This is a genomic window from Streptomyces sp. NPDC056479, from assembly GCF_042795335.1.
Taxonomy (GTDB): Bacteria; Actinomycetota; Actinomycetes; order Streptomycetales; family Streptomycetaceae; genus Streptomyces.
This window is the reverse complement of record NZ_JBHTRZ010000005.1, coordinates 115,344-227,904: the sequence shown is the minus strand read 5'-3', so window position 1 is coordinate 227,904 and position 112,561 is coordinate 115,344. Positions and strand designations below refer to the sequence as shown.

At 70.0% G+C, this 112,561-nt stretch carries 104 protein-coding genes, 4 tRNA genes and 3 pseudogenes (2 of these 111 only partly in view); 56 read left to right on the top strand and 55 right to left on the bottom strand.

What is annotated here, in order from left to right:
* A protein-coding gene (locus tag ACFQ6S_RS21320) for a metallophosphoesterase (RefSeq protein ID WP_383411868.1) crosses the window boundary here: on the bottom strand, positions 1-230 show its start. Its footprint begins 847 nt before the window's first position; only the first 230 of its 1,077 coding nucleotides appear in the window; its start codon is at positions 228-230; the stop codon falls past the left edge of the window.
* A gap of 241 nt (positions 231-471) precedes the next feature.
* Complete coding sequence (locus ACFQ6S_RS21315; RefSeq protein ID WP_383411865.1) at positions 472-1,584, bottom strand: LacI family DNA-binding transcriptional regulator; 1,113 nt, start codon at positions 1,582-1,584, stop codon at positions 472-474.
* A gap of 452 nt (positions 1,585-2,036) precedes the next feature.
* Here ACFQ6S_RS21315 and hisC point away from each other — a divergent pair, with 452 nt between their 5' ends.
* Positions 2,037-3,116 carry a histidinol-phosphate transaminase gene (hisC, locus tag ACFQ6S_RS21310; protein WP_383411863.1) on the top strand — a complete coding sequence of 360 codons (1,080 nt, stop codon included), beginning with the start codon at positions 2,037-2,039 and terminating at the stop codon, positions 3,114-3,116.
* Here hisC and ACFQ6S_RS21305 read toward each other — a convergent pair.
* The gene (locus ACFQ6S_RS21305) at positions 3,113-3,514 is read right to left on the bottom strand and encodes a cyclophilin-like fold protein (RefSeq protein ID WP_383411860.1); all 402 of its coding nucleotides are present in this window, start codon (positions 3,512-3,514) and stop codon (positions 3,113-3,115) included. The two genes, hisC and ACFQ6S_RS21305, sit on opposite strands and share 4 nt — an antisense overlap.
* A 143-nt stretch (positions 3,515-3,657) precedes the next feature.
* Here ACFQ6S_RS21305 and ACFQ6S_RS21300 point away from each other — a divergent pair, with 143 nt between their 5' ends.
* From ACFQ6S_RS21300 to ACFQ6S_RS21285, 4 genes are all read left to right on the top strand, one after another.
* Positions 3,658-5,166 carry a cytochrome ubiquinol oxidase subunit I gene (locus ACFQ6S_RS21300; RefSeq protein WP_383411857.1) on the top strand — a complete coding sequence of 503 codons (1,509 nt, stop codon included), beginning with the start codon at positions 3,658-3,660 and terminating at the stop codon, positions 5,164-5,166.
* A 20-nt stretch (positions 5,167-5,186) separates the two neighbouring features.
* Positions 5,187-6,191 carry a cytochrome d ubiquinol oxidase subunit II gene (gene cydB / locus ACFQ6S_RS21295; RefSeq protein ID WP_383411854.1) on the top strand — a complete coding sequence of 335 codons (1,005 nt, stop codon included), beginning with the start codon at positions 5,187-5,189 and terminating at the stop codon, positions 6,189-6,191.
* 12 nt (positions 6,192-6,203) lie between these two features.
* Entirely contained in the window at positions 6,204-9,698 is a 3,495-nt protein-coding gene (gene cydD, locus ACFQ6S_RS21290; protein ID WP_383411851.1) for a thiol reductant ABC exporter subunit CydD, read from the top strand.
* Positions 9,699-9,843: 145 nt separating this feature from the next.
* On the top strand, positions 9,844-10,920 hold the full coding sequence (locus ACFQ6S_RS21285; protein ID WP_383411848.1) for a peptidoglycan DD-metalloendopeptidase family protein: 1,077 nt from the start codon (positions 9,844-9,846) through the stop codon (positions 10,918-10,920).
* Between the two features lie 16 nt (positions 10,921-10,936).
* Here ACFQ6S_RS21285 and ACFQ6S_RS21280 read toward each other — a convergent pair whose 3' ends face one another.
* The 7 genes from ACFQ6S_RS21280 to ACFQ6S_RS21250 form a co-directional block, all read right to left on the bottom strand.
* The gene (locus ACFQ6S_RS21280; protein WP_383411845.1) at positions 10,937-11,803 is read right to left on the bottom strand and encodes a Cof-type HAD-IIB family hydrolase; all 867 of its coding nucleotides are present in this window, start codon (positions 11,801-11,803) and stop codon (positions 10,937-10,939) included.
* A 136-nt stretch (positions 11,804-11,939) separates the two neighbouring features.
* Entirely contained in the window at positions 11,940-12,842 is a 903-nt protein-coding gene (locus ACFQ6S_RS21275; protein WP_383411842.1) for an LLM class flavin-dependent oxidoreductase, read from the bottom strand.
* A gap of 41 nt (positions 12,843-12,883) precedes the next feature.
* Positions 12,884-13,330, bottom strand: coding sequence for a hypothetical protein (locus tag ACFQ6S_RS21270; RefSeq protein WP_383411839.1), 447 nt, complete (start codon positions 13,328-13,330; stop codon positions 12,884-12,886).
* A 25-nt stretch (positions 13,331-13,355) separates the two neighbouring features.
* Positions 13,356-13,904: an RNA 2'-phosphotransferase gene (locus ACFQ6S_RS21265; protein ID WP_383411836.1), complete on the bottom strand. Its 549-nt coding sequence runs from the start codon at positions 13,902-13,904 to the stop codon at positions 13,356-13,358.
* A gap of 122 nt (positions 13,905-14,026) precedes the next feature.
* On the bottom strand, positions 14,027-14,992 hold the full coding sequence (locus ACFQ6S_RS21260) for a MerR family transcriptional regulator (protein WP_383411833.1): 966 nt from the start codon (positions 14,990-14,992) through the stop codon (positions 14,027-14,029).
* A 54-nt stretch (positions 14,993-15,046) separates the two neighbouring features.
* Positions 15,047-16,804, bottom strand: coding sequence for an SDR family oxidoreductase (locus ACFQ6S_RS21255; protein WP_383412964.1), 1,758 nt, complete (start codon positions 16,802-16,804; stop codon positions 15,047-15,049).
* An 8-nt stretch (positions 16,805-16,812) separates the two neighbouring features.
* Entirely contained in the window at positions 16,813-17,664 is an 852-nt protein-coding gene (locus ACFQ6S_RS21250) for a M24 family metallopeptidase (protein WP_383411829.1), read from the bottom strand.
* 254 nt (positions 17,665-17,918) lie between these two features.
* Between ACFQ6S_RS21250 and ACFQ6S_RS21245 the strand changes: the two genes are divergently transcribed.
* The 6 genes from ACFQ6S_RS21245 to ACFQ6S_RS21220 all read left to right on the top strand — a co-directional run bounded on the left by ACFQ6S_RS21245 (position 17,919) and on the right by ACFQ6S_RS21220 (position 22,236).
* Positions 17,919-18,908, top strand: a complete 990-nt coding sequence (locus ACFQ6S_RS21245; RefSeq protein ID WP_383412961.1) for an ABC transporter ATP-binding protein — start codon at positions 17,919-17,921, stop codon at positions 18,906-18,908.
* Positions 18,898-19,821: an ABC transporter permease gene (locus ACFQ6S_RS21240; protein WP_383411826.1), complete on the top strand. Its 924-nt coding sequence runs from the start codon at positions 18,898-18,900 to the stop codon at positions 19,819-19,821. Before ACFQ6S_RS21245 ends, ACFQ6S_RS21240 begins: the two co-directional genes overlap by 11 nt.
* A complete protein-coding gene (locus ACFQ6S_RS21235) occupies positions 19,818-20,729 on the top strand; it encodes an ABC transporter ATP-binding protein (protein WP_383411823.1) in 912 nt (303 codons plus the stop codon). Before ACFQ6S_RS21240 ends, ACFQ6S_RS21235 begins: the two co-directional genes overlap by 4 nt.
* A gap of 11 nt (positions 20,730-20,740) precedes the next feature.
* Positions 20,741-21,460, top strand: coding sequence for an ABC transporter permease subunit (locus tag ACFQ6S_RS21230; RefSeq protein WP_383411820.1), 720 nt, complete (start codon positions 20,741-20,743; stop codon positions 21,458-21,460).
* Positions 21,461-21,574: 114 nt separating this feature from the next.
* The gene (locus tag ACFQ6S_RS21225) at positions 21,575-21,817 is read left to right on the top strand and encodes a hypothetical protein (RefSeq protein WP_383411817.1); all 243 of its coding nucleotides are present in this window, start codon (positions 21,575-21,577) and stop codon (positions 21,815-21,817) included.
* A gap of 331 nt (positions 21,818-22,148) precedes the next feature.
* Positions 22,149-22,236: transfer RNA gene (locus ACFQ6S_RS21220), tRNA-Ser, on the top strand.
* Positions 22,237-22,367: 131 nt separating this feature from the next.
* Here the strand turns inward: ACFQ6S_RS21220 and ACFQ6S_RS21215 are convergent.
* From ACFQ6S_RS21215 to ACFQ6S_RS21175, 9 genes are all read right to left on the bottom strand, one after another.
* Positions 22,368-23,147 carry an HAD family hydrolase gene (locus ACFQ6S_RS21215; protein WP_383412958.1) on the bottom strand — a complete coding sequence of 260 codons (780 nt, stop codon included), beginning with the start codon at positions 23,145-23,147 and terminating at the stop codon, positions 22,368-22,370.
* A gap of 77 nt (positions 23,148-23,224) precedes the next feature.
* Positions 23,225-24,502, bottom strand: coding sequence for a serine--tRNA ligase (serS, locus tag ACFQ6S_RS21210; RefSeq protein ID WP_383411814.1), 1,278 nt, complete (start codon positions 24,500-24,502; stop codon positions 23,225-23,227).
* Positions 24,503-25,057: 555 nt separating this feature from the next.
* Positions 25,058-25,990: a prephenate dehydratase gene (gene pheA / locus ACFQ6S_RS21205; protein WP_383411810.1), complete on the bottom strand. Its 933-nt coding sequence runs from the start codon at positions 25,988-25,990 to the stop codon at positions 25,058-25,060.
* Between the two features lie 51 nt (positions 25,991-26,041).
* Positions 26,042-27,358, bottom strand: a complete 1,317-nt coding sequence (gene efeB / locus ACFQ6S_RS21200; RefSeq protein WP_383411807.1) for an iron uptake transporter deferrochelatase/peroxidase subunit — start codon at positions 27,356-27,358, stop codon at positions 26,042-26,044.
* 8 nt (positions 27,359-27,366) lie between these two features.
* Complete coding sequence (locus tag ACFQ6S_RS21195; RefSeq protein ID WP_383411805.1) at positions 27,367-29,400, bottom strand: copper resistance CopC/CopD family protein; 2,034 nt, start codon at positions 29,398-29,400, stop codon at positions 27,367-27,369.
* A gap of 13 nt (positions 29,401-29,413) precedes the next feature.
* The gene (locus tag ACFQ6S_RS21190; protein ID WP_383411803.1) at positions 29,414-29,860 is read right to left on the bottom strand and encodes a copper chaperone PCu(A)C; all 447 of its coding nucleotides are present in this window, start codon (positions 29,858-29,860) and stop codon (positions 29,414-29,416) included.
* The gene (locus ACFQ6S_RS21185) at positions 29,857-30,522 is read right to left on the bottom strand and encodes an SCO family protein (RefSeq protein ID WP_383411800.1); all 666 of its coding nucleotides are present in this window, start codon (positions 30,520-30,522) and stop codon (positions 29,857-29,859) included. The genes ACFQ6S_RS21190 and ACFQ6S_RS21185 overlap by 4 nt, the downstream gene beginning before the upstream one ends.
* A gap of 73 nt (positions 30,523-30,595) precedes the next feature.
* Positions 30,596-31,333, bottom strand: coding sequence for a YcnI family protein (locus tag ACFQ6S_RS21180; RefSeq protein WP_383411798.1), 738 nt, complete (start codon positions 31,331-31,333; stop codon positions 30,596-30,598).
* A 179-nt stretch (positions 31,334-31,512) separates the two neighbouring features.
* Positions 31,513-32,370, bottom strand: a complete 858-nt coding sequence (locus ACFQ6S_RS21175) for a hypothetical protein (protein ID WP_383411795.1) — start codon at positions 32,368-32,370, stop codon at positions 31,513-31,515.
* A 222-nt stretch (positions 32,371-32,592) separates the two neighbouring features.
* On the opposite strand from ACFQ6S_RS21175, the gene ACFQ6S_RS21170 reads away from it, so the two are divergent.
* The 3 genes from ACFQ6S_RS21170 (at position 32,593) to ACFQ6S_RS21160 (ending at position 34,957) form a co-directional block, all read left to right on the top strand.
* A complete protein-coding gene (locus ACFQ6S_RS21170; protein ID WP_383411792.1) occupies positions 32,593-33,042 on the top strand; it encodes an ATP-binding protein in 450 nt (149 codons plus the stop codon).
* A gap of 132 nt (positions 33,043-33,174) precedes the next feature.
* Positions 33,175-34,113, top strand: coding sequence for an intradiol ring-cleavage dioxygenase (locus ACFQ6S_RS21165; protein WP_383411789.1), 939 nt, complete (start codon positions 33,175-33,177; stop codon positions 34,111-34,113).
* 10 nt (positions 34,114-34,123) lie between these two features.
* Positions 34,124-34,957, top strand: a complete 834-nt coding sequence (locus ACFQ6S_RS21160; RefSeq protein WP_383411786.1) for a triphosphoribosyl-dephospho-CoA synthase — start codon at positions 34,124-34,126, stop codon at positions 34,955-34,957.
* Positions 34,958-35,082: 125 nt separating this feature from the next.
* Here the strand turns inward: ACFQ6S_RS21160 and ACFQ6S_RS21155 are convergent, their stop codons facing one another.
* Together ACFQ6S_RS21155 and ACFQ6S_RS21150 are read right to left on the bottom strand one after the other, a co-directional pair.
* On the bottom strand, positions 35,083-36,576 hold the full coding sequence (locus ACFQ6S_RS21155; RefSeq protein WP_383411783.1) for an aminopeptidase P family protein: 1,494 nt from the start codon (positions 36,574-36,576) through the stop codon (positions 35,083-35,085).
* 140 nt (positions 36,577-36,716) lie between these two features.
* A complete protein-coding gene (locus ACFQ6S_RS21150; RefSeq protein WP_383412956.1) occupies positions 36,717-38,228 on the bottom strand; it encodes a PP2C family protein-serine/threonine phosphatase in 1,512 nt (503 codons plus the stop codon).
* Positions 38,229-38,731: 503 nt separating this feature from the next.
* On the opposite strand from ACFQ6S_RS21150, the gene ACFQ6S_RS21145 reads away from it, so the two are divergent.
* Positions 38,732-39,391, top strand: a complete 660-nt coding sequence (locus ACFQ6S_RS21145) for a bifunctional DNA primase/polymerase (RefSeq protein WP_383411779.1) — start codon at positions 38,732-38,734, stop codon at positions 39,389-39,391.
* A gap of 55 nt (positions 39,392-39,446) precedes the next feature.
* Entirely contained in the window at positions 39,447-40,103 is a 657-nt protein-coding gene (locus tag ACFQ6S_RS21140; protein ID WP_383411776.1) for a hypothetical protein, read from the top strand.
* Positions 40,104-40,346: 243 nt separating this feature from the next.
* Here the strand turns inward: ACFQ6S_RS21140 and ACFQ6S_RS21135 are convergent, their stop codons facing one another.
* From ACFQ6S_RS21135 to ACFQ6S_RS21125, 3 genes are all read right to left on the bottom strand, one after another.
* Positions 40,347-41,312 carry a DUF5926 family protein gene (locus tag ACFQ6S_RS21135; RefSeq protein ID WP_383411774.1) on the bottom strand — a complete coding sequence of 322 codons (966 nt, stop codon included), beginning with the start codon at positions 41,310-41,312 and terminating at the stop codon, positions 40,347-40,349.
* 153 nt (positions 41,313-41,465) lie between these two features.
* Complete coding sequence (locus tag ACFQ6S_RS21130) at positions 41,466-42,104, bottom strand: ATP-binding protein (protein WP_383411771.1); 639 nt, start codon at positions 42,102-42,104, stop codon at positions 41,466-41,468.
* 141 nt (positions 42,105-42,245) lie between these two features.
* Positions 42,246-43,094 carry a glycerophosphodiester phosphodiesterase gene (locus tag ACFQ6S_RS21125; RefSeq protein WP_383411768.1) on the bottom strand — a complete coding sequence of 283 codons (849 nt, stop codon included), beginning with the start codon at positions 43,092-43,094 and terminating at the stop codon, positions 42,246-42,248.
* Positions 43,095-43,362: 268 nt separating this feature from the next.
* Between ACFQ6S_RS21125 and ACFQ6S_RS21120 the strand changes: the two genes are divergently transcribed.
* Entirely contained in the window at positions 43,363-44,925 is a 1,563-nt protein-coding gene (locus tag ACFQ6S_RS21120; RefSeq protein WP_383411765.1) for a S1C family serine protease, read from the top strand.
* A gap of 219 nt (positions 44,926-45,144) precedes the next feature.
* The gene (locus ACFQ6S_RS21115) at positions 45,145-46,668 is read left to right on the top strand and encodes a serine/threonine-protein kinase (RefSeq protein ID WP_383411762.1); all 1,524 of its coding nucleotides are present in this window, start codon (positions 45,145-45,147) and stop codon (positions 46,666-46,668) included.
* Between the two features lie 47 nt (positions 46,669-46,715).
* Here the strand turns inward: ACFQ6S_RS21115 and ACFQ6S_RS21110 are convergent, their stop codons facing one another.
* From ACFQ6S_RS21110 to ACFQ6S_RS21100, 3 genes are read right to left on the bottom strand one after another with little or no spacing between them, the layout of a single operon-like run.
* Positions 46,716-47,147 (bottom strand): arsenate reductase ArsC, encoded by a 432-nt coding sequence (locus tag ACFQ6S_RS21110; RefSeq protein WP_383411760.1) that lies wholly within the window; start codon positions 47,145-47,147, stop codon positions 46,716-46,718.
* Between the two features lie 20 nt (positions 47,148-47,167).
* A complete protein-coding gene (locus tag ACFQ6S_RS21105; RefSeq protein WP_383411758.1) occupies positions 47,168-48,064 on the bottom strand; it encodes an aquaporin in 897 nt (298 codons plus the stop codon).
* Positions 47,977-48,354 carry an ArsR/SmtB family transcription factor gene (locus tag ACFQ6S_RS21100; RefSeq protein ID WP_383411755.1) on the bottom strand — a complete coding sequence of 126 codons (378 nt, stop codon included), beginning with the start codon at positions 48,352-48,354 and terminating at the stop codon, positions 47,977-47,979. Before ACFQ6S_RS21100 ends, ACFQ6S_RS21105 begins: the two co-directional genes overlap by 88 nt.
* Before the next feature lie 85 nt (positions 48,355-48,439).
* Between ACFQ6S_RS21100 and arsM the strand changes: the two genes are divergently transcribed.
* Positions 48,440-49,288, top strand: coding sequence for an arsenite methyltransferase (gene arsM / locus ACFQ6S_RS21095; protein ID WP_383411752.1), 849 nt, complete (start codon positions 48,440-48,442; stop codon positions 49,286-49,288).
* A 128-nt stretch (positions 49,289-49,416) separates the two neighbouring features.
* Positions 49,417-49,503: transfer RNA gene (locus ACFQ6S_RS21090), tRNA-Ser, on the top strand.
* Between the two features lie 175 nt (positions 49,504-49,678).
* Here the strand turns inward: ACFQ6S_RS21090 and ACFQ6S_RS21085 are convergent.
* Entirely contained in the window at positions 49,679-50,434 is a 756-nt protein-coding gene (locus tag ACFQ6S_RS21085; protein ID WP_383411748.1) for a GntR family transcriptional regulator, read from the bottom strand.
* A gap of 78 nt (positions 50,435-50,512) precedes the next feature.
* On the opposite strand from ACFQ6S_RS21085, the gene ACFQ6S_RS21080 reads away from it, so the two are divergent.
* The 4 genes from ACFQ6S_RS21080 (at position 50,513) to ACFQ6S_RS21065 (ending at position 52,578) form a co-directional block, all read left to right on the top strand.
* Entirely contained in the window at positions 50,513-50,791 is a 279-nt protein-coding gene (locus ACFQ6S_RS21080; protein ID WP_383411745.1) for a hypothetical protein, read from the top strand.
* Between the two features lie 523 nt (positions 50,792-51,314).
* A complete protein-coding gene (locus tag ACFQ6S_RS21075) occupies positions 51,315-51,539 on the top strand; it encodes a hypothetical protein (RefSeq protein ID WP_383411742.1) in 225 nt (74 codons plus the stop codon).
* Complete coding sequence (locus ACFQ6S_RS21070; protein ID WP_383411739.1) at positions 51,536-52,279, top strand: GntR family transcriptional regulator; 744 nt, start codon at positions 51,536-51,538, stop codon at positions 52,277-52,279. The genes ACFQ6S_RS21075 and ACFQ6S_RS21070 overlap by 4 nt, the downstream gene beginning before the upstream one ends.
* Positions 52,276-52,578 carry a hypothetical protein gene (locus ACFQ6S_RS21065; RefSeq protein ID WP_383411736.1) on the top strand — a complete coding sequence of 101 codons (303 nt, stop codon included), beginning with the start codon at positions 52,276-52,278 and terminating at the stop codon, positions 52,576-52,578. The genes ACFQ6S_RS21070 and ACFQ6S_RS21065 overlap by 4 nt, the downstream gene beginning before the upstream one ends.
* 117 nt (positions 52,579-52,695) lie before the next feature.
* On the opposite strand, the gene ACFQ6S_RS21060 is transcribed toward ACFQ6S_RS21065, so the two are convergent.
* The 3 genes and pseudogenes from ACFQ6S_RS21060 to ACFQ6S_RS21050 all read right to left on the bottom strand — a co-directional run bounded on the left by ACFQ6S_RS21060 (position 52,696) and on the right by ACFQ6S_RS21050 (position 55,208).
* A complete protein-coding gene (locus tag ACFQ6S_RS21060) occupies positions 52,696-53,298 on the bottom strand; it encodes a hypothetical protein (protein WP_383411733.1) in 603 nt (200 codons plus the stop codon).
* Positions 53,299-53,391: 93 nt separating this feature from the next.
* A complete protein-coding gene (locus ACFQ6S_RS21055) occupies positions 53,392-54,303 on the bottom strand; it encodes a cutinase family protein (RefSeq protein WP_383411730.1) in 912 nt (303 codons plus the stop codon).
* Between the two features lie 676 nt (positions 54,304-54,979).
* Positions 54,980-55,208, bottom strand: a pseudogene (locus ACFQ6S_RS21050) (hypothetical protein).
* A gap of 222 nt (positions 55,209-55,430) precedes the next feature.
* On the opposite strand from ACFQ6S_RS21050, the gene ACFQ6S_RS21045 reads away from it, so the two are divergent.
* Entirely contained in the window at positions 55,431-56,000 is a 570-nt protein-coding gene (locus tag ACFQ6S_RS21045; protein WP_383411727.1) for a hypothetical protein, read from the top strand.
* A 258-nt stretch (positions 56,001-56,258) separates the two neighbouring features.
* Entirely contained in the window at positions 56,259-57,056 is a 798-nt protein-coding gene (locus ACFQ6S_RS21040) for a hypothetical protein (protein ID WP_383411725.1), read from the top strand.
* A gap of 297 nt (positions 57,057-57,353) precedes the next feature.
* Here ACFQ6S_RS21040 and ACFQ6S_RS21035 read toward each other — a convergent pair whose 3' ends face one another.
* On the bottom strand, positions 57,354-58,322 hold the full coding sequence (locus ACFQ6S_RS21035; protein WP_383411722.1) for an SGNH/GDSL hydrolase family protein: 969 nt from the start codon (positions 58,320-58,322) through the stop codon (positions 57,354-57,356).
* 436 nt (positions 58,323-58,758) lie between these two features.
* Complete coding sequence (locus ACFQ6S_RS21030; protein ID WP_383411719.1) at positions 58,759-59,223, bottom strand: NUDIX hydrolase; 465 nt, start codon at positions 59,221-59,223, stop codon at positions 58,759-58,761.
* Positions 59,224-59,241: 18 nt separating this feature from the next.
* Between ACFQ6S_RS21030 and ACFQ6S_RS21025 the strand changes: the two genes are divergently transcribed.
* The 12 genes and pseudogenes from ACFQ6S_RS21025 to ACFQ6S_RS20970 all read left to right on the top strand — a co-directional run bounded on the left by ACFQ6S_RS21025 (position 59,242) and on the right by ACFQ6S_RS20970 (position 66,994).
* Complete coding sequence (locus ACFQ6S_RS21025; RefSeq protein ID WP_383411716.1) at positions 59,242-60,021, top strand: GntR family transcriptional regulator; 780 nt, start codon at positions 59,242-59,244, stop codon at positions 60,019-60,021.
* A gap of 138 nt (positions 60,022-60,159) precedes the next feature.
* Positions 60,160-60,516, top strand: coding sequence for a hypothetical protein (locus ACFQ6S_RS21020; protein WP_383411713.1), 357 nt, complete (start codon positions 60,160-60,162; stop codon positions 60,514-60,516).
* A gap of 2 nt (positions 60,517-60,518) precedes the next feature.
* Complete coding sequence (locus tag ACFQ6S_RS21015; RefSeq protein WP_383411710.1) at positions 60,519-61,874, top strand: FtsK/SpoIIIE domain-containing protein; 1,356 nt, start codon at positions 60,519-60,521, stop codon at positions 61,872-61,874.
* 84 nt (positions 61,875-61,958) lie between these two features.
* Positions 61,959-62,162: a hypothetical protein gene (locus tag ACFQ6S_RS21010; RefSeq protein WP_383411708.1), complete on the top strand. Its 204-nt coding sequence runs from the start codon at positions 61,959-61,961 to the stop codon at positions 62,160-62,162.
* The gene (locus tag ACFQ6S_RS21005) at positions 62,162-62,824 is read left to right on the top strand and encodes a DUF2637 domain-containing protein (RefSeq protein ID WP_383411705.1); all 663 of its coding nucleotides are present in this window, start codon (positions 62,162-62,164) and stop codon (positions 62,822-62,824) included. The genes ACFQ6S_RS21010 and ACFQ6S_RS21005 overlap by 1 nt, the downstream gene beginning before the upstream one ends.
* 19 nt (positions 62,825-62,843) lie before the next feature.
* A complete protein-coding gene (locus ACFQ6S_RS21000; RefSeq protein WP_383411703.1) occupies positions 62,844-63,035 on the top strand; it encodes a mobile element transfer protein in 192 nt (63 codons plus the stop codon).
* A 12-nt stretch (positions 63,036-63,047) separates the two neighbouring features.
* Entirely contained in the window at positions 63,048-63,203 is a 156-nt protein-coding gene (locus ACFQ6S_RS20995) for a hypothetical protein (RefSeq protein ID WP_383411701.1), read from the top strand.
* A gap of 27 nt (positions 63,204-63,230) precedes the next feature.
* On the top strand, positions 63,231-63,560 hold the full coding sequence (locus tag ACFQ6S_RS20990) for a SpdD-like protein (RefSeq protein ID WP_383411698.1): 330 nt from the start codon (positions 63,231-63,233) through the stop codon (positions 63,558-63,560).
* A 90-nt stretch (positions 63,561-63,650) separates the two neighbouring features.
* A pseudogene (gene repSA, locus ACFQ6S_RS20985) lies at positions 63,651-65,067 on the top strand (replication initiator protein RepSA).
* Positions 65,064-65,285 carry a helix-turn-helix domain-containing protein gene (locus ACFQ6S_RS20980; RefSeq protein WP_383411696.1) on the top strand — a complete coding sequence of 74 codons (222 nt, stop codon included), beginning with the start codon at positions 65,064-65,066 and terminating at the stop codon, positions 65,283-65,285. The pseudogene repSA and the gene ACFQ6S_RS20980 overlap by 4 nt, the downstream one beginning before the upstream one ends.
* On the top strand, positions 65,285-66,427 hold the full coding sequence (locus tag ACFQ6S_RS20975) for a tyrosine-type recombinase/integrase (protein ID WP_383411693.1): 1,143 nt from the start codon (positions 65,285-65,287) through the stop codon (positions 66,425-66,427). Before ACFQ6S_RS20980 ends, ACFQ6S_RS20975 begins: the two co-directional genes overlap by 1 nt.
* Before the next feature lie 177 nt (positions 66,428-66,604).
* Positions 66,605-66,994: a hypothetical protein gene (locus ACFQ6S_RS20970; RefSeq protein ID WP_383411690.1), complete on the top strand. Its 390-nt coding sequence runs from the start codon at positions 66,605-66,607 to the stop codon at positions 66,992-66,994.
* Positions 66,995-67,323: 329 nt separating this feature from the next.
* Here ACFQ6S_RS20970 and ACFQ6S_RS20965 read toward each other — a convergent pair whose 3' ends face one another.
* Complete coding sequence (locus ACFQ6S_RS20965) at positions 67,324-67,755, bottom strand: hypothetical protein (RefSeq protein WP_383411687.1); 432 nt, start codon at positions 67,753-67,755, stop codon at positions 67,324-67,326.
* A gap of 210 nt (positions 67,756-67,965) precedes the next feature.
* Entirely contained in the window at positions 67,966-68,835 is an 870-nt protein-coding gene (locus tag ACFQ6S_RS20960; RefSeq protein WP_383411684.1) for a bifunctional DNA primase/polymerase, read from the bottom strand.
* Between the two features lie 375 nt (positions 68,836-69,210).
* Here ACFQ6S_RS20960 and ACFQ6S_RS20955 point away from each other — a divergent pair, with 375 nt between their 5' ends.
* The 6 genes from ACFQ6S_RS20955 (at position 69,211) to ACFQ6S_RS20930 (ending at position 75,766) form a co-directional block, all read left to right on the top strand.
* Positions 69,211-69,543 carry a hypothetical protein gene (locus ACFQ6S_RS20955; protein ID WP_383411681.1) on the top strand — a complete coding sequence of 111 codons (333 nt, stop codon included), beginning with the start codon at positions 69,211-69,213 and terminating at the stop codon, positions 69,541-69,543.
* Positions 69,544-69,837: 294 nt separating this feature from the next.
* Positions 69,838-70,983 carry a bifunctional MaoC family dehydratase N-terminal/OB-fold nucleic acid binding domain-containing protein gene (locus tag ACFQ6S_RS20950; RefSeq protein ID WP_383411678.1) on the top strand — a complete coding sequence of 382 codons (1,146 nt, stop codon included), beginning with the start codon at positions 69,838-69,840 and terminating at the stop codon, positions 70,981-70,983.
* The gene (locus ACFQ6S_RS20945) at positions 70,970-71,389 is read left to right on the top strand and encodes a MaoC family dehydratase (RefSeq protein WP_383411675.1); all 420 of its coding nucleotides are present in this window, start codon (positions 70,970-70,972) and stop codon (positions 71,387-71,389) included. Before ACFQ6S_RS20950 ends, ACFQ6S_RS20945 begins: the two co-directional genes overlap by 14 nt.
* Positions 71,386-72,552 carry a lipid-transfer protein gene (locus tag ACFQ6S_RS20940; protein WP_383411673.1) on the top strand — a complete coding sequence of 389 codons (1,167 nt, stop codon included), beginning with the start codon at positions 71,386-71,388 and terminating at the stop codon, positions 72,550-72,552. The genes ACFQ6S_RS20945 and ACFQ6S_RS20940 overlap by 4 nt, the downstream gene beginning before the upstream one ends.
* A gap of 146 nt (positions 72,553-72,698) precedes the next feature.
* The gene (locus ACFQ6S_RS20935) at positions 72,699-73,259 is read left to right on the top strand and encodes a SigE family RNA polymerase sigma factor (RefSeq protein WP_383411670.1); all 561 of its coding nucleotides are present in this window, start codon (positions 72,699-72,701) and stop codon (positions 73,257-73,259) included.
* Positions 73,260-74,119: 860 nt separating this feature from the next.
* Entirely contained in the window at positions 74,120-75,766 is a 1,647-nt protein-coding gene (locus ACFQ6S_RS20930; RefSeq protein ID WP_383412953.1) for a long-chain fatty acid--CoA ligase, read from the top strand.
* A gap of 89 nt (positions 75,767-75,855) precedes the next feature.
* Here the strand turns inward: ACFQ6S_RS20930 and ACFQ6S_RS20925 are convergent, their stop codons facing one another.
* The 3 genes from ACFQ6S_RS20925 to ACFQ6S_RS20915 form a co-directional block, all read right to left on the bottom strand.
* Positions 75,856-76,746, bottom strand: a complete 891-nt coding sequence (locus ACFQ6S_RS20925; protein ID WP_383411667.1) for a prohibitin family protein — start codon at positions 76,744-76,746, stop codon at positions 75,856-75,858.
* Positions 76,747-76,946: 200 nt separating this feature from the next.
* Complete coding sequence (locus ACFQ6S_RS20920) at positions 76,947-81,233, bottom strand: PAS domain-containing protein (RefSeq protein ID WP_383411665.1); 4,287 nt, start codon at positions 81,231-81,233, stop codon at positions 76,947-76,949.
* A 346-nt stretch (positions 81,234-81,579) separates the two neighbouring features.
* Complete coding sequence (locus tag ACFQ6S_RS20915; RefSeq protein ID WP_383411662.1) at positions 81,580-82,089, bottom strand: SSI family serine proteinase inhibitor; 510 nt, start codon at positions 82,087-82,089, stop codon at positions 81,580-81,582.
* A gap of 168 nt (positions 82,090-82,257) precedes the next feature.
* Here ACFQ6S_RS20915 and ACFQ6S_RS20910 point away from each other — a divergent pair.
* Both ACFQ6S_RS20910 and ACFQ6S_RS20905 read left to right on the top strand, forming a co-directional pair.
* Positions 82,258-82,348, top strand: a tRNA-Ser gene (locus ACFQ6S_RS20910).
* 220 nt (positions 82,349-82,568) lie between these two features.
* Positions 82,569-82,641, top strand: a tRNA-Arg gene (locus ACFQ6S_RS20905).
* 125 nt (positions 82,642-82,766) lie between these two features.
* Here ACFQ6S_RS20905 and ACFQ6S_RS20900 read toward each other — a convergent pair.
* The 8 genes from ACFQ6S_RS20900 to ACFQ6S_RS20865 form a co-directional block, all read right to left on the bottom strand.
* Positions 82,767-83,117, bottom strand: a complete 351-nt coding sequence (locus ACFQ6S_RS20900) for a VOC family protein (RefSeq protein WP_383411661.1) — start codon at positions 83,115-83,117, stop codon at positions 82,767-82,769.
* A 221-nt stretch (positions 83,118-83,338) separates the two neighbouring features.
* Positions 83,339-83,839, bottom strand: a complete 501-nt coding sequence (locus ACFQ6S_RS20895) for a lamin tail domain-containing protein (RefSeq protein WP_383411659.1) — start codon at positions 83,837-83,839, stop codon at positions 83,339-83,341.
* A 327-nt stretch (positions 83,840-84,166) separates the two neighbouring features.
* Positions 84,167-85,141, bottom strand: a complete 975-nt coding sequence (locus ACFQ6S_RS20890; protein WP_383411656.1) for an SGNH/GDSL hydrolase family protein — start codon at positions 85,139-85,141, stop codon at positions 84,167-84,169.
* A 279-nt stretch (positions 85,142-85,420) separates the two neighbouring features.
* Positions 85,421-86,455 carry an MASE1 domain-containing protein gene (locus tag ACFQ6S_RS20885; protein WP_383411653.1) on the bottom strand — a complete coding sequence of 345 codons (1,035 nt, stop codon included), beginning with the start codon at positions 86,453-86,455 and terminating at the stop codon, positions 85,421-85,423.
* A 5-nt stretch (positions 86,456-86,460) separates the two neighbouring features.
* Entirely contained in the window at positions 86,461-87,294 is an 834-nt protein-coding gene (locus tag ACFQ6S_RS20880; RefSeq protein ID WP_383411650.1) for a PP2C family protein-serine/threonine phosphatase, read from the bottom strand.
* 125 nt (positions 87,295-87,419) lie between these two features.
* Positions 87,420-90,374: a SpoIIE family protein phosphatase gene (locus ACFQ6S_RS20875; protein WP_383411647.1), complete on the bottom strand. Its 2,955-nt coding sequence runs from the start codon at positions 90,372-90,374 to the stop codon at positions 87,420-87,422.
* A 128-nt stretch (positions 90,375-90,502) separates the two neighbouring features.
* Positions 90,503-91,093 (bottom strand): hypothetical protein, encoded by a 591-nt coding sequence (locus ACFQ6S_RS20870; protein WP_383411644.1) that lies wholly within the window; start codon positions 91,091-91,093, stop codon positions 90,503-90,505.
* 360 nt (positions 91,094-91,453) lie between these two features.
* The gene (locus tag ACFQ6S_RS20865; RefSeq protein ID WP_383411641.1) at positions 91,454-92,281 is read right to left on the bottom strand and encodes an NAD(P)H-binding protein; all 828 of its coding nucleotides are present in this window, start codon (positions 92,279-92,281) and stop codon (positions 91,454-91,456) included.
* A gap of 111 nt (positions 92,282-92,392) precedes the next feature.
* On the opposite strand from ACFQ6S_RS20865, the gene ACFQ6S_RS20860 reads away from it, so the two are divergent.
* Positions 92,393-92,791 carry a winged helix-turn-helix transcriptional regulator gene (locus ACFQ6S_RS20860; RefSeq protein WP_383411639.1) on the top strand — a complete coding sequence of 133 codons (399 nt, stop codon included), beginning with the start codon at positions 92,393-92,395 and terminating at the stop codon, positions 92,789-92,791.
* Positions 92,792-92,801: 10 nt separating this feature from the next.
* On the opposite strand, the gene ACFQ6S_RS20855 is transcribed toward ACFQ6S_RS20860, so the two are convergent.
* Positions 92,802-93,278, bottom strand: coding sequence for a MarR family winged helix-turn-helix transcriptional regulator (locus tag ACFQ6S_RS20855; RefSeq protein ID WP_383411636.1), 477 nt, complete (start codon positions 93,276-93,278; stop codon positions 92,802-92,804).
* Positions 93,279-93,355: 77 nt separating this feature from the next.
* Between ACFQ6S_RS20855 and ACFQ6S_RS20850 the strand changes: the two genes are divergently transcribed.
* Together ACFQ6S_RS20850 and ACFQ6S_RS20845 are read left to right on the top strand one after the other, a co-directional pair.
* Positions 93,356-93,742, top strand: a complete 387-nt coding sequence (locus ACFQ6S_RS20850; protein WP_383411633.1) for an HGxxPAAW family protein — start codon at positions 93,356-93,358, stop codon at positions 93,740-93,742.
* Between the two features lie 39 nt (positions 93,743-93,781).
* Positions 93,782-94,660, top strand: a complete 879-nt coding sequence (locus tag ACFQ6S_RS20845) for a DUF2797 domain-containing protein (RefSeq protein WP_383411630.1) — start codon at positions 93,782-93,784, stop codon at positions 94,658-94,660.
* A 209-nt stretch (positions 94,661-94,869) separates the two neighbouring features.
* Here the strand turns inward: ACFQ6S_RS20845 and ACFQ6S_RS20840 are convergent, their stop codons facing one another.
* Positions 94,870-95,304, bottom strand: a complete 435-nt coding sequence (locus ACFQ6S_RS20840; protein ID WP_383411627.1) for a hypothetical protein — start codon at positions 95,302-95,304, stop codon at positions 94,870-94,872.
* 91 nt (positions 95,305-95,395) lie between these two features.
* The gene (locus ACFQ6S_RS20835) at positions 95,396-96,082 is read right to left on the bottom strand and encodes a peptidase inhibitor family I36 protein (protein WP_383411624.1); all 687 of its coding nucleotides are present in this window, start codon (positions 96,080-96,082) and stop codon (positions 95,396-95,398) included.
* A gap of 903 nt (positions 96,083-96,985) precedes the next feature.
* Between ACFQ6S_RS20835 and ACFQ6S_RS20830 the strand changes: the two genes are divergently transcribed.
* The 6 genes from ACFQ6S_RS20830 (at position 96,986) to ACFQ6S_RS20805 (ending at position 105,592) form a co-directional block, all read left to right on the top strand.
* Entirely contained in the window at positions 96,986-97,726 is a 741-nt protein-coding gene (locus ACFQ6S_RS20830) for a response regulator transcription factor (protein ID WP_041821748.1), read from the top strand.
* A complete protein-coding gene (locus ACFQ6S_RS20825; RefSeq protein WP_383411620.1) occupies positions 97,723-99,375 on the top strand; it encodes an ATP-binding protein in 1,653 nt (550 codons plus the stop codon). The genes ACFQ6S_RS20830 and ACFQ6S_RS20825 overlap by 4 nt, the downstream gene beginning before the upstream one ends.
* A 14-nt stretch (positions 99,376-99,389) precedes the next feature.
* A complete protein-coding gene (locus ACFQ6S_RS20820) occupies positions 99,390-100,874 on the top strand; it encodes a glycosyltransferase (protein WP_383411617.1) in 1,485 nt (494 codons plus the stop codon).
* The gene (locus ACFQ6S_RS20815) at positions 100,871-103,069 is read left to right on the top strand and encodes an ArnT family glycosyltransferase (protein WP_383411614.1); all 2,199 of its coding nucleotides are present in this window, start codon (positions 100,871-100,873) and stop codon (positions 103,067-103,069) included. The genes ACFQ6S_RS20820 and ACFQ6S_RS20815 overlap by 4 nt, the downstream gene beginning before the upstream one ends.
* A gap of 129 nt (positions 103,070-103,198) precedes the next feature.
* Positions 103,199-104,704, top strand: coding sequence for an MFS transporter (locus ACFQ6S_RS20810; RefSeq protein ID WP_383411611.1), 1,506 nt, complete (start codon positions 103,199-103,201; stop codon positions 104,702-104,704).
* A 120-nt stretch (positions 104,705-104,824) separates the two neighbouring features.
* Positions 104,825-105,592, top strand: coding sequence for a TetR/AcrR family transcriptional regulator (locus ACFQ6S_RS20805; protein ID WP_383411608.1), 768 nt, complete (start codon positions 104,825-104,827; stop codon positions 105,590-105,592).
* A 109-nt stretch (positions 105,593-105,701) separates the two neighbouring features.
* On the opposite strand, the gene ACFQ6S_RS20800 is transcribed toward ACFQ6S_RS20805, so the two are convergent.
* The 3 genes and pseudogenes from ACFQ6S_RS20800 to ACFQ6S_RS20790 form a co-directional block, all read right to left on the bottom strand.
* On the bottom strand, positions 105,702-106,493 hold the full coding sequence (locus tag ACFQ6S_RS20800; RefSeq protein ID WP_383411605.1) for an ABC transporter permease: 792 nt from the start codon (positions 106,491-106,493) through the stop codon (positions 105,702-105,704).
* Positions 106,490-107,452: pseudogene (locus tag ACFQ6S_RS20795) on the bottom strand (ATP-binding cassette domain-containing protein). Before ACFQ6S_RS20795 ends, ACFQ6S_RS20800 begins: the two are co-directional and overlap by 4 nt.
* 30 nt (positions 107,453-107,482) lie before the next feature.
* Positions 107,483-108,151 carry a DUF4097 family beta strand repeat-containing protein gene (locus ACFQ6S_RS20790; protein WP_383411602.1) on the bottom strand — a complete coding sequence of 223 codons (669 nt, stop codon included), beginning with the start codon at positions 108,149-108,151 and terminating at the stop codon, positions 107,483-107,485.
* Positions 108,152-108,377: 226 nt separating this feature from the next.
* On the opposite strand from ACFQ6S_RS20790, the gene ACFQ6S_RS20785 reads away from it, so the two are divergent.
* Positions 108,378-109,103 carry a helix-turn-helix domain-containing protein gene (locus ACFQ6S_RS20785; RefSeq protein WP_383411599.1) on the top strand — a complete coding sequence of 242 codons (726 nt, stop codon included), beginning with the start codon at positions 108,378-108,380 and terminating at the stop codon, positions 109,101-109,103.
* Positions 109,104-109,125: 22 nt separating this feature from the next.
* On the opposite strand, the gene ACFQ6S_RS20780 is transcribed toward ACFQ6S_RS20785, so the two are convergent.
* The 3 genes from ACFQ6S_RS20780 to ACFQ6S_RS20770 all read right to left on the bottom strand — a co-directional run.
* Positions 109,126-109,596, bottom strand: a complete 471-nt coding sequence (locus ACFQ6S_RS20780) for a PPOX class F420-dependent oxidoreductase (RefSeq protein WP_383411596.1) — start codon at positions 109,594-109,596, stop codon at positions 109,126-109,128.
* A 50-nt stretch (positions 109,597-109,646) separates the two neighbouring features.
* Positions 109,647-110,471: a YceI family protein gene (locus ACFQ6S_RS20775; protein ID WP_383411593.1), complete on the bottom strand. Its 825-nt coding sequence runs from the start codon at positions 110,469-110,471 to the stop codon at positions 109,647-109,649.
* Positions 110,472-110,568: 97 nt separating this feature from the next.
* On the bottom strand, positions 110,569-112,561 hold the 3' portion of the coding sequence (locus ACFQ6S_RS20770; protein WP_383411590.1) for an MFS transporter. 518 nt of this gene lie beyond the right edge of the window; only the last 1,993 of its 2,511 coding nucleotides appear in the window; its start codon lies off the right edge, out of view; its stop codon occupies positions 110,569-110,571.

Here is a 112,561-nt window from a genome sequence, read left to right as displayed (position 1 = left end):
GAGGCGGGGTCGACGTGCACCTGGACCGTGTCGCCGCGGTTGATCACCGGCAGGTCGCGCTGCGTGGGCGTGTACCCCTCGGGATAGGCCTCGTCGAGGGGCGGGGCGACCTCGCCCGGGTGCGTGCTGTGGGCGTACGGACCGGTCTCGTGGACGTACGCGGGCACCCGGAAGTCGCGCAACGTCGCCGTGCGCTCCACCTCGGGTCCCTGACCGGCCCCCTGAGTCATCAGACCCCTCCACCATCGCGCCGCATCTGCACCGCATCGGACTGCCTGGTCGCAGCGGCCCGCGGGTGTCGTGGGCCCATCATAGGAATGCCGATCGCGCCATGTGATGACCCAGGGGTGGTGAATCGGAGCAGGACTCCTGTTCACCGCGGCTTTCGCCCCGATTGGGCAGGGCTTCGACCACTCGACGGCTGGGCTCGGCCGGCCCCCCGACCAGCCGTTCCCTTGCTTCGCCGCGCTCCTACCGCTCCTCGGGGGACCGCGGCGGGCTGACGGTCGTGCGCGGCGGACGTCGCTGGGACGAGGTACGCACGATCAGCTCGGTCGGTATCACCTGCTCGACCGGCTGGTCCGACTCGACCCCCTCGATGGCGTCGATGAGCAGTTGGACCACCGCCGTACCGATCCGGCGCGGCTTCAGGGAGAGCGTGGTGAGGGGCGGCTCGGTGTTGGCGTACACCGTGGACTCGCTGCAGCACACCAGAAGCAGGTCGTCCGGTACGCGCAGGCCGTAGCGGCGGGCGGCGGCGAGCAGGTCGGTGCCGTTCGGGTCGAACAGACCGTAGACCGCGTCGGGGCGGTCGGGACGGGCCATCAGCCGGTCGGCGGCGACGGCGCCCGCGCACGGGTCGTGCGCGGGGTAGGCCTCGTACACCGGGTCCTGTCCGACGCGCTCGCACCAGCGCAGGTACGCGGTGGTGGACAGATGGGTGTACGTGTCCGTCGAGGTGCCCGTCAGCAGGCCGATCCGACGGGCGCCCGCGTCGGCCAGGTGGTCGAGGATGCCCATCACGGCGGCCTCGTGGTCGTTGTCGACCCAGGCGGTGACCGGGAGCGAGCCGGCCGGGCGGCCGTCGGAGACGACCGGGAGCCCCTGTCTGACCAGTTCGCTGACGACCGGGTCCTGGTCGGACGGGTCGATGACGACCGTGCCGTCAAGGGCGACGTTGGACCAGACGTCGTGGCGCGAGGTCGCGGGGAGGATCACGAGGGCGTAGCCGCGGGCGAGCGCGGCCGAGGTGGCGGCGCGCGCCATCTCGGCGAAGTACGCGAACTCGGTGAAGGTGAAAGGTTCATCCCCGTAGGTCGTCACGGTCAGGCCGATGAGTCCCGACTTGCCGGTTCGGAGTGTGCGGGCGGCGGCCGAGGGCCGGTAGCCCAGCCGGTCGGCGACTTCGCGGACATGGCGTCGGGTGGCGTCGGGGAGTCGGCCCTTGCCGTTGAGAGCGTCGGAGACGGTCGTGATGGAGACTCCGGCGGCGGCCGCCACGTCTCTGATGCCCGCCCGACCGGGCCGACTGCCTCGACGTGAGGTTTCCGCGCGGCTCACCTGGTGCTTCCCTGCTGCTGTCATGGCGAGCCGATAGTAGGGCTCATGCGGTGGGGTAGTGCGGACGCATATGCAATCGTTGACAGGCACGTTTCTGCAAGGTCATTGGACGTCAAGTGCCTTTGAAAGAAAGGGAGTTGAACGATCCAATGGCAGGACGTGACTTGTCGGCGCGCATGGGCCTGCCAAGTGTCCGATGTTTCGAAGAGGTCTCAACTCACCTTCACGGGTGATGCGCGCCAGGGCGCGAGCCACCGGCGCGTAGATATATGTGTGGCGCGCCCCCCAATTCGTACGCCTTCGTACAGCGATGCCCCTGATGCTGGTGTGGCAGCTGGGGTCAGCGGCCGGGCAGACCTCGGCCGTACGCATCGGGCGTTGCTCACCTGTACGCATCGGCGCCGAATCCTCATAAGGTGAGAAGTATTGGAGCCGGCGGCGGTGATGGGCCGCCGGTGGTCGCGAGGAGGACTGCGGTGAGCGAGACGAGCCCCAAGCTGCGCGCCGAGCTGGAGGGTATCCCCACCTACAAGCCGGGCAAGCCCGCCGCGGCCGGTGGCCCTGTGGCCTACAAGCTGTCCTCCAACGAGAACCCCTATCCGCCGCTGCCCGGTGTGATGGAGACGGTGATGGCCACCGCCTCGTCGTTCAACCGCTACCCGGACATGATGTGCACGGGGCTGATGAACGAGCTGTCCGAGCGCTTCGGCGTTCCGCTCTCCCACCTGGCCACCGGCACCGGCTCGGTCGGCGTCGCTCAGCAGCTGATCCAGGCCACCACCGGACCCGGCGATGAGGTCATCTACGCCTGGCGGTCCTTCGAGGCGTACCCGATCATCACGCAGATCAGCGGCGCCACCTCGGTGAAGGTGCCGCTGACGCCGGGCGAGGTGCACGACCTGGATGCGATGGCCGCCGCCATCACCGACCGCACCAGGCTGATCTTCGTCTGCAACCCCAACAACCCGACGGGCACGGTCGTGAAGCGGGCCGAGCTGGAGCGGTTCCTCGACCGGGTGCCCACCGATGTCCTGGTGGTGCTCGACGAGGCGTACCGCGAGTTCATCCGTGACCCCGAGGTGCCGGACGGGGTGGAGTTCTACCGTGAGCGGCCGAACGTCTGTGTCCTGCGGACGTTCTCCAAGGCGTACGGCCTCGCCGGCCTCCGTGTCGGCTTCGCGATCGCCCATGAGCCGGTGGCGGCGGCCCTGCGCAAGACGGCTGTGCCCTTCGGGGTGAGTCAGCTCGCGCAGGAGGCGGCCATCGCCTCGCTGCGTGCCGAGGACGAACTGCTCGGCCGGGTCGGGTCGTTGGTGTGTGAGCGCAACCGCGTGGTCGACGGGCTGCGCGCACACGGCTGGACCGTGCCCGAGACTCAGGCCAACTTCGTGTGGCTGCGGCTGGGGGAGCGCACGGTCGCCTTCGCCGAGGCATGTGAGCAGGCGGGCGTGGTGATCCGGCCGTTCCCGGGCGAGGGTGTGCGGGTCACGGTCGGGGAAGCCGAGGCGAACGACATCTTCCTGAAGGTGGCGGAAGGGTTCCGCAAGGACTTCTAGGCGTCCGCCGGGTCGAACAGTTCCACGCGCACGGGGTCACCGTCGCGGACCGTCGCCAACAGGCGAGGGTCGCCGTCGATGTGGCCCAGGACGTTGCACGGACTCGCGAGGCGGCACTCGTCGCCTCGCGAGATCGGCGTGGGTCCGTAGGGGAGGGCGAGTGCGTCGCCGTCCGTCCAGAAGGCGACGGTGCCCGGGTCGACGACCTGCCGGGCGTCGGTTTCACGTGGAACGGACACTCCTGTGTCGAAGTACACCTCCTCGCCCCAGGTTCGGGCGGTCGAGCTGAGCGGCAGGGCCTTGCTGAGGGCTTGTGCGGTCGGGGTGTCGTCGAGGGTCGCGGTGAGGTGTCCCGCGGGCCAGGAGATCCGTATCTGAAGCGGTGTCTGTGTCGGCATGCTGGCGATTCAACAATATGTTGAAGTTCTCGCCAAGGGGTGAGTCTTAACGAGGGACCCCCCTGTGGGGGGCGATAGTGACCGTGCTGCATAATTGCTTGTGAATGTGAACGCTTTCACAAGCGTATGTAAGGAGCGGCGACGTGGACCTGGCTTTGGCGCCGGAGACCTTGGCGCGATGGCAGTTCGGCATCACCACCGTCTACCACTTCCTGTTCGTCCCCCTGACGATCTCGCTGGCGGCCCTCACGGCCGGGTTGCAGACCGCCTGGGTACGCACGGAGAAGGAGAAGTACCTCAGGGCGACGAAGTTCTGGGGCAAGCTCTTCCTGATCAACATCGCGATGGGTGTGGTCACCGGCATCGTGCAGGAGTTCCAGTTCGGCATGAACTGGTCCGACTACTCCCGCTTCGTCGGTGACGTCTTCGGTGCTCCGCTCGCCTTCGAGGCGCTGATCGCCTTCTTCTTCGAGTCCACCTTCATCGGCCTGTGGATCTTCGGCTGGGACAGGCTGCCGAAGAAGATCCACCTGGCATGCATGTGGATGGTCTCGATCGGCACGATCCTGTCGGCGTACTTCATCCTGGCGGCCAACTCCTGGATGCAGCACCCCGTCGGCTACAAGATCAACGAGGCCAAGGGGCGGGCCGAGCTCACCGACTTCTGGCTCGTTCTGACCCAGAACACCGCGCTCGCGCAGGCCTTCCACACCCTCTCGGCGGCCTTCCTCACGGGCGGCGCTTTCATGGCCGGCATCTCCGCCTTCCATCTGCTGCGCAAGAAGCACATCAGCGACATGAAGACCTCGCTGCGGCTCGGCCTGGTCACCGTCGCCGTCGGCGGACTGCTCACCGCGGTCAGCGGTGACACGCTCGGCAAGATCATGTACGAGCAGCAGCCGATGAAGATGGCCGCGGCCGAAGCGCTGTGGGACGGCGAGAAGCCGGCACCCTTCTCGGTCTTCGCCATCGGCGATGTCGACAAGGGCCACAACAAGGTCGCCATAGAGATTCCCGGCCTGCTGTCCTTCCTGGCCAAGGACGACTTCACCTCGTACGTCCCCGGCATCAACGACGTCAACAAGGCCGAGCAGGAGAAGTACGGTCCCGGCGACTACCGGCCCAACATCCCCGTCGCCTACTGGGGCTTCCGGTGGATGATCGGCTTCGGCATGGCGTCGTTCACCATCGGCCTGATCGGACTCTGGCTGACCCGCAAGAAGTTCATGCTGCCGCAGCATCTGAGGGTCGGTGACGACGAGGTGCCGCATCTGGTGCTGCTCCCGAAGAAGGCGCTCGGCCCGAAGCTGACCAAGTGGTACTGGCGCATCGCGATCTGGACCCTGGCCTTCCCGCTGATCGCCAACTCCTGGGGCTGGATCTTCACCGAGATGGGCCGTCAGCCGTGGGTCGTGTACGGCGTCCTGCGTACCCGTGACGCGGTCTCCCCCGGAGTCTCCCAGGGCGAGGTCCTCACCTCGATGATCGTCTTCACCACGCTGTACGCCATCCTCGCCGTCGTCGAGGTCAAGCTCCTCGCGAAGTACGTCAAGGCCGGCCCGCCCGAGCTGACGGAGGCCGACCTGAACCCGCCCACGAAGATCGGCGGCGACTCCCGTGACGCCGACAAGCCGATGGCCTTCTCGTACTAGGCCGAGGGAGCTGCACAGTCATGGAACTTCACGACGTCTGGTTCGTCCTGATCGCCGTCCTGTGGACCGGCTACTTCTTCCTGGAGGGCTTCGACTTCGGGGTCGGCGTGCTCACCAAGCTGCTCGCCCGCAACCGGCCCGAGCGGCGGGTGCTGATCAACACCATCGGTCCCGTCTGGGACGGCAACGAGGTATGGCTGCTCTCGGCGGGCGGCGCCACCTTCGCCGCCTTCCCCGAGTGGTACGCCACGCTCTTCTCCGGCTTCTATCTGCCGTTGCTGCTCATCCTGGTCTGCCTGATCGTCCGCGGTGTCGCCTTCGAGTACCGGGCGAAGCGGCCCGAGGAGAACTGGCAGCGCAACTGGGAGCAGGCCATCTTCTGGTGCTCGCTGCTCCCGGCGTTCCTGTGGGGAGTGGCCTTCGGCAACATCGTGCGGGGCGTGAAGCTCGACGAGAACCATGAGTACGTCGGCAACGTCCTGGACCTGCTCAACCCGTACGCGCTCCTCGGCGGTCTGGTGACGCTGACGCTGTTCACCTTCCACGGCACCGTGTTCACCGCGCTCAAGACGGTCGGAGAGATCCGGGAGCGGGCGCGGAAGCTGGCGCTGTGGGTCGGCCTCGCGACGGCCGTACTGGCGCTCATCTTCCTGCTCTGGACGCAGGTCGAGAACGGCGACGGCAAGAGCCTGGTCGCACTGGTCGTGGCCGTCGTCGCGCTGGTCGCGGCGCTCGTGGCGAACCAGGCCGGGCGGGAGGGGTGGTCGTTCGCCTTCTCCGGCGTCACCATCGTGGCCGCCGTGGCCATGCTCTTCCTGACGCTCTTCCCGAACGTCATGCCGTCCTCGCTCAATGACGAGTGGAGCCTCACGGTCACCAACGCCTCGTCGAGCCCCTACACCCTGAAGATCATGACCTGGTGTGCGGTCATCGCGACACCGGTCGTCATGCTCTACCAGGGCTGGACCTACTGGGTCTTCCGCAAGCGGATCGGTACGCAGCACATCGCTGAAACCGTGCACTGAGGTGTGTTTCACGTGAAACCAATCGACCCGCGTCTCCTCCGATACGCCCGCGCCACGCGCCTCTTTCTGATCGCGGTCGTAGGGCTGGGTGCCATCGGTGCGGTACTTGTCATCGCCCAGGCGATGCTCATCGCCGAAGCAGTGGTGGGGGCGTTCGAGCTGGGGATGTCCGCAGCTGAACTGCGCACTCCCCTACTGCTGTTGGCCGCCGTCGCAGCCGGGCGCGCGGTGGTCGCCTGGCTCACCGAGCTGGCCGCCCATCGTGCCAGCGCGGCTGTGAAGTCGGAGCTGCGGGGACGGCTCCTGGAGCGCGCGGGCGAGCTGGGGCCCGGCTGGCTGGGCGGACAGCGGACCGGATCGCTGGTCGCCCTGGCCACCCGGGGCGTCGACGCCCTCGATGACTACTTCTCGCGCTATCTCCCGCAGTTGGGGCTCGCGGTGGTTGTGCCGGTGGCGGTACTGGCGCGGATCGTGACCGAGGACTGGGTCTCGGCGGCCATCATCGTCGGCACTCTGCCGCTCATTCCGATCTTCATGATGCTGATCGGCTGGGCCACGCAGTCACGGATGGACCATCAGTGGCAGCTACTGTCCCGACTCTCCGGGCACTTCCTGGACGTGGTCGCGGGGCTGCCGACTCTGAAGGTGTTCGGACGGGCCAAGGCACAGGCCGAGTCGATCCGGCGGATCACCGGCGAGTACCGCCGGGCCACCATGCGGACCCTGCGGATCGCCTTCATCTCCTCCTTCGCGCTGGAGCTGCTCTCGACGCTCTCGGTGGCACTCGTCGCCGTGACGATCGGCATGCGGCTCGTCCACGGCGAGATGCATCTGTACGACGGCCTGGTCATCCTCGTCCTGGCGCCCGAGGCCTATCTGCCGCTGCGGCAGGTGGGAGCGCAGTACCACGCGGCGGCCGAGGGACTGTCCGCCGCCGAGGAGATCTTCGAGGTTCTGGAGACCCCCGTGCCGGCGTCCGGCACGGGGGCGGTTCCGACGGGCCCCGTCTCCTTCGAAGCGGTCTCGGTTCGCTATCCCGGCCGGACCTCCGACGCCGTCTCGGGCGCGTCCTTCACCGTCGAACCCGGTGAGACGGTCGCCCTCGTCGGGCCGAGCGGTGCGGGCAAGTCGACGCTGCTGAACGTGCTGTTGGGCTTCGTGGGGCCGACCGAGGGCCGAGTCCTGATCGGGGGAGCCGAACTCGCCGGACTCGATCTGGCCGAGTGGCGCTCGCGCATCGCCTGGGTGCCGCAGCGGCCGCATCTGTACGCGGGGACGATCGCGGAGAACGTACGGCTGGCGCGTCCCGCCGCGGACGACGACGCCGTACGGCGGGCGCTGGCGGATGCCGGAGCCCTGGAGTTCGTGGACGCGCTGTCCGAGGGCGTCGAGACCGTGCTGGGTGAGGACGGTGCCGGGCTGTCCGCGGGGCAGCGGCAGCGGCTCGCGCTGGCCCGTGCGTTTCTCGCGGACCGGCCCGTCCTGCTGCTCGACGAGCCGACGGCCGCGCTCGACGGTGCCACCGAGGCCGAGGTCGTGGCGGCCGTGCGGCGTTTGGCGGTGGGACGCACGGTGCTGCTGGTCGTGCACCGGCCGGCGTTGCTGGGTGTGGCGGACCGGGTGGTGCGGCTCGCTGAGGTCGCTGCACCCGTGGCGGGGGTCCTGGCCGGCACGTCGGTCGAGCGGCCGGTCGAGAACGAAGCACACGAGGATTCCTCCTCGGCCGACGCCGAGGCCGTGCCGCTCGGGACGGACGCACGGGGCGTTCTCGCTCGCGTCCGTGCCATGTCCGGACCCCGGCGTGGCCGCCTCTTCCTTGCCCTGCTGCTCGGCAGCCTCGCGCTCGGCAGTGCCGTCGGGCTCATGGCCACCTCCGGGTGGCTCATCTCGCGGGCCTCGCAGCAGCCGCCCGTGCTGTATCTGATGGTGGCCGTGACGGCGACGCGGGCCTTCGGTATCGGGCGGGCCGTGTTCCGGTACGCCGAGCGGCTGGTGTCGCACGACGCGGTGCTGCGGATGCTGGCCGATACCCGGGTCGCCGTGTACCGGCGACTGGAGCGGCTGGCGCCCGCCGGGCTGCGCCGTACGCGCAGGGGCGATCTGCTGTCGCGGCTCGTCGCCGATGTGGACGTCCTTCAGGACTACTGGCTGCGGTGGCTGTTGCCCGCGGGCGCCGCGACCGTCGTCTCGGCGGGTGCCGTCGGCTTCACCGCCTGGCTGCTGCCCGAGGCCGGTGCCGTGCTCGCCGTCGGGCTGCTCACGGCCGGCGTCGGAGTCCCGCTCGTCACGGGCGCTGTCGCCCGCCGCGCCGAGCGCAGGCTGGCGCCCGCTCGCGGGGTGCTCGCGACATGTGTGACGGATCTCCTCACCGGCACCGCCGAGTTGACCGTCGCCGGTGCCCTGCCCGGCCGTACGGCCGAGGCGCGGCGGGCCGACGGGGTGCTGACCCGGATCGCCTCGCGGGCGGCCACCGCGACCGCCCTCGGTGACGGACTCACCGCGCTGATCTCCGGGCTGACGGTCGCCGCCACCGCCCTAGTGGGCGCCTCTGCGGTCACCGACGGCCGGCTGGCCGGTGTGACGATGGCCGTCGTCGTCCTCACCCCGCTGGCCGCCTTCGAGGCCGTGTTGGGGCTGCCGCTCGCCGTGCAGCACCGCCAGCGCGTGCGTAAGAGCGCCGAGCGCGTCCACGAGGTGCTGGACGCGCCCGAGCCCGTACGGGAGCCGGAGCGGCCCCGGCAGGCACCCGCCTCGCCCTTCCCGGTCGCCGTCAGGGGCCTGACCGCCCGTCACGCCGGGCAGGACCGGGACGCGCTCGCCGGCTTCGACCTGACTCTGGAGGAGGGCCGCCGGATCGCCGTCGTCGGACCGTCCGGATCCGGTAAGACGACGCTGGCGCAGGTGCTGCTGCGGTTCCTGGACGCGGGCGGAGGTTCGTACACGCTGGGTGGCGTGGACGCGTACGCGCTGGACGGCGACGACGTACGGCGGCTCGTGGGGCTGTGCGCGCAGGACGCGCATCTCTTCGACAGTTCCGTGCGCGAGAACCTGCTCCTCGCCAGGAAGGACGCGACCGAGGACCAACTCCGCGACGCCTTGCGGCGCGCCCGGCTGCTCGACTGGGCCGACGGCCTGCCCGACGGGCTGGACACGCTCGTGGGCGAGCACGGGGCGCGGCTGTCGGGCGGACAGCGGCAGCGGCTCGCGCTGTCCCGCGCACTGCTCGCCGACTTCCCGGTCCTCGTGCTCGACGAGCCCGCCGAACACCTCGACCTGCCCACCGCCGACGCCCTCACCGCCGACCTGCTGGCCGCCACCGAGGGCCGTACGACGCTGCTCATCACGCACCGACTGGCCGGGCTGGAGGCCGTGGACGAGGTGGTCGTCGTGGACGAGGGGCGTGTGGTGCAGCGGGGGGCGTTCACGGAGCTGGCCGCCGTGGACGGGCCGCTGCGGAGGATGGTGGAGCGGGAGGAAGCGGCGGATCTGCTCGTGGGGGCGTCCTAGGGTCCGGGGTTCCGTGTCGGTCGGACCGGGGCATCCCTGGCGCGGCTCGCGTCAACGTCCGTACTGACCCGTCCGCAGCAACGCGTCCCCCAGGCGTACGACCTCAACAGGACCTGGCCCCCACCCAGGGGCCAGGATCGCTGATATGCGCTCATATCGCCGTCGCCGCCAGGTTCTTCCGGCGCTGCTGTGTGCGCTCGTCCTGCTCGTGGCCCGGCCCGCCGACGCCGTTGGCAAGGCAACCCCGGGCCGCAACGGCACCGGATCCGGTGGTGACCTGGGCCTCAGCGCGCAGGTGGCGCAGCTGTACGAGGACGCGGCCAAGGCGACCGAGCGATACGAGGCGGGGCGGCAGCGGGCCGAGGGACAGCGTGCGCGGGCGCAGCGGATCGAGACGCTGCTCGACCGCGAACGGCGGGAGATCGGCGGGCTGCGCGAGGACCTGGGCCGGATCGCACGCGCCCAGTACCGCACCAGCGGCGGGATGCCGCTCACCGCGCAGATCGTCCTCGCGACGAGCCCGGAGCAGCTGATGCGCGGTCAGCACGTGTTCTCGCAGACGAACCTGGCCGTCGGCAACGCCATCGAGAAGAGCCGCCGCGCCGAGACCCGGCTCGCCAAGGACGAGGCCAGGGCCGAGGCGGCCTGGCAGAACCTGGAGAAGCGCAACGCCGAGCTCGCCGAGCTGAAGAGGGGCGTCGAGCAGAAGCTCGAAGAGGCGCGGTGGCAGTTGCAGGGGCAGGCCGAAGCCTCCGTGGCCGCAGGTTCCTGCCCCGGCGCGGTCCGGCTGGACCAGAAGCAGAAGGAGTTCACCAGCGCATGGGTCCCGCCGGTGAAGTCGTACGAGCTGTCCGCCGGGTTCGGCAGCGGGGGGCGGCGGTGGACGAAGCGGCACACCGGGCAGGACTTCGCGGTGCCGATCGGCACGCCGGTGCGGGCGGTCGGGGACGGGCGCGTGGTCAAGGTGGCGTGCGGCGGCGCCTTCGGCATGGAGGTCGTCGTCCGGCACACGGACGGCTACTACACGCAGTACGCCCATCTCGCGTCCCTCGCCGTCGACCAGGGCGAGCAGGTCGACACCGGCCAGTGGATCGGCCAGTCGGGCACGACCGGCAACTCCACCGGACCGCATCTGCACTTCGAGGTGCGGATCACGGCGGAGCTGGGTTCGGGCGTGGATCCGGTGCCGTGGCTGACGAAGCGGGGAGTGGAGCTCGGGTAGGTCTGGCCCGACCGGCCTAGGGCCGCTCCAGCATCCGCTCGATCACGACCGCGACACCGTCCTCGTTGTTGGCGACCGTCCGGCCCGACGCGGCGGCGATCACATCCGGGTGCGCGTTGCCCATCGCGTACGACTGGCCCGCCCACGTCAGCATCTCGACGTCGTTCGGCATGTCCCCGAAGGCCGCGACCTCCTCGTGCGAGATACCGCGCTCGGCACAGCACAGGGCGAGCGTGCTGGCCTTGGAGACGCCGGGGCCGCTGATCTCCAGCAGGGCGCTGGGGCTGGAGCGGGTGACATTGGCGCGATCACCGATGGCGAGGCGGGCCAGGGTGAGGAAGGCGTCGGGGTCGACGGTCGGGTGGTAGGCGAGGATCTTGAGCACGGGCTCACCGGCGCCGGGCGCGTCCGGCGCCAGGAGGTCCTCGGCCGGCGCGAGGTTGTCCGGTATCTCCATGTGCAGCTTGGGATAGTGCGGCTCCTGGTAGAAGCCGTACGTCTGCTCCACCGCGTACACCGTGCCAGGCGCCGCATCACGCAGCAGCCGTACGGCGTCCAGCGCGTTCTCCCGGGCCAGCTCGCGCACCTTCACGAAGCGATGGGCTCCGGGGCCGCCGTGCAGGTCGACCACCGCGGCGCCGTTGCCGCAGATCGCGAGGCCGTGACCATGGACGTGGTCGCTGACGACATCCATCCAGCGCGCCGGGCGGCCGGTGACGAAGAACACCTCGATGCCCGCCTCCTCGGCGGCGGCCAGCGCGGCGACCGTACGGGGCGAGACGGACTTGTCGTCCCGCAGAAGTGTGCCGTCCAGGTCGGTGGCGATGAGCCGGGGGCGCACACCGGCGGCCGGGTTCTGAGGCTGTCGAGTCGCTGAGGTCACCGGGTCATTCTCCCGCATATGCGTGCACGGCCGTGCGGCGGTCCGCACATCTGAGGCGGCACCTGAGCAGATACCGCCGCTGACAGCGCTCTGACCAGCACTGCCACCACAGCCGGGCGCGCCTGGGCTGCCGGGCTCACCGCAGCTGTGCGCCCGCTTCCATGGCGATCTGCTCGAAGACCTTCTCGTCGGCCGCGAAGTCCGAGTCGGGGATCGGCCAGTGGACCACGATCTCGGTGAATCCGAGCTCCTGATGGCGCCCCGCGAAGTCGACGAAGGCGTCGAGGGACTCCAGCGGACGGCCGCGGTCCGGGGTGAACCCGGTGAGCAGAATCTTGTCGACCTCGGCCACGTCCCGGCCGATGGCCGCGCATGCGTCGGCCAGCTTCTCGACCTGTCCGCGAATGGCTTGAACCGACTGTTCAGGAGTGCCGTTCTCGTACAGCTTGGGGTCCCCCGTGGTCACCCATGCCTGCCCGTACTGCGCCGCCAGCCGCAGCCCGCGCGGCCCGGTCGCGGCGACCGCGAAGGGCAGCCGGGGGCGCTGCACACAGCCCGGGATGTTGCGCGCCTCGTGCGCCGAGTAGAAGTCGCCCTCGTACGACACCGAGTCCTCGGTCAGCAGCCGGTCCAGCAGCGCGACGAACTCGCCGAACCGGTCGGCCCGCTCACGTGGGGTCCAGGGTTCGTGGCCGAGGGCGGTGGCGTCGAAGCCCGCGCCGCCGGCGCCGATGCCCAGCGTGACCCGCCCGCCCGAGATGTCCTCGAGGGAGATCAGCTCCTTGGCCAGGGTCACCGGATGCCGGAAGTTCGGCGAGGTCACGAGGGTGCCCAGGCGCAGTCGATCGGTGACGGCCGCTGCGGCGGTCAGCGTCGGCACGGCACCGAACCACGGGCCGTCCCGGAAGCTGCGCCAGGACAGGTGGTCGTAGGTGTAGGCGCTGTGGAAGCCGAGCTGTTCTGCGCGCTGCCATGCCGCGCGGCCCCCCTCGGACCAGTGGCGGTACGGGAGGATCACGGTGCTCAGGCGCAGACTCATGCATCGAGCGTATGCGGCCGAATGGGTTTCACGTGAAACCGTCACCGCACGCGGCTGCTCAGCCACGGAGTGAGGCTGATCATCGGCATGAACTCCCTGTGCGTCCGGTCTCCCGGCAGCGGCACGATCAGGAAGTAGCCCGGCGGGAAGCGGCGCGCCTTCACGTGGGCGAGGCCCTCGAAGAGAGAGCGGAGGAAGGCGGGGACATCGTCGCGCGGGACGTCGGGGCACTCGATGCCCTCGACGGTGATCAGCGCGTCGTCCTCCGGGTAGAGCCGCACGCTGACCCTGGGCGAGCCTCCCAGCTCGACGTATGCCTCATGGGGCAGCGAGCCGTCCGGGTCCGTGGTGACGCCGACGCCCGCGGCGCTGCGGCGGGAGGTCTGGTCGGCGCCGATGTCATGGCTCACCTCGATCTCGCGGCCGTACTCGGCGGCGATGGCGCGCAAGGCGGAGAGGGCGGCCTCGGTGGTGGGGAATTGGTCCATACCACTGATCATGCCGGAAGGCAGGTCAGTGCGACTCGGGGAAGCGCAGATACTCAGGCGGCACGGCCTTCGTCAGCCACACCCCGTTCGCGCTGACGTGGAAGACATGGCCGTCGCGGTGCATGGCGCCGGCGTCCACGGAGAGAACCACCGGGCGGCCGCGCCGGGCGCCGACCCGGGTCGCGGTCTCACGGTCGGCCGAGAGGTGCACGTCATGCCTGTTCATGGGCCTGAGGCCCGCGCTGCGGATCGCGTCCAGGTTGCGCGCCACGGTGCCGTGATAGAGGTACGGCGGCGGGGTCGCCGGGGGCAGTCCGAGCTCGACGTCGATGCTGTGGCCTTGGCTGGCGCGGATCCGGGTGCCTTCGATCGCGAAGCGCTTCTTGTCGTTGTTGGCGACCACGTGGTCCAGCTCTTCCCGGGTGAACCGGAATCCGTGCGCGGCCGCGGCGGCGATCAGCGCGTCGATCTCGATCCAGCCGCCCTCGTCGAGGATCAGCCCGATCCGCTCGGGCTGGTGGCGCAGGTGCTTCGAGAGGTACTTCGACACCTTCACGGTGCGTCTTTCGTCCATGGCACCAGCCTGCCGTGGGCGGCACGAATCACGCGAATGATTTCACTCTCGATGTTTGATCCACAGCCAAGTGCGGTTATCCACAGGGGAATTGGCGCTTCTGTGGACAACGAGCCGTCGTTTCAAGGGGTTTCGTCAAGATCTGTTGACGGGTGGTGGCTTCCGGCGAGTCGGTCCAAGGCCCGGGCGCGCACTTCCCGTTCGGCGGCCAGCGTGATGAACTCGGCGGCCTGCTTCGGGCCAACCAAGCCATCCACGGCTCGCATTGTCGATGCCGGAATGGCCACGTTTCGCGTGTTTTTCTCCGCGTCCGGAACCTCACTCGTGCCCAGCTGCCGGTGCAGGTGCCGTACCGCCAACAGGCGCATCGCCCGGGCTAGTTCCGCGTCCACCGTGTGCTGGGCGAGCGGGCGCAGCCGCCGTACGAGTGAGGCCGCTTCGGCCGCCTCCGCGTCCGTCGGACGGTGCGGTCCTTCGAGGTAGCGGGCGAAGACGTGCTCGGTGGTGAACTCCAGGAAACGGGCCGCGATGTGCTCGACCTGCCCCCTCAACTCCCGTAGGTGGCCGGAGATCGCGGACAGCGGCACCCCTGCCGCGTGCAACTCCACCGCCACGGCGAGCTCTTGGGGGCTGGGCACCACGAAGGAGTCCTCGTCCCCGGGGACCGGCTCCAGCACCCCGAGCTCCACGGCCTCGGCCACCGCCGCGTCGTCAGGGGCGCCGCCGAAGCGCTCGTCCAGCTCGGCGCGGGAGATCCGTACCGCCTCCTCGTCGGTCCACGGCCCGTCCACCTCGGCCGCCAGCCCGAGCACCCCGCCCAGGCCGCGACCGGCGTCCCAGGCCTCCAGGAGCTCCTTGATGGAGGCCAGGGTGTAGCCGCGGTCGAGAAGGTCGGCGATCTGGCGCAGGCGGTCGAGATGGGCGTCCGAGTAGACGTTGGCGCGGCCGCGGCGCTCGGGGCGGGGGAGCAGGCCCCGGTCCTGGTAGGCGCGGATGGTGCGGACGGTGGCACCGCTGAGGTGCGCGAGGTCCTCGATCCGGTACGCGGACGGGGCCGGGCCCTCGGCCGTGCGGCCGACCGCGCTCATGGCAGCGGCTCCCTACTCATGTCGGTGGTCCGGGCCGGCAGCGGCGGTCCACGCTCACAGCGGCGGCTCCAGCCGTGCGATCCTGCGCAGCGCCTTCGGTGTGAACCTCGACATCAGATACGCCCCCCGCGCCTCCGGCGTCACCGGAACGACCGCCTCACCGCGCACCACCGCCCGCAGGATCGCGTCGGCGACCTTCTCCGGCGGGTAGTTCCGCAGTCCGTACAGCCGCGCGGACTTCTTCTGGCGCCGCTTCTCCTCCTCGGTGTCGACCCCGGCGAAGCGCGCGGTCGAGGTGATGTTGGTGTTGACGAAGCCCGGGCATATCGCGGTGACGCCGATGCCCTGCCCCGCCAGCTCCGCGCGCAGGCACTCGCTCAGCATCAGCACGGCGGCCTTGGAGGTGCTGTAGGCGGGCAGCGCCTTGGAGGGCTGGTACGCCGCCGCCGACGCGGTGTTGACGATGTGGCCGCCCTGTCCGCGCTCGGCCATCTGCTTGCCGAACAGCCGGCAGCCGTGGATGACGCCCCACAGATTGACGTCGAGGACCTTCTTCCAGTCCTCGGGCGTGGTGTCGAAGAAGGAGCCCGACAGTCCGATGCCGGCGTTGTTCACCAGGACGTCCACCACGCCGTACTCGGAGGCGACACGCGCGGCGAGCTTCTCCATGGCCTGCTCGTCGGAGACGTCGACCGTCTCCGCCCAGGCCTCGGGCGCGCCGATCAGCCGGGACATCTCGGCGGTGCGGGCGGCGGCCTCCGCGTCCCGGTCGACGGCCACCACGCGCGCGCCGGCCTCCGCGAAGGCGTACGCCGTGGCCCGTCCGATGCCGCTGCCCGCGCCGGTGACCAGGACGAGCTGTCCGCCGAAGCGGTCGGCGTACTTCCCGGTCGCCTTCACCCCCTCCGGCCGCCCGCCTTCCACGGAGGTCACGAACTCAGTGATCCAGGCGACCAGCTGGTCCGGCCGGCTGCGCGGGATCCAGTGCTTGGCCTGGAGCGTGCGCCGGGTCAACTGCGGAACCCACAGCTCCAGTTCGTCGTAGAGCCGCTCCGACAGGAAGGCGTCCCCGAGGGGCGTGATGAGCTGCACGGGCGCGTGTGCGAAGGCGTCGGCGCGCGGGCGGGTCAGCCGGGGCCGTACGTTGTCCCGGTACAGCCACGCCCCGTGCGCCGCGTCCGTCGGCAGCGACGAGGTCGGGTAGCCGTCGCCGGGTATCCGCTCCACCCGCTCCAGGATGCGCGGCCAGCGCTTGCCGAGGGGGCCGCGCCAGGCCAGTTCCGGCAGCACGGGCGTGTGCAGCGCGTAGACGTACCAGGACTTGGCGCCCTGGCCGAGGAGCTGTCCGACCCGGCGCGGGGTGGGTCGCTTCAGGCGCTGGTTGATCCAGTGGCCGAAGTGGTCGAGGGACGGCCCGGACATCGAGGTGAAGGACGCGATCCGGCCCTCGGTGCGCTGGACGGTGGCGAACTCCCAGGCCTGCACCGAGCCCCAGTCGTGCCCCACGACATGCACGGGCCGGTCCGGACTGACCGCGTCCGCGACGGCCAGGAAGTCGTCCGTCAGCTTCTCCAGGGTGAACCCGCCCCGCAGTGGCTTGGGCGGCGTCGAGCGACCGTGGCCCCGGACGTCGTACAGCACGACATGGAAGCGGCCGGCCAGCCGCGGCGCGACCTCGGACCAGACCTCCTTGCTGTCCGGATAGCCGTGCACCAGGATCACCGTCGGCTGTCCCGGATCGCCCAGCTCGGCGACGCACAGCTCGACGCCGCCGGTCCGCACCCGGCGCTCGCGCGCGTCCTGAAGAGTCACCGGCACCGTCACTTCTCCTCCGCCCAGCGCCGCACGTGCGGCAGATCGTCGTCCAGCCAGAAGGCGCTCTCCTCGGGATCCTTGGAGTCGGTGACGACCAGGATCTCCTCGAACTTCGCGCCCGTACCCCGGAAACCGAGGTGCGGTTCGACCGCCCACAGGCCGGGCCGCGGCGGGTGGTCGGAGAAGCGGTACGGCGACCACAGCGGGGACCAGCCCTCGCGGTGACCATGCAGCGCGTCGCTCGCCAGGCCCTTCAGGGACTGGGTGCCGAACCCGAACACATGCGGTGACCAGCGGCGCTGCTCGACCCGGTCGACCTTGTGCGCGATCACGCCGAAGGGATAGGCGCGGTGCCGGTTGGCGTAGCCCTGGCGAACCATGAGCCGGTCCACGTCCTCATAGATGTCCCGCAGCGGCCGCCGCTCGCGCACCGCGCTGAGGATCAGCTCCCGGTGCGCCTCCAGGTCGGCCATCAGCTTGTCCTGCACGGGATTGATGCCGAGCGAGCCGGAGTAGCCGATGTCGGCCGTGTAGCCGTCGTACACCGGGGCCATGTCCAGGATGAACGGCATCCCGGGCTCCAGGCGGCGGTTGGTGGGGAAGAACTGCAGGGGGATGCGGAAGTTCACGAACGCCGTGCGGTCCCCGAACCAGGCGAAGGGCAGATGGAACCAGTCCCGCACCCCGCGCTCTCGAAGCCACTCGCGCTGCATGCGCGCCGCCTCGCGCTCGGTGATGCCGGGCTCCAGCTGCGCGGCGACGGCCTCCGCGCACTCGTACGCCAGCCGCTGGACTCGTCTGAACCCCTGCAACTCCGCCGACATCGCGGAGAGTCCGCCTGAAACCGCCGTAGTCATGCCACCGCCCCACCTGTCCACGCCGACTGCGGTACGTGCCCGTAACTTGACACCGGTGAATGTGACAGTTGTTAGAGGCTGCGTCAATAGGGCCGTCGAGAGCTGTGGAAAACCCCGCAGATGTGGAAAACCAGGCCCTCGTTGTTCGACCTCAGGGTGACCCCTAGGGCCCCGTAGTCCTGGAGTCTGACCCGAATACAGCTCTGCGGGGTGACGACCGGCGTGGTAGGCGTCACTACCTTCGAAGCGTGACTGTGATCGCGACCGAAAGCCTGAGCAAGCGGTTCCCCAGGGTGACCGCGCTTGACCGGCTGACCATGGACATCGGGCCCGGGGTGACCGGACTCGTCGGAGCCAATGGAGCCGGCAAGTCCACCATGATCAAGATTCTGCTGGGTCTGTCCCCCGCCACCGAGGGCCGTGCCGAAGTGCTCGGACTCGACGTCGCCACCAAGGGCGGCGCCATCCGCGAGCGGGTCGGGTACATGCCGGAGCACGACTGTCTGCCGCCCGACGTCTCGGCCACCGAGTTCGTCGTGCACATGGCCCGCATGTCCGGCCTGCCGCCCACCGCCGCGCGCGAGCGCACCGCGGACACCCTGCGCCATGTCGGCCTGTACGAGGAGCGCTACCGCCCCATCGGCGGCTACTCGACCGGCATGAAGCAGCGCGTGAAGCTGGCGCAGGCCCTGGTGCACGACCCGCAGCTGGTCTTCCTGGACGAGCCGACCAACGGCCTCGACCCGGTCGGCCGCGACGAGATGCTCGGCCTCATCCGCCGTATCCACACCGACTTCGGCATCTCGGTCCTGGTCACGTCCCACCTGCTGGGCGAGCTGGAGCGCACCTGCGACCACGTCGTCGTCATCGACGGCGGCAAGCTCCTGCGCTCCAGCTCCACCACCGACTTCACGCAGACCACGACGACCCTCGCCATCGAGGTCACCGACACCGACGACCACCCGGACGGCACCCGCGCGGTGCGCGACGCGCTCCACGCGCGCGGGGTGGACGTCCTCGACGGCAGCGGCGGCCTCCCCGGCGCCGGCCACATCCTGCTGCTCACCGCGCAGGGCGAGGAGACCTACGACCTGGTGCGCGACGTGGTCGCCGACCTCGGCCTCGGCCTGGTGCGCATGGAACAGCGCCGGCACCACATCTCGGAGGTCTTCACCGACGGCGAGCAGAGCACCAGCACCGGCACCGGCGCACAGCGGAAGGAGGCGGTCGGCCATGGCAGTTGAGCACCCCGTAGCCGCACAGCCGGGTGACCAGACCCGCATCCACAACATCGGGTACCGCAACTACGACGGTCCCCGCCTCGGCCGCTCCTACGCGACCCGCTCGCTGTACTCGCAGTCCCTGCGCGGCTCCTACGGCCTCGGCCGCTCGGTGAAGTCCAAGGTGCTGCCGATGCTGCTGTTCGTGGTGATGTGCGTGCCCGCGGCCATCATGGTCGCCGTCGCGGTCGCCACCAAGGCCAATGACCTGCCCGTCGACTACACGCGTTACGCGATCATCATGCAGGCCGTGATCAGCCTGTACGTCGCCTCGCAGGCGCCCCAGTCCGTCTCGCGCGACCTGCGCTTCAAGACCGTGCCGCTGTATTTCTCGCGACCCATCGAGACCGCCGACTACGTCCGCGCGAAGTTCGCCGCGCTGGCCTCCGCGCTGTTCATCCTCACCGCGGCGCCGCTGCTGGTGCTCTATGTGGGCGCGCTGCTGGCCAAGCTCGACTTCGCCGACCAGACCAAGGGATTCGCACAGGGACTCGTGTCCGTCGCCCTGCTCTCACTGCTGTTCGCCGGCATCGGCCTGGTCATCGCCTCGGTCACCCCGCGCCGCGGCTTCGGCATCGCCGCCGTGATCGCCGTGATGACCATCTCCTACGGCGCCGTCTCCACGCTTCAGGCCATCGCCGACGCGCAGTCCATCAACGGCGGGGGCAGCGCCGACGCCATCGCCTGGATCGGCCTCTTCTCGCCGGTCACGCTCATCGACGGGGTGCAGTCCGCCTTCCTGGGCGCGAGCTCCGCCTTCCCCGGCGGAGTGGGCCCGGGCAACGGTCAAGGCGTCGTCTACGTCCTCGTCAGCCTGGGCCTGATCGCCGCCGGCTACGGCCTCCTGCTGCGCCGCTACAAGAAGGTGGGCCTGTGACCACGCTCCAGATCGACCACGTCTCCCGCTGGTTCGGCAACGTGGTCGCCGTCAACGACATCACCATGACGATCGGCCCCGGCGTCACCGGCCTCCTCGGCCCCAACGGCGCCGGAAAGTCCACCCTCATCAACATGATGGGCGGCTTCCTCGCCCCCTCCACCGGCACCGTCACCCTCGACGGCCAGGCGGTCTGGCGCAACGAGGCGATCTACAAGCACATCGGCATCGTCCCCGAGCGCGAGGCGATGTACGACTTCCTCACCGGCCGCGAATTCGTCGTCGCCAATGCCGAGCTGCACGGCCTGGGCGCCAAGGCCGCCCAGAAGGCGCTGGCCACGGTCGAGATGGAGTACGCCCAGGACCGGAAGATCTCCACGTACTCCAAGGGCATGCGCCAGCGCGTGAAGATGGCGAGCGCCCTGGTGCACAACCCCTCGCTGCTGCTGCTCGACGAGCCCTTCAACGGCATGGACCCGCGTCAGCGCATGCAGTTGATGGACCTGCTGCGGAAGATGGGCGACGAGGGCCGCACGGTGCTCTTCTCGTCCCACATCCTCGAAGAGGTCGAGCAACTCGCCTGGCACATCGAGGTGGTCGTCGCCGGCCGGCACGCGGCCAGTGGTGACTTCCGCAAGATCCGCCGCCTGATGACCGACCGCCCGCACCGCTATCTGGTGCGCTCCAGCGACGACCGCGCTCTCGCGGCCGCGCTGATCGCCGACCCGTCGACGTCCGGCATCGAGGTCGACCTCACCGAGGGCGCGTTGCACATCCAGGCCGTCGACTTCGGCCGTTTCACCACCCTGCTGCCCAGGGTGGCGCGTGACCAGGGCATCCGCCTGCTCACGGTCTCGCCGTCCGACGAGTCCCTCGAGTCCGTCTTCTCGTATCTGGTCGCGGCGTAGGAGGCCGAAAGATGTACGACCCCACAGTCGCCCGACTCACTTACCGGGCCCTGCTCGGCCGTCGCCGGGCCCTCATCCTGGGCGCCCTGCCCCTGCTGCTCATCGCGATCTCCGTGGTGGTGCGCGCCCTCGCCGGCGCCGACGACCAGACCGCGTCGGACCTGCTCGGCGGACTGGCGCTGGCCACCATGGTGCCGATCATCGGCGTCATCGCCGGCACCGGTGCGATCGGGCCGGAGATCGACGACGGCTCGGTGGTGTATCTGCTGTCCAAGCCGGTGAAGCGGCCGACGATCATCTTCACCAAGCTGATCGTGGCCATCGCCGTGACGATGGTGTTCTCGGCACTGCCCACCTTCATCGCCGGGTTCATCCTGAACGGCAACGGCCAGCAGATCGCCGTCGCCTACACGGTCGCCGCGCTGGTCGCCTCCATCGCGTACGCGGCGATCTTCCTGCTGCTCGGGACGGTGTCCCGGCACGCGGTGGTCTTCGGGCTCGTCTACGCGCTCGTCTGGGAGGCCCTGTTCGGCTCCCTGGTGTCGGGCGCGCGCACGCTGAGCGTCCAGCAGTGGTCGCTGGCGGTGGCCCAGAAGGTCGCCGGCGGGGACATGGTGACGTCGGACGTCGCACTGCCCACGGCAACGGTGTTGCTGGTGGTGGTCACCGCCCTCGCCACCTGGTACGCGGGGCAGAAGCTGCGGTCGCTGACGCTGGCGGGTGAGGAGTAGGCAGGCGGGGAGTAAGGAGCCGGGCCCCTGACGGGGCCCGCTCCTGACGGGCGCTTCACCTCTGTCCGGGCACACTGGGCAAAGGTGGTGCACTGCACGAACTGGAGGACGGGGATGGCAGGCGGTACGTCGCAGCACGGGGATCGCGAACGCTCCGGGGACGACACCTGGGACGACCTGGTCTTGGACGACGACTTCATACGCGCGGCCGAGACCTCCGAACCCTCCGCCCGGGCCCGGATGCTGGCCGCCCGCTGGCGCCGTGAGAAGCCCGAACCGCAGCCGTGGCGCTCCGACGAACCGCCCGCCGGGTGGTTCTTCAGCAAGGGGCGCCGGCGCAAGTGGCGTCGGCAGTAAGGGACGTTCGGCGGTAAGAGACGTTGGCCGTAAGAGACGTCGGCGGTAAAGGGCGTACGACGCCTTTCCGGGCCTCTTTAATCAGTGGCGCCCAACTCGGCGTACAGGCACAGTGGTTATGTCCACATCGCCGGACGGTGAGTCCGGCGCCACGTTCTGGGAGAGGAGCGGACGATGTCCATGCACGGCAGTACGTCCGACTCCCGTCAGGGCAGCCGGCGGCGGGCTCCGGGGTAATCCCTACTCCTCCGTAGAGTCCGAACCGCACGGGGAGCTGCCCGGGGCGGCCGCTTCGAGCACGCGATGTCGCTCTCGCGTGGGCCGCCCACCCGGAGGATTGGCCGAGTGGTAAGGCACTGGCTTGCTAAGCCAAGGTCGGGCCTGAAAAGCCCGCGCACGTTCGATTCGTGCATCCTCCGCGAGACGTTGCCACTGGGGCTGGGCCCGGCCTGCGGGGCTTGAGGTGCGTTGACCGGGCACCCGGCGCCGCAGGCCGCGCCCGTGCCCACCCGTTCCGCCGAGCGCCACGCGCGGCGACGTGCTCGCAGCCTCAGCCGAGCAACCGCTCCAGCACCACCGCGATCCCGTCCTCCTCGTTCGAGGACGTCACCTGGTCCGCCACCGCCTTCAGTTCCTCATGGGCGTTGGCCATCGCCACGCCATGCGCCGCCCAGGCGAACATCGGGATGTCGTTCGGCATGTCACCGAAGGCGATCGTGTCCGCGGCCTTGAGGCCCAGGCGGCGAGCCGCCAGGGACAGGCCCGTCGCCTTGGACAGGCCCAGGGGCAGCAGCTCCACTATGCCCTCGCCCGCCATCGCCACGGTGACGAAGCCACCCGCGCTCTGGCGGGCCGCCTCGGCCAGCTCGTCGTCCGACAGGTCCGGATGCTGGATATAGATCTTGTTCAGCGGGGCGGTCCACAGATCCGACGCGTCCGAGAAAGGGGTCGACGGGAGCCTGCCCGTGACCGCGTAACCGGGGCCCACCAGGACCTCGCCGTCCAGGCCGTCACGGCTCGCCGCGAGGAACAGCGGGCCGACCTCGGCCTCGATCTTGGCCAGTGCCACGCCCGCCAGTTGCCGGTCCAGGGTCACCGAGGTCAGCAGGCGGTGCTCGCCGGCGTCGTACACCTGCGCGCCCTGGCCGCACACGGCGAGACCCCGGTAGCCGAGGTCGTCGAGGATGTGCCGGGTCCACGGGACCGCGCGGCCGGTGACGACGATGTGTGCGGCGCCCGCCTCGGTGGCGGCGGCGAGGGCGTCACGGGTGCGCCGGGAGACCGACTCGTCGGAGCGCAGGAGCGTTCCGTCGAGGTCGGTCGCGATCAGCCTGTACGGGAATCCTCCCGAGCTGGTCGGGAGCCCGGCCGAAGCGTCCTCGAAATCCCCGGCGGGAGCCGTGCCGCTCACTTGGCCACCGGCTCCAGGACCTCACGACCGCCCAGGTACGGGCGCAGCACCTCGGGGACCCGGACGGAGCCGTCGGCCTGCTGGTGGTTCTCCAGGATCGCCACGATGGTGCGCGGTACGGCGCACAGCGTGCCGTTGAGCGTCGCCAGCGGCTGCACCTTCTTGCCGTCGCGCATGCGGACGGCAAGCCGGCGCGCCTGGAAGCCGTCGCAGTTGGATGCCGAGGTCAGCTCGCGGTACTTGCCCTGGGTCGGGATCCACGCCTCGCAGTCGTACTTGCGGGATGCCGACGAGCCCAGGTCGCCCGAGGCCACGTCGATGACCTGGAAGGGCAGTTCGAGGCCGGTGAGCCACTGCTTCTCCCAGTCCAGGAGCCGCTTGTGCTCGTTCTCCGCGTCCTCGGGGGCGACGTACGAGAACATCTCGACCTTGTCGAACTGGTGCACGCGGAAGATGCCGCGCGTGTCCTTGCCGTACGTGCCGGCCTCGCGGCGGAAGCACGGCGAGAAGCCCGCATAGCGAAGCGGCAGCTTGTCCGCGTCGAGGATCTCGTCCATGTGGTACGCGGCGAGCGGGACCTCGGAGGTGCCGACCAGGTAGTAGTCGTCCTTCTCCAGGTGGTAGACGTTCTCCGCGGCCTGGCCGAGGAAGCCGGTGCCCTCCATGGCGCGCGGGCGGACCAGCGCCGGGGTGAGCATCGGGGTGAACCCGGCCTCGGTGGCCTGGGCGATCGCGGCATTGACCAGCGCCAGTTCCAGCAGGGCGCCGACGCCGGTGAGGTAGTAGAAGCGGGAGCCGGACACCTTGGCGCCGCGCTCTACGTCGATGGCGCCCAGCGCCTCGCCGAGCTCCAGGTGATCCTTGGGCTCGAAGCCCTCGGCCCCGAAGTCGCGGATGGTGCCGTGCGTCTCGAGGACGACGAAGTCCTCCTCGCCGCCCACGGGGACGTCGGGGTGGACGAGGTTGCCGAGCCGCAACGCGAGGCGCTTGGTCTCCTCATCGGCGTCGTTCTGCGCGGCCTCGGCCGTCTTGACGTCGGCCTTGAGCTGCTCCGCCTTCTGCAGGAGCTCCACGCGCTCCTCGGGAGAGGCCTTGGGGATGAGCTTGCCGAGCGACTTCTGCTCGGAACGCAGCTCGTCGAAGCGGACGCCGGACGACCTGCGCCGTTCGTCGGCAGACAGGAGGGCGTCGACGAGCGCGACGTCCTCTCCACGGGCGCGCTGCGAGGCGCGCACTCGGTCGGGGTCCTCACGAAGCAGGCGAAGGTCAATCACGCGCTCAAGGCTACCGGGGAGGGGTGACAGCCCACGACCCGCTATTCCGAACTGCGGCTTACGTTCAGTTATGGGCGAATTGCGAAACGTGTCAATAAAGAGCGTCTCACTCCCTGGGACGGGGCAAGCGTGAGGCGGCCGGTTGACCGGAATCCCTTGTGGAGAAAGGGACTTGGGCCTCGGTTGTCCACAGGGATCCCCAACCTCCGAAGAGTTATCCACAGGGTGTGTGGATGGACTGTGGATGCCGGAATTGATCACTCCGTAACACGTTGATCAAGTTGAGGATTCCCAGGACAAACTCACTCCACCCGCACTTTCGAGTGGAAATCGGTCGCCCCAAAGGATTGCCCAAAGGAAAAGAGTGGACGAAGGGTGACTTGCGCGCCGGTGGACGCGGAGACGGCCTGGAGAGCGATTTGTCGACAGACTCACCTTCCCCTGTCGACTTGTCCCCAGGTCGAGATGAGTACCTGTGGATAACTCCTGTGGATAACGACGATCGGCTGGTAGGACCGGCGGAAATCCAGCCCCGCGCCCGAAGGCCGACGGCCCTCAGAACCGCCCGTCCTGGCACCGCGCCACCCAGTCCGCCGCCGACACGAACGCCTCGTCCGACGTCCCCAGGCGCGGCCGCTCCGCATCCCCCGGCTTGATGTCCGCCCGCGGATACGAGCCCAGGAAGCGCACCTCCAGGCAGATCCGCTTGAGCCCCATCAGCGCCTCGGCCACCCGGCGGTCGGAGATGTGGCCCTCGGCGTCGATGCAGAAGCAGTAGTTGCCGATGCCCGCGCCGGTCGGCCGGGACTGGAGCAGCATCAGGTTGATGCCGCGCGTGGCGAACTCACCCAGGAGATCGCGCAGTCCACCGGGATGGTCGTCACGCTGCCACAGCACGACGGACGTCTTGTCCGCGCCGGACGGCGCCGCGGGCCGCGCGGGCCGGCCCACCAGCACAAAGCGTGTCTGCGCGTTCTCCGCGTCGTGGATCCCGGTCTCCAGGGCCTCCAGCCCGTACAGCGCGGCGGCGAACTCGCCGGCGAAGGCCGCGTCGTACTGGCCCTCCTGGACCAGGCGGGCGGCGTCCGCGTTCGAGGCGGCCGACTCCCAGTGGGCGTCGGGGAGGTTGTTCCTGAGCCAGTTGCGCACCTGCGGCTGGGCGGCCGGGTGCGCGGAGACGGTCTTGATGTCCGACAGCTTCGTGCCCGGCCTGACCAGCAGCGCGAAGGTGATCGACAGCAGCACCTCGCGGTAGATCATGAGCGGCGCGCCCGCGACCAGCTCGTCGAGCGTGGTCGTGATACCGCCCTCGACGGAGTTCTCGATCGGCACGAACGCGGCCTCGGCCTCGCCGACGCGCACCGCGTCGAGCGCGGACTGCACGGACACGTAAGGGATCAGCTCCCGGGTGGCGGCCTCGGGAAGCGTGCGCAGGGCGGCCTCGGTGAAGGTGCCCTCGGGGCCGAGATAGGCATAGCTCGCTGGCATGACCTCACCCTAATGGGCCTTGCGAAACCCGGCGCACGCCTCTCCGTCGTGTCACCCCTCCAGCAACCGCTGCCCCACGTACTCCCCCTCGGCCGCACCGCCCGGCACCGCGAAGAGGCCGCTCGCCTCGTGGCGGATGTACTTCGACAGTGCGTCGCCCCGGTCGAGCTTGCGCTGGATCGTGACGAAGCCGCGTAGCGGGTCGGCCTGCCAGCAGATGAAGAGCAGGCCCGCGTCGGGCACGCCGTCCGTGTCGATGCCGTCGTGGTAGGAGAAGGGACGCCGCAGCATCGCCGCCCCGCCGTTCTGGTCGGGCCTGGTGATGCGTGCGTGGGCGTTGATGGGGACGACCAGATTCCCGGCCCGGTCCGTCTTCTCCAGGTCCATCTCGGTCGTCTCGGTCCCCCCGGACAGCGCCGCCCCGTCGGACTTGCGGCGCCCGATGACGTCCTCCTGGGCCTTGACCGAGAGCTGCTCCCAGTCGTCGAGGAGCATGCGGATACGGCGTACGACGGCGTAGGAGCCGTTCGCCATCCAGGCCGGGTCCTTCGAGCCGGACGCCGGGACGAAGATCCGCTGGTCGAAGTCGGCGTCCGTCGGCTTCGGATTGCGCGTGCCGTCCATCTGGCCCATCAGATTGCGGGCCGTCATGGTGTGCGCGGTGGCACCCGGCGAGCGGTTGAAGCCGTTCATCTGCCAGCGCACCTTGGCGGCCTTGCCCGCGTCCTTCTGGATCGCGCGCAGGGCGTGGAAGGCGACCAGGGCGTCGTTCGCGCCGATCTGCACCCACAGATCGCCGTTGCTGCGCGCCTTGTCGAGCTGGTCGGAGGAGAAGTCGGGCAGCGGATCCAGGGAGACCGGGCGCTGCTTCTCCAACCCGGTCCGGGCGAAGAAGCTGTGCCCGAAGCCGAAGGTGATCGTCAGCGACGACGGCCCGGCGTCCCGGGCGACATCCGTGTCGTCCTGCTGTGCCGCCTCGCCCGCCATCAGCCGCCGAGCCGTCTCCGACCAGCGGCGCAGCAACGCCGCCGCCTCCTTGCGGCCCGCGCCCGCCGCCAGGTCGAAGGCGACGACGTGCCCGCGCGCCTGAAGTCCCTGAAGGATGCCGGGCTGATGTTTCCCGTGAAACATCACCTGATCGGCCCCCAGCGAGGTCAGCGGCGTAGCCTCGGCCGGCCGGGCGGCGTAACCCACGGCCCCGCCGGCCGCGCCGAGCACCAGCCCGGTGGCACCGGCGGTCCCGAGCAGCCGTCGTCGCGACATGCCCTCCCTGTCGGCGGCGCCTGCCGGAAGACCGTCGTCGAGTGCGGTCTTGCCGTCAAGTGCCTTCTCAGGAGTGCGGGCCTCCGGAATGGACTGGTCAGCCATGGTGAGGTTCAGCCGATCTGCGCGTTCTTGGAGACGGTGGCCTGGTCGATGTCGGAGGTCCGCACGGTCACGGCGATCTTCCATTCGCCCGCCATGGGGATCTGCACTCCGCTCGCCGACCAGTGTCCGGTGGCGATGTGGTCGGGAACGACGGGCAGCGGCCCGATGTCCTGGGACTCCAGGGTGAAGGCGACCTTCACCTCGGGGATGTCGAAGGCGCGTCCGTTGGGCCGCTGCACATACACATGCATCTCGTTGCCGCCCACGCGCGCGGGATCGAGGTCGACGCGTACGACGCCCTTGCCGTCCGTGCCGCCGGTGTCGAAGGACATGTCCAGGGTCAGCGCCCCGGCTGCCGCCGCATCGGCGGACGAGGCCGCCGTGGCCGCCTTGGCCTGCTCCTCCGTACGTCCCGGCTCGGTCGACGTCAGCATGGTGGTGACGGCCAGCAGTACGACCGCGACGCCCGCCTCGGCCAGCACCGAGCGGCGCAGTCCGAACCGGTTGGGGTCGGCGTCCCGCCGCTGCTTTTGTCGTGCGGAGTCGATCGCGGCCTGCTGCCGGGCGAGCTGCGTGGCCCGGTCGGAGTCGCCGTCACTCTCGTCGGATCCGGCGCCGGTGGCGCCCTTCTTGCCGGACACCGGGGCCGAAGCACCCTTCCCGCCGGACGCTGCGGCCGAGGCACCCTTCCTGCCGGAGGCAGCACCCGTCTCGGCCGAACCGGAACCGGAGGAACCGACCCGCGCGCCGGCGTGCTCCTTCTCGCCCTCGCCCTCGAGCGCGTCCTTCTCTTCCCGCGGCTTCACCACGACCGACTCCGCCAGCCGCGCGGTCCACCGCCGAGAGACCCACGCGATGCCCACCAGCAGCACCACGAGCCCGATCTTGACCAGCAGCAGTTGGCCGTATCGCGTGTCGGTGAACGCCGACCACGAGCCGAGCTGACGCCACGACTGGTAGATGCCGGTCGCGACCAGCGCCAGCACACTGCCGAAGGCGACACGCGAGAACCGCCGTACCGCCGACCCGTCGACCGGTGTGTCCGCGGGCGCCCGGTAGAGGGCGACGAGCAGTGCGGCCAGCCCGCCGAGCCAGCCCGCGACGGCCAGCAGATGGAGGATGTCGACCGGCATCGCGATCCCGGCCTGCAGCCCGGTCGAGGCGTGCTCGGACATCGCCCAGCTCGCCGCGAGCCCCGCCGCCACGACCGTACCGCCGATGGCGAGCCCGAAGGTCAGGTCCTGCTTCTCCTCTTCCTCCCGCTTCTCGTAGGCCCCGAACAGCACCGCGATGAAAAGTGCCGCCGCGGCGAGCAGCAGCAGCCGGGACACCAGGGCCGCACCGGTCTTGGTCTGGAGCACCTGCCCGAGCAGGTCCAGGTCGAAGATGTCGCCGACCTTGCCGCTGCTGGTGTACGAGCCGCGCAGGAGCAGCAGGCCGAGCGTCGCGGCGGTCAGGGCGAGCCACCCGGAGACGGTCAGCCGCTGCAGCGCCCGCACACCCGCCCCGCGCTGCCAGCAGGCGAGCACGAAGGCGGCACCGCCGACCATGACGATGAAACCGGCGTACGACACATACCGCCCGGTGCCGTAGAGCGCGCCGACGACCCCGCCGCCCGCCGTCTGGCCGGAGACGGAGACGGTGGTCTGGGAGGGGGCGCCGATGGAGAAGGTGTAGGCGCCGGCGACGGGATGGCTGTCCTCGGAGACCACCTGGTAGGTGACGGTGTACGTGCCGTCGGGCAGGCCGCTGTGGAGCTTCACGGCGTAGGTCGTGCCGCTGAGGTTGGCCGGGTCGCCCTGGTCTATGCGCTTGCCCTTGGGATCGAGCACGCGCACGGAGTTGTCGGACAGGGCGACCTTCTCGGAGAAGGTCAGCGAGACCTGCGTCGGGGCCTTGTCCACCACCGCCCCCTGCTGGGGGTCGCTGCCGGTCAGCGCGGCGTGCGCGGAGACCGGTCCGGCGCCGGCGAGGAGCAGACCGGTGGCGGCCAGGAGCAGCAGCACCAGGGTCCGGACGCGGGGGGCGATGGTCTGGGTCAAGGCGATATCTCCCTCAGTGTCCGCTCTTCGGGGTGTACGTCGCCGACTTCACCGGCATCTGGACCGTGACCGTGCCGGATTCGGCGAACTGGAGCTTCAGGGTCACCGTCTCGCCCTGCTTCGGCTGCCGCTTCAGCTTCTCGAACATCAGATGGTTGCCACCGCTTTTGAACACGAGTTGACCGTGCGCGGGAACGGCGGCGTCCTTGACCTGCTGCATCGAGGAGTCGACGGTCTCGTGGGCGGTCACTTCGCCCACGTCGCTGGTGACGGACGTCAATTCGTCCTGTGCTCCGCCCTTGTTGGTGACCGTCAGGAAGCCGGCCGCCATGGAGTCGGAGACCGGCTGCGGCATGTAGGCGCCGCTGACGGACAGTTCGGCCTTGGAATCCGCGGAACCGCAGCCGGCCAGGACCAGGGCTCCGCTCAGTACCGCGACGGGCGCGACGAGACGCCTCACGGCTTCTCCCCCTTGATCAGCTTGGGGAGGTCCTTGGTGTAGTCCTCGACCGTGGCGTCCTCGGTGTAGAGGACGTACCCGGCGTCGGTCTTCGGCGAGAACGCCACGACCTGGGTGCCGTGGGTGGAGACCATCTTGCCGTTCTTGTCCTTGTGCGGCGCCTCGATGGAGATACCGAGGGTGCGGGCGCCGGCCTGGATGGTGGCGAAGTCGCCGGTCAGGCCGACCACCTGCGAGTCGATGCCCTTGAGCCACTTACCCAGCGCGGGAGCGGTGTCGCGCTCCGGGTCGGTGGTGACGAACACGATGCTCAGCTCGTCCTGCTGCGCCTTGGGCAGCTGCTTCTTGGCGACGGCGATGTTGTTCATCGTCAGCGGGCAGACGTCGGGGCAGTTGGTGTAGCCGAAGTAGATCAGCGTCGGCCTGCCCTGGGTCTCCTTGCGGAGGTCGTACTTCTTGCCGTTCGTGTCGGTGAGGACCAGGTCCGGCTTCTCGAACGGCTTGTCGAGCACGATGGCCGCCTTGTCCGAGCCGGCCTCCTCGGAGACCACGGTGACGGGCGAGGCGCTGTCGTCGCCGTTGCCGCAGGCGGTCAGGGTCAGGGTCGCGGCGGCGAGCAGGGCGGCAGCCGCGAAGGTCGTCTTACGGGTCTTCGTGTGCATAGAAAAATGTCCCAGTTGTGAGAGCTCCGGCGCGCACCGGGTGCCCGGCGCGCGCCGTGAACCGAAGAGGCCGTCAGGCGTCGCTGCGCCGACGGCCGGCGAGCACGCCGTAGGCCACACCCAGCGCGCCGACGACGATGCCGACCACGCCCAGGACGCGGGCTGTGGTGTCGCTGCTGTCGGCGGGCTCGGCGGCCTCGGTCTTCGCGGAGGCGGCCTCGGCGTCGTCGGAGTCGGAGGCCTTGTCGGAGGACGACGAGCCGTGGTGACCCTCCTCGGCGGCGGACAGCTCGAGCACGGGCGCCGGGTTCTCGGGCTCGTCCTGGCCCTCCTGCGGGACCTCGATCCAGCGCACGACCTCCTTGTTGTCGTATGTCTGGATCGCCTTGAAGACGAGCTCGTCGGTGTCCTCGGGCAGGGTGCCGACGGAGACGGGGAACTTCTGGAAGAAGCCGGGCTCGATGCCCTTGTCCTCGGCGGTCCAGGTGACCTTGGTGACGGCCTCCGTGATCTTCTTGCCGTGCATCTCCAGCGGCTTGTCCAGCGTGGACTTGGTGACCACGGCCTTCCAGCCGGGAACGGGCTGCGGCATCACGGAGGCCAGCGGGTGGTCGGTCGGGAAGGTGACCTCGAGCTTGGTCGTCGAGGCCTTGTCGCGCTCGTTGGGCACCTTGAAGTCGACGACCGCGTAACCGCCCTTGGCGGCGGTGCCCTCCGGCTGCACGCTGACGTGGGCGAAGGCGGGCACGGACAGGGCGAGCACGGTCGTGCCGGCGAGGACGCCTGCGGCGGCGATACGAGAGGCCTTCATGCGGAGCACTCCACTGTGAGTGAGATTCGGATTCCGGTGGTGAAGAGGGGTACGTGCGCGCAGGGGTGCCCGATCAGACGGAAGGAGATGTGCCTCGATCGGAGAACCTGGGCGCGTACGCGTGCCGCACGACGGCGGCCCTCATCCCCACGGAAGTGGAGTGTGGTGGTCGCGTCGTGTCAGGCGGCGAGGTCGAGCGCGGCGGCCGGCGGGCCTCGCCTGATCACCGTGTGCTGAAGGGCGACGGTGCGCGGCGCGCGCCGCGCGGGCGACTCGGTGCGCAGGAAGCGCGGGCCCGCCTCGGGTGCGCCCGGCAGTCCGGCACGCAGGGCGCGCACCAGCGCGAGCGCCCCGCGCAGAGAACGTACGAGAGCCCCCTCGGCGACCGAATGCGCCGACGGCGCGGACATTTCGACGATCCGCAACAGGGCCAGGTCCCCGCGCCGCAGCAGCCACCCCGCGACGACGGCCGCGAGCACGTGGGCCAGCAGCATGGGCAGGGAGGGCAGCAGTGCGGCGGAGGAGTCGGTGACGGCGGACATGGCGTCCGCCGACCGGTGCGCGGCGTGCTCTCCCGCGCCAGTGTCCGTGCCCGTGCCCGTGCCTGTGCCCGTGCCGATCCGCGCCTCGATGAGGAGCCGTTGGGCCTGTGCGGGGCTGATGGCCGCCGCCGCGGTGCCGCACACGAGCCGCGCGGCCTGCTCGACGAGCGCGGCGTCGGACGCCGCGGCCGAGGACGTCGCCCCGGTGGTCGCCGCCCCGTGCTGCCCCAGCCCGAACAGCGTGTGCAGCACGGTCTGGCCGAGCGCGAGCAGCGCCGCGATCCCGGGCAGCGAGCGCTCGCGTCCCGCGAACGGAACGGTGACGAGAAGGACCCCCAGGAACCCCGCGCCCATCGTCCACAGCGGGATCGTGGCGCAGGAGCCCAGCACATGCCCGATCCCGGCCAGCACGACGCAGACCGCGGCGAACACCGCGGCCCGCAGTATCCGGAGATCGCTTCCGGAGCGCACCGTGCGCGGGTGGGGGGCAGTCATGGCGGGCTCATCATCGCACTGGCCTTATGACCGCCATACGGCAGGTCCACAAGATGACGTACGAGCGGAAGATCACCTTCTGGTGTGGCCCGCCCCCACATACACCGATTCCCTCGTAGGCGCATCGACCATATGGGCGGCATCACGTCAATGATGTGCTTACAGACGGGCACTCGCGGCAATACGTAACGGTATGTCGAGCCGCGGCCAGGAGGCTGGAGCATGAGCATCTGGTGGTCACTCCATCTGCGCCGTGAAGCCGCGAGTGTTCCCCTCGCCCGGCGCCTGTTGCTCGGCACCATGGAGACGGCGGGCGTCGACCCGGACGTCAGTTACGACCTCTCCGTCGCCCTCAGCGAGGCCTGCGCCAACGCCGTCGAGCACGGCGGCGGCACCACCCAGGACGGCTCGCCACAGGCGTACCGCGTCACGGCCTATCTGGACGGCGAGAAGTGCCACATCGAAGTCGCCGACTCGGGCCCGGGGTTCACGGCACTCCACCGCGCCCCGCGCCCGGCGCCCTCCGACGCCGAGGACGGGCGGGGCCTGTGCCTCATCAGCGAACTCGCCGACCATGTCCAGATCGGCAACAAGCCGGGCCTGGGCGGTGCGGTGGTGAGCTTCGACAAGATCCTCAAGTGGCGCAAGGACGCGCCGCTGATGGCGGTGTAGCAGCCTCGGCGGTGGCGCGGCCGGGCCTGCGGCGCCGTCCCGAAGCCGTCGGCTTCAGCTTTCTCAGCACTCACAGCCGGCGCACAGCGCCACCCCAACCCCCTGATGGGTGGCGTCCGTAATTTCCCGGCCATGACGGGAAACCACAAGGACAAGTCGATCACCCGGCGCCGCGCCATCGCGGTGACCGGAGGCACGGTCGCGGCGGGCGGCCTCGCCGTCGCCGGCTACCAGTCCGCCTTCGCCGACACCTCCTCGACCGCGACCGACGCCACGGCCGCGGCCTCCGCGAGCGCCTCGGAGAGCTCCGGCTGCATGACGCTGATGTCGAGCGTCACCGAGGGCCCGTACCACCTCGACGGTGCCCTGGTGAGAAAGGACATCACCGAGGGCAAGAGCGGTGTCCCGCTGACGCTGCGCCTCACCGTCGTCGACGCCACCGACGGCTGCACCCCGGTCAAGGGCGCGGCCGTCGAGATCTGGCACTGCGACGCCTGGGGCTACTACTCCGGCTACACCACGGCCAACCCCGGCGGCTCCGCGCCCGCCGAGAGCGAGGACGGCTCGACCGCCGACGACGACACGTATCTGCGCGGCTATCAGATCGCGGGCGCCAACGGGGTCGTCAAGTTCGAGACGATCTTCCCCGGTTGGTACACCCCGCGCACCTGCCACATCCATCTGAAGGTGCACACCGGCGGCCAGAAGGAGGACGGCACCTACGAGGGCGGCAAGGTCAACTACACCGGCCAGCTGTTCTTCGACGACGAGATCGCCGAGGAGATCTTCACGCTGGAGCCCTACTCCAAGCACTCCGGCAGCTACACCACGCTCGACAACGACATGGTCTACGACGGCGGCGGCGCCTCCAGCGGCCTGCTGACCCTGAAGGCCGTGCACAAGAAGGACCCCGCCAAGGGCTACAAGGGCTTCCTCACCGTCGCCGTCGACCCCGACGCCGAGAACACCGGCGCGGGCAGCGGCGGCGGTGGCGGCGAGGGCGGTGCCCCGCCGAGCGGCGCCCCGGGCGACGCGCCCGGCGGCACCCCGTCGGCCTCCGCCTCCTCGTAGGGGTACGGCCGTGAGCAGCCGCGAGGACGAGGCGCTGGCGCATGCCGCCGTGACCGCGCTGACCGGGCAACTGGCCCTGGCTCCCAAGCCGGGCCTGCCCGACCCGCGCGACCTGGGTGCCCGCGTCACCCGCCGGGACCACCGCATGCTGCGCTGGTCGGCGAAGTCGCTCGCCCCGGGCCTCGCGGCGATGGCCGCCGCCGCCCGGCGCACGGGCGAGCCGACACCGGTGCTCCGTACGGAACTCGGCGCGATCGGCAGGTGCACCGAGCACTCGGTGCACCTCGCGGGCGGCGGACACCGGGGTGCGCTGTGGGCGCTGGGCCTGCTGGTCGCCGCGGCCGCACTCGACCCCCGGGCCGGCGCGCGGGATGTCGCCGGGACCGCCAAGCGCATCGCCGCCCACACCGACAAACGCGCCCCGCGCAGGCCCTCCCGGGGCTCCTCGGTGTCCGCGAAGTACGGCGCCGCGGGGGCCCGGGGCGAGGCACGGGCCGGATTCCCGCATGTGCGGCGGGCGTTGGACACGCTCACCAGGGCCCGCGCGTCCGGCGCCGCCGAGGAACAGGCCCGTCTGGACGCCCTGCTCACGGTGATGTCCACCCTCCAGGACACCGAACTCCTCTACACGGCGGGCCCGATCGGACTGCGGCACGTCCAGGCGGGCGCCCGTGGAGTCATGGAAGCGGGCGGCACGGCGACGGATGCGGGCGCGGAGGCCCTGACGGCACTCGACGCCGACCTGCACGCGCGCGGGTGGAGCCCACGGGGGAGTGCGGGCCTCCTGGCAGGCGCGCTCTTCCTGGACGCATTGCCGGTCATGGGATGGGCGACGACTGCCTGACGCCCTCAAGGGGCGCGGGGCCGTATCAATATGCGGCCCCGCCGCGTGGGCGCGACCAGCCCCCACCGGCCCGCACCCGCAACGATGGCCGGACACCCCTTCGGTGCCCGGCCATCAATCCGACGTCAGCCCTTCAGAGAAGCCATCCAGCTCTCGACCTCATCAGATCGCCTGGGCAGCCCGGCGCTCAGGTTCCGGTTGCCGTCCTCGGTCACCAGGATGTCGTCCTCGATCCGCACGCCGATCCCCCGGTACTCCTCCGGCACGGTCAGGTCGTCGGCCTGGAAGTACAGCCCCGGCTCGACGGTCAGCACCATGCCCGCCTCCAGCGTGCCGTCGACGTACGACTCCACGCGCGCGGCGGCGCAGTCGTGCACGTCCATGCCGAGCATGTGCCCGGTGCCGTGCAGCGTCCACCGCCGCTGAAGGCCCAGCTCCAGCACCCGCTCGACGGGGCCCTCGACGAGCCCCCACTCGACCAGCCTCTCGGCGAGCACCCGCTGCGAGGCGTCGTGGAAGTCCCGGTACTTCGCGCCCGGCTGCACGGCCGCGATCCCGGCCTCCTGGGCCTCGTACACGGCGTCGTAGATCTTCTTCTGGATCTCGCTGTAGCGGCCGTTGATCGGCAGCGTGCGCGTGACGTCGGCGGTGTAGTACGTGTGCGTCTCGACGCCCGCGTCGAGGAGCAGCAGCTCACCGGAGCGCACGGCCCCGTCGTTGCGCACCCAGTGCAGCGTGCACGCGTGCGGTCCGGCGGCGCAGATGGAGCCGTAGCCGACGTCGTTGCCCTCCACGCGCGCGCGGAGGAAGAACGTGCCCTCGATGTAGCGCTCGGAGGTCGCCTCGGCCTTGTCGAGGACCTTCACCACGTCCTCGAAGCCGCGAACCGTGGAGTCCACGGCCTTCTGCAGCTCGCCGATCTCGAACTCGTCCTTGACCAGCCGCGCCTCGGACAGGAAGACCCGCAGCTGCTCGTCCCGCTCGGCGGTGACCTTGTCGGTCAGCGCGGCCTCGATGCCGGCGTCGAAACCACGGACGACCCGGACCGGGCCGGTGGCCTCGCGCAGCTTGTCGGTGAGCTCGCGCACATCGGAGGCCGGGATGCCGTACAGCTTCGCCGCCTCGGTGAGGGAGTGCCGGCGGCCGACCCACAGCTCGCCCTGGCCGGAGAGCCAGAACTCGCCGTTCTCGCGGTCGGAGCGGGGCAGGAGGTAGATCGTCGCCTCGTGCCCGTCCGCGACGGGCTCCAGGACGAGCACGCCGTCCTCGGTCTGGTTGCCGGTGAGGTACGCGTACTCGACCGACGCCCGGAAGGCGTACTCGGTGTCGTTCGAGCGGGTCTTCAGATTGCCCGCGGGGATCACCAGACGCTCGCCCGGGAACCGCGCCGACAGCGCGGCGCGCCGCGCGGCGGTCTCGGCGGCCTGCGGAATCGGCTCCAGGCCGTGCAGCTCCGTGTCGGCCCAGCCGGACTTCATGTTCTCGGCGAGCTCGTCGGACACGCCCGGGTACAGGCCGTTCTTGCGCTGCTTCACGGGCTCTTCTTCGGCAGTCTCCGGCCCCGCTGCGGTAGCAGCAAATTCCACAGAGTCCGAGAGCTCTTCTGCCACGGCGGTCATCCTCCTCGATACGGCACTGGACGCCGTCCATCGTACGGTCGTACCGAGCGGTCCCCAGGAGCGAAGGATCTGCTGCCGGGCATTGCTATGGCGCAGACCACGTGCCTGTTATGGGTGAGTGACCGAGGCGCCACGGGCCGCTACTCGAAGCGAGCGGCCAGCAGGACGACGTCCTCCTCGCTGTCCGTCTGGTCCACCCCGCCCGGCAGCACGGTCCGCAGGACGTGGTCGACGACGGCGTCCGGGTCGTGCCGGATCGCCCTTGGCACCCCGGCCGCCGCGGCGTGCAGCCGGGCGAAGGCGCGGTCGGTGGGGTCGCCGGTGCGGTGCAGCAGCCCGTCGGTGTACAGCAGAACCGTCTCTCCGGCTTCCGCGGTCAGCTCCACGCTCGGCGCCTCCCAGCAGGCCAGCATGCCCAGCGGCGCGGAGACGGACGTCTCCACGAACTCCGTGCGCCGGTCGCCGATCAGCAGCGGCGGGGCGTGTCCGGCGCCGGCGAGCGTGATCTTGCGCAGGGCGGGCTCGCAGTAGGCGAACAGGGCGGTGGCGGAGCGGGCGGGCTCGGTGAGCCTGAGCAGCAGCTCCAGATCGGACAGGACCGCGACCGGGTCCTCGCCCTCCATGACGGCGTACGCCCGCAGGCTGGCCCTGAGCCGTCCCATCGCGGCGACGGCGCTGGGCCCCGACCCGGTCACCGAGCCGACCGCGAGGCCGAGCGCGGCGTCCGGCAGCGGCAGCGCGTCGTACCAGTCGCCGCCCCCGCGCGGGCCGGTGCGATGCCGGACGGCCAGCTGGACACCGGCCATGCGGGGCAGTCGGGAGGGGAGCAGTTCCTCGGCCATCGTCCGCATGCACGCGCGCGTGCGCTCGACTTCGAGGAGCCGGGCCAGGTGCTCGGTGGCGTAGCGGGTGTACAGGCCGATGAGGTGGCGCTGGCGCTCGGCCGGTTCGGCGGGCTCGTCGTACAGCCATACGGCGGCGCCGAGGCGGCCTGCCTCCTCGGTGGCCAGGGGGAGGGCGTAGCAGGCGGCGTAGCCGAGGCGGGCGGCGACCTCGCGGTGGCGGGGGTCGAGTCCGTCCTCGGAGAGCAGGTCGGGCTGGGCGATCTCGCCGTCGCCGCCGGGCAGCCCGTCGAGGATCTTGCCGTACGACATCGCGCTGCGCGGCACGGTCTCGATGTGTCCGAGGTCCGCGCGGGCCAGGCCGAGGCCGATGGTCGTGTCGGGGCCGAGTCCGTCCGCCGGTTCCAGGACGACCAGGCCGCGCCGGGCGCCGACGAGGGCGGATCCGGCACGCAGCAGTTCCTCCAGGGCCTCGGCGAGCGCACTCGTACGGGCCAGGCGCTCGGTGAGTTCGTGGAGCGTCGTCAGGTCCGAGACCCAGCCGGCGAGTCGGTCCTGGAGCAGCGCGCCCGGTGCGTTCGGAGGGGTGACCGCCGAGCTTCCTGAGGTCGCGGGCGCGGGCGCGACAGTGTGTGCGGGCGAGGGAACCGTCGAATCGATTCCGGCCACTTTCGGAGGGTGAGGGGCGTTCATGGCGTCCGGCTTTCCGACCGGTGCGTATTGCTCAAAAGCATCGCAAACCCCCATGTCATTCTGCGCCGCTAGCAGTGTCTCCACATGTACACGCACTCGTAAGGGGATGTCCAGCATTGTCCTGCTGGGATTCCTGGTGTCCGTGGGCAACCAGAGCACTCCTCGTAGACCTCTTGCGCAAAGGCAAAGTTGGCTTAAAACTGCCTCAGGGAACGGGGTATTGCGGTCGACTGGTTTCGCTCCACGGAGCGTCACAGCGGTCGTGATGGGTACGTACTCGGTGAAGGCCAGGGGTGGTTGAGAACCACCCGGAACCTGGCGACGGACCCGGGCGTCTTAACCACTGACGATCGTGCCCCATCCTCCCGTGGCGGAGGCGAAGAGAAATACGCGCGACGGCAAAACGCCAGACTTCGCCACCCCACGCCACGCCCATGCTTTTGGTAGACGCAGTATGGACGAGGCTGCCGCGGAAGCAGCCAACGCTCGGCCCATAGGGGTTCCCCTTGCTCAAGGCAGGGGTGTGATGCGCCAACAGGTACGCACAGTGAAGTGATCGACACATGGTGTGATGTGGTCCACGGTGTTGCCAGCGGTGCAACGGAAAGGAACGAGCGCTCATGCGCGAGATCCTCGGAAAGCGACGCAGGCTCCTGCGCGGCGACGGGAAGCCTGAGCTGATCAGCGCGGCCCTGACCTTCGCGACGGAATGGCAGTGGTCCGTACTCCCGGGAGTGGCGACGCACCCGCAGGGGCACTCCCGCTGCGGCTGCCCCGATCCCGAGTGCACGGTGCCCGGTGCCCACCCCTTCGACCCCGGCCTCCTCGCGGCCACCACCGACGAGCGCATGGTGCGCTGGTGGTGGGGCAACCGGCCGACGGCGCCGATCATCCTCGCCACCGGCGGCAAGGCTCCCTGCGCGGTCAGTCTGCCCGCCCTGCCGGCCGCGCACGCCCTGACCGCGCTCGACCGCATGGGCATGCGCCTCGGCCCGGTCGTCGCCTCACCCGCCCGCTGGGCGATCCTGGTGAAGCCGTACTCCATGGAACAGCTGGGCGAACTGCTGTACGCCAAGGACTTCGTCCCCGGCTCCCTTCGCTTCCACGGTGAGGGCGGCTACATCGCCCTGCCCCCGTCCGAGACGGGCCAGGGACCGATCACCTGGCAGCGCGCCCCGCTCCCCGGATCGGCCTCCCCGTGGGTGCCCGATGTCGAGGCCGTGGTCGACGCCGTGGTCGAGGCCCTCACTCGTACGGGTGTGAGCGCACCCGAGTTGTAGGGGTGTCCGGCGCGCGCGGAACGGCGCACGCGCGTGCGGTCGTTATCTTCCGGATATGCCGCGTCATTCCAGGGGAAAAAGGGCACCGTCGTCACATCGCCGCGGGCCCAACCAGCGAAGAGTCCGTCTGATCGCCCTCGCGTCCGTCGCGGCGGCCGCGGTCGCCCTGCCATTGGCCTGGGCGGCCGCCGGCCAGGTCGTCGAGGCGGGCCGCGCCGCCGTCGGGACGTCCGAAGGGTCCACCCCGCACGCCCCGAAGGGCACCGCCGTACCTCCGTCCCCTCGCGGCGACGCCAAGGCGCCCGCGGCCACGCCGGCCGACTCCGAGGCGCTGCTCGACCTGGGCCTCGCCACCGCCGTGCGCTGCGGTCCCGAACTCACCTCGCCCGAGGGTGTCGAGGCGCAGACCTGTGTCCTCACGCAGGGTGAGAACACCTGGGCGCGCACCTACTTCCGCAATGCGACGGGCGGTGCGCTGGACTCCGTACTGAGCCTCATGGGGCCCGGTGGGCGCACGGTGCAGATGCGCTGTGTGGTGGGCGCCGAGGACGAGCCAGGGACGTGCGAGACGCCCCGGGAGCGCACGCGCGCGGGGATGGACGCCTACACGGCGGTCACGGAGTTCGCGGAGCGGGCCGGTGGCGGGGCGCTGCTGCTGCGCTCCGCGAGCAACTCCGCGCCGGACAATTCCGGGGCGCCCACGGGCGGTTGACGTTCGACGTCGTTCCGTAAAGAACGGTGCACATGGAAAGACCCGGTTGCTGGCGACGGGGGATGCACCAGCAACCGGGCTAATGGAACGGTAACAAGAGATCGGCGGTTCGCAAATTCGATCCGGGCTTTCAAGTCACGGATTCCCTTGCTCCGCAGGGGAGTTGTGATCGGATTCACCTCTCCCGCGCGGGCCGGTTCGGCTGAACGACCGTTCAGCCGAACCGGGTCTCCGCGGTGTGTGTCAGCTGAGCGTGACCTGCCGGTTGGTCAGGCCGCCGCGCGCGCGACGCTCGTCCGGGGTGAGCGGAGCGTCCGTGGCCAGGGCCGCGGCGAGGCGCTCGGCGAACTCGGCCGCCGGCTTCTCCACGTCCTCCGCGCCGACACCGCTCGGCAGGTCCCAGACCGGCACGGTGAGGCCGTGAGCGCGGAAGGAACCCACGAGGCGGGTGCCCTCGCCGAGGCTCGACCGGCCCGCCGCGTGCAGCCGCGCGAGGGCGTCCAGAAGCTGCTCCTCGGGGTGCGGCATGACCCAGCGCAGGTGGTTCTTGTCCGGCGTCTCGCACCAGTAGGCGGCGTCCACGCCGGTCAGCTTCACGGTCGGGATGGCCGCGGCGTTGGCCCGCTCCAGGGAGGCGGCCACCTCCGGAGTGGCGTTCTCCGCGTCCGGGACCCAGAACTCGAAGCCCGGGTGCACAACTGGCTCGAACGCGCCTTCGGGATCGAGCAGATCCTGCAGTCGCGGACCGTCGGCGGGGGCGCGGCGGCCCTGGACCGGGGTGCCGGGCTGTGCGGTGAGGGCCTGCTGGAGGGTGTCGGCGAGGTCGCGGCTGATGTCGCCCGACGCCGTGTCGTTCTGCAGGCCGAGCAGCACCGAGCCGTCGTCGCGGCGCAGGGCGGGCCAGGCCATCGGCAGCACGGTGGCCAGCGTGACCGACGGCACGCCCTCGGGGAGGCCGCCCTTCAGCGGCAGCTCGACGGTGGCGGCCGGCACCAGCTCGCGCAGGGCCACCCAGTCGCACTCGCCCGGCAGTCCCTCGAACGGGCGCTGCACCAGCTCGGTCACCGCGTGCGCGGCGGCCCGGCCGTGACAGGCCTTGTAGCGCCGGCCGCTGCCGCAGGGGCAGGGCTCGCGTGCGCCGACGACCGGGATCTCTCCGTCAACGATCTGCGGGCGCTTGGCCTTGGTCTGGACTCGCTTCTTGGCCATGGTGGGTGTCTCCCGGTTACGGCTCGTCTGGTACGGGCGCGAGCCTAGCCGTTCACGCCATGGCCGACGGGAGGCTGTGGACAACCCGTCGGGTCGTGCCGGGAGAGAAGCCCGTTTCCGGGATGAGCAGGGCTTCTGCCGAAACCGGTGCTTTCAGTCCATGTCGTCGAAGGCGTCCCTGAAGTCGAGGCCGGATATCGCGCCCACCGACGGAGCCGTGACGCGCGTAGCGAAGTCGTCCCGACGGTGGCCGGCGTTCGGATCGTGCACGTCGTCGTGGACCACGACCCAGACCGTCACCTCGCCCCGGGCGTCGTCCCGTACGCCCCAGTCGTCGGCGAGTGCGGTGATGATGTTCAGCCCGCGGCCGCCATGTGCGGTGACCGAGGGCGTGGCCGGAGCAGGGCGAGTGGGTCCGCCGCCGTCCGTCACCTCCACGGTGAGTCTGCCGCCCGTGTCCACGCGCCAAGCGGCGCGGACGTCGCCGTCCCCGGACAGCGCGTCACCCAGCGGTCGGCCGTGTTTGCACGCGTTGCTCAAGAGTTCGGAAAGAATCAATACGGCATCGTCGATGACCGATTCCGCCACGCCACCCGTGCGCAACTGCGAGCGCATACGGTGTCTCGCTTTCCCCACGCCCGCAGGACCATGGGGTACGGCCATGCTCGACGACGTGGGCACCTCCTGTGCCACCACCAACGCCACCCCCGAGACCTCCTTTGCCCCACGCCACGGTGTGGATGCCCCATTGGCCTGTACCGGAAACCGGCCAATCGCTGTCCGGCGACGCATTCACCACGATCGAATACGGACCGAACGCGCCGGAGCACTCCCCGTAATCGACATGGCTGGAAATCTTCGGTGTGGCCGAGAGTGGAGGATGGGGCTGAAGTGGCTGTGGGGTCAAGAGGTTGTGCAGGGGTTCACGCGGTTTTAGGGGTTTCCCTGTGTGTGTCCGCGGCCGAGCTGGTGCAGCACCGCGCGCGGGCGGTTGGTGATGATGGCGTCGACGCCCAGTTCGACGCAGAGGTCGACGTCCTCGGGCTCGTTCACGGTCCATACGTGCACCTGGTGACCGGCCCCCTTGAGACGCTCCACGTACGCGGGGTGATTGCGCACGATCCGGATCGAGGGACCCGCGATTCCGACGCCCGCGGGCAGCCGCCCGTCCCGCAGTCGCGGTGAGACGAACTGCATCAGGGAGACCGTCGGCAGTGTCGGCGAGGCGGCATGCACGCGGTGCAGCGAGCGGGCCGAGAAGCTCATCACGCGCACCGGCGACTCGGCGGCCGAGGCGGGAGCGTCGAGTCCGAACCGTTTCAGCAGGAGCAGCAGCCGCTCCTCGACCTGCCCCGCCCAGCGGGTCGGATGCTTGGTCTCGATCGCCATCTCCACCCGCCGCCCCGCGTCCGCGACCAGCTCGAGCAGCCGCTCCAGGGTCAGTACGGACGTGTCCTCGGGGTCCTCGGGGCGGAACTCCCAGTCGGGCTCCTCGGGCCGGTTCTTCCACGAGTCGCGGTTCTTGCGGGACCCGAAGTCCAGCGCGGCGAGCTCGGCGAGCTCCAGGGCCGAGACCGCGCCGCGGCCGTTGGACGTACGGTTGACGCGTCGGTCGTGTACGCAGACGAGATGGCCGTCCGCGGTGAGACGTACATCGCACTCGAGGGCGTCCGCACCGTCCTCGATCGCCTTCTTGTACGCGGCCAGGGTGTGCTCTGGAGCGTCTTCGGAGGCTCCGCGATGGGCGACGACCTGGATCTGTTGGTGCCGTGCGTGGGTCACCGCGTCATGGTGCCACCGGACCGGGGTAGACGTGCGACCGGAGCAGTCGCCAGAGCGTTGAGATTGCGCCCGTTTAGTCATACATGACCTATATAAGGAATGGCCGTGGACGCACAGCAACGGCTTATGGTGCTCTGACGGCCCGTGGGAAAAGCTGACGGCATACAAAAGACATGCACAGCTGAAGCGCACCGGCCATGAACAAACGTGAACGGGCGTGACCGAGTGCGACCGACAACCCCAGCCGTGGATCTATAGGAGAGAAGCTGTGAGCACCGAGAACGAGGGCGCCGCGGTACCCCCGGCCCCGTCCGCACCCCCCGTGCCGGCGGATGCTCCTGCTGCTCCGGCCCCCCAGGAGCGCCCGGCTCCCCAGGCCGACGCCGCCCCCACCACTCCGCTCCCGCCCGTGCCGCACGACGCCCCGTCGACCTCGAACGGCGCGCAGCCGTACGCCTCGAACGGCACGCAGCCCTACGCCTCGCACGGCGCTCAGCCGCCGGCGTCGAACGGCGCGGAGCCGCCCGCATCCCAGGGCTCGGCTCCGGACGCCTCCTGGCCGCCCCCGCCGCCCGCCACCGCGCCGTACGGCGACGGCGGCGCCGCCGCGGGTGGTCCCGGAATGGCGGGTGCAGGCATGGGCGGTGCGGGTATGGGCGGCGGGGGCGGCGGCTCCGAGTGGGGTGCCACGTACCAGCAGCCGGCCCCGAAGTCCGGCCGTGGGCGCGGTGGTCTGCTCGCCGCGGTCCTGATCGCCGCGCTGGTCGCGGGCGGTCTGGGCGGCGGCCTCGGCTACACCCTGGCCAAGAACGACGACAACACCTCCTCGACGACCGTCTCCGCCTCCGACAGCGGCGGCTCCGTCAAGCGCGACCCGGGCACCGTGGCCGGCGTGGCCGGCAAGGCGCTGCCCAGCACGGTCACGATCCAGGCGGAGAGCAGCGCCGGCGAGGGTGGCACCGGCACCGGGTTCGTCTTCGACACCGAGGGCCACATCGTCACCAACAACCACGTCGTCGCCGACGCGGTCGACGGCGGCAAGCTCACCGCGACGTTCCCGAACGGCAAGAAGTATGACGCCGAGGTCGTCGGCCACGCGCAGGGCTACGACGTCGCGGTCATCAAGCTCAAGAGCGCCCCCTCGGACCTCAACCCGCTGACGCTGGGCAATTCCGACAAGGTCGCCGTCGGCGACTCCACGATCGCGATCGGCGCCCCCTTCGGTCTGTCCAACACGGTCACGACGGGCATCATCAGCGCCAAGAACCGCCCGGTGGCCTCCAGCGACGGCACCGGCAGCAACGCCTCCTACATGAGCGCCCTCCAGACGGACGCCTCGATCAACCCCGGCAACTCCGGCGGCCCACTGCTGGACGCGCAGGGCAACGTCATCGGGATCAACTCCGCGATCCAGTCCGCCGCCAACGGCATGGGCGGCACCAGCCAGTCCGGTTCGATCGGCCTCGGCTTCGCCATCCCGATCAACCAGGCCAAGTACGTCGCCCAGCAGCTGATCAAGACCGGCAAGCCGGTCTACGCCAAGATCGGTGCCTCCGTCTCCCTGGAGGACACCAGCGACGGCGCCAAGATCACCGAGCAGGGCGCCAGCGGCTCGGACGCGGTCGAGGCGGGCGGCCCCGCCGCCAAGGCCGGCCTCAAGCCGGGTGACGTCATCACCAAGCTCGACGACCGGGTGATCGACTCCGGCCCGACACTGATCGGCGAGATCTGGACCCACCAGCCCAACGACAAGGTCACGATCACCTACGAACGTGACGGCAAGTCCCGCACGGTCGAGCTCACCCTGGGCGCCCGCACGGGCGACAGCTGACGCGACGTCCACGCGCGCGTGGGATCGGCTCTCGTCGGAGCCGGCTCCACGCGCGCGTGCTCGTCCGGACGTCCGTCCCTCAGGTCCTCCGGCCCCGTGTCGGGCGTGGGCTGACCATGTCCATGCACTCGAATGGACTATCGTGCCTTCTCGACCTGGACTGTTCGCGAATGGGAAGCAGAGCCGCGGATGGGAAGCAGAGAAGGGGACGGTCTCGCGGTGACCGATCAGGGACGGCTCGTCGCCGGCCGGTACCTGCTGGTGGAGCGGGTGGGCAGCGGCGGCATGGGCACCGTGTGGCGGGCCGAGGACCGGCTGCTGGGCCGTCATGTCGCCCTGAAGAAGCTGCACATCCCACCGCACCTCCAGGACGACGAGGTCCCGACCCTCTACGAGCGCACCCGCCGCGAGGCCCGCAGCGCCGCCCGGATCGCCCATCCCAACGTGATCGTGGTGCACGACGTGCTCGACGACGAGGGCCTGCCCTGCATCGTCATGGAGTACGTGCCGTCGGTGACGCTGAGCGACGTACTGAAGCGGCGCGGTGCGCTGCCACCCGACGAAGCCGCCCGGATCGGCCGTGCCATGGCCTCCGCCCTGCGCGCCGCCCATGACGCCGGGGTCCTGCACCGGGACATCAAGCCCGCCAACGTCCTGCTCGGCGACGACGGGCGGATCGTCCTCACCGACTTCGGGATCGCCATGGAGTCGGGCACGTCCTCGCTGACCAAGCCCGGCGAACTGATCGGCTCCATCGGCTACCTGGCGCCCGAGCGGCTGCGGGGCGCGCGTCCCGGGACGAGCCCGGCCAGTGATCTGTGGGCTCTGGGGGCGACGCTGTATCAGGCCGTCGAGGGGCGGGGCCCGTTCCGTCGCGACACCGCGATCGAGACCGCATACGCCATCGCCACCGACCCGTACGAACCCCCGCGCAACGCCGGCGGCCTGGGCCCCGTGATCGAGGGCCTGCTGGTCAAGGATCCCGAGCAGCGTATGGACGTCCACGAGGTCGAACGCCGCCTGGCCGAGCTGACCGGCACCCGAACCGAGCGTCTCGATCCGCCCACACGGCCGGACCGCACCGACGCCCTCGTGCCTCCCGCACGAAAGACCGGCTCAAAACGCCGCCGTACGGTCGTGCTGTCGGCCCTGGCCGTGACGCTCACCGCCGCTCTGGCGAGCGGTGCGGTGTGGTGGCTCGGCGCCAGGGCCGATCGGCCGGGGGGCCACGCATCCGGCCCCGAGGCCACCACCCCCGCCCCGAGCATCAGCCCCGGCTCCAGCGTGCCGCCGCTGCCCGCCGGTTACCACCTCGAGAAGCCGGACACCGGCATCTCCGTGCCCGTCCGGAACGGCTGGACTCGCGACACGTTGCCCGGCGGAGAGGTCGTCTACCTGGACCGGTCGGAACGGGTGGGCCTGAGGGTCAACGTCATCGAGTTCGCCGGTACCGATCCGCTGCAGCACTGGCGGGAGACGGAAGAGGAACAGACCGCGCGCGACAACCCCGGCTACGAGCGGGTGCGGATGGCCAAGACGACCTTCAGAGGACGGCCCGCCGGGTACTGGGAGTTCACCTTCGACGGCAGAGCACGGAAGTTCCGGGCCGCGGAACTGGCCTTCGCCGGCACCGACGGCACCCAGTACGTGATCTACCTCTCCGCCCCGGACGCCGAGTGGCACAAGTACCGGCCGGTCTTCGACGCCGCGGTCAACGGAGTCCGTCTGAAGGGCACCAGCTGACGCGTGTGGGCCACGGCTCACGCCGCCGGTGGGTTCGTGCTGTGTCGTCAGGCGGGCAGCAGCCCGGAGACGAGACTCCGGACGCGCTGTTCGATCTCGTCGCGGATCGGACGTACGGCGTCGACGCCCTGTCCGGCGGGGTCGGCGAGTTCCCAGTCCAGGTAGGTCTTGCCGGGGAAGACGGGGCAGGTGTCGCCGCAGCCCATGGTGATCACGACGTCGGATGCCTGGACCGCGTCCGTGGTCAGGACCTTCGGGATCTCGGCGGAGATGTCGATGCCGACTTCCTTCATGGCCTCCACCACGGCCGGGTTGACGCTGTCGGCCGGGGCCGAACCGGCTGACCGGACCTCCACGAGGTCTCCCGCGAGGTGAGTGAGGAAAGCGGCGGCCATCTGCGAGCGGCCGGCGTTGTGTACACAGACGAACAGAACGGATGACCGGTTCGGGGTCGCGGGGGCGGGGGTGGGCGCGTTCATGGCGGGGTGTCTCCGGGGGCTCAGCGGGCGGAGGTTGTGGTGGGGAGGGGGTGCGCATCCGGGAGATGTTCCGGATGCGGAATGGCGGCGTCAGCGGAGCGGGCGACGTCAGAGGCGTGGGCGGCGTCAGAGGCGTGGGCGGCAGGAGCCGTACGGCCGAACACCGCGGCCAGCAGCACCAGACCGACCGCCGCACCCACGAACTGGGCGGCGACGAACGGTCCGACGGAGGCCGGGGCGATCCCGGCGAAGGTGTCCGTGAAGGCGCGGCCGATGGTCACCGCGGGATTCGCGAAGGAGGTCGAGGAGGTGAACCAGTAGGCGGCTCCGATGAAGGAAGCCACGGCCGCCGGAGCGAGCCGGTCACGACCGGATCGCGTCAGGCCGAGGACGAGCAGGACGAGCCCGGCCGTCGCGACGATCTCGCCCAGCCACAGATGGCCGGCGGACCGATCGTGAGCGGACCACTTCACCAGGGGTTCCGCGAACATGGCGTTGGCCACCACCGCGCCGCCGACCGCGCCCAGGATCTGCGCGGCGGAGTAGGCGACGGCTTCCCCCAGCTGCGCGGCGCCGCCGGTCCGACGCCCCGTGATCCAGACCGCGAGGGAGACGACCGGATTGAAGTGAGCTCCCGAGACCGGCCCGAGCAGAGTGATCAGCACGGCCAGACCGAAGACGGTGGCCAGGGAGTTGGCCAGCAACTGCACCCCGACGTCGTGCGACAGCCTGGTGGCCTGGATGCCGGAACCGACGACCACGGCTACGAGTGCGCCCGTACCGATGGCTTCGGCGGCGAGCCGGCGGCCCAGCGGCGCGGCCGGGGCGCTCACGCGGTCACTCCCTGAGGCTGAGGCAGTCGTAGGAAGGAGCCGAGCCGGTCCAGCGCGGCGGGCAGTACCCAGTAGTAGACCCATGTGCCGCGCCGTTCGCAGTCGACGAGTCCTGCCTGTCGAAGCAGCTTCAGGTGGTGGGAGATGGTGGGCTGCGAAAGGTCGAAGGCGGGCGTCAGCTCACATACGCAGACCTCGCCGCCGTCACGGGAAGCGATCATCGACAGCAGTCGCAGCCGTACCGGGTCGCCGAGCGCCTTGAAGACTTTCGCCAGGTCGGCGGCCTCTTCCTCACCCAGCGGGGCCGCGGCGAGGGCTTGGCAACAGGCGGCGTCCGAGTCCTGCCCCAGCACCGTGAGCTCTTGATTCGACATTCCTCTATGTTGACGAATTTCGAATCAGGGCGCAAGCTGGCCTGTATCGAAGAGCGTCAATGCAGGCAGTTCGGAGGAGCGAGAGATGAGCGAGCATTCCCTGGACGACCCGGATCTCCGTGAGACCGTGCGCCGGCGCTACGCGGCAGCGGCGGTGAAGGTCACCGAGGGCGGGAGCGCGTGTTGCGGGCCGCAGGCTGTCGAGGTCGACGAGAACTTCGGCTCCACTCTGTACGCGTCGGACGAGCGCGACGAACTCCCCGCGGAGGCCGTCGCCGCCTCACTCGGCTGCGGCAACCCCACCGCGGTGGCCGAGCTGCGCGAGGGGGAACGCGTCCTGGACCTGGGCTCGGGCGGCGGCATCGACGTGCTGCTGTCCGCCCGTCGGGTCGGACCCACCGGCAAGGCCTACGGGCTGGACATGACCGAGGAGATGCTGGCCCTGTCCCTGGCCAACGCGGCGAAGGCCGGCGCGACCAACGTCGAGTTCCTCAAGGGCGCCATCGAGTCCGTCCCGCTCCCCGCGAACACGATCGACGTGGTGATCTCCAACTGCGTGATCAACCTGTCCACGGACAAGTCGGCGGTGTTCGCCGAGACGTTCCGGGTGCTGAGGCCGGGAGGCCGTATCGGCGTCTCCGACGTCGTGGCCGACGACTCCCTGACCACCCCCCAGAGGGCCGAACGAGGCTCCTACGTCGGCTGCATCGCAGGCGCCCTGTCCTTCGCCGAGTACCGACAGGGCCTGCGGGCCGCCGGCTTCACCGACATCGAGATCACTCCGACGCATCAGGTGGCCGACGGGATGCATTCGGCGATCGTGCGGGCGGTCAAGCCGATGTCGTCAGAGCGGGTGGTGTCGATTGGGCCGGCGTCGGTCGAGCCGGGGACGTGCTGCGGTGGCACGGCATCGGGGTGCGGCTGCTCCGACTGACCCGACCCTCAGCCCCGTCACCCTGAGGACCGGAACCGGGGTCCGCGTACCCCATGTGGACCATGCCCCCACGATCCGCCGCGCGCCCGGTACGCTGTACCCGCTCCGCCCCAGGTGGGCGTGAGCGAGGTGGGTTGCCCGAGCGGCCTAAGGGAACGGTCTTGAAAACCGTCGTGGCAGCGATGTCACCGTGGGTTCAAATCCCACACCCACCGCACGTGAACGGCCCCTGACCAGGCGATATGGTCGGGGGCCGCTGCTTTGCCCGCCGCCCGTTCGCCCCCGCCTTTCCCCCTGGTTTCCCGGTCTATCGGGCACGGATGGGGCACGCGAGGGGCACGCCCGAGGCGCGGCTTCGAAAGATCCAGTAGGCGGCCAACCGCTCACCCGCTAACGGCTGATCGGGATCTCGTAGACGATCTCGCAGTGAGCGGCGGGCACGATGATGTCCGCCGTCTCAACCGGCCGACCCTGGTCGCTGTAGTACGTCCGTCGGATGTGCGTGACGAGTGCGGCTTTCTGAATGCCGAGTAGCGACGCCTCCTCGGCGGTCGCCTGCCTCGGCTCGGGCTGCTCCACGGCATGGCTGACCGTGACTCCGATCGCGGCCATCCGGTTCACGACTCCGGCCCCGGCGTGCGGGCCTCCCTCGGGGAGGACCACCAGCGTGCCGGCGGTGAGGTCGTACGGCTCCCAGCTCGTCGACAGCTGGATCGGCCTGCCGTCCGCCAGGAACTCGTATCTCGTCCGGACGCACAGCTCACCCTCGGCAATGCCGAGCCGCGCCGCGATGTCGTCAGGCGCCGGCACCTTGGCGTCCGTCCGGCTCTCCCAGTCGCCCTGCCTTCCCACGGCCTTCATGTCCGTCCGGAACGGCGACCCGCTGGGCTGCTCCCGCGCCGACGACCGCACGACCCGTACCCGATGCCGGGGCTCGGCGACGTAGGTACCGGAACCCGCACGGCCTTCCAACACACCCTGGGAGATCAGCAACTCCTGCGCCCGCCGGACCACGTTCTCGCCCACGCCGCACTCCTGGCCGATCTGGGCGCGGGAGGGGAGGCGGTCCCCCGGCTCCCACACGTGCTCCGCGATGCGTCGCCGTAGTTCGTCGGCGATGCGGAGATAGGGCGGCTGCTCAGGCATATGGAAAATCTAGTCCACTAGCTCTAATCTAGTTAACTAGCTTCACTCAAAGTGATCGGTCGTGACGGAGGCTGTCCTGTGCCCGCATCGGGAGTTAGCGCGGCGGCCATCGCCGCCCGGCTGTCCGCCCTCGGGCTCCTCACGCGAGTGGAGGAACACCCCCGACACACGTCGGTCGAAGCGGAGGTGCCGGAATCGGTCTCCGCCGAGACATGGCGGGAGGTCTTAGAAGTGGTGGCCGAGGCCGATCGGTTCGGGTTCCTCGCCACCAGCCTGAACGGCCGCACTCTTTGGGCGGTCGTACGCAAAGCGGTCCCCACGACGGGCGATGTCGGGGGACCGAGCCATCAGCGATAGGAGCTGAACAGCGTGCTCAACCGTATCCGCCGCGCCGTCTTCCATACCAGGGCGCGCTACTTCCCCAAGGGCAGGCACCGCCGCCCCTTAACGCCCGCCCGGCTGTCGGCCTCTTCCGCCTCCCCTGCGTCTGCCGACGCGTCAACAGTCGTCGTGGAACGGGCCTCCGTCGGACCGGACCATCGACACTCGCTTAGGGGCGAGGACACCGCGCTCGTCCGCCCGTATGTGCTGGCCTGGGAGAGGCGTGTGCGGGCGCGCTCCGTGGTCATCGCTCCGTACCTGCCGGCCGACGCCTGGTCGACCCTCGCGGGGGCCAACTGATGTCTTCTCGACAACGACCGCCCATCACGGACGCCTTGGCTGTCCCCTATCGCTCGATCGCCTGCTGCATCGGCACGCACCCTGCCTGCGCGGAGTTCGCTCCGGTATCGGCGCCGGTCGACGTCCCGGTGATCTACGAAGCGTGCGACTGTCCGTGCCACTCGACATGCGACCAGTTCACGCCTGCGGAGGTGGCACGGTGAACGAACGGGCCTTCGGCGGTGCGCTGGTCTCCAACATCGAGGTTACGGCGGCGACCGTGCAGCGCGGCGACATCATCCAACTCGGCGGCCAGGCCTACCGGGTGGGCGATCTCTTCCAACTGCCCCAGGGAGCCAAGCAACTGGTCTTCGAGACGGGCGAGTTGCTGACCATCCACACGCGAACCCGGCTGGTGGCCGTGCGGACGCTGAGAAGGCGGTGACCGGGGCCGTGCCGTCTCGCCACCAGGACATCGCCGACGACATCCGGAACCAGATCACGACCGGCCGTATCCAGCCCGGCGAGCGTCTTTCGTCCGAAGCCGACTTGGCCGACCGGTACAAGGTCAGCACGGTGACACTACGGAGAGCCCTCGCGGTGCTCCAGGGCGAGGGCCTCGTAGAGAAGATCCACGGCAAGGGGAACTTCGTCCGCCGTCCCCATCGCAAGATCATGTACGTCGGCGGGTGGGGAACGCTGGACCCGTGGACCGCCGCCGAACCGGCTCTGCGTTTCACCGTTCGCAGCGCCACAGTGCAGGCTCACGGGCATCTCACAACCTTGCTGAAGGTGCCCGTGGGCAGTCCTCTCGCCGAGTTCTCCTGCGTCAGCCACGCGGGAGAGTCACCGCAAGGGCTGGCCCGTATCTACATCCCGCCCGACCTGGCACCCGTCGGAGACCTCGACGACACGTCCTCATGCTGGGAGGCGGTCACGAGATTCGCTGTCCTCGGGGCGCCGCCGGCCGCTGTCCGGGAGACGGCATGTGCCCGCCCACCGACACCGGACGAAGCCTCGGCACTCCGGATCGGTCACGCCGCGCCAGTCCTCGGGATCACGCGGGTCGCAACCGACGCCACTGGGCGAATCGTTGAAGTCGCCCTCCTGGTGTTCCCGGGGGACCGTGTCGACGCGGTCTTCGCCACGCACCACATGACCGACGAGAGGCAGATCCAAGCATGACGACTCGGAACGAACTGCGGCTTCTCCCGTGGTCGGGTCCGGAGGGCAAGCCCTGCTACCTGAGCACCGATGACGGGGACGGCTACATGTCCCGGCTGGCGGACAACATCGAGGCCGTCCAACTCGGGGCGGCGGCCGCACTGCTGGAACAGGCATGCGAAGCCCTCAACGACCAGGACATGGATCCGGAAGATGTACGACGGCTGACGAAGGAACTGACCGAGGCCTTGCGAGTTGTACTCCGCGTCGCCACCAGCCGCGGTCACCTTCTCCCCGCGAACGAACAACACGACACCTGAAAGAGCGGCTGACAACGGCACGTGCCGACCCCGGCCTCCATTGAATGGGAAAGTGAATGAGGGGAAGGGAGCCGGAGACGAACTCGGGCTCCCTTCTCAGAGCTAGCCCGAAATTCTCTACCCTGGGCTATTGGGAGCATCTCGCGCAGGCCCATCGTATGGCTCCCAATAGGGGTTCTGATACTCAGAAGACCCTGGGTATCCAAATTCGTCCTGTAGTTCCAGTGAGACGATATTGCCGATCGACGGAACCTCGTCGAACCATGCGCCGAGTTCGATGGTCTCCCCCGGAGGAAGCGTTGTGCTCCATTGACCGCCAGCGTCACTGCAGACAGTCTGTGCGGCATAGAAAGGTTCACCTAGGTCATTTTCTGTCGGCGCAATCAATTGTTTGACGGTATCCGGCTGCGTATACCCCTCGCAGTCCAACTCCTCAGGGGCGCCGCTATAGTTTTCGTACCGAATGACATAATAAATCCACGAAGGGTCACCACTCGTGTTAGGAACCTCCACGTAGACAGGTCCCCAACTTATACGAACGCTTCCGCTGTCGAATATCTTGTTCTGTTCCTCCGGCCCAGTGTTGTACCATCCGCTTTCAGGAGGGCGGGTCGGCATGTACGCCTGGGCTGACGCCGAGGTAGACCATGGAGACATTGTCGAAGCCGCCACTATGGCAGCAGCTGCCAGAGAGCAAATTTTGGCGTTCAGCATGTTCATTCACCTGTCCTTCGCCCCCCTTTGTCGACCAAGCGGATAGGTTGGTGTGGAAAAGGACCGGATCGCGGAGAACGGGTGGCGCTGTCAGGCACATCAGTCAGGCGTGAAGGACTGGGCCGCCAGAAATTCCCCGCCCTGCTTAGCTATGCGACCCGAGTATGAATCTGTGTGCGATTTGCAGTAGCTGTGATTTCTCGCACAGTTTATCGCAGCTATTGTCTGTCTCCCGACATTCCCGACGCTGTGCGCCGCTCGGAACCCTCCCCCGCAAATAGGATCCTTTTCAATGCATCGAGATCTGACTATATTTGGCCCTTCCAGGGTGGAGTCCGGGTAAGGGGAGGGAAAATTGCTCGCAAACCCGTAAAGCCGTGCCAGGCCAAGGTCACCAGTGTTGGGGTCCTCGTATAGCGGATCGCCGTAGAGTTGGACCGCCTTCACTACAGCCGACAAACCGTAATATCTGCGCAGGAACTCATCTACGATCCACGCTCCCTCGGAATATCCAGTCAGGACGACACCACCTCCGGATGGGCACTGTTTAAGGTAGTCTCTGACCGCCGTATCCAGCATCTCGACCCCCTGGTTAACGGCTGGAAGCGACGACATTTGTGGGTTCTCCGGATTCGCGCGTATCGCGGCAATAAATTGTTTAGTCCCCATCTTTGGATAGGGCAACATCTTCTTATCGCCACCGAACCCCCCGTGCTGTTCGCTGTATGCATGAAACGCGGCCCATGTATTCTTGAGAGTCGTGGAATTGGCATCTTCATTGAGGCCGTGCGCACCTACGAAAAGAACGCGACAGTCAGGAGGAGGCTGCGGCTGGGCCGCACTTGATACCGAGCAAGGAAGCGCTGCTGCAAGGGCAAATGTTGCAAGAATGGATGGAATCCGCTGCCGTATAGCTAGCTCTAGGCATGGCCCGCCCTTCCCCTTGGCTTCTATTGGCCCTGGGTCTGAGCACTCCTCGCTACCCTGCTTCGCAGCCAGAGAGCCCCTCACGACACCAGGGTGCGACCGAGAGACAGCGCACGCATCTTGGGGGACGAACGGCCTGCTCGGAGCGGGAGCACCGCCGTAGCCTGACCCTCTCGCGGCGGCGTCGCAGCCCCCTGACCTTTCCGAACCGCCGGCCTCTCAGCTTGGGAAGCTAATAGCATCTAGGGCTCGCTCTGGGTCTGACCTGCGACGGAGCTCGCAAACCCCTGGCGGAGGGTTGATGGGTTCCCTGCTGTTCACCGTGGTTCCCCGTACGACCTGGCACGCATCTGGCACGGGCTTGATCATGGAGTTGGCTTCACCACGTGGCCCAAGGCGATAAGGCCGAGTCCGATTGCTGTCAATGAGGGATGTTGAAACCCGCCGCATGCAGCGAGCAGGGCACCCGCTCCCCAGAGTCTCGGCAGTCGAACGTGGCTCTGTAGTCATCGGCCCGGCATACGTCCGAGGAGCAGGCCATGCAAGCCGAGAACAACACACGCGAGCCAGAGTGCCCCGACCAGGATCAGCAGCGGCAGAAGGAAGCCCGCAAACGATGTTGACATGGTCGTCCCCCCGGTGGGCTGGTTGCCTCGTGCCCCTGCGCTGAAGTCTGGCACGTGCATGCGAACGAAGGCCGTTGGACCTCTTCGTCCCGAAGCAACTTGGGTAGGGGCGCTGCCTTGGGCTGGTGCGCCTCTCACCTGCGCGGATGGTCCGCTGACGTTCGCGGGCGTCCGCCGGTGTTCGTCGGCGTTGTCACACTCACTCTTGGCGGCCTCAGCGGTCGATCCGCCGTGGGCGTCCTGGAGCCGGGCGCTTCCCGCATGAGATCCACTTGCTGTCCGGGGGGCACCGTGTGGTAGCCGGTCATCCGGAAGTTGGAGTAGGCCGAAGCGGCCACCGGGAGTCTCGGGGAAGTCGAGCACGCCCCATCCTTCTTCGTCGCACCACTCGCTGACTGATGCTCACCAGCGTTGGCCAAATTCATGCAGTAGGCATGCATGCGCAATCAGGTCCGCTTTCATCCGAATTGGCGGTGGTGGTGGGTTGTCCGGGCGTGTCGCATCCCCAAGGAAAGAACCTTGAAGGGCAGCCGGGGCCGGGCGCCCAGACCAGGTGTCCTCCGTCTGCCTGACAAGGGGAGAAGCGTGGCGAACGAGTTGAAGTACGGCGACCGTGTCCACCTGCAGAACGGCTACGGCAACTGGGGCGGTGGCTATCTGGACACCAACGGTGCCAGCAGCGACGCGGGGGCGAAGTACGGGGTGTCGACGGCCGACTCGCCGACGCGGGCAGCCGGCACGGGGACCTGGCAGATCCTCTCCGCCACGGGCAAGGCCGACGGCACCAACGTGGTCAGCGGGGACCTGGTCCACCTCAGGAACCTCTACGGCAATGACGGCGGCTACCTCGACACCAACGGAGCCGCCTCCGCGGAGCAGAAGAACGCCGGCGGCAAGTACAACGTCTCCACCTCCAAGGACAAGGACCGCGCCCCCGGCACCGGCCGCTGGCGCATCTTCGCCCAGTCGTCCGCGCCCGCCGACCAGAACGTCCGCGCCGGCGACGTCGTCCACCTGTTCAACGCCTACGGCGACAACGGCGGCTTCCTGGAGACCAACGGACGCGGACCCGGCGGCGGCAAGTACGACGTCTGCACCAACGCGTACTACAACCGCAGCGGAAACGTCGGCGACTGGAAGCTCCACCGCGCCTGACCCGGACGGCTCCACCTTTTCTCTCTGTGTGGCTCTTGCAGGACGCGGCAACCTGATCCACTGCGTCCTGCAAGCGGCAGCGCACCGGCGTCACCGCGGCAGCACGGCACGCACCGATGGAGGGCTTTACGGCGCAAGGAATGTCCCCCGGTAGAGGGCGATCGAACGTTTCTGCTGTTCCGGCCGTGCCCGACCACGGGACATGATCACGGCGCCCCACCCCCAGGGGCCCCGTACCAGTCCCGGAGGTGGCCGTCCGTGGTCTTCGTCATCGTCGTAGCCGTGCTCGCCCTGCTCGCGGGGCTCGCCGCGAACCGTTTCCTGCGACCGAGGCTGATCACCGTCGACGACGACGAGGGCATGGCGGTCAAGGACCTCGTCGGGCCGCTGCTGACACTGACCGTGCTTCTGCTCGCGTTCGTGCTGGTCACAGCCTCCGGCTCGTACGGGAAGGCCGAGATCGCCTCCCGCGCCGAGGCCCGGGCCCTGGACCAGCTCGTCGAGACCGCGGAATACGGACCCGAGACACACCGGGCCCGGATCCAGGCCGGCGCCGTCTGCTACGCCCGCGCCGTACGCCACCAGGAGTGGCTCACCATGGCCGACGGCTACGGCTCGGCCGCTCCCAGCGTGTGGTCGACCGACTTCCGGCAGACCTTCCGGGCCATGGAGGGCGAAGCGGTCTTCGGGATGCTGGTCGCCATCGACAACAATCGCTCCAACGAACGCGAGGAACGCCTGACCCAGGCGACCGCCAGCATCCCCAGCACCATTTTCTGGTTCCTGCTCGCGACACTGACCATCACGGTCGTGGCGCTCGGCGTCTGCCTGCCCCGCAGGAACAACCGGGGACAGCTGGTCACTCTCACCGTGATCACGGCACTGCTCACGACGACGCTGGTCATCATCCGGGACGTCGACCGGCCGTTCGGCGGCGTCATCAACGTGTCCCCGACCGCGATCATCGAGGCCGAACGGCAGGCCACCCGGGACTTCGTCGTGAACCATCCCGCCACCGAACTCCCCTGTGATGCCCACGGCGACCGCACCGCCTGACAGGTTCGGCTCTTTCTGCCCCGGCCATCACGGCAAGCGGTCGGAGAGCAACCGCCTGCCGTGAACGGTGTGGATCCAGGGCCCGCCTGGACCTCAGCCGACGAAAGTCAGCCACGGCGGCGGGTGCGCCGACCGACCAGGCGCGCGTGTGCCTCGCTGCACCCCCACCGGCATCAGCCACGCTGCCAATACCGTCGACGGGAGCCAGTCACGACAGGGGAAGCGTTGCGGCGAGGCCCCGAACACCGACCTCTTGGCGGCGCGTTGCGGGATCGATGACGAGGTACCGCGTGCGGGTCAGTTCGGGGAGATGGCGTTCAGCATCGCCTCCGTGACGTGGTCGGCGGCGTTGAGGTGGCCCTTGGCGTTGGGGTGCACGAGGGCCATCCGGTTGTCGGTGTCGAGGATGCCCTCGACCCACTTGCCGGCGTCACAGACGCTGTGCTTCTCAGAGGAGTCGTAGAGGTTGACGAAGGTGGCGGAGTCCTGGTTGCCGGCCGACTTCTCGATGACCTTGTTGAGGGGTTCCAGGACGTCCTGGCGCAGCCAGTCCAGGTCCCCGGGGGTGATCGAGAAGAACTGGTGGATGTCGTTGTACCGGCACTTGGAGGTGTCCTCGGGGATGACCGTGGGGTAGCCGACGGCCAGGATCTTGGCGTGCGGGCCCTTCTCGTGGAGCTTGGCGAGCATCTGGTCGTAGTCGGTGCCGACCTTGGTCAGCCTGGCGGGGATGTCGGCGGCGAGGGCGTCCTTGCACGGGGTGCCCACGCCGCCGCTGCCCTCACCCAGTTCCAGGCACTTGAAGAGGATCTCGCCCAACCCGAGGGTGTTGCCGCCCACGCCGACGGTGATCACGTCGGTGCCGGCCTTGACCGCATCGGACTGGGGAGGCACCGGGGCGAAGGGGGAGTCCGGGTCGGCGTTGCCCGGCACGCTCCGGCCGATGGGCACCTGCGCGTTGAAGGTGACGTCCTCGATCGTGGCGGCGCCGCAGCTGACGTTGGTCAGCTCGAGGAACGAGCCGAGGTCCCGGTCGATGACCTGCGGGTAGGACCGGTCGGTGCGCTCACAGCCGTCGCGGGGGATTTCGAATACGTCTCCGGCGGCCGGGATGACCCCGGCGGTGTAGGAGTCGCCGAGGGCGACCCAGTCGTAGTCTGCGGCGGCGGCGGGCTGCGCCCCGACGAGCTGTGCGGGAGCGAGGGCTCCGGCGGTGAGAGCCGCGGCCGAGCCGAGCAGGGCCAGCCGAGTGCGGAAGCTTGCCACGAATCCTCCAGGGATACGGTGTTGGCGACGCTTTGACCCTACGAGGCTCGTTACTTAAAGCACTAGATCCAATACGGACAGTCACATTCCGTGCGGTCCAGGGGTGTTTACAGTCGAGGCGGCCAGGTTCTGAACGGACGGCCTCGATATCCGGACTGTCTGATTCCGCCGTGTGACCGGCCCTGCTCGGTATGGGTGCAATGCGCGGCGTACTTGCCTGACCTGCACCTCGCTCGCCCTGCCGCATCGCTCTGACGCACTGTCTTGTTCGTGATCACTGGCTTACGCGAGTGTCGGCCAAGCGGCTGATCGTTGAGAGCGCGGCACGGACGCCGGCTGGGCTGGAGCGGGACGCAGGCAGGAGCGCAGGCCCGGCCGGGGGCCGGGCCGCGCGCGGGGAGCGGAGCGAGCCGCACTTGATGATGGAGAGAAGGTCTTATCCCGCTGAGGTGAGGCGCTTGCCGTCGTGGCTGCGGACGTGGGGGCCGTTGCCGTCCAGGGCGTCCAGGAGTCGGATAGCGAAGACCTCGGACATACGGTCGCTGACCTCGTCGGGAGTGAGCCAGGAGACAGCAGTGGACTCGCTGGAGGTGCGCTCGGCGCCGCCGGAGGGCTTGCAGCGGAAGACCAGGGCCACGATTCCGCGGGTCAAGTTCTTGTAGACGCCGGTCAGTTCGTCGACCTCGACGTGGATGCCGGTCTCCTCCAGGACCTCACGGGCGACGCCGGCCTCTGGGGTCTCGTTGAGTTCCAGGATGCCGCCGGGGAGTTCCCACGTGCCGTTGTCGGCTCGGCGGATCGCCAGAAGACGGCCGTCCTCGCGCACCACCACTCCGGCCACAGACACGGAGTGGAGGGGAGAGGGTGCCGCTTCCTGTGGTTGACTCATGTAGAGGAGCATAGGAGGCAGAGAAGGACTATGGGAACTGCGGCGGGAGGGGTCGGTTCCGGGCCTCGCTATGTACAGATCGCGGACGAGATCGTGCAGCAGATCCGGGCGGGGGTTCTCAAGCCTGGTGACATGGTGCCGAGTGAGTCTGAGCTGGTGGAGCGCTACGGCGTCTCCGGCGGGACGATCCGTAAGGCCATGGTCGAGGTACGGGCGAGCGGGTTGGTCGAGACCCGACATGGCAAGGGCTCGATCGTGAAGAACCGGCCTCCGGTGCGGCACCGATCTTCTGATCGCTTCCGGCGCTCGCTCCGGCAAGGGGGACAAGCGGCCTACCTTGCCGAGTCCGCGCAGTCCGGCGCCACGGCCAAGGTGAGCGTCCTCTACATCGGGCCCATGGAGGCTCCCGAGGATGCCGCCGAGCGGCTCGGCGTTTCCGCTGGTACGCAGGTGCTGGCCCGTCGGCGCCTGTACTTCCGTAACGGCACTCCGGTCGAGACCGCCACGTCCTACCTGCCCTGGGACGTCGTGAAGGACATCCCTGAGCTGTTCGCCGAGAACCCTGGCGGCGGTGGCATCTACGCCCGACTCGAAGACCACGGGCATGAGTTCGCGGAGTTCGTCGAGACGCTGCAAGCTCGGCCGGCCTCGAAGGACGAGGCAACTGAACTGGCGTTGAGTCCGGGTGCGCCCGTGGTTCACCTGATCCGGGAGGCCCGTACGACCGCGGGGCTCGTGGTGGAGGTGTGCGACACGCTCATGGCCGCTGACCAGTTCGTTTTCGAGTACCGGATCCCTGCCGACGACTGACGTCCGCTCAACTCCTCACAGCCCGTCGCGAGTTCTTCTTCGTGGCGGGTTGACTCATGTATAGGAGTGAGGCACTCTTCTTCATGTCACTCATGTACATGAGTGACGGAGTTCAGCATCTATAGAGGAGTGATCTCTGTGCGTCAGATTCCCGTCGACACCTCCGGCGCCGTGGTGATGGTCGCCAAGACCCCGCAGGTCAAGGTTCGTGACCGCCGTACCGGCGAGATCGCCACCGCCACCGAGACCGGGGCGAAGCTGATGACGGTCGACGTGATGTTCGCGGCCAACGAGGCGGTGGAGATCCTGTCCATCACCGTCCCAGAGCCGGGTATCTCCGGTGAGCTGGCCATGGGCACGCCGGTCGCGCTCACGGGCCTGGTCGCCCGCCCGTGGGAGAACGACTTCAACGGCCAGAGGCGGCACGGCATCGCGTTCCGCGCGGTCGCGGTCACCTCGCTCGCCGAGGCCGCTGCAGGGTCCAAGGCGGCCTGATCGTGACCGCCTTCACGGTCGCCCTGGTGCTGGTCGTCGCCGCCGTGGGTCTCCTGCGGTGGCGGCGCCCCGCCTGGTACTGGTTGACCTTCGGGGTCACGCTGGCCGTGGTGCGGGTCCTGGTCCGGTACGGCACGGTCATGGACGCGTGCGGGCTTACCGTCCCACCCGCGCGGTGGCGGCTCGCCCTGGCACGGGCCGCCAACCGGCCGATACCGGAGCCGCGTCCACCGCGCATCCTGCGGCTGCGGCCGACTCGCACCGGCCTGGTCCTGAGGCTCAAGCTCCGCCCGGGGCAGGACGCCTTCGACGTCGCCGCCGCCTCGGACCGGCTCCGGCACTCCTTCTCGATGTACGGGGTGAGCTCGCGTGAGCTGCGTTCCGGTGTCGTCGAGGTGCGGATGACTGGCTACGACGTGCTCAAGCGGGTACAGATGCCGGCCCGGACCGACCCGCGGCCGATGCGGGTTCCCGTCGCCCTGCGGCAGGACGGCTCGGTGCACTATCGCGACTACCGCGCGATACCCCACGCGCTCACCCTCGGTGCCACGGAGTCCGGCAAGTCCGTCTACCAACGCAACCTGGTCGCCGGCCTCGCCCCGATGGACGTCGCCCTCGTCGGCATCGACTGCAAGCAGGGGGTTGAACTGTTCCCGCTGGCCCGACGGTTCTCCGCGCTGGCCGACAACCCAGACACCGCAGCAGAAGTGCTCGATGCGCTCGTGGCACGGATGGAACGCGTCTATCAGCTCATCCGGGCTCAACAGCGGATCACCTCCGACGTGCCGGATGCGGAGATCGCCGCCGATATCTGGGACCTGCCCGACGATCAGCGCCCGGTACCGGTCGTGGTCCTGGTCGACGAGGTCGCCGAACTCGCCCTGTACGCAAGCAAGGAAGAGGAAAAGCGCCGGGACCGTATCGTCACCGCCCTGGTCCGCCTCGCCCAGCTCGGGCGCGCGGCCGGCATCTACCTCGAAATCTGCGGTCAGCGCTTCGGTTCCGAACTCGGCAAGGGCATCACGATGCTTCGCGCCCAGCTCACCGGCCGTACCGCCCACCGCGTCAACGACGAGTCGTCCGCCAACATGGCCTTCGGCGACATCGCCCCGGACGCCGTCCTCGCCGCCATCCAGATCCCGGCCGAGATGCGGGGCCTCGCCATCGCGGGCGACTCGTCCGGGGGTTGGCACCGCATCCGCGCCCCGCACACCTCGCTCCGCCAGGCCGTGAACATCTGCAACCGGCATGCCGACCGGACCCCGGAGTTGCCCGAGCTGGCCCCGTTCCGGCCCGCCCTCACCGGCTCCGACGCCGCTTCCGTGCCGCTGCTCAAGGCCTCCTCGGCCACCGCCTGATCCCTCCCGGATCCCCACGGCCCGCGTGACCGCCTTCGCGCCAAGTCCCTACCCCCGCCATGCCCAAGGAAGGGAGAACCCTCCATGTGCCCGAACTGCGAGGACTTCGCCCGGACCGTGCTCCTGCTCGGCCAACTCGCCCTCTACGCCGACATGGCCGGCGCCGACCTCGACTTCGTGGAAGCCGTCAGCCCGTCCCTCGCCGTCTCGCTGCCGGAGCCACCGCCCGGCATGTTCCCGGGTGGCTACGACTCAGACGACGGCCCCGCCTACCCCGGTGACGTCTGATGGGCGCCCGCAACGGACTCCGACTCCGGGTCGACGCGGTCCTGGTTCAGGCCGTGATCGCCGGTGCTCTGTCCTTCGCCCATCTGCACGACCTGGCCGCCGCAGCCGGACAGAACGGCTGGAAGGCCTGGGCCTACCCGGTCAGCGTCGACCTGCTCCTGGTCGCCGCCTGGCGGCGGCTGCGCAGTGAGGGGCCGTCCCGGCTGGCCTGGTGCTGGTTCGTCGTCGCGCTGGTCGCCTCGCTCGGTGCCAACGTCGCCACCGCCGGGTTCCTCGACATGGACAACCCTCCCGCCCTGCTCCGCCTCGGCATCGCCGGATGGCCAGCGCTCGCCTTCCTTGGCGGAACGCTCCTCGCCCATTCGACGGATCCGGAGCCCGTGTCGCCGGCATCTGTCTCCGACCCGGAGGACACCGAGCCTGTGGCTGCGGATGAGGCCAACCCCGCCCCGGCCGCGGGCACCTCCGCTTCTCCGGCTCCGACGCCGCCCGTGCTCCCGGCCACCGCTCCGCCTGTCCCCGTCGTCCTCCTCGACCACGCCCGCAAGGTCGCGGACGAGTACCGCGCCCGCACCGGCTCCCCGATCGACCCCGACACCCTCCGCTCGCGCCTAGGCGTCCCGTCTCACCTCGCCGACGCCATCGCCGCCCACCTCGCCTGACCAGGAAGGAGACACCGCGATGCCCGCCCGCGACCACTTCCACTCCCTGATGAGGATCGGCCCCGTGCAGATCGGCACCCACCGTGACCGCAACGGCCGTACCACGCACGCCGCTGTCTGCACCGCCGACCGCTGCGGCTGGTCCGCCGATTACTCCAGCCAGACCGCCGCCCAGCTCGCCGCCCGCACTCACCGCTGCCGCGTCGCCTAGGAGGCACCGCCCATGCAAGTACCGCTCTGGTTCGCGCTCCTCGCCGTCGGCTACCTCGGCGTCAAGCTCATCCGCCCGCCCTGGTGGCTCATCGCCGTACTGCTCCTCGGGGGCTACCTCCTCGCCGACAGCCTCTTCGCCCCCGTCATCGACAACGCAGTCAAGTAACTCGCTCCCGCGAAAGGAGATCCGCCCATGCTCCGGCCCAAGCTCCCGACCATGCCCCAGCCCACTGGCCTGACCACCCCGCCCGCCGTCATCCAGCCGACCACCATCACCCCCGGCACCCTGGCCACCACCCCCGTGCCGCCGCCGGCACCTGCCGCTCCGGCGCCGTCCCGCCCGGTCGTCCAGCTCACCCCCGGCACCGCGCTCGCCCTCGTCGGCGGGGGCACGGCCGTCGTCCTGGTCCTCGGCGCCGTCCTGGTCTCGCTGCTCCTGGCGGTGGCCGTCACCGGCGCCTCGGTCGCCGTCTGCGCGGTCGTCCTGCGCTCCCTGCTTGCCTCCGACGCCAAGCGTCGCTGACCGGCCCCCGGGCGGCCTCGATACCGCCAAGCATCCGCCGCCCGGGAGCCGTCCCCGCCGATCGATCTCGCAACCGGAAGGAACCCCAGCATGGCCCACCGGGCCTCACGCACGACACAGAGGACGCTCGCGCCGGCCCCGCCGCTCGACCCGGCCACTCTCGGAGACGTCCTCCGGGTGGCCTCGGCATCCGACTACACCCGCTGGGAAGACCAGATTCGTCGCACCGGCGGGTGCTCCGACCCGATTCACCTCACCGGCTGGGTGCTTCACAAGGACAAGACCACCGGCGAGACCCTCCACCACTACTCCACCGCCAAGGAGCCGGGCGGACGCCTCCGCCTCGCCTGCGGCAACCGCCGTGCCTCCCGCTGCCCCTCCTGCGCCTTCACCTACGCGGGCGACACCTACCACCTCATCCGCGCTGGCCTCGCCGGAGACGACCGCCGCGACATCCCCGCCGCCGTCCGCGACCACCCGCGCGTCTTCGCCACCCTCACGGCTCCCTCATTCGGCCCGGTCCACAACCGCCCGGACCATGGCGGCACTTGCCGCTGCGGCACCCCGCATGCCGCCGACGCCCCCGAACTGGGTACCGCCCTGAACCCCGACACCTACGACTACGCGGGCGCCGTGCTCTTCAACAACCACGCCGGACAGCTCTGGCAGCGCTTCACGACCCGCCTGCGCCGCGAACTCGCCGCCCGCGTCGGCCTGCCTCGCCGCGAACTCCCCGACCACCTCCGCGTCTCCTTCGGCAAGGTCGCCGAATTCCAGAAGCGCGGCGCCCTCCACTTCCACGCCGTCATACGCCTCGACGGTCCGGACGGCCCCGGCACACCGCCGCCCGCCTGGGCAACGGTCGGCCTCCTCACGGACGCGATCCACGCCGCCGCCGCGCACTCGTACACCTCGGTCTCAGTCCCGGCCGTCGACGACCAACCTGCCCGGACCTTCCGCTGGGGCCGACAACTCGACGTTCGACCGGTCAAATCCTTCGGCGACGGCTCAGACATCACCGAACAGGCCGTCGCCTCCTACGTGGCCAAGTACGCCACCAAAGCCGCCGAGAACACCGGCACCCTCGACCGCCGCATCGGCGAACTCGCCGAACTCGACCGACACCACGTCCCCGACCACGCGCGCCGACTGATTCACCGCATGCCGCGACCTCGACGCCCTCTACCCGGACCGACGCCTGTGGGCCTGGGCGCACATGCTCGGGTTCCGCGGGCACTTCTCGTCCAAGTCGCGCACCTACTCCACCACCCTCGGCGCCCTCCGCCAGGAACGCGCCGACTACCGCGCCGCCCAAGAGGCATCCGTCCTCGGCTTCGACGACCGCGAGCCGGACACCGTCCTCGTTCTGACCGACTGGAAGTACGCAGGCCACGGTCACACCCCGGGCGAAGCGGCCCTGGCCGCGACTATCGCCCGCGACCTTCAGACCAACCGCGAGACAGCGCGTGATGCCTTGAACGGGCTCGCCGCCGACGAGAGGGAGTGACGACCGTGGACCGACTCCTCACCGTGGACCAGGTCGCCGAACGTCTCGGCACCGGGCTCCGCTTCCCACGTCGGCTCATCGAGGAACGCCGCATCACCTTCGTCAAGGTCGGTCGGCACGTCCGCATCCCCGAGAGCGCCGTGGACGCGTACGTCAGCACCAACACGGTGGAGCCGATCGACCTGCGGCGGCCCTCTGCCTACCGGAGGGCTGCCTGATGGCGGGCAAGCGGAAGTCCCGCCGGGCCTTCGGGCGCGTTCGCAAGCTGCCGTCCGGCCGCTTCCAGGCTCGCTACCCGGGCCCTGACGGTGTCCTGCGCGCCGCTGATCGGACGTTTGCCACGTCGACGGACGCCGATCGCTGGCTGGCGCGGAAGCGCATCGAGATCGAAGAGGGGCGTTGGCTCGACCCGACTGAGGGGCAGATCACCGTTCGCGACTGGTCGGCACGCTGGCTCGCTGCCGTCTCCCCGCAGCTCAAGCACAAGACACAGGCGTCGTACCGGTCCCTGATTACCTCGCTGATCGTCCCGACGCTGGGCGACAGGGAGTTGTCCAGCCTCCGTCCCATCACCATCGCTGAGTGGGTCGGCTCCTTGAGGACCCGAGGCCTCAGCGCGTCACGGATTCGCCAGGCCTACCGAGTGCTGTCGCAGATCATGCGGGCGGCCGTCGACAACGAGATGATCGCGCAGACCCCGTGCCGGGGAGTGAAGTTGCCCCGGATGCCTCAGACCGAGCCGCACATCCTCACCCCGTTAGAAGCGTCGCGGATCGTCCGGAACGCGGCCAAGCCCCATGACCTGCTGATCGCCCTACTCGCGTATGCGGGCCTGCGGGTTGGTGAGGCGTTCGCGCTGCGGCGGGCGGACATCGACGTCTCGGGCGGCCTGGTCCTGGTCGACGAGAACCTGGCCGAAGCCAACGGGACCCTGGTCTTCGACACACCCAAGTCCCATCAGAAGCGGGTCCTGCGGATCGGTCCCTCGCTCGCCACGCGACTCGGCCGGCACCTGGAGACGCTGCCTGACGGGGGAGACGCTCTGCTCTTCCTGACCCAAGGCGGCAAGCCGTTGCGCTACAACCAGTGGCGCAAGGCGTACTTCGACCCTGCCGTGGCGGCGGCCGGGCTGACGGACGTCACCCCGCACGATCTCCGGGCCTCGCACGGGACATGGGTCGCCGACCGGTACGGCGTGATGACCGCCGCCCAGCGGCTCGGCCACTCGAACGCGAGCGTCACCACCCGGCACTACGCCCGGCCGGTCGCCGGTCGTGATGACCAGGTGGCGGAGGCGGCCGATGCATGGCTCGGAGGGGAAGAAGGGACTGGCTCTCCCGAAGTGCACAAGCCGCTCTGAGACGCCTGCACTTGTGACGCCCCTGGCCAGAAATACGGCCAGGGGCGTCGCGCTGTGTGGCACCCGAGCGCCGTGTGATGTCGTTCGATTCCGTGGCAGCTCACGGCCGGGCACGCATGGGGGCGTGACCAATTCACGTCTATGCGTTGCGCATATGCGCCACTACTCTGCGTGCTCATGGGGAAAGTAGTGCGTCTGTACTGGGGATACATGGTGGCTGCTGCCTTGGTCGTTGCTTGGAGTCAACAGTGGGCATTCCCAGTGATCGTGGCTCTGTCAGTCGGCGTCTCGGTCTATGCCGCCTTCCAGGTGCCGGTCTGGTGTGGAGCGGTCAACCGAGACGGGCAGACCTACTGCCGCAACAACGCATACGGCGTGTTGATGGGGTGCTCGAAACGTCAGCACAGGTGGCAGAAGATGAAGATGATCGTTCTGCGTAGCAAGGTCGGGAACGTGAGTCGCTCCGTGTTTCCAACGGCCAAAGAGAAGTTCAATGGCGCTCTCGCCGTAGGAGGGTTGCTGTCGGCTGTCGCCGCAGTGATCGTTCCCGCTGTGACTGGCGGGTGAGAGGGCACGATCGTGCGCCTGGGGCACGTAGAGGGCACGACAAGCATGGGTGCGACTGCGGCGGCCCGGGTTTCGCTCGTCTGACCTGCGTGGGAGCGGAGATCCCGCCCGGCCGACGAAAGGTCTTGAAAACCGTCGTGGCAGCGATGTCACCGTGGGTTCAAATCCCACACCCACCGCACATGCCGGAAGGGGCGTCTCTCACTGAGAGGCGCCCCTTCGCCGTGGCCGACGCGGGGCCGTCGCTGTTCGGCAGCTGGGCCCACGGCAACCGCAACCGGAGCCGACTTGTCGGCCGCGGACGCCTCATCGCCGACCGCACGCTGCCGCTAGAGCTCGTAATCCCGTGCCAGCCCCTCCCAGTCGACCTCCCGCAGCGCGTCCTCCGCGTCGCAATCGGCCGGCACGCGCGTGGTGGGCTGGAACCAGATGATCGTGAGGGTGGAGCGGTGCAGGACCGGGTCGCGGCCGGGGTCGAGGGCCGTGGAGTGGAAGGTACCGACGCATGCAACGCGTGGCAGCACCTCGACCGGGCCGAACGCGCCCGCGTACTGGTCGGGATACTCGCGCGGCGGCGCCACCAGGTGCACCGGCGTGGAGGGATGGTCTCCCTCCGCGGCGCGCAGGAGGCTGCTGATCTTCATGTCGTTGACGAGCTTGCAGGGGTAGCCCTCCAGCATCCCGCCGTAAGTAGAGGAGAACCGCAGCTCGGCGAGGTCGAGCGAGCGGCCGGACGTGAGGACGACGCGAGCCAGCGACATGGTCGGCACTCTAGGGCGGTGGTGCATCGAGCTCCCGTGAATTTCCGGGCCGGTCGGTCGCCTGACTCGGTCAGGTTGGTCGCTTTTTGTGTTTGTCGGAGGAGCAAGGAGGCGGGGCGGGCGCCGCGTCCGTCGGTTCCGTGTGATCACCGCGTCCGCCAGCCGTCTCCCCCGTCTCCCTCACCCGTCTCCCTCACCCGCCTCCCCTCATCAGGGCCGATGCCCCGTCATCCGCGCAGCCGACGCGATCGTCGCGCGGGCCTCGCGTTCGGTCAGGCCGGTGTTGAGGGCCGCCTCGACCAGGGGGTCTACGAGTGCGGGGCCGATGCCGTCCTCGTAGGCGCGGCAGGCTGCCCAGAACAGGCGGGTGTTGCGCTGTCCCTCGTGCGCGGCGAGCACGAACTGGACGAGGCCCTGGCCGTGGCCGCCGGTCGACGGGGGCGCGGGGTGTTGCGTGCGGGGTGGTGGGGGGAGCAGAAGGCGCAGGAGGGCGCGCGGACAGGGCGCGGGGACGATGTGGGAGGTACCGGGGGCGGTGCTGTAGACGCCGTGGTCGGTGCGGGAGCCGGGTCCGACCAGGTAGCCGCCGGCGCCCCGGATGTCGATGCCGGGGGCGAGACGACCCGCGGAGTTGGGGACGACGGCGTCGGAGGGGCCGGTCAGCCAGAGGTGGCGGCCGCCGCTCGGGGTCAGGACGACCACCGTGGGCGGAATCGTGAACAGGTGGCGCAGCGCCAGTTCGCGCAGGGCGGCGGAGGAGTCCGTACCGGATTTGGTGTCGAGGTCGATGCCGATCAGATGGTGCGGCGGCAGGCCGCACGCGATGCCGTAGCCCGTCGCCCAGGGGGCGGCGGCGAAGAGTTCGCGGATGCGGGCGGGGTCGGTGGAGGCGTCGTAGACCCCGTGCCCGAAACGGCCGCACTCGCCGTGACAGGTCTTGGGATCGGGGTCGTCGCGGTGTGGTGAGCGCAGGGCCGGGAGCTTCGTCCGGGACAGGGGGATGACGGCCAGTCCGCGTTCGGCGGCTGACAGGGCGTGTGCGAGGGCCAGCGTCGTGGCCTGCCGGTCGGTGGTGGCCATGCTTCTATGTTCGTACGAGTGTTCGAAAAAAGAAAGGGGAAATCGCCCCGCCCCGCCGCCGACTCGCCGATCGCCGGAGATTGGCCGGAAGTGCGCCGGAACCTTTCCCCTCTTGTGCCGCTTGGGGTGGAGTCATCCGTACTGCCCCACCTGGGAGTTGGAAGTGGCGAAAGGGGTTTATCGACTTGTCATCACGCTTGAGGGCGAATCAGGGCTTCCGGGGTGGTTCGCCGGGGATTCGGTGGGCAACTCTGATCTCGCGACGTCGTGAACGACTCCGGGGCGGTCGGCCAACTGCCTGGGGGAAAGCAGTACTTCATGCACCACCGATGCGTCCGGCGGGGAGCCTGGGCGCACCTGTTCTGGAGGAACAACATGGCAAGCATCCGTACCGCCCGCGTCATCGCAGCCGTCTCCGCCCTTCCGCTCGCGGTCGCCCTCTTCTCGGGCATCGCGACGGCGGACAACGGCGCCATCGCGGACAACGGATCCAGCGCGTCTGTCACGGAGACGGAGGCTGCTCAGGGCCTTATCGGCAGCGGGGTCGGCGGCGACAACTACGGCACCTCGTCCACGACCCAGCAGCAGGCGACCGGCTCCGGTGCCTCGAACCAGAGCAACACCGCCCAGGTCAACGGCTCCGCCTTCACCTCGGTCAACCAGGGCAACGACAACACGTCGGTCAACTTCACTCCGCTCTGGTGGTGAGCTGAGGGGGTCGGTGCCCCTGTGCTCAGGCATCGGCCCCCTCGCAACTGTGGGTGTGCTGTGGGGTGTAACGCGTCTGCGCGGCGGTACTTCGGTACCGCCGCGCAGGCGTTTTCGCGTCCGCCGCCGGGCCGTTCCCGGCGGCCTTGACAGTGCATCGCATCTGACGGACAGTCAGAAACCTTCCTGGGGCAGGGACCAGGGCGAAGACCCCGGCTTCATGGGGCCTGTGGACGTTCCTGAAAAACGTGGGAACCGGATCGGCGGTCGCGGTGTACCAGAAGTGTCAGTGCGATGCGCGGTGCGGCGGGCGATGAGGACGAGGGGGCGGCGACGGTGAGCTACGGGCCGGGGGTGAGCCACGAGGTGGCAGCGGACGAGGAGTTCGAGGCGCGGCTGAAGGCCTACGAGGGGCAGCCCGCCGCGGTGGCACACGCGGGCAAGGACCCCGTCAACGCGCCCATGATCCGGCACTGGTGCGAGGCGATGGACGACACCAACGAGGCGTATGCGGGACCGGCCGCCATCGCGCCGCCCACCATGCTCCAGGTGTGGACGATGGGCGGCCTCTCCGGCCATACGGGACGCACGCACGCGTACGACGAGCTGCTCGGCATGCTCGATGAGGCGGGTTACAGCTCGGTGGTCGCCACGGACTGCGAACAGGAGTATCTACGGCCCCTGCGGCCAGGGGACGAGATCACCTTCGACTCGGTGATCGAGTCGGTGTCGGAGCGGAAGGCGACGAAGCTGGGCACCGGCTACTTCGTCACGACCCGCATGGACATCCGCGTCGGCCCCGACCTCGCGGGCACCCACCGCTTCCGCATCCTCAAGTACGCACCCATCCGCAGGGCGCCCCGGCATGACCGGAAGGATCTGCGACAGGAACCCCGACAGGAACCCCGGCAGGAACCCCGGCAGGAACCCCGGCAGAGACCGTCCCAGCAAGCCCGGCCGCAGAACCCCACTCGCCCTCGCCCCGTCATCAACCGCGACAACGCCCTCTTCTGGGAGGGCATCCAGCGGAACACCTTGCTCATCCAGCGCTGCACCGCCTGCGGCACCCTGCGCCACCCCTGGCTGCCCGGCTGCAACGCGTGCGGAGGACTGGACTGGGACACGATCGAGGCGACCGGTGAGGGCACGGTCTATTCGTACGTCGTGATGCACCACCCCCCGTTCCCGGCCTTCGACCCGCCCTACGCGGTCGCCCTGATCGAACTGCCCGAGGGCGTGCGGATGATCGGCAACGTCCTGGGGATGCCGTACGACAAGGTGCGGATCGGGCTCCCGGTGAGGCTCGAATTCCAGGAGTGCGACGAGGAGTTGGTACTGCCGGTCTGGCGCGCTCAGGAGGGGACTGCTCGGGAGGGGACCGCTCAGGCGGGAACCACTCAAGAAGGGACTGCTGGGGAGGGAACCCATGAACGCCGGTGACGAACTGCCCCCGCTGGAGATCCCGATCACCCGCACCCTGATCGTCGCCGGCGCCATCGCCTCACGCGACTACCAGGACGTGCACCACGACACGGAGTTGGCCCGCCAGAAGGGCTCCCCCGACATCTTCATGAACATACTCACGACCAACGGCCTGGTCGGCCGCTACATCACCGACCACTTCGGACCGACGGCCGCACTGCGCAGGGTGGCGATACGGCTCGGGGCACCCAACTACCCCGGGGACACCATGGTGCTGACCGGCAAGATCGAGGAGGTCGACGGCGACACGGCGACGGTACGGGTCGTCGGGGCCAACGGCATCGGCAAGCACGTGACCGGCACGGTGACGGTCACCGTGCCGACGGGAGCAGTGCTCGGCGTGTCCGCGGAGGGGTCGGCATGAGTGTGCGCGAGCGGGACGCCCTCGGCGGCCGGGCGGCGATCGTCGGTGTCGGGGCCACCGAGTTCTCCAAGGACTCCGGGCGCAGCGAGCTTCGGCTGGCCGTGGAGGCGGTGCGGGCCGCGCTGGACGACGCGGGGCTGACGCCGGGGGACGTGGACGGGATGGTGACGTTCACGATGGACACCAACCCGGAGATCACCGTGGCGCAGGCGTGCGGGATGGGTGAGCTGTCCTTCTTCTCCCGCGTGCACTACGGCGGCGGCGCGGCCTGCGCGACCGTCCAGCAGGCGGCGCTCGCGGTGGCGACGGGGGTCGCGGAGGTGGTGGTCTGCTACCGGGCGTTCAACGAGCGATCGGGCCGCAGATTCGGCTCGGGCGTCCAGCACCGGGAGCCTTCGGCGGAGGGCGTGGCACTGGGCTGGTCCCTGCCCTTCGGGCTGCTCACCCCGGCCTCCTGGGTGGCGATGGCGGCCCAGCGCTATCTGCACACCTATGGGCTGACACCGGAGGCGTTCGGGCATGTGGCGGTGTTGGACCGCAAGTACGCGGCGACCAACCCGGCCGCCTACTTCCACGGCAGACCCATCACCCTCGCCGACCACGCGGCCTCGCGCTGGATCGTCGAGCCGCTGCGGCTGCTCGACTGCTGCCAGGAGACGGACGGCGGCCAGGCGGTGGTCGTCACGTCCGTCGAGCGGGCGCGCGACCTGCCGCATCGGCCCGCGGTCGTAGCGGCGGCGGCTCAGGGCGCCGGCCGGGGACAGGAGCAGATGACGAGCTTCTACCGGGACGACCTCACCGGCCTGCCGGAGATGGCGGTGGTGGCGCGGCAGCTGTGGCGGACGGCGGGGCTCGGGCCGGGGGAGATCGACGTGGGGATCCTCTACGACCACTTCACTCCCTTCGTGCTGATGCAGCTGGAGGAGTTCGGGTTCTGTGGAAAGGGGGAGGCCGCGGACTTCGTGGCCGAGGAGCGGCTGCCGCTCAACACGCACGGGGGGCAGCTCGGGGAGGCGTATCTGCACGGGATGAACGGAATAGCCGAGGGAGTGAGGCAGGTGCGGGGCACGTCCGTGAACCAGATACCCGGGGCCGCAAGAGTGCTGGTGACGGCCGGGACGGGGGTGCCGACGTCGGGTCTGGTGCTTGCTGCCGACGGGTGACCCTCAAGGGTAATCCCGCAGTACGGGTCCCTCGCTCGTCCACCTTCAGGAGGTGGAGTCAGCCCCACCCCTACAACCTGAGGCGGACGTTGCTTCGGCACCTGCGGCCGATCCGCTGAAGTAGGGGCCGCTCATAGCGTGGAGCCATGACCACACCCGTCTGCACCAGCGCTTCCGACGCCGCGACGCGGTCCCTTCCGAGCGCGACGTATCCCTCCTTCACGTCGTACATGCGGGCCCGCCAGCCGGTGCTGCTGCGTACCGCCCGCTCGCTCACCGCGAACCCGAGCGATGCGGAGGATCTGCTGCAGACCGCGCTCACCAAGACATACGTGGCCTGGGAGCGCATCGAGGACCATCGCGCGCTCGACGGCTATGTGCGCAGGGCGCTGCTGAACACGCGGACGTCGCAGTGGCGCAAGCGCAAGGTCGACGAGTTCGCCTGCGACGAGCTGCCGGAGCCGGAGCCCACGGCGGGCCACGACGACGATCCGGCGGAGCAGCAGGCGCTGCACGACGCGATGTGGCGCGCGATCATGCGACTGCCGGCGCGGCAGCGGGCGATGGTGGTGCTGCGGTACTACGAGGACCTCAGCGAGGTCCAGACGGCCGAGGTGCTCGGGGTTTCCGTGGGCACGGTGAAGTCGGCGGTGTCGAGAGCGCTGGGGAAGCTGCGCGAGGACCCGGAACTGGTGCTGGTCCGGTAGAAGCGGCACACGGTCGACGCTGAGGCGTCCCATCCCTGGCGGCAACCATCCGTCGGCGGCCGCCGCCCCCTCGGGTGGCACCGGCCCCGTCCGACCGCATTCGCCCGCTACCGGCGCCCGCCCCCGGGGCCTCTCCTGCGAGCGGCGCCCACCCTTGGGGCGCCCACCCCGTCGGCGGCCCTCGCCCTCGGTGGCACTGGCCATCCGGCTGCGTTCGCCCGCTACCGGCGCCGCCCTCCGGCGGCCTGGCCTATTAGTGGCACCCACCCCTCGCGGCACCCATCCCTCGGTGGCCCTCGCCCCATGTGGCACTGGCGCCTCCGCCCGCTACCGGCGCTCGCCCACCGGCGGACTCGCCCGCCAGCGGCGCGTACCCCCGGCGGCGGCCATCCCTTGGCGGCCCTCGCCCTCTAGTAGCGCCCGCCCTCGACGGCCCCCCTTGCGGCACTCAACCTCGGCGGGCCCACCCCTTGCGGCACTCGCCCTCGGGCGCCCCATCCCTTGCGGCACTCAACCTCGGCGGCCCCACCCCTTGCGGCACTCGCCCTCGGGCGCACCCACCCCCCGGGGCGCACCCACCCCCCGGGGCGCACCCACCCCCCGGGGCGCACCCACCCCCCGGGGCGCACCCACCCCCCGGGGCGCACCCCCCGGGCGCACCCCCCGGGCGCACCCACCCCCGGCCTGCACCCCTCCCGGGCCCGCCCCCGGCCCCCTACCGGCAGAGTTCCGTGAACGCAACGTGACATGATCGATCGGCCGACCCTAGTGACATACCAAGCGGTATGCGCGCAGAATCTCCGCAACCCTTACCACCGCGTAGGCAATGTCGCCCCCGGGAGGACTCCGTGCTGAGCACCATGCAGGACGTACCACTGCTGATCTCAAGGATCCTGGCCCATGGGTCGACGATCCACGGCACGTCACAGGTGACCACCTGGACCGGCGAGGGCGAGCCGCATCGTCGTTCCTTCGCCGAGGTCGGCGCCCGTGCGGCCCAGCTGGCGCATGCCCTGCGCGAGGACCTGGGCGTGGCCGGCGACGAGCGGGTCGCGACCCTGATGTGGAACAACGCCGAGCACGTCGAGGCCTACTTCGCGATCCCCTCCATGGGCGCGATTCTGCACACCCTCAACCTGCGCCTCCCGGCCGAGCAGCTGGTCTGGATCGTCAACCACGCGGCCGACCGCGTCGTCATCGCCAACGGTTCGCTCCTCCCCCTGCTCGCCCCGCTGCTGCCCCACCTCAAGACGGTGGAGCACGTGGTGGTGTCGGGGCCGGGTGACCGTTCGGGCCTCGCGGCCGCCGACGTGCAGGTGCACGAGTACGAGGACCTGATCGCCGGCAAGCCGACGACGTACGACTGGCCGGAGCTGGACGAGCGGCAGGCCGCCGCCATGTGCTACACCTCCGGCACCACGGGCGACCCGAAGGGCGTCGTCTACTCGCACCGTTCGATCTACCTGCACTCCATGCAGGTCAACATGACCCAGTCGATGGGCCTGACGGACCAGGACACCTCGCTCGTGGTGGTGCCCCAGTTCCATGTCAACGCCTGGGGGCTGCCGCACGCCACCTTCATGACCGGCGTGAACATGCTGATGCCGGACCGCTTCCTCCAGCCCGCTCCCCTCGCCGAGATGATCGAGGGCGAGAAGCCGACCCACGCGGCCGCCGTGCCCACCATCTGGCAGGGCCTGCTCGCCGAGCTCACCGCCAGGCCCCGGGACGTCTCGACCCTCGGCCAGGTCACCATCGGCGGCTCGGCCTGTCCGCCGTCGCTCATGGCGGCGTTCGACAAGCTGGGCATGCGGGTCTGCCACGCCTGGGGCATGACGGAGACCTCCCCGCTCGGCACGGTCGCCCGGCCGCCGGCCCACGCGGTGGGCACGGAGGAGGAGTTCGCGTACCGGCTCACGCAGGGCCGTTTCCCGACGAGCGTCGAGGCCCGCCTGACCGGCCCCGGCGGCGAGCGCATCCCGTGGGACGGCGAGTCGGCCGGCGAGCTGGAGGTGCGCGGCCCCTGGATCGCGGGCGCGTACTACAACGGCCCCGAAGCCGAACCGCTGCGCCCCGCAGACAAGTTCAGCGAGGACGGCTGGCTGAAGACCGGCGACGTCGGCATCATCTCCGCCGACGGCTTCCTCACCCTCACCGACCGCGCCAAGGACGTCATCAAGTCCGGCGGCGAGTGGATCTCCTCGGTCGACCTGGAGAACGCGCTGATGTCCCACCCGGACGTCGCCGAGGCCGCCGTGGTCGCCGTCCCCGACGACAAGTGGGGCGAGCGCCCGCTGGCCACCGTCGTCCTCAAGGAGGGCGCCAGCGCCGACTTCGAGACGCTCCGCGCCTTCCTCGCCGACGAGGGCAGGATCGCCAAGTGGCAGCTGCCCGAGCGGTGGACGGTCATCGAGGCGGTGCCGAAGACGAGCGTGGGCAAGTTCGACAAGAAGGTGCTGCGCAGGCAGTACGCCGAGGGCGGCCTGGACATCACCAAGCTCGGCTGACGGCACGGGACGACACCAGGCCGACACAGCCGTACGACAGAACAGCCCCCGGTGTGCGCCGGGGGCTGTTCGTCGTGCCGGGGCGTCGGCTAGTTCTTGCCGTTGTCCACGATGACCGGGGTCCCCCCGGAGTCCGTGCCGCACGGCACCGCGTAGACCGGGTTGGCCTTGGCGGCCTCCTTGTAGGCCTCGAGGCACTGGTTGTACAGCACGTTGTCGCTCAGCGACCGTTCGATGATCTTGTTGGCGCGGGCGATGCCCTCCGCCTCGATCCGCTTGCGTTCGGCCTCCGCTTTGGCGGTGCGGGATGCCTCGACGGCCCGCTCGGTGGCCTGTTCCTGCTGGATCTTCTTGTCGATCTGCTCCTGCAGCTTGTCCGACGGCCGCACGTTGCGCAGGTTGACGGTCGTGACGTCGATGCCGCGCGGCGCCAGGCGCTCCTTGACGATCTTCTCGATCTCCGCGCCGATCTGCTCGCGTCCGGAGGCGTATCCCTCCTCGCTGGTGTGCTTGGCGAAGACATTGCGGATGATCTCGCGGCTGTCCGGCAGCACCAGCCGCTCCTCGATGGCCTCCTGGCTGCCCGCCAGCCGGTACAGCGCGACCGCCTTCCCCGGCACCACGGCCCACTTGATGGTGACGTCGGCGTACAGCACACCGCCCTGCGAGGAGCGGACCTCGACGACGTCCTTGTCGTAGAGGTTGAGGTCCACCGGGCGGGTGGAGAAGGACGTGACGTCGGTGAACGGCGACTTGAAGTGGATACCGGAGGCCAGGGGAGAGCCGACCTTGCCGAAGGTCACCGGCACCCCGACCTCATAGGCGCTCACGACGAAGACACAGGCGAAGGCAGCGGCCAGCAGACCCCCCACGGCGCTGACGGCCGCCCCGAGTCTCCACCCCCCGGCGCCGGTGCGGGCACGGCCGACGAGGAAGAGCACGACCGCCGCTATGAGCAGCAGGATGGACAGCACGAACACGGGAATCCCCCTACGAAACGGATCAGCGCCGCCTCGGAGGCGACGCGCAGCGCATCGTAGCGGGATCAAGTTCCGGCGGAACGCCGCCCCCGTGGGCCGGTCAACCGACCCCGGTCTCCCGCGGGCCGGTCGACCCCGGTCCCCCGTAGGCCGGTTGACCGCGATCCCCTATGGACCGGTCGACCCGATCCGCTTCGGGGTCAGTTGGTCCCGATCCGCGACAGCAGATCCACGATCCGCGCCTGCACCTCACCGCTCGTCGACCGCTCCGCCAGGAACAGCACCGTCTCGCCGGAGGCCAGCCTCGGCAGGTCGGCCTGGTCGACGGCGGCGGTGTAGACGACGAGCGGGGTGCGGTTGAGCCGGCCGTTCGCGCGCAGCCAGTCCACGATCCCCGCCCGGCGCCGGTGCACCTGCATCAGGTCCATCACGACCAGGTTCGGATGGAAGTCGCCCGCCAGCAGTACCGCGTCGGCGTCACTCGCGGCCCGCGCCACCTGCATCCCGCGCCGCTCCAGCGTCGCGGTCAGCGCCAGCGCGATCTCCGCGTGCTCCTCGATCAGCAGCACCCGCGGCGGATGCTGCTCGCTGTCCCGGGGCGCGAGCGCCTTCAGCAGTACGGCGGGATCGGCGCCGTACGCCGCCTCCCGCGAGGCCTGTCCGAGCCCCGCCGTCACCATCACCGGCACCTCGGCCGCGACGGCCGCCTGCCGTAGCGACTGCAGCGCGGTCCGTGTGATCGGCCCGGTCAGCGGGTCGACGAACAGCGCGGCGGGGAACGCCGCGATCTGCGCGTCGACCTCCTCGCGCGAGTGCACGATCACCGGCCGGTAGCCGCGGTCGCTCAGCGCCTGCTGGGTCGTCACATCCGGCGCCGGCCACACCAGCAGCCGCCGCGGGTTGTCGAGCGGCTCGGGCGGCAGCTCGTCGTCCATCGGCTGCGGGCGCGGAGTGTCGGCGACCTCGATGGCCCCGCCCGGCCCGTCCAGCGGTTCGGGTCCCTCGGCGGCGTTCTCGTCCGGGGCGCCTATGGCGTACGACCGTCCGGCCGCCTCGGTCATCGGCGCGAGCCGCGACTGTCCGGCCATCGACGGCTGGGACGGCTGGGGCTGTCCACCCGACGACCCCTGCGGCTGGGCGGGTGACGAGGGCACCGGCTGCTCGGCCGACGGATGCGGCCGTGCCGCCTGCTCCGTCGAGGCACCGCCCCGCGCGGCGGGGTCGGGCGGCGTACCCAGCTTGCGGCGGCGCCCGCCGGCGGTCTGGTGCGGGGGCGGCGTGGCCGTCGGCAGCGCGGGCTGCTGCACCTGTGCGGCCTGCCGCGTGAAGGGCACCCCCTGCCCCAGCGTCCGCACACTGATCGCGCGCCCCTGCGTCGAGTTCGGGTCGACCGCGGCACCGGGCACACCGGTCCCGGCGGGAGCGGCGCCCTCGGCGGGCAGCGGCTGCGCCACCCGCTGCTGCCCGGTTGCCCCGGCAGCCGCCGCGGCTTCGGGCGGCAGGGGAGTACCAGGAGCCGGTGTGCCCTGCGCCGCCTTGGGAGCCGGTGCGGGCTGGGGGGCGTTGGGATTCGTCGGTACGGGGGTGGCGGCGCCGTTCGCCGGTACCGCCCCGGCGCCGGAGGTGTCGTCGTCAGCGGGCCACGGCTGCGGAGCCGGGACGCCCTGCGCCGGCGTGCCCTGCGCGGGCGCCGCCTCGGCGGGCAGGGGCCGGGCCGGGGCGGACCGGGTCCGCGCGACGGCCTGCGCGGGCTGCCCGGGCACCGGCTGAGCCTGCACCGGCTGTCCGGGAGCCGCCTCGGCGGGCACGGCCTGTCCTGGCACCGCCTGTCCGGGCACGGCGACCGGAACGCCCCGTCCCGGAGTGCCCGGCACGGGCTCACCCGCGCCGGCCTGCGCGGCGCCGGCCGCTTCCGCCGGCTGCGCCACGGCCCGGCGACGACGCCCGGTCGGCGCGCTGGTGGGATGCGGCTGCGGCGGGGTGTGGTCCTCGGACTGGTCGTGCGGCACGGCGTCGTGCCGGCCGTCGTCGCGTACGTCGCCAGGGGCCGCCTGCCCGGGCACCCGACCAGGCACCGCGGGTGCCTGCCCCGGAGCCACGGCACCCGGGGCCTGGGTCATGGCGGGGGCGGCAGCCGGCTCGGCACCGGCCGGCCGCTGGGTCCGCTCGGCTGGAGCCCGGTCCGCCTCGGCGGGCGGCAGCGCGAACACCGTACGGGCGCCCGCCTCCTGCGCGGCCGCCCGCTCGGACGCCGCGGCCAGGGCACGCCGACGTCGCCCGGTCGGCTGCGCGGCCTCGCCCGAGGCGGCCGTACCGGATCCGGCAGCCGCCTGAGCGGAGTCACCGGTCGGGGCGGGCGGCAGCGCGTGCTGCTCCCCGCCGTCGCGCCGGACACGTCGTCCACCGGGTGCGGGCACGCCCTGCGGCGGCACGGTCCCGCCCAGGCCGCTGCCGATGGCCGCGGTCCCCGCCGCATGCTCGGCGGCCGTCATGACGGCACCCTCGGCGACATCGTCCCCGCCGTTCTCGGCGGGCCGTCCACGGCGTCGACCGGTACCGCCGGAGGCCTCGCCGTCACCATCACCGGCACCCTGCGGGAGCTCCGCCGCGGCCGCGCGCCTGCGCCGGCGTCCCGTGGGCGCGCCGCCCTCGGCCTCGGCGCCGCCCTCGGCGTCGGTAGCGGGCGTGTCGCTCTCCAGGAAGGCGTCCACGGAGGACCGCCGGGCCCGTCGCCGACCGCTGCCGGCGCCGGCACCCTCGGTCCCGTTGCTCCCGTCGCCGGCCTCGAGCGCGGCGATACCGGCGGGGGCGGCGGGAACGGACCCCGCCCCACCCCCGATGGGCACTTCGAGGACGTACGCACTGCCGCTCATCCCGGGCACCTCGTGCGTCTGCAGCACCCCGCCGTGAGCCCGCACGATCCCGCGCACGATCGGCTCGTGCACCGGGTCTCCCCCGGCATACGGCCCGCGCACCTCGATCCGTACGACCTCACCGCGCTGTGCCGCCGCGACGACGACGGTGTTGTCCAGGTAACCGCCCGCCGACACGGGCGAGTTGCCGGTCGCGTCGACCCCGGCGACATCCGCGACGAGATGCGCGAGCGCGGTGGCGAGGCGCTGCGGGTCGACCTCGGCCTCGATGGGCGGCGCGTGCACGGCGAACTGCACCCGCCCCGGGCCGATGAGTTCGACGGCCCCGTCGACACCCGCGGCGACGACGGCGTCCAGCATCACCTTCGTACGGACGACCTGGTCGCCGCCGGAGTCGAGCAGCTGGAATCCGAGGACGTTGTCGATGAGCGTCGTGATGCGCGAGTAGCCGGCGGAGAGGTGATGCAGGACCTGGTTGGCCTCGGGCCACAACTGCCCGGCGTCGTCGGCGGCGAGCGCGGCCAGGTCACGGCGCAGCTCGTCCAGCGGACCGCGCAGCGACCCTCCGAGCAGCGTCAGCAGCTGCTCGTGCCGTGCCGCGAGCGCCTCGTGCCGGTCCTTCTCCCGCTCACCGAGGGCGGCGTAGCGCTCCTCGCCCGCGGCGAGTTCCTCGGCGTGGCTCTCCTGGAGCTCCTCGACCTCGGCGACGTGCTTCTGCCGCAGGGCGGTCAGCTCGGAGGCGTGCTCCTCGGCGAGGCGCTCCAGCTCCTCCTCGTGCTGCTGCTCCGCGGCGGCCTTCTCCTCGGCGAGGGTGTCGTAGGACCGCCGGTCGCTGAAGGTCATCACGGCGCCGACGAGCTGGTCGCCGTCGCGCACGGGCGCGGTCGTCAGATCGACGGACACCTTGGCGCCGGTCTTCGACCAGAGCACCTGTCCGCGCACCCGGTGCTTGCGTCCGGAGCGCAGGGTGTCGGCGAGGGCCGACTCCTCGTACGGGAAGGGGGAGCCGTCGGTGCGCGAGTGCAGGACGAGCGCGTGCAGCTCCCGTCCGCCCAGGTCGCTGGCCCGATAGCCCAGTATCTGAGCGGCGGCCGGGTTGACCAGGACGATCCGCCCGTCGGTGTCGGTTCCCACGACACCCTCGGAGGCGGCCCGCAGGATCATTTCTGTCTGCCGCTGCGAACGCGCCAGCTCGGCCTCGGTGTCGACGGTCCCGGTCAGATCCCGTACGACGAGCATCAGCAGCTCGTCGCCGCTGTAGCCGTACCCGTCGTAGGCCTGTTGCCCGTTCTCGAGATTCGCGGACGTGACCTCGACCGGGAACTCGCTCCCGTCGGTCCGCCGGGCCATCATCCGAGTCGGCTTGGTCCGGCCCTGCGGGTCCATGTGATCGGGCCGCCGCATGGACCCCGGAATGAGCTTGGAGTCGAACTGCGGCAGCAGATCGAGCAGCCCCCGCCCCACCAGAGCCGTCCCCGGCGCCTCGAAGGCCTCCAGGGCGATGGTGTTGGCGTTGACGACGGTCCCATTGGCGTTGACCAGCACCAACGCATCGGGCAGCGCGTCGAGTATGGCTGCGAGGCGAGCAGCGCCTCGGGATGGCCTGCTGCTCACGAGACGCTTCCTCCCTGTTACCGCACCTTGCCGACCGCTCGGGCCATCTTGCCAATCGGTCCGCAGCGTGTCACGCGAGGGAGTCTAAGGGTTGAGGTTGCGCTCGCGACGCCGGATGAGAGGGAGGTCGCACGACGAAGTGACCCAGAACGTATGACCGCCTGCGGCGTCGTCCTTCCCACGTCCGCCCCGTGTCCATTCAGGCTTCGCGAGACCTTCGCGGGACTTTTGCGGACCCGGTACGTCCGGTATGGAAAGCCTGTGCGACGGGCGACGCGGGATGCCCACGGCGGACCGCACCCCAGCCCGGGGCGGTACCCGAGGCCCGTCGGCCCCGAGCATGCGCCTACGCCGGCCGCCCTTCCACCCGCAGATCGGGAAGCAGCGGCACGAGCCGGTCCCACCGCGCGATCTCGCACCCGTTGCTGCGGTCGTAGCGCGCGTCGACGGGGCGCCCGGCCCAGGTCCCGGTGATCTGGGCGGTGGCGGATCCGCCGTACTGCATGGTGCAGAGGCTGTCCTGCGGTACGGGAGCGAAGGTGTCCTTGCCCCAGCGGGTGCCGCGATCGAGTACGGCACAGGCGTCGGCGGCGTCAGGGTGGTCGCCGCCGGTCGGATGGCAGATCAGCTCGTGGATCGCGTCGGCACCTGAGCCCGCGTCGCGGACGGTGACGGTGAGGTGGTCGCCGGCGCGGTCCGGGGCCTGGAGGGACGGGACGGCGAGCGCGGGTGCGGCCTGGGGGGACGCGGAGGCGGGCGCGGCGGAGGTGAGGCCGACGGCGACGAGGGAGCCGGTGGCGCCGAGGAGCACCCGGCGAAGGCGCCCGGTCCGGGCGGAACGGTTGACCTGCAACATGACCTGACTAACGCCGCACACCCTCGGACGTTGCGCCCTCGAAGCACGCCGGGAAGGGCTTTGCCCTGCGACCTGTCCGCCTAGTACCGTGGGAGTCGATTGGTGACAGCACGCTCGACTGTGTCATCATCTGCACGCACCACTCGCGCTCGCGCGAGCGGCTGTGCTGGAGGCGTCGCCTAGTCCGGTCTATGGCGCCGCACTGCTAATGCGGTTTGGGCCTTAAAGCCCATCGAGGGTTCAAATCCCTCCGCCTCCGCGCCTGATCACGAAGCCCCGGTCCCTGGACCGGGGCTTCGCTGTTCTGTGACCGAGCTCACCGCTCTGCCATGTCGGCCGCCGAGGGCTGTTTCCGGGCGTTTCCGCAGCTCACAAGGGGTGCGGCAAACGGATTTCACATGGCGGCGGCAGTCATGTAATGTTCTTCCTGTCGCCGCGAGCGGGCCGGAAGGGCCGGGAGCGGCGGGAAAACAGAACAAGCACTCGTAGCTTAACGGATAGAGCATCTGACTACGGATCAGAAGGTTGCAGGTTCGAATCCTGCCGAGTGCACACAGGTCAAAGGCCCGTTGGGATCATCCCAACGGGCCTTTGGCATGAGCGGTGACATCAACGCGGCTGGCGGAGGCCCCATCAACCGCCGACTGAAGCTGAGCACAGGCATCGGGAGGGTGAGGTCACAGGCTGTGGGCGATGGGGTGCAGCGGTTCGTACAGCGGGAGTTCGGCGCCGCTGGGGAGTCGGATCGCAGTCAGTTTGCCCCAGCGCTGTTCGCTGACCGGGCGGGAGATCTCGACGCCCTTCGCGCGGAACTCGGCGAGCTGGGAATCAAGGTCGTCGCACATCAGGTAGAACTCGTGCTGGGGCGGGCCATCGGTCGGGTGCACGGCGACTTCGGCCGGGGGCAGCTTGAAGATGAGCCAGCCGCCGCCCGCGTCGACCCCGGGAAAGTCGAGGACGTCACGGATGAAGGCACGGTCCGCCTCGGCGTCCTGGCTGTAGAGGATGACATGTGCACCGCTGATCATGGCTGGCTCCTGTCCATCGACGTGCCGGCAGTCGTGTCCCCGGCATCCTGGCACGCCAAGGCCAAGTGGATCTTCGACCGGGTTCGATGACGCGGCGACCGGGTTGAATGCCAACAGACACCCAGGGCGGCGTGAGGCGCGCCCGGTTGTGGGGAGGCCGGGCGCGCCAGTGGCTTGTCGGGGCGGGGGGTGCGTTTCAGTTCACCCGTGTGGTGTGGGGGTCAGCGGCGGTAGCCGCCGTGGTGGCGGTCGTTGCCCCAGGACTTGTCGTCGATGAAGCGTCCGCGGTCGTTGCGGAGGGTGGCGGTGTCGGAGCGGTTGTCCCAGACGTAGTGGCGGCTGTCCTGGTACAGGTCGCTGTCGGTGTCGCGGCCGAAGCCGGTGTGGACGCGGACCGTGGCGCGGCCTTCCAGGCGGTAGTGGTCGAAGGTGTAGGTGTTTCCGTCCTCGTCCTCGAGGGTCCAGCCGTCGAGGTTGACGGTGTGGCGGGTGGTGTTGGTGATTTCCACCCATTCCCGGTTCAGGGAGCGGTTGGAGCGGTCCTCACGTCCCGGGGAGTCGTACTGGACGTCCGAGATCTTCACCTTCGGCCGCTCGGGGCGGGAGTGGTCGGCGGCGGACGCCGGCAGTGTGGCCACCGAGACCAGGGCGCCGGCGGCGAGCGCGGCGGCGGCGAGACGGCGGGCGCTGACAGATGCGGAAGCGGACAAGGGGTCTCCCATGGTGCGGACACCTTCCCCGAGAGGCCGGAGCGGGCTCCCGGGGAGTCGGTGCGGTGTGTGGTGGCGGCCGGCTGGCCGCACGCACACTTTGTCCACGTCGTGGAGGACTTCAGGAGAAGACGTCACCTCTGTTACTTGTTGCCCATATTTCTATGACTCTCGGATGCAATGCCCACTTATGCGGTGCAGGGCTCTGTCTTGACGCGCTGACAGGTCGAGAGGCCTTGCGGGCGTTGGGCTGTGACGTCTCACCACCGCGGTGCGCCACCTCGCGGGGATCGGGTCATCACCCGAAAGTGAGTAACAGCGGATTGCCGATTGGTTCGGTCAGTCCACGCCGATGCTGTTCAGGATCGCCGATGCGACGTGGTCGGCGGCGTTGCGGTGGCCCCTGGCGTTGGGGTGCACGAAGGCCAGTTGGTAAGGGAGGCTGGTGTAGAGGCCGTCGACCCACTTGCCGGCGTCGCAGACGCTGTGGTTCCGGGTGGAGTCGTAGAGGTTGACGAAGCCGGCGGCGTCGAGGGTGCCGGCCGATTTCTCGATGGCGTTGTTGAGGGGTTCCACGACGTCCTGGCGCAGCCAGTCCAGGTCGCCCTGGGTGATCGGCCCGAATTGTTCCAGGTCGTTGTAGCGGCACTTGGTGGTGTCCTCGGGGATGACCGTGGGGTAGCCGACGGCCAGGATCTTGGCGTGCGGGGCCCGTTCGTGGAGCACGGCGAGCATCTCGTCGTAGTCCTTGCTCACCTTGGTCAGCTTGGCGGGGATGTCGTCGGCCAGGTCGTCCCGGCACGGGGTGCCCACGCCGCCGCTTCCCGAGCCCAACTCCAGGCAGGTGCGCAGGATGTCGGCGATCCCGAGGGTGTTGGCGGCCGCCCCGACGGTGACCACATCGGTGCCGGGGCCCACCGCCTCGGACTGGGGCGGTACCGGGGGGAACGGGTAGTCGGGGTCCTCGGAGAAGGGGGGCAGGTGGCGGCCGAGCGGTTCCTGGGCCCTGAAGGTGACGTCCTCGATCGTGGCGCCGCCGCAGCTGACGTTGGTCAGCTCGATGAGCCCGCCGAGGTCGCGGTCGATGACCTGGGGGTAGGACTGGTCGGTGCGCTCGCAGCCGTCGCGGGGGACTTCGAAGGTGTCGCCCGCGGCCTGGATGACGCCGGCGGTGTAGGAGTCACCCAGGGCGACCCAGTCGTAGGACGCCGCGGCGGCGGGTTGCGCTCCGGCCAGTTGAACGGGAGCGAGAGCGCCTGAGGTGAGAGCCGTGGCCGAGGTGAGCAGGGCCAGACGGGTGCGGAAGCTTGCCACGAATCCTCCAGGGATACGGTGTTGGCGTCGCTTTGACCCTATGAAGCTCGTCACTTAAAGCACTAGATCCAATGCGGACAGTCACATTCGGTGCGGCTGAGGGGTGTGCCGGGATCGCAACAGGCGAGTTCTGGATGGGTGAGTTCGATGTGACGATCACACGCAACCGCCATCCGGCCGACTCGATGCGGGATATGAGCGGTCAAGACAGGTTTCTGGTCGACCCGCGCAAGGCACGCCGGCGAGACAGGCCTTGCGAGCTGTCCTGTTCGCGATCGTCTACTTGCGGTCCTCGTGTTTTTCCAGCCGGAAAGTCGGTCGATGATCCATCGTCCGGTCCGGGACCAGTTGGGAGAGGGCCTCCGAGAGGCGTTCGCAGGCTTCTCTCAGGGCCCGGACCGTCTGGTTGCGTTCGGCGACGGTGGCCGAGAGAAGGAGGGAGGTCAGGGCCACGGTGCCGTTGAAGGCCTGGAGGATGACCATCTTGGCGAGCAGGTCCTGGCCGGAGAACGGGCCCGCGTCGGCCGCGCCGGCGGTGATCGCCACGACGGAGGCGATCAGCGCGCAGGGCGCGGCGCCGGGGAGCTGGAAGCGGAAGGCCGCCCAGATGAGGAAGGGGACGACCAGGAAGAGGAGGTTGAGGGAGCTGCGGGTGACAAAGAGGGAGGCCGCTGTCGTGCCGGCCACCAGGGCCGCCGCCTCGACCCAGCGCAGGACGTTCACGCCGTCCGGCCGTCGTATCGTGCGTGCCGCCAGCAGGAGGGGCGCGATGATGAGGATCCCCACCGCGTCGCCCGTCCACCAAACCGACCAGGTCGGCCAGAAGTCGTCGGCCGCCAGGGCGTTGGAGGCCACCAGCACACCGGTGCCGATCGTCGCGCTGATCAGCATCCCGACCAGCGCCCCCAGGAACACCAGGGCCAGGGCGTCCTGGAGCCGGTCCAGGGCCGGGCGGAAATTCACCCGCCGCAGGAGGAGGCAGGCGCAGACCGGGGCGATCGTGTTGCTCGCCGCGATGGCGATCACGGGGAGGAGCGACGGTCCCAGCGTCACGTTCACCAGGAAGGCCCCGGCGGCGATGGCCGGCCACATCCGCATGCCCCACAGCAGCAGGGCGACGAGCGCGATGCCGGTGGGCGGCCAGAACGGCGTGACCTGCCCTCGTACCAGTTGCTGCTCCAGGCCGAGCTTGGCGCTGCCGTAGTAGGCGGCCGTCACCGCGGCCAGCTGCAGTCCCACGACGGCGTACCGCCGCAGCCGGAGCTGTGGGCCGCCGGTCTCGCGCGGTGCCTGGGGGGCGACCAGTACGTGCATGGCGTTCACCCTCCGTCGCCGTCGTCCTCGCCGTAGCGCAGCACGAGGACCGCGGCGTCGTCGCTGTGGCCGGTGAGGTCCGCCACCTTGATCACCTCGGCGGCCAGTTCGTCGGGGTCGGTGCGGCAGGCGTCGGCGACCAGTTCAGCCACCTTCTTCAGCCCGTCGTCGATCGGATAGGAGGGGCCCTCCACCACGCCGTCGGTGAGCAGCACGAACGCGCCCGTGTCGGTCAGCCGTCGGCGCGACGACGGGTAGTCCTCGCCGGCGTGGATGCCCAGCGGCAGTCCGCCTTCGTTCAGGACGATCTCGCAGCGGCCGCCGGTCGTGGCCCAGACGGCCGGGACGTGCCCGGCGCGGGCGTCGCAGAGCTCCTTGGTGGCCGGGTCGAAGCGCAGGAAGGAGCAGGTCACGAAGAGCTCGGACGCCATCGCGACGAGCAGGTCGTTGGTGCGCCGCAGCACCTCCGCCGGGTCCGTGGTGGAGGTCGCGACGGCGCGCAGACAGGTGCGCACCTGCCCCATGTGGGCCGCGGCCTCGACATCGTGGCCCTGGACGTCCCCGATCGCGAAGCCCATCGAGCCGTCCGGCAGCTGGAAGCCGTCGTACCAGTCGCCGCCGATGTCCAGCCCGACGCGTGCGGGCGTGTACCGTCCCGCCGCCCGCAGCCAGGGCACGGCGGGCAGCTCGGCCGCGAGCATCTGGCGCTGTAGCGCGGCGGCGAGCTCCACGCGCGCCTGCTGGAGCTTGATCTGGTCCAGTATCCGGCCGGTGAGATCCCCGAGCTCTTTCAGCAGCTCTCTGGTGGCACCGGCCGAATCGGTGCGGCGACGGGCCATGGCATCACACCCCGGGTTCGCGCGGAGCGCCATATGCGGCATGTGTCACAGAAGTGGCGCTCTTACGGTACCGCGATGGCGGGAGAGTCTTCCTGTCCCGGGATCACCCCAGGTCGCGACCCGGTTCAGTCGTGGTCGCCGAACGCCAGCGCGTCCAGGTCCCCGTCGAAGTCCTCCCCCAGCCCCGGCAGGCTCAGGAACACTCGCTCCAGCGGGTCGGGCACCGGATCGTCGTGGGTGTCCCGTACCGCGCCGGGCTTTGTCTGCAGCGCCTGTTCCGTCCAGATGCACTTGCCGGTCGGTGTGTACCGGGTCCCCCAGCGCTGCGACAGCGCGGTGATCAGCTGGAGCCCCCGGCCCCCCTCGTCCGTCTCCGTGGCCCGGCGTATGCGCGGCATTGTCAGGCTGCCGTCGAAGACCTCGCAGATGAGGTCGGCGCCGTACAGCAGCCGTAGGCGCAGCGGGCCCTTGGCGTGCCGGATGACGTTGCCGACGAGTTCGCTGGCCAGGAGCTCGGTGGTGGAGGTGAGGGACTCCAGGCCCCAGGCCGCCAGCTGCTCGCGGATCAGTGCGCGGGCCTGGCCCGCCGCCCTGGGGTCCTTGGGCAGGGGCCACGCGGCCATGCGGGAGTCGGGCAGCGCGTGCAGACGGGCCAGGAGGACGGCCGCGTCGTCGGCCGCCTGCTGGTCGGCGGGGAGCAGGGCGGAGGTGACCCTCTCGCAGAGGTGGTCCAGGTCCGTCGCCGTGCCGTCCGCGTGCGCGGTGCGCAGTACGTCGGACAGCGCCGCCATGCCCTCGTCCATCTCGCGCTTGGCGGACTCCACGAGGCCGTCGGTGTACAGCACCAGCACACTGCCCTCGGGGACCGGGATCTCCGTCGTCTCGAAGGGGGGCTCGGCAGCGCCCAGGGGCGGGTCGGCCGTCAGGGCCGGGAAGACGACCGTGCCGTCGGGGTGGAGCAGGGCCGGCGGTGGATGGCCCGCCCGTGCGATGGAGCAGACGCGGGTCGTGGAGTCGTAGAGCGCGTACAGACACGTCACGTACGACTCCTCGCCCATGGCGCCGACGATGTCGTTGAGGTGGTTCATGATCTCGTCGGGCGGCAGTTCGAGGTCGGCCAGCGTGTGGACGGCCGTGCGCAGCCGGCCCATGGTGGCCGCCTCCGGCAGGCCATGGCCCATGACGTCGCCGACGACCAGGGCCACCTGGCCGCCCGACAGCGGGATGATGTCGTACCAGTCGCCCCCGACGTCCATGCCCTGGCCGGCCGGAAGATAGCGGGCGGCGGCCGTGCAGGCGGGGACGACGGGCAGGTCCCGGGGGAGCAGGCTGCGCTGGAGCTCGCGGGAGCGGGTGTGCTCGGCGTCGAAGAGACGGGCCCGTTCCAGGGCCTGGGCGACCAGGGCGCTGGTCGCGGTCAGCAGGGTGCGCTCCTCGTCGGTGAGGCGGCGCGGGTGGTCGAAGGTGACCGCGCAGATGCCGAAGGTGTGGTCCGAGGCCGTCAGCGGAAGCAGCGCCCAGGCCTGTTTGTCGGCGCGGGCGGGCAGGTCGGCCAGGTCGGGGTAGCGGGCGGCGAACTCGCGCGGGGTGGACAGGAACAGAGGCGCGCCGGCCAGGATCGCGTCCCACATCGGGCTGGGCTGCGTACGCTCACGGCCGTCGAGCACGGCGAGGATGTCGTCCGGGTAGCCGACGGAGCCGACGGTGTGCAGCCGGTCGCCCTCCACGGTCTGCACCACCAGACCGGTCGCCTCGAACGGCGGCAGCACCCCGCTGGCGACCGCGTCCACCACATCCGTCGAGGTCGTCGCCTTGGCGAGGGCGGCCGTCAACTCGCCTATCCGGGCGGCCCGTTCGACGGCGGCCCGCTCGGCGGACCGGCGCTCCTCCTCCAGCCGCCGCCTCTCGGTGACGTCGGTGAAGTAGATCGTGCGGCCGTCGGGGCCCGGAACCAGCCGGAGGTGGCACAGCCGACCGTTCGGCAGCCGTACGTCGAAACTGACCGACTTCTCCGCGGCGGCCGCCTGCCGGCAGCGGATCTCCAGGCCCGGCACCTGCTCGGCGGCGGGCAGGTCCCACAGCAGACAGCCGAAGAGCTCCTCCTCGGAGAAGCCCAGGGTGCGTTCGGCCTCCAGGTTGGCGAAGGTGATCCGCCAGTCGTCGTCCATCGCGAGGAAGCCGTCGCTCATATGGCGCAGGGCACGGCTGAGCGCGTCACGAGCGGAGCGGGGCTCGGTGCTGTCCCAGCCCACGCCTATCATCCGCAGGGGCTCGCCGTTGTCGTCGTACGTCGCTCTGGCGCGGGCCTGGGTCCAGCCCCATGTGCCGTTGAGTTTGCGCACCCGGTACTCGGCCTCGAAGACGCCGTGCTCCCGAATCGCCCGGTCCACCAGCACCAGGGTCGGCGGGAGGTCGTCGGGGTGGACGCATCTCATCCAGTTCTCGACCTGGCCGACGTAGTCCTCCGGCCGGGTGCCGTACAGCTCCAGGGCCGCCTCGTCCCAGAGCAGTTCGCCGGTCCGGATGTTCCAGTCCCAGGAGCCGACACTGACCTCCTTCAGGGCCTGGCGCTGGCGCACGCCGTTCGGCCCCGGCCGGGTGGGACCGCTGGTCGGCGGTGCCTGCGCCATGCGGTCCTCGGTCCAGGCGATGACGGCGCGCAGGAACTCCCAGTGCTCGGGGCTCGGTTCGCCCTGGTCGCCCATCAGGACGCTGAGGGCGCCGGTGCCGCGGTTGCCGGTGTACAGCGGCAGTGCGGCGAGGCCGGTGCCGGGCCAGGCGGCGTCCGGGATGTCGGCCGCACCGGCCGGACTGAGCGGGACCCAGACGCCGTTGCCCTCGCGCAGCGCGCGGGCCGGGGCCAGCGGCAGCTCCTGGTCGACGATCTCCCAGGAGCGGGTGAGGGCGGGCGGGAGCCCGGTCGTCGACACCAGGCGCAGCGCGGACATCGGGCCGCGGAGATGGATCATGCCGCCCAGCGCACCCAGCTCGCCCACCGCGTGCTGGAGAGCCAGCCGGAAGACCTCGCTACCCGCGACACCGGGGGCCACCGTGCCGAGCAGTGCCAGCCGAGCGTTCATGCTGCGGACCTTACCGTTCCGGGCTCAACCGATTCGCTGGATCCCAAGATCCTTACCTGCCTTGCGCGGACGCTCGACCGGGCGTCAACAGGCGGAATGTGTCGTCGAGTTGAGGGCGGGGCCGACGGCTATACGGCGGACGGGACCATCGCGGAGTACGCGGGGTGCCGGGGGCCGGTGCCGGCGCGGCCGGCGGACAGGGCGGCGCGGGACCGGGCCGGGGCGGGCGCGCCCGCCTTCCCCTGCCGCCGCTCGGCGAACACGAACAGCCGCAGGACCAGGAACCGCCCGATGCCGGCCAGCCCGGAGGCGGTGAGGTAGACGCCCTGTTCCCAGACCATCCCGGGCGCCGGCTGCACGGCGTACAGGACGAGCATCGCGGCGCTGGTCGCCAGATAGGCGGCGACGGCCGACCCCGAGGACTGCAGGTGGCGGCGCCAGCCGGGTCGTCGGCCGGTGCCGAAGGTGAACAGGGCGTGCAACTCGGTGCACAGAAGCGTGCCGACGACGGTGACCAGGGCGTTCGCGACCGCCCAGGGCATTGCCGCGGCCATCATCGGTACGGCCGCGCTGGAGAGCAGTCCGACCCCGCCGCCGCACACCACGAACCGGGCGAACGAGGAGAGGGGGCCGGGGCGCGCCTGGCTCGGCCCGGCGGGGTCCACCTGCGCGGGTCCCGGCTCAGGGGTGCTCGGCTGCGACAGGCGCTGCGACTCCATGGCGGTTTCCTTCCGGGCGAGCGGCATCCTCTGCGGGATTCAGCTCATCCCGGCACGGCTTCAGCGCGGCCTCAGGCCGGCTTCAGCCGGTGTCGATCGGGTTTCAGCCGCGATCGCGTGGGCTTCGGCCGGGAGCGGCCGAGGCCAACGATGCCGTTGTCCGAAGGCGGAAACGATGGAGCGGTCTACCGGATCGATGGTGGGGCAGGCTCCACCATGCGAGCCGCCCGCTCGGCCGCCGGCACCCACCACCGAGCCGCCTGCTCGACCGCTGGGCACCCACCACCGAGCCCGTTCCGCGGCTTACTTGAGCCACCCACCACCGAGCCCGTTCCGCCGCTTACTTGAGCCACCCACCCCCTACTTGAAGGCCCCCGCATTCCGGCCCGCCCACTCCGCGAACGTACGGGCCGGTCGCCCGAGGACCCGTTCCACGTCCGGGCTCACCGCTCGCAGCGCGGCCGGCGGGGTGCCCAGCAGGTCGAGCGTGCTCTCGACGACCGGCTCGGGCATGGCGTGCAGCATGTGCTCCCGGGCCTGCGCGCGGGTCAGTTCGAGGAAGTTCACCGTCTCTCCAAGGGCGTCCCCGATCGCGGCCGTCTGCTGCCGGGGCGAGACGGGCGCGGGGCCGGTGAGCTCGTAGACCTCGCCGTCGTGTCCCGGCTCGCGCAGGGCGTGCGCCGCGACCTCCGCGATGTCGGCGGGGTCGACGGTCGGCAGCGCCACGTCGCCGAAGGGGGCGGCCACCTCGCGGCGCGCGCGGACCATGTCGGCCCAGTGGAGGGCGTTGGAGTGGAAGCCGCCGGGACGCAGCATCGTCCACTCCGGTCCGGATGCCCTGACGGCGTCCTCCAGCGCCGAGGGGTGGTCGCCCGTGCCGACGCCTTGGGACGACAGCAGGACCACACGCCGGACGCCCGATTCCCCCGCGACGTCCAGGACGGGACCGAGGTCGCCGCCGGCCGCCATGAAGTCGCCGGAGGTCAGCAGGAACAGGGCCTTGGCCCCGGCGAGCGTGGGCTTCAGACGGTCGGGGTCGATCAGGTCGGCCTGGTGGTGGCGGGTCCCCGCCGGAACGTCCCCTGCGGAGACGCGGCGGGAGACCGCCGTCACCTGCTCGCCGGCCTCGACGAGGGCCCGCACAAGTGGCCGTCCGACATTGCCCGTTGCTCCGGTCACCACGATCATGATCGGTCTCCGTTCCGAGTTCGGATCTCGCAGTTCGGATCTCGTACGGCGACGCTACTGTTCTGGGGGTAGTAGGTACCTAGAGGAAAGTATTGGCGAGCAGGGGGAGTTGTGACTGAGGACACAGGCAGCAAGGCCCCGCGCGGCGGCGATCCGGAGAACGCCTGCCCGATCGCACCCGTCGTCGACATCGTCTTCAGCCGCTGGACCACGCCCATCCTGTGGGCGCTCCACGAGCACGGCCGGCAGCGCTTCGTCGAACTGGAGCGCCGTATCGCCACGATCACGCCGAAGGTGATGACCCAGCGGCTGCGGCAGTTGGAGCGCGACGGGCTGGTGGTGCGCACCTATCACGCCGAGGTCCCGCCGCGGGTGGAGTACGAGATCAGTGAACTGGGGCGCAGCCTGGCGCCGTTGTTCGCCGCGCTGTCGGAGTGGTCCGTCCATCTGGGCGAGGTGGAGTGCGCGCGGGTGGCGTACGACGGACGCGAGGGCGACCGCGGCCGCTGAGCCCGGCGCGTCAGTCGGTGCGGCAGTGCTCCTCCAGATAGTCCGCCGCCAGCGCGCTGGCGCGGGTGAACCAGTCGGTCAGGACGGCGATCTCCTCGGCGGAGTAGTCCCCGAAGAGGTCCATCAGCCGGGCGTAGTACGGCTCGTAGATCTCACGGATGCGGGCTTCCGCGTCCGGCTGCGCGGCCACGCGCACCCGGCGGCGGTCCGCGGGGTCGGGGCGGCGGGTGACGTAACCCGCGCGCTCCAGGCGGTTGAGGATGCCGGTCACCGCGCCCGTGGTGACGTGGGCGCGCGCCGCCAGGTCGCCGGCCGTGAGCAGGTTCTCGCCGGCCTCGAGGACGTAGGCGAAGCAGGTGAGGTCCGTGACGTTGAGGCCGACCTGCGCGGCGATCTCCTGCTGCCCGACCATCGACGTCGCGATGAGGTGGTCCATCGCGGACAGTGCCTGGGCCGGGGAGGCGGAGGGGCGCGGCTTGGCTTGCATCTTCCTGATTACCTTAGCTTGTGAGAGATTTAGTGCCTAAACTTCTTACGAAGTGAGTGATTCTGGGAGGTGGGCACGTGAGCCAGTATGACGAGGGGCACACGGTCGCGGGGTGGACCGGAACGGCGATCGCGACGATCGGCACCGCCGTGCTGGGGGCGGGGACATGCATGGTCTCGGCCGTGCTGATCGGAGGCGGGCTAGGGATCCTGGCGGCGAGCGTCCTTGTCACCTGGGCCCTGCACCTGACCGGTTGGGGCAAGCCTCCGGGCGTGCGGCCGCGTGGGCAGTGGCCGATGGGGGCGCGCGACCTGACGGCGCGGGACGGGCATCCGGACTGCTGGGGGTGCCGGCTCGCGGGGCGTGGCAGGCGTACGGCCGTGGTGGCGTCCGACGTGGTCGCCGTGACCGGCGAGCGCGAGCCCGCTGTCGCCGAGCCCGCTGTCGCCGAGGCAGGTCGCTGAAGCGGCGTTGTCAGTGGCAGCCCCTAGGCTCGACGAGCGATGGCACAGGCATGGAGATGCAAGGGGCTGCGCTGGTCGGCCGATGGCCCCGAGCTGGCGTGGGACGGCGGTCGGCGCTCCGCGCTGACCTGGGGGAAGCGGGTGGCCTTCGGGGTTGCGGAAGGGGGAGTGCGGACATGCGTGGGAGCGCGGGGGCATGCGTGTCCGGTGCGGGCGGTCGTGCCGGGGCGGAGCACGGGGGCGCGGTGCGAGGAGTGCGCGCGGCTGGACCGGGCGCACTCGGTGGCCGCCGACACGATCGCGGACGACCCGCGGCCGTACCACGTATATCTGGCCTGGTTCGGCCCCGGCATGACCAAGGTCGGCATCACCGCCCTTGAGCGCGGCTCGGCGCGGCTGCTGGAGCAGGGCGCGGTCTGTTTCACCTGGCTGGGCGCCGGACCGCTGATGGCGGCGCGGCGCACGGAGGAGCTGCTGCGGGCGGCCCTGCGGGTGCCGGACCGGATTCCGTACGCCGCCAAGCGCGCCGTGCGTTCCGCGCTGCCGGTGTCGGCGGTGGAGCGGGCGGCGGAGGTGGCGGACCTGCACGCACGGGCGGTGGCACTGGAGGGCTGGCCCGAGTCCCTTGCTCGCGAGCCCTGCCAACCGGTCGATCACGCGGGGGTGTTCGGGCTCGAGGGTCTGCCGGACGCTGTGGGGGCGGTGACCGAGCTCGTGGCGGGCGGGGCGGTGAGCGGGCGATTGATCGCGGCGGCGGGGCCGGATCTGCATGTGGAGACGGGGGGTGGGGTGGTCGTGGTCGATACGCGGCTGATGACGGGGTGGGAGCTGGTGCCTGCCGCTAGGGGCATTGAGAACGCACTGCCGGTAAGGGAGTTCAGGGGCGAGGAAGTAGGCGTGCAGGACGGGCTGTTCTGATCGCAGCTCCCCGTCCGGCGGCTGGGGCTGCGCTGGTCGGACGTGGACCTTCACGAAAGGCGATCCGCGTTGAACCACGCCCGCCCTGCGGGGCGGTTGCCGTTATGCACTGCCGTCAGGGCGATACCCAGAGGCCCTGTCGATCACTCCACAGGGTCTCTGACAGATCACGGGCGGGCCTCCGCGGTGGCACGATGGCCGACGTGTCGTCAGAATTTGTAATTGGTGATCACGGCGTTGCCGAAGACGTCATAGATCGACGCATACCCTTGGTCGGAGTCCTTCCAGTCGGCGAAGGCCTTGACGATGGCGGTGGCAGTCGCCTGGGGGTCCTTCACCTGGGTCTTCCCGCCGTTGATGTCAGTGGAGATGTAGGCGTTTCCCGTCTTTTCGTTCCACTCGCCGATGATGCGCTGGACCCGTCCGGCCGCTTCCTTCTGCTGAGCGGTTCCATGTTCGTCGACCCAGGACCGAAATTCCCTGGCATTCTTCTTCGACTGCCCCTCATCCGGGTCGGTGGGCAGCGTTTCCGCGACTCCGATCTTGTCGGGTTTCGCAGCGCTTTCGGTGCTGCAGGCCGCAGTTCCGGCTATCAGGACGGCACCGAGTGCGAGAATGGCAGCGGTGTGGGGGGTGCGCTTCACAGGGGTCTCCGTCGCAGGCTTGGGCTGGATACGAGATGTCAGAGTACCGGCACCCCGAGTCCGGAGTGCCGGTACTGGTCAGATGGCTGAATCAGAACTTGATGGCGTCAACCTTGTCATTCCAATTGCCGCCGTAGGTGTAATCGATGTCCTTGAAGTTCTTGTACAGGCTGTACCCCGCCCCCAGGAACAGATGAGGGTCGAGCATTCCCGTCCGGAAGTCGTACAGCTCGACTCCGCGCTGCGGACGGTTTACGAAGGCGGATGTGGCCTTGTCCCGGAAAGACGGCGAGTACTGGTCGAGGTGGCGAGTCTTGGCCGTGTCGTAGGTGGGCCACTGCAGTCGTCTGCCGGTGTAGTTCGAGTCCTGCCAGAGGCAGACGTAGTTACTGGGGCAGTCCTGGTACTTCCGGGCGGTCAAGGCCTGCTTGGCTCCGGCCCGGGTCTCCGCTGTCGGTGCATGGGCGGCGAGGTATCTGTTGGCCTCGGTGTTGCTGTCGAAGCACTGCATCGTGCCGTCCTCCGACACCTCCGCACAGACCTCAGCACCGTTCCAGCCGGACGCCGGGTCCACTTTCTCGCCCTTGTAGTACATGTCCACCTTGTCGGTGGGGTCCGCCTCCGCGTGGACTTCCGCCTCCTCCTCGGGTGTGAGGACACCCGAGGCGACATCGGGTATGGCACCCGGTTCGTCGGCGGCCAGAGACGGAGTGGCGGTGACGCCGGTCAGCGCCATCGATCCGACAGCCGCAATGGTCAGCATGGTGCGTATACGCACGAAAACCCCCTGTTTTATTCGTGCACAATAGGAAACATCTTGAGAATGGGCGCGTCTGAGAATCTGGTCATAAACCAGCGACCGGGCGTCAATCAGTGCTGCGCCGAACGGTGAACGCGCCAGCGGAAACTAAAGTCGCGTGCGAGATGTCAGCCCGTGATTCGTCTTCTCAGTCGAACCGTCAAGGCCACTCCGGCAGCTATCTCCGCTCAAGATGTATCCCCCCGTTTTTTCCTCTTCCGATTCCTTGCTGGGGCACTTGGTCGGAATGCCCCGGTCCGCTTTCAAGCCTCACAGAGGGGCTCCGAAGTGCGAATGATCGGAATCAGGAAGGAATCTAACACACTGATCGACACCGGCGCCTAATGTTTAGCCGTGAACAAGAAGTCACGCCGCACGCGCTATGGGTCTTGGCGCCCGTGGTCGGTTCATCCTGATTCGCGTCGGCCACTATCTGCGAGGCTCGTGCCGAAGTGGCTGCTTCCTAAAGCCGCAGCCGAATGCTGTGCGCTGCGCGGGGGCCAAATGGGCTGGAGCGGGGCGTAGCACCAGGGTGAAAGGGATCATGGAGGTCGCATTCCTGGCCCGCGTTGCCATCAGTACGGCTCTTCAACCAGACGGTCGACGCGTCCAACTCCCGCAAAAAGACGGACAGTTGAGGACCAGACGCGCGTGGAGCCGTTGTTCCGGCTGCCCTCCAGGCCACGGCGGCCTCGCGGTTCGGCTCGTGCCGGGGCGATGGGTGCGGTGGCAACTCAACTACCGGTTCAGCAGCTCCACCGGAACGGGGCGCTCTCGATCAAGGACTTCCCAGGTGCTCCCTGAGAGCCTCCTGTGCGTTTCTTAGGAAAATCACAGGTTGCGGAAAGCGTGTTCTAAGCGGACCCCGACATCGTGTCCGCTATGACCACGACCTCGCCCCAGGGGCGCACCGAACTGCTGAGGCCGGACGGGAGCCCCGTCCGAGTGCTTGTGGTGGACGACGAGTTGTCGATCACCGAACTGCTGTCCATGGCCCTTCGCTATGAAGGCTGGCAGATCCGCAGCGCGGGAGACGGCACCGGTGCCGTCCAGACCGCGCGCGAGTTCCGGCCCGACGCCGTCGTCCTGGACATGATGCTGCCGGACATGGACGGCCTGACCGTCCTCGGGCGGCTGCGCCGGGAGCTCCCGGACGTGCCGGTGCTGTTCCTGACGGCCAAGGACGCCGTCGAGGACCGTATCGCCGGGCTCACCGCGGGCGGGGACGACTACGTCACCAAGCCGTTCAGCCTGGAGGAGGTCGTGGCCCGGCTGCGCGGGCTCATCCGGCGTTCCGGCGCCGCCGACCGGCGGTCGGACTCCGTGCTCGTCGTCGGCGACCTGACGCTCGACGAGGACAGCCACGAGGTCTCGCGGGCCGGGGACAACATCCACCTCACCGCCACCGAGTTCGAGTTGCTGCGCTTCCTCATGCGCAACCCGCGGCGGGTGCTCAGCAAGGCCCAGATACTCGACCGCGTGTGGTCGTACGACTTCGGCGGCCAGGCCAATGTCGTCGAGCTGTACATCTCCTATCTGCGCCGGAAGATCGACGCCGGTCGCGAGCCGATGATCCACACCCGGCGTGGGGCCGGTTATCTGATCAAGCCCGCGGCGTCATGAGCGGGCGACGACGACCGCGAGCGCAGAGGAGACGTGGGGGTCCCCCCGCTCGAGCGAAGTCGAGAGTGGGGGAGGGTCAGCCGCGTACGCTGCGGACGCGGCTCGTCGTCGCATCCGTGGTGCTGATCGCCGTGGTGTGTGCGGTGATCGGTACGGTGACGACGCTCGCGCTGCGCACCCACCTGTACGAGCAGCTGGACGGTCAGCTCAGCGAGGTCGCGGCCCGGGCGTCCGGCGCTTTCCGGCCTCCGGACCAGCCCCAGGACGGCGCAGGGCACGACCAGGGCAAGAAGGAGCCCAAGGAGGTCATCCTCACCGACTTCGTCACCAAGGGACCGCAGCCTAGCGGCACCATCGGGGCGAAGGTCGAGAACGGCTCCGTCACCGAGGCCAAGGTCGGCGACAAGACCAGGGACGACAACGGCGTCCCCCAGATGACGGCCGGGGCGCTCACCGAGGCCGCGACCCAGGCGCTGGGCGCCGTCGCCCAGGACGGCAAGAAGCACACGGTCGACATCCCCGGCTACGGCGGCTACCGCGTCCAGTACGCCAGCGGCCCCAACGGCACCTACTACGTCGCCATCCCGACCACCGACGTCGACAACACCCTCAACACCCTCGTCCTCATCGAAGCCAGCGTCACCGCCGCCGCCCTGGTCGCCGCCGGTATCGCCGGCACGGTGATCGTCGGCGTGGCCACCCGCCCCCTCCGCCGAGTCGCCACCACCGCGACCCGTGTCTCCGAACTCCCCCTCCACACCGGCGAGGTCAACCTCAGCGAACGCGTCCCCGAGTCCGAGACCGACCCGCACACCGAGGTCGGCCAGGTCGGCGCCGCGCTCAATCGCATGCTCGACCATGTCCACGCCGCCCTGCACTCCCGCCAGCAGAGCGAGATGCGGGTACGGCAGTTCGTGGCCGACGCCAGCCATGAGCTGCGCACACCCCTCGCCTCCATCCGCGGGTACGCCGAGCTGACCAGACGCGGCAGAGAGGAAGTCGGGCCCGACACCCGGCACGCGCTGGGCCGTATCGAGTCCGAGGCCGGGCGGATGACCCTGCTCGTCGAGGACCTCCTGCTGCTCGCTCGGCTCGACGCCGGACGGCCCCTCCAGTTCGAGCAGACCGACCTCATCCCGCTCGTCGTCGACACCATCAGCGACGCGCGCGCGGCCGGCATGGACCACAACTGGCGCCTCGACCTGCCCGACGAGCCCGCGCTCGTCTCGGCGGACGCGGCACGTCTGCAACAGGTCCTCGTCAACCTGCTCGGCAACGCCCGCAACCACACCCCGCCCGGCACGACGGTCACTGCCCGTGTTCAGCGGCGGGGTCCCTGGCTGTGCGTGGACGTGGCGGACAACGGGCCGGGAATCCCGCCGGATCTGCTGCCGCACGTCTTCGAGAGGTTCGCGCGCGGCGACTCCGCGCGCTCCCGTGCCACCGGCTCGACCGGCCTCGGCCTGGCCATTGTGCAGGCCGTGGCCACCGCGCACGGTGGCGCCGTGACCGTCGACAGCGCGCCCGGACACACCATGTTCACGGTGCATCTGCCGGCCCTTCCCGCGCCGCCGAGCCCCGAGATGAGCTGGCAACAGCACTCACAGGCACAGCACAGCGTCACCACATGGGTGGAACAGGGCGCCTGACGAAAGTCGGTTCCATGCGAACCGACTCTTCTCCCGGCACCCTGCCGGCGCGGGAGCACCTCCCGGCCGGAGACGCCGGTACGCCTGTCCTGGACGTAGTGATCCCCGTCTACAACGAGGAGAAGGACCTCCAGCCGTGTGTGCTGAGACTGCACGATCACCTCAAGCGCACCTTCCCGTACGCGTTCCGCATCACGATCGCGGACAACGCCTCGACGGACACCACCCCCCGGGTGGCGTCACGGCTGGAGGCGGAGCTCCCGGAGGTCAGGTCCTTCCGGCTGGAGCAGAAGGGCCGCGGCCGGGCGCTGCGGACCGTCTGGTCCGCCTCGGACGCCCCGATCCTCGCCTACATGGACGTGGACCTGTCCACCGACCTCAACGCCCTGCTGCCGCTGGTGGCGCCGCTGATCTCGGGTCACTCGGATCTGGCGATCGGCTCCCGGCTCGCCCGTAGCTCGCGGGTCGTGCGCGGTCCCAAGCGGGAGTTCATCAGCCGCTCGTACAACCTCATCCTGCGCGGCTCGCTCCAGGCCCGCTTCACGGACGCGCAGTGCGGTTTCAAGGCGATACGCCGGGACGTCGCCCGGATCCTGCTGCCGATGGTGGAGGACACGGGCTGGTTCTTCGACACCGAGATGCTGGTGCTCGCCGAGCGGGCCGGACTCCGTATCCACGAGGTTCCCGTCGACTGGGTCGACGACCCCGACTCGACCGTGCACATCGTCAGGACGGCGACCGAGGACCTCAAGGGCGTGTGGCGGGTGGGCAAGGCCCTCGCCGGCGGGGCGCTGCCGCTGGACCGGCTCGCCCGCCCCTTCGGCGACGACCCCCGTGACCGCGACGTCCAGGACGTCCCCCGGGGCCTCGCCCGCCAGCTCGTCGGCTTCTGCGTCGTCGGCGGCCTGTCCACCCTGTTCTATCTGCTGCTGTACAGCGGCTTCCGCGTCTTCACCGGCTCGCAGATCGCCAACGCGCTCGCCCTGCTGGTCTCCGCGATCGCCAACACGGCGGCCAACCGGCGCCTCACCTTCCAGGTGCGCGGCCGGGCCGGCGCCATCCGGCACCAGGCGCAGGGTCTGGTCGTCTTCGGCATCGGACTCGCCCTGACCAGCGGTTCGCTGGCCGCCCTGAACGCGGCCAGCAGCGAACCGGCCCACTCCACGGAACTCGCGGTCCTCGTCGCCGCCAACCTCGCCGCGACGGTGCTGCGCTTCCTGCTCTTCCGAGCGTGGGTGTTCCCGGACCGGCGCGACGAAACCGACTCGACGGTCGTCGCCTCGCGCACGCCGGTCCCCAACTCGTCCTCGCCGGCCTACTCCATGGAACCGCCGGTCCACTACGGCCCGCTCCCGCAGCGTCCGACGGGCGCACCCCACCCCACGTACGTCAACGATCGATTCCGCGCCGGTGAAGCCGCGGACGGCAATTGGCGGGACGCCACCATGCAGTTGCAGCCGGTGCGCCCGCACGACACCGAGTCGAGGGAATACCGATGACCGTCCACTACGACCAGACGAGCTACGACAGAGGGACGAGCCCCGACACCTGGGGCCCACCTCCCACGCCCCCGCCCGCCGCCCCGGACGCCGGTGAACCCGAGCAGCCCTTCGTACGGCGGCTGTGGCGCGGGCGCCCCGAGGACCCGCGCTGGGCGCGCCCGGCCTTCCTCGGCCTGCTGCTCGTCACGCTCCTGCTCTACCTCTACAACCTGAGCGCCTCCGGCTACGCCAACTCCTTCTACTCGGCGGCCGTCCAGGCGGGCAGCGAGTCCTGGAAGGCCTTCTTCTTCGGCTCGCTGGACGCGGCCAACGCCATCACCGTCGACAAGCCCCCGGCCTCCCTGTGGCCGATGGCGCTGTCGGTGCGCCTCTTCGGCCTCAGCTGGTGGGCGATCCTCCTCCCCGAGGTCCTCATGGGCGTGGGCACGGTGGCCGTGGTCTACGCGGCCGTACGCCGCCGGTTCAGCCCCGCGGCCGGTCTGATCTCGGGCGCGGTACTCGCGCTCACCCCGGTCGCGGCGCTGATGTTCCGGTTCAACAACCCGGACGCCATGCTGGCGCTGCTGATGGCGGTGGCCTGCTACTTCGTCATCCGGGCCATGGAGGACGGCCGTACGAAGTGGCTGGTGTGGGCCGGAGTCGCCATCGGCTTCGCCTTCCTCGCCAAGACCCTCCAGGCCTTCCTGATCCTTCCCCCGCTCGCCCTCGTCCACGGCGTCTGCGCCCCGGTGTCGGTGAAGAAGCGGATCGGTCAGCTCGCCGCGGGCCTCGCCGCGATCGTCGTCTCGGGCGGCTGGTGGGTCGCGATCGTCGAACTGTGGCCCGCCTCCTCCCGGCCGTACATCGGCGGCTCGCAGAACAACTCGTTCCTTGAACTGACCTTCGGCTACAACGGTCTGGGCCGGCTCAACGGCGACGAGACCGGCAGCGTCGGGGGCGGCGGTGGCGGCGGAAACGGCGGCGGCAACTGGGGCGAGACCGGCTGGGACCGGCTGTTCGGCTCCAGCATCGGCGGCCAGATCTCCTGGCTGATCCCGGCCGCGCTGATCCTGCTGGTCGCGGGCCTGGTGGCCACGCGCAAGCTCAGGCGGGCGTCGGTGACGCGCGGTTCGTTCCTGGTCTGGGGCGGCGCGCTGGTCACGACCATGCTGGTGTTCAGCTATATGCAGGGCATCTTCCACGAGTACTACACGGTGGCCCTCGCCCCCTACATCGCCCCGCTGATCGGCATGGGCGCGGCGCTGCTCTGGGACAAGCGCGACAAGATGTGGGCGTCGCTGACCCTGGCGGGCGCGATGACGGCCACCGCGGTCTGGGGCTACGTCCTGCTCAACCGCTCCTCGGACTATCTCCCCTGGCTGAAGTGGCTGGTGCTGGTCGGCGGTCTGGCCGCGGCGCTGGGTCTGATCTTCGCCTCGAAGCTCGGACGTCAACTGGTCATGGGCGTCGTCGGGTTGGGTCTGGTGGCCACGCTGGCCGGCCCGACCGCGTACACCCTCACCACGGTGAACGAGGGACACTCCGGCTCGATCGTCACCGCGGGTCCCGCGGTCGCGGGCGGTCGCGGCGGCCCCGGCGGTGGCGGCGGCATGGGCGGCGGTCCCGGTGGGGGCGGCATGCCCGGCCAGAACCAGCAGGGCCAGAACCAGCAGGGCGGCCAGAACCAGCAGAACGGCAACGGCTTCCCCGGCGGCGGCATGCCGGGTCAGCAGAACGGCAACGGCAACACCCAGGGCCAGGGCCAGAACCAGCAGGGCAACCAGCAGGGCGGCGGCCAGATGGGCGACGGCGGCGGCATGGGCGGCGGTGGCGGCATGGGCGGTCTGCTCAACGGCGCCAGCGTCAGCGACGAGGCCAAGGAACTGCTGGAGAAGAACGTGAGTGACTACACCTGGGCGGCCGCGGCCATCGGTGCCCAGAACGCCGCGAGCTACCAGCTCTCCACCGGCGACCCGGTCATGGCGATCGGCGGCTTCAACGGCACGGACCCGTCCCCGACGCTGGCCGAGTTCAAGGAGTACGTGACGGACGGCAAGATTCACTACTTCATCGCCAGTGGCAGCGGCGGCGGCATGGGCGGCAGCAGCAGCGGCACGTCCTCGCAGATCACCGAGTGGGTCGAGGCCAACTTCAAGCAGGTGACGGTCGGTTCGGCGACGTTCTACGACCTGACGCAGCAGACCGGCAGCTGACGGTTCTCCAAGACGAAGGGCGTACGGCCGCCGAGGCCGTACGCCCTTCCGGCTTTCCGGCCTTCTGGTCCTCCGGTACGGCGCAATTCGCGTTGTACGGTGTATGGGATCTGTTCTACGGTGTACAGCATGACGACGTCCCCCCGGGAACAGGCCCCGGCCCCGCCACAGCCCGCGGCGCCGGGCGGCCACCCGCAACGCTGGCTGATCCTCGGCGTCCTCTGCCTCGCCGTGCTCACCGTGGTACTCGACAACACCGTGCTGAACGTGGCCATCCCCTCGCTCACCCGCGAACTGGGCGCGGCCACCTCCGACATCCAGTGGATGATCAACGCCTACTCGCTCGTCCAGTCGGGTCTGCTGCTCTCGGCGGGCAGCGCGGCCGACCGCTACGGCCGTAAGAAGATGCTGGTCGCGGGCCTGGCACTGTTCGGCGTGGGCTCGCTCGTGGCCGGCCTCGCCGATTCCACGGGCCAGTTGATCGCGGCGCGGGCCGGGATGGGCGTCGGCGGCGCGCTGCTGATGACCACCGTCCTGGCCGTGGCCATCCAGATCTTCACGCCCGAGGAGCAGCCGAAGGCGATCGGCATCTGGGCCGCGGTGAACTCGCTGGGCTTCGCGGCCGGACCGCTGCTCGGCGGCTTCATGCTGGACCACTTCTGGTGGGGCGCGATCTTCCTGATCAACATTCCGGTCGCGGTGCTCGCCCTGGTGGCGGTGGTCGTGCTCGTCCCGGAGTCGAAGAACCCTCAAGGCGACCGTCCCGACCTGCTGGGCGCCGTGCTCTCCACGATCGGCATGGCCTCCCTGGTCTTCGCGATCATCTCCGGGCCCGAGCACGGCTGGACGTCCGGCCGGGTGCTGGTGACGGCGGCCGTGGCGATCGTCGTGCTGGCCGCCTTCGCGTACTGGGAGAGCCGGATCCCGTACCCCATGATCGACATGCACTTCTTCCGGAACCGGCAGTTCACGGGGGCGGTCTCGGGCGGTGTCCTCATCACCTTCGGCATGGGCGGATCGCTCTTCCTGCTCACCCAGCACATGCAGTTCGTGCTCGGCTACGAGCCCCTGGAGGCCGGCCTGCGCACGGCGCCGCTCGCCCTGATGATCGTGGCGCTGAACTTCACCGGTGTGGCGGCGAAGTGGGCCGCCCGGCTGGGAACCCCGCTCGCCATCGGGCTCGGCATGGCGGTCATGGCGGCCGGCCTGGCCTCCATCGCCACGGTGGCCTCCGGCGGCTACACCGGCACGCTGCTGGGGTTGGTGCTCATCGGCGGCGGTGCCGCGGTGGCGAGTCCGGCGATGTCACACGCGATCATGAGTGCGATTCCGCCGGAGAAGGCCGGGGTCGGCGGGGGGATCAACGGGACGGTGGCGGAGTTCGGAACCGGGCTGGGGGTCGCCGTGCTGGGGGCTTTGCTCAACTCGCGGTTCGCGGCGTTGATTCCGGTGGCGGCGACGTCTTTGCCTTCGGCGTTGGCGGCTGCGGGGTCGGCTGAGGAGAAGGCGCGTGTAACGGACGCGTTCTCCTCGGGGCTCGAGATCAGTTTGTTGGTGGGGGCGTTGGCCGTATTGCTCGGGGGGATGGTCGCGGGGGCGTTGTTGCGGCGGGCCGAGAGGGCAGACTTCGCCTGAGAGCTCGGGACATACGGTTGTCGGGCGACTGCGGGGCCGTTGTGGCTGGTCGCGCAGTTCCCCGCGCCCCTGCGGGGCGCTCCCCGCGACCGGCGATTCGAATGTCTAGGAAGGTGCGCCATGGCCAGGGCAGCCCGGCAGTCCGCGCGGACCAGCGTCTGGCTGGAAGGCAAGGAGCGTCGAGGTGGACGCGGTGGAGGCCAGCCCTCGGGGCTCGACCGGGACCGCATCACCGAGGTGACCGTACGGCTTCTGGACGCCGAGGGGCTGGCCAAGTTCTCCATGCGCCGGCTGGCCGCCGAGCTGAACGTGACCGCGATGTCCGTCTACTGGTACGTCGACACCAAGGACGACCTCCTCGAACTCGCCCTCGACGCGGCCTTCGGCGAACTCACCCTCCCCGACCCGGACACCGACGAGGACTGGCGCGACCAGCTGCGCACGCTGGCCCGTGAGTACCGCGGCCTGCTGGTGCGCCATCCCTGGCTGGCGCCCCTGATCGGCACCTACGTCAACATCGGCCCGAACAGCCTGGCCTTCTCCCGCCTGGTCCAGCGAGTCGTCCGCAGAACCGGCCTGCCCGCGCACGGCCTGGTGGCGGCCATCTCCGCCGTCTTCCAGTTCGTGTACGGCTTCGGCACGATCGAGGGCCATTTCATCGCCCGCAGCACGGCGCTCGGCATGAGTCCGGACGACTACTTCCGCCACGCGATGAGCACGGTGACCCAGTCCCCGGAGGCCGCCGACATCGTCCAGGAGTCCGCGGAACTCATGGAGGCCCGCGGCGGCGACACGGTCGAGGAGATGTGGGAGCGCGACTTCGAGTTCGCCCTCGACCTGCTGGTGGCGGGGATCGAGGCGATGGTCGAAAGGGCCGGGCACGAGTAGCGCCCCCTTGAACGGCGCACACGAACGGGCGGCGCGCTTCGACCGGATGTCGAGGCACGCCGCCCTTGGATGGGACGAGTTGCGGGGGTGACCCGCGTGGTCATGACGGCTATTTCTGGTCGGCGTTGAACTTCGCGGTCGACCAGCGGTAGCCGAGCACCGCGAGGCCCAGGCACCAGCCGACGGCGAGCCAGCCGTTGTGGCCGATCTCGGTGCCGAGCAGCAGGCCGCGCAGGGTCTCGATGGCCGGCGTGAAGGGCTGGTACTCCGCGATCGGGCGGAACCAGCCCGGCATGGAGTGCAGGGGGACGAAGGCGCTGGACAGAAGCGGCAGCAGGATCAGCGGCATCGCGGTGTTGCTCGCGGCTTCGGCGTTCGGGCTGATCAGGCCCATGCCGACCGCGATCCAGGTGAGGGCCATGGCGAAGAGAGCGAGCAGTCCGAACGCCGCGAGCCACTCCAGGACGGTGGCGTCGGTGGACCGAAAGCCGATCGCCACGGCGACGGCGCCGACGAGCACCACGCTGATGATGGACTGCAGCACGCTTCCGATGACATGTCCGATGATCACGGAGCCGCGGTGGATGGCCATCGTGCGGAAGCGGGCGATGATGCCCTCGGACATGTCGGTGGAGACGGAGACCGCGGTGCCGATCGTGGTGCTGCCGATGGTCATCAGCAGCAGGCCCGGGACGATGTAGGCGATGTACACGGAGCGGTCCGGAGCGCCGCCTCCGATGCCCACGCTCATGGTGTCGCCGAAGATGTAGACGAAGAGCAGCAACAGCATGATCGGGGTCAGCAGCAGGTTCAGCGTCAGCGACGGGTAGCGCCGGGCGTGCAGGAGGTTGCGGCGCAGCATCGTGGACGAGTCGCGCAGGGCGAGGGAGAGGGTGCTCATCGGGCGTTCTCCTTGGGCTGGTCGGGGATGGTGGCGCTGCCGGTGAGGGCGAAGAAGACGTCGTCGAGGTCGGGGGTGTGCACGGTCAGCTCGTCGGCCTCGATGCCGGCGGTGTCGAGCCGGTCGAGGAGGGAGCGCAGCTCGCGCTGGCTGCCGTCGCTGGGGAGTTGCAGGGCGAGCGCCTCGTCGTCGCGGGAGGCTTCGGTGAGTGCGGAGGCGGCGCTTCGGTACGCCGCCGGGTCGTTGAAGCGGAGCCGGACGTGTCCGCCGGGGATGAGTCGCTTGAGCTCCTCGGCGGTGCCTTCGGCGGCGATCCTGCCGTCGTTCAGCACCGCGATGCGGTCGGCGAGTTGGTCGGCCTCTTCCAGGTACTGGGTGGTGAGGAAGACGGTGACGCCGTCGGAGACGAGTTCGCGGATGATCTGCCACATGTTGTGGCGTGAGCGTGGGTCGAGACCGGTGGTCGGCTCGTCGAGGAAGATGATCCGGGGGTTGCCGACCAGGGTCATGGCGATGTCGAGGCGGCGCTTCATGCCGCCGGACTAGGTGGACGCGGGCTTCTTCGCGGCCTCGGTGAGGTCGAAGCGCTCCAGCAGCTCGGCGGCGGCCTGCCGACCCTCGAGCTTGGGCAGATGGTGCAGGTCCGCCATGAGCCACATGTTCTCCTCGCCGGTGATCAGACCGTCGACGGCGGAGAACTGTCCGGTGACACCGATCGCGGCACGCACCGCCTGGGGGTCGGCGGCCAGGTTGTGGCCGCCGATGTGGATGGCCCCCGTGCCGGGGTCGGCGGAGACGAGCGTGGACAGGATCTTCACGGCGGTGGTCTTGCCGGCGCCGTTAGGGCCGAGCAGGGAGAAGATCGTTCCCTCCGGGACGGCCAGGTCGACGCCGTCGAGGACGGTCTTGTCGCCGTAGGACTTGCGCAGCCCGTTCGCCGCGATGGCCAGGTCGGTCATGAGGAGCGCTCCTTTGTCATGGGCTGCGGATCAGAGGCTGCGGGCGGTGATGTCACCGTGGGAGGTGGTCGCGCGGATCTTCAGGCCGGGGGTGCCGTCGGCGTTCTTGAGCGCGTTGTCGATCCGGCCGTAGCCGGTGCCGGCGTCCAGGGCGGCGGAGACCCCGCGGGCGGCGCCGACCGACACGTCGCCCATCTGGGTGGTCAGCACGACCGTGCCGCGCACGGCCGCGGTGATCCGGATGTCGCCCTTCTGGGTGCTGATCTCCGCGGGGCCGCCCAGGCGGCCGACCGAGATGTCGCCGTCGAGGGTGGTGAGGCGGGCGCTGTCGGTCTCGTCGAGCTTGACCGTGGCCTGCTGGCCCTCGAACGCGACGTCGCCGAGCCGCCCCACGCCCCGGAACTCGGCGCTGGCCGCCTTCGCCTCGACGCGGGAGCCGGCGGGCAGCTGGACCGTCACCTCGATGAATCCCGAGTTGCCGAGGATGCGGTTCGTCGCCGCCGGGACCTCGATCCGCAGGACGCCGTCGTCGTAGGAGACCTCGGTCCGCTCCGCCGCCTTCACATCGCGGCCCTTGGAGGCGTCCGCGGGGAGGATCTCGACCGTGGTGTCGGCGCGGTCGGCGGCGATGAACCGGATGCGGCCCGCGGGGATGTCGAGGACGGCGGAGACCGGGGTGGGGGTGTCGAACTTCTGCATCGTGCTCTCCTGTGCTCGTTGGTGTTTCCGACACCGGAAAAGCTACGTTGCGTTCAAGAATCTGGCAACGACGTCGTTGCGCAGAAGTGACATCAATGCAGGTGAAGGCCTAGAATTCGTTGCAATGATTCTGCTTCTAATGCAACAACCCTCATCTTGGTCGTTGCAATGGATTGAGGGTGAAGGCTATGCTGGAGGCATCAAAGGAGCACGGAGGGAGATCGCGATGCCGGGAGGCAGGCTCACCCAGCAGGAACGCCAGCAGATCGCGCTGGGGCTGGCCGACGGGCTCGCCTACGCGGAGATCGCGAGGCGTCTCGACCGTCCGACCTCGACCATCACGCGCGAGGTGATGCGCAACGGCGGCCCCACCGCCTACCGCGCCGATCTGGCCCACCACGCCACCGAACGCCGCGCCCACCGGCGCAAGCAGGCCACGCCCCAAGGGCGGGAGGCGCCCGCGCAGGCGCACGGACGCGACGCCGAGGCCGTGCGCGAGTACACGGAGACGTTCACGGCCCTCTTCATGCAGCAGGGTCTGCCCAAGATGACATCCCGGGTGCTGGCCTGCCTCTACACCACCGACGCGGGCAGCCTCACCGCGTCCGAACTCGCCCAGCGCCTCGAGGTCAGCCCGGCGTCCATCTCCAAAGCGGTCACGTTCCTGGAAAACCTGGATCTCATCCGCAGGGAACGCGACGAACGCCGCCGCGACCGCTACCTCGTCGACAACGAGCTCTGGTACCAGGGGATGATCGCCGCCGCCCGGTCGCAGGCCCAGCTCGCGGAGACCGCACGGCAGGGCGTCGGCATCCTCGGCCCCGGCACCCCGGCCGCCGTCCGCCTGGAGAACATCGCCCGCTTCGTCGACTTCGTGGGCGAGAGCATGATCCGCGCCGCGGAGCAGGCCCGTGAGGTCCTGTTCACGGCCGACCGGGCGACGGAAGCGTGAGCCTCAGTCCCCCTCGACAGCCTCAGTCCCCCTCGACCAGCCGCGCCGGGAACCCACCGGTCGCCACCGGTCCCCACTTCCGCGGAGTGAGCCGAATGATCGACTTCCCCTGCTTCAGCATCGCCGCCCGGTACTCGTCCCAGTCCGGATGCTCCCCGGCGATGTTCCGGTAGTACTCCACGAGCGGCTCGACGGACTCCGGCGAGTCGATCACCTCGGCGGAACCGTCGATCTGCACCCACGGCCCGTTCCAGTCGTCGCTCAGCACGACCAGGCTGATGCGCTCGTCCCGCTTGGCGTTGCGCGTCTTGGCCCGCTCGGGATACGTGGAGACCACGATCCGCCCCGAGTCGTCGACCCCGCAGGTCAACGGCGAGGCCTGCGGGCTGCCGTCGGCCCGCCGGGTGAGCAGGATGGCGCGGTGCCGGGGGCGTACGAAGTCCAGCAGGTCTTCGAGCGAGACGCGGGTGTTCGTCGCGATGTTCGGTGCCATGGTCGTCAGCCTAGGGGCCGGCGGGCCCTCTCAGCCTGACCCTGCCGTGACTACCCTTGCGGCAGCGACTCCCCCTGCACCGCCTGAATGTCCAGCTCCACCTTCAGCGTCGTACCGATCGCCGCGATCCCCGCCTGCACCACCTGGTTGTAGTTCATGGCGAAGTCGTCCCGGTGCAGCTCCGTCGTCGCGCGGAACGCCGCCCGCGTCCCGCCCCACGGGTCGGCACCCGTCCCGAGGTAGGCCAGGTCGAGGTCCACCGGTCGCACGACACCGTGCATGGTCAGCTCGCCGTGCACCGTCCAGCGGTCGGTGCCCGTGGCCGCCGTGAGCCCCGTCGAGCGATATGTGATCTCGGGGTACTTCTCGACGTCCAGGAAATCCGGCGACTTCAGATGTCCGTCCCGCATGCCGTTCCCCGTGTCGATCGAGCCGGCCCGGATCACCGCCTCCACACGGGACTTGGTGACGTCGTCCGGCGCGATCTCGATGGCGCCGGAGAACTGGGTGAAACGACCGTGCACGCTCGAGATGCCCAGGTGCTGGGCTACGGCGGCCACGCTGGAGTGCGCCGGGTCGACGGTCCACGGTCCGGGCGGCGGCAGCTCGGTGCCGCCCCGGCGGGCCAGCGTCAAGGTGCCGACCTCGGCGCGGCCGCTCGCGGTGACGATCGCGCTCGCGGCGGCGGGCGCGTAGCCGACGGCGGTGACGATGACGGTGTACGCCCCCGCAGGCAGCGGATTCGCGTCCCGTACGGCCCCCTCCGCGTCCGCCTCCGCCCGCAGCACCTGCGTTCCGGTCATGTCCGTCACCGTGACGACCGCGTGCGACACGGCCCAACCGTCCCGGGTACGGATCCTCGCGGTCAGTCCCATCTCACGTACTCCTCAGAAGAAAGTCCCAAAGAAACCGGCCCGCGGCGCCGGCGCACCTCCGCTCAGAGCGCGCCGCCCGCCACGGGCCGGAGTTCGACTACTCGCCTGGATGGGCGAGTTCGACGTCGTGGTCGTCGACCCCACGACCGGTCACCGTCAGCGCGGTCGCCACCGGCGGGTAGCCCGTCGCGATGACCGTGTACTCGCCGCCGTCCAGGTCGGTGAAGGCGTACGCCCCGTCCGGACCGGTCGTCGCCGTGCCCACGACGTTGCCCGCGGCGTCCACCAACGTGACCCGCGCGTCGGCCAGCGGCCCGTGCGGCGCCCGTACGACGCCCTGGACCTGCGCACCGGCCTCCAGGTCGACCTCGATCCGGGTGACCCCGGTGCCGCCGACCTCGACGGGCAGGGCGCGCGGCCGGTAGCCGGCGGCGTTCACCGCGACGGTCACGGCACCCGGCACCAGCTCGGCGAAGCTGAACTCGCCCTGCTCACCGGTGGCGGCGGTGGCCAGCAGGTCCCCGCGCACATCGGTCACGATCACCATCGCGTCCTTCACCGGCAGCGCGCTCTGCACCGTGCGGACCACACCGTTCAGCCCACTGGTGCCGCTGAGCAGGACGTCGTAGGCCACCGGCTCGTCGCCGTTCACGACGATCGTGGACGCCTGCGGCTGGAAGCCGTCGGCGGAGGCGATCAGGACGTACGAGCCCGCGCCCGGCGCGTCCACCGCGTAGGAACCGTCGGCCTGCGCGACCGAGCGGCCCAGCTGCCGTCCGGCCAGCGAGATCAGCGTGACCGCCGCCTGCGGCACCGGCGCGCTCTCGGCGCCCCGCACGAAGCCACGGACCGGGACACCGCCGGACGCACCGCCGCTCTCCTCGGCGCGGGCCACCGTGGCCACGGCGGCGAGCTGCTGCGTGCCCTCGGGAGCGGCCTCGGTCTCGACGGACGTGACGGCCCAGCTCGGCACCCGCTCCTGCGCCGCGGCCGGCGCGACCGCCGGGGTCTCGGCCGGCGCCGGGTTCTCGGCCTCGGCGGCCTGTGCCAGGGCCCCCTTGGTCTTCAGCGGGACCTCCTTGATGAACAGCGCGAACAGCAGGGCGAGGAAGGCGATCGGCGCGGCGTACAGGAAGACGTCGGCGACGCCGTGGCCGTACGCGCTCTCGATGACCGTGCGCACCGGTCCGGGCAGCGCGTCGAGGTCGGGGATCTCACCGTGGCCGGAGGAGCCCTGCACGCCGAGCTTGGTGAGGCCCTCCTCGGCGTAGTGGGTGATGCGGTGGCTCAGAACCGCGCCCAGCGCCGAGACGCCCATGGCGCCGCCGAGGGAGCGGAAGAAGTTCACGACCGAGCTCGCGACGCCCAGGTCGCTCGGGGCGACCTGGTTCTGGGTGGCGAGGACCAGGTTCTGCATCATCATGCCGACGCCGAGACCCAGCAGGGCCATGAAGATCGCGACGTGCCAGTACTCGGTGTCGTAGCGGATCGTGCCCAGCAGTCCGAGGCCCGCCGTCACCAGCACACCGCCGGCCAGCAGCCACGCCTTCCAGCGGCCGGTGCGGGTGATGACCTGGCCGGAGACGGTCGAGGAGATGAACAGGCCGACGATCATCGGGATGGTCAGGACGCCGGACATGGTCGGCGACTCGTTGCGCGCCAGCTGGAAGTACTGGCTGAAGAAGATCGTGCCCGCGAACATCGCGATGCCGACGAACAGGGAGGCCAGCGAGGCGAGGGTGATGGTGCGGTTGCGGAACAGGCGCAGCGGGATGATCGGCTCGCTCGCCCTGGCCTCCACGAGGATGAAGATCAGCAGCAGTGCCAGCGCGCCACCGGTCATCGCGCCGGTCTGCCAGGACAGCCAGTCGTACTTGTCACCGGCGAAGGTCACCCAGACCAGCAGCAGGCAGACCGCGGCGGTGATGAAGAAGGCGCCGGACCAGTCGACCTTGACCTTCCGCCGGACCACCGGCAGGTGCAGGGTGCGCTGGAGCACGATCAGGGCGACGACGGCGAAGGGCACGCCGACGTAGAAGCACCAGCGCCAGCCGAGCCAGTCGGTGTCGGTGATGACGCCGCCGATCAGC

What these genes read in the sequence shown, in the direction of transcription:
- ACFQ6S_RS20965 (WP_383411687.1), bottom strand. Translation starts at nt 67,755, where the DNA reads ATGTCGCTGGCTCGCGTCGTCCTCACGTCCGGCCGCTCGCTCGACCTC.
- ACFQ6S_RS21230 (WP_383411820.1), top strand. Translation starts at nt 20,741, where the DNA reads ATGTACGACCCCACAGTCGCCCGACTCACTTACCGGGCCCTGCTCGGC.
- ACFQ6S_RS21315 (WP_383411865.1), bottom strand. Translation starts at nt 1,584, where the DNA reads ATGACAGCAGCAGGGAAGCACCAGGTGAGCCGCGCGGAAACCTCACGT.
- ACFQ6S_RS20775 (WP_383411593.1), bottom strand. Translation starts at nt 110,471, where the DNA reads ATGGGACTGACCGCGAGGATCCGTACCCGGGACGGTTGGGCCGTGTCG.
- ACFQ6S_RS20830 (WP_041821748.1), top strand. Translation starts at nt 96,986, where the DNA reads ATGACCACGACCTCGCCCCAGGGGCGCACCGAACTGCTGAGGCCGGAC.
- ACFQ6S_RS21270 (WP_383411839.1), bottom strand. Translation starts at nt 13,330, where the DNA reads ATGGACCAATTCCCCACCACCGAGGCCGCCCTCTCCGCCTTGCGCGCC.
- ACFQ6S_RS20960 (WP_383411684.1), bottom strand. Translation starts at nt 68,835, where the DNA reads ATGGCCACCACCGACCGGCAGGCCACGACGCTGGCCCTCGCACACGCC.
- ACFQ6S_RS20815 (WP_383411614.1), top strand. Translation starts at nt 100,871, where the DNA reads ATGACCGTCCACTACGACCAGACGAGCTACGACAGAGGGACGAGCCCC.
- ACFQ6S_RS20950 (WP_383411678.1), top strand. Translation starts at nt 69,838, where the DNA reads ATGCGCGGTGCGGCGGGCGATGAGGACGAGGGGGCGGCGACGGTGAGC.
- ACFQ6S_RS20970 (WP_383411690.1), top strand. Translation starts at nt 66,605, where the DNA reads ATGGGGAAAGTAGTGCGTCTGTACTGGGGATACATGGTGGCTGCTGCC.
- ACFQ6S_RS21265 (WP_383411836.1), bottom strand. Translation starts at nt 13,904, where the DNA reads ATGGACGAAAGACGCACCGTGAAGGTGTCGAAGTACCTCTCGAAGCAC.
- ACFQ6S_RS21305 (WP_383411860.1), bottom strand. Translation starts at nt 3,514, where the DNA reads ATGCCGACACAGACACCGCTTCAGATACGGATCTCCTGGCCCGCGGGA.
- ACFQ6S_RS21010 (WP_383411708.1), top strand. Translation starts at nt 61,959, where the DNA reads ATGTGCCCGAACTGCGAGGACTTCGCCCGGACCGTGCTCCTGCTCGGC.
- ACFQ6S_RS20820 (WP_383411617.1), top strand. Translation starts at nt 99,390, where the DNA reads ATGCGAACCGACTCTTCTCCCGGCACCCTGCCGGCGCGGGAGCACCTC.
- ACFQ6S_RS20875 (WP_383411647.1), bottom strand. Translation starts at nt 90,374, where the DNA reads ATGAACGCTCGGCTGGCACTGCTCGGCACGGTGGCCCCCGGTGTCGCG.
- ACFQ6S_RS21130 (WP_383411771.1), bottom strand. Translation starts at nt 42,104, where the DNA reads ATGCGTCGCCGGACAGCGATTGGCCGGTTTCCGGTACAGGCCAATGGG.
- ACFQ6S_RS21005 (WP_383411705.1), top strand. Translation starts at nt 62,162, where the DNA reads ATGGGCGCCCGCAACGGACTCCGACTCCGGGTCGACGCGGTCCTGGTT.
- ACFQ6S_RS21170 (WP_383411792.1), top strand. Translation starts at nt 32,593, where the DNA reads ATGAGCATCTGGTGGTCACTCCATCTGCGCCGTGAAGCCGCGAGTGTT.
- ACFQ6S_RS20790 (WP_383411602.1), bottom strand. Translation starts at nt 108,151, where the DNA reads ATGCAGAAGTTCGACACCCCCACCCCGGTCTCCGCCGTCCTCGACATC.
- ACFQ6S_RS21140 (WP_383411776.1), top strand. Translation starts at nt 39,447, where the DNA reads ATGCCGCGTCATTCCAGGGGAAAAAGGGCACCGTCGTCACATCGCCGC.
- ACFQ6S_RS21030 (WP_383411719.1), bottom strand. Translation starts at nt 59,223, where the DNA reads ATGCTCCTCTACATGAGTCAACCACAGGAAGCGGCACCCTCTCCCCTC.
- arsM (WP_383411752.1), top strand. Translation starts at nt 48,440, where the DNA reads ATGAGCGAGCATTCCCTGGACGACCCGGATCTCCGTGAGACCGTGCGC.
- ACFQ6S_RS20915 (WP_383411662.1), bottom strand. Translation starts at nt 82,089, where the DNA reads ATGTTGCAGGTCAACCGTTCCGCCCGGACCGGGCGCCTTCGCCGGGTG.
- ACFQ6S_RS21260 (WP_383411833.1), bottom strand. Translation starts at nt 14,992, where the DNA reads ATGAGCGCGGTCGGCCGCACGGCCGAGGGCCCGGCCCCGTCCGCGTAC.
- ACFQ6S_RS20885 (WP_383411653.1), bottom strand. Translation starts at nt 86,455, where the DNA reads ATGCACGTACTGGTCGCCCCCCAGGCACCGCGCGAGACCGGCGGCCCA.
- ACFQ6S_RS20955 (WP_383411681.1), top strand. Translation starts at nt 69,211, where the DNA reads ATGGCAAGCATCCGTACCGCCCGCGTCATCGCAGCCGTCTCCGCCCTT.
- ACFQ6S_RS20825 (WP_383411620.1), top strand. Translation starts at nt 97,723, where the DNA reads ATGAGCGGGCGACGACGACCGCGAGCGCAGAGGAGACGTGGGGGTCCC.
- ACFQ6S_RS21165 (WP_383411789.1), top strand. Translation starts at nt 33,175, where the DNA reads ATGACGGGAAACCACAAGGACAAGTCGATCACCCGGCGCCGCGCCATC.
- ACFQ6S_RS20945 (WP_383411675.1), top strand. Translation starts at nt 70,970, where the DNA reads ATGAACGCCGGTGACGAACTGCCCCCGCTGGAGATCCCGATCACCCGC.
- ACFQ6S_RS21240 (WP_383411826.1), top strand. Translation starts at nt 18,898, where the DNA reads ATGGCAGTTGAGCACCCCGTAGCCGCACAGCCGGGTGACCAGACCCGC.
- ACFQ6S_RS21110 (WP_383411760.1), bottom strand. Translation starts at nt 47,147, where the DNA reads ATGAACGCGCCCACCCCCGCCCCCGCGACCCCGAACCGGTCATCCGTT.
- ACFQ6S_RS21275 (WP_383411842.1), bottom strand. Translation starts at nt 12,842, where the DNA reads ATGAGTCTGCGCCTGAGCACCGTGATCCTCCCGTACCGCCACTGGTCC.
- ACFQ6S_RS21175 (WP_383411795.1), bottom strand. Translation starts at nt 32,370, where the DNA reads ATGACTGCCCCCCACCCGCGCACGGTGCGCTCCGGAAGCGATCTCCGG.
- ACFQ6S_RS20855 (WP_383411636.1), bottom strand. Translation starts at nt 93,278, where the DNA reads ATGCAAGCCAAGCCGCGCCCCTCCGCCTCCCCGGCCCAGGCACTGTCC.
- ACFQ6S_RS20940 (WP_383411673.1), top strand. Translation starts at nt 71,386, where the DNA reads ATGAGTGTGCGCGAGCGGGACGCCCTCGGCGGCCGGGCGGCGATCGTC.
- ACFQ6S_RS21085 (WP_383411748.1), bottom strand. Translation starts at nt 50,434, where the DNA reads ATGCCTGAGCAGCCGCCCTATCTCCGCATCGCCGACGAACTACGGCGA.
- ACFQ6S_RS20780 (WP_383411596.1), bottom strand. Translation starts at nt 109,596, where the DNA reads ATGGCACCGAACATCGCGACGAACACCCGCGTCTCGCTCGAAGACCTG.
- cydB (WP_383411854.1), top strand. Translation starts at nt 5,187, where the DNA reads ATGGAACTTCACGACGTCTGGTTCGTCCTGATCGCCGTCCTGTGGACC.
- ACFQ6S_RS20880 (WP_383411650.1), bottom strand. Translation starts at nt 87,294, where the DNA reads ATGGCCCGTCGCCGCACCGATTCGGCCGGTGCCACCAGAGAGCTGCTG.
- ACFQ6S_RS20995 (WP_383411701.1), top strand. Translation starts at nt 63,048, where the DNA reads ATGCAAGTACCGCTCTGGTTCGCGCTCCTCGCCGTCGGCTACCTCGGC.
- ACFQ6S_RS21105 (WP_383411758.1), bottom strand. Translation starts at nt 48,064, where the DNA reads ATGGGTCTACTACTGGGTACTGCCCGCCGCGCTGGACCGGCTCGGCTC.
- ACFQ6S_RS20800 (WP_383411605.1), bottom strand. Translation starts at nt 106,493, where the DNA reads ATGAGCACCCTCTCCCTCGCCCTGCGCGACTCGTCCACGATGCTGCGC.
- ACFQ6S_RS20845 (WP_383411630.1), top strand. Translation starts at nt 93,782, where the DNA reads ATGGCACAGGCATGGAGATGCAAGGGGCTGCGCTGGTCGGCCGATGGC.
- ACFQ6S_RS21185 (WP_383411800.1), bottom strand. Translation starts at nt 30,522, where the DNA reads ATGCACACGAAGACCCGTAAGACGACCTTCGCGGCTGCCGCCCTGCTC.
- ACFQ6S_RS21065 (WP_383411736.1), top strand. Translation starts at nt 52,276, where the DNA reads ATGACGACTCGGAACGAACTGCGGCTTCTCCCGTGGTCGGGTCCGGAG.
- ACFQ6S_RS20900 (WP_383411661.1), bottom strand. Translation starts at nt 83,117, where the DNA reads ATGATCAGCGGTGCACATGTCATCCTCTACAGCCAGGACGCCGAGGCG.
- ACFQ6S_RS20975 (WP_383411693.1), top strand. Translation starts at nt 65,285, where the DNA reads ATGGCGGGCAAGCGGAAGTCCCGCCGGGCCTTCGGGCGCGTTCGCAAG.
- ACFQ6S_RS21145 (WP_383411779.1), top strand. Translation starts at nt 38,732, where the DNA reads ATGCGCGAGATCCTCGGAAAGCGACGCAGGCTCCTGCGCGGCGACGGG.
- ACFQ6S_RS21180 (WP_383411798.1), bottom strand. Translation starts at nt 31,333, where the DNA reads ATGAAGGCCTCTCGTATCGCCGCCGCAGGCGTCCTCGCCGGCACGACC.
- ACFQ6S_RS20935 (WP_383411670.1), top strand. Translation starts at nt 72,699, where the DNA reads ATGACCACACCCGTCTGCACCAGCGCTTCCGACGCCGCGACGCGGTCC.
- ACFQ6S_RS21135 (WP_383411774.1), bottom strand. Translation starts at nt 41,312, where the DNA reads ATGGCCAAGAAGCGAGTCCAGACCAAGGCCAAGCGCCCGCAGATCGTT.
- efeB (WP_383411807.1), bottom strand. Translation starts at nt 27,358, where the DNA reads ATGGCTGACCAGTCCATTCCGGAGGCCCGCACTCCTGAGAAGGCACTT.
- ACFQ6S_RS21250 (WP_383411829.1), bottom strand. Translation starts at nt 17,664, where the DNA reads ATGACTACGGCGGTTTCAGGCGGACTCTCCGCGATGTCGGCGGAGTTG.
- ACFQ6S_RS21000 (WP_383411703.1), top strand. Translation starts at nt 62,844, where the DNA reads ATGCCCGCCCGCGACCACTTCCACTCCCTGATGAGGATCGGCCCCGTG.
- ACFQ6S_RS21225 (WP_383411817.1), top strand. Translation starts at nt 21,575, where the DNA reads ATGGCAGGCGGTACGTCGCAGCACGGGGATCGCGAACGCTCCGGGGAC.
- ACFQ6S_RS20865 (WP_383411641.1), bottom strand. Translation starts at nt 92,281, where the DNA reads ATGATCGTGGTGACCGGAGCAACGGGCAATGTCGGACGGCCACTTGTG.
- ACFQ6S_RS21025 (WP_383411716.1), top strand. Translation starts at nt 59,242, where the DNA reads ATGGGAACTGCGGCGGGAGGGGTCGGTTCCGGGCCTCGCTATGTACAG.
- ACFQ6S_RS21060 (WP_383411733.1), bottom strand. Translation starts at nt 53,298, where the DNA reads ATGAACATGCTGAACGCCAAAATTTGCTCTCTGGCAGCTGCTGCCATA.
- ACFQ6S_RS21285 (WP_383411848.1), top strand. Translation starts at nt 9,844, where the DNA reads ATGCGCTCATATCGCCGTCGCCGCCAGGTTCTTCCGGCGCTGCTGTGT.
- ACFQ6S_RS20870 (WP_383411644.1), bottom strand. Translation starts at nt 91,093, where the DNA reads ATGGAGTCGCAGCGCCTGTCGCAGCCGAGCACCCCTGAGCCGGGACCC.
- ACFQ6S_RS20895 (WP_383411659.1), bottom strand. Translation starts at nt 83,839, where the DNA reads ATGGGAGACCCCTTGTCCGCTTCCGCATCTGTCAGCGCCCGCCGTCTC.
- pheA (WP_383411810.1), bottom strand. Translation starts at nt 25,990, where the DNA reads ATGCCAGCGAGCTATGCCTATCTCGGCCCCGAGGGCACCTTCACCGAG.
- ACFQ6S_RS20810 (WP_383411611.1), top strand. Translation starts at nt 103,199, where the DNA reads ATGACGACGTCCCCCCGGGAACAGGCCCCGGCCCCGCCACAGCCCGCG.
- ACFQ6S_RS20785 (WP_383411599.1), top strand. Translation starts at nt 108,378, where the DNA reads ATGCCGGGAGGCAGGCTCACCCAGCAGGAACGCCAGCAGATCGCGCTG.
- ACFQ6S_RS21155 (WP_383411783.1), bottom strand. Translation starts at nt 36,576, where the DNA reads ATGACCGCCGTGGCAGAAGAGCTCTCGGACTCTGTGGAATTTGCTGCT.
- ACFQ6S_RS21150 (WP_383412956.1), bottom strand. Translation starts at nt 38,228, where the DNA reads ATGCTGGACATCCCCTTACGAGTGCGTGTACATGTGGAGACACTGCTA.
- ACFQ6S_RS20805 (WP_383411608.1), top strand. Translation starts at nt 104,825, where the DNA reads ATGGCCAGGGCAGCCCGGCAGTCCGCGCGGACCAGCGTCTGGCTGGAA.
- ACFQ6S_RS21100 (WP_383411755.1), bottom strand. Translation starts at nt 48,354, where the DNA reads ATGTCGAATCAAGAGCTCACGGTGCTGGGGCAGGACTCGGACGCCGCC.
- ACFQ6S_RS20990 (WP_383411698.1), top strand. Translation starts at nt 63,231, where the DNA reads ATGCTCCGGCCCAAGCTCCCGACCATGCCCCAGCCCACTGGCCTGACC.
- ACFQ6S_RS20930 (WP_383412953.1), top strand. Translation starts at nt 74,120, where the DNA reads ATGCAGGACGTACCACTGCTGATCTCAAGGATCCTGGCCCATGGGTCG.